Origin of the sequence: Lacinutrix mariniflava, from assembly GCF_001418015.1 — a bacterium.
GTDB lineage: Bacteria > Bacteroidota > Bacteroidia > Flavobacteriales > Flavobacteriaceae > Lacinutrix > Lacinutrix mariniflava.
On the sequence record NZ_LIQG01000030.1, the window covers coordinates 1 to 105,746 of the forward strand.

The window sequence follows — 105,746 nt, forward strand, 5'->3', positions numbered from 1 at the left end:
TCTTGAGGCTTTTTTATAGTTTAGATTCTGCGTTACAATTATGCAACAACATCTTTCTTTTTAATTTTTCTGTAAGTAAACGAGTTAAAAATACTACGTTTAGCAAAACGTGTTTGCTTATCACTTTGAGAAAATTTAATGTATAATGCTTTATTAACACCAAAGTATTCATAAGTATTACCATCTAAAAAAGTAACTTCTAAAAGTAAACCTTTATGTTTCCAATCCATAATAGGAGAGGTAATAGTGGTATTATATTCTTCTGCATTAGCAGCATGAGTTTCTGGAGCAATACTAACTAAAAAATGGTAAGCATCAATAACTTTACGTCCCATTTCTTCAGCCTCAACAGCCTTTTCATCTTCATCTTGAAACTTATCTGGATGCCATTCCTTTACTAGGTTTCTGTACTTCTTTTTAAGCTCTCCTAATGTTGGTTTTGCTTCAACTTGAAATAATTTTCTGTACTCGTTAATACGCTTCATAATAAATGCTATTTTTAATAGTGCGCGAAAGTACTCATTTGTTTTGGATTTAGAGGTTTAAATATTTAAGAAGTTTATTTTTAGGTGGTTTCGAATTTAAACTACCGTGATTGTGTATGGTTAGTTGCGTGGTTAAGCAACTAATTTAGCAAATAAATCACAGATAGAATATTCCGCAGGAATGTTCGTAAGTCGGCAGTGACCAAGCAATTAATTATACACGGTGTTATGTGCTGTTTTTAATTCAATTGTTTAGTGCATTCTTTAATTTTAAATATTCATTTTTTAATTTTGTATGCTCTTTATAAAATTGATCAATAACTGGGTTTGTTATTTCTGAAAAAGATAATTCATTCGGGAATGCATATTCTTTAGAATCATACGAGTTCAATTCGAAATATCTATTTTTTTTAGAAAAAGTTCCGAAAATCTCTAGTGATAAATCAATATGAATATTGTCTTTTTTTACCCACATATGTTCGAAACATAATAATTCAGGTGTAATTACAATGCCTTCTATAACCAAACTATTACCACGTAAAAATCTCGCCACGGATTGAGAGTTAGTCCTACATTCATTAGGTAATAATCCGCCTTTTTTATACATATCAATCTTTTCATTAGTGAATTCTGAAAATTCTGAATAAGATGATATTTTTATTTCTAAACCTTTTGATTTTTTGATTAATTCCTCTGTTTTCTTCATTTTATTTAAGAATAATTTTTCACTCAATATTCAGAATTTGAGTTTGTATGGAATAGTACATAAAAACCGCAATTATTTTTATACAGTGTTATGTGCAGTTATTTTCCGTTTCTAATTGTATTTTTCTACGGTTTCAGGTGTTACTAATTCAGCCAATTTAGAAGCAATTTCTTCCATTGAATCTTCTATTGTACTTAAGCCACTTCGAGAACCAAGTAATGGACTTGCATCTCTTAAATCATCATAAGTAGTATCGTGAACAATAGGCACAAGCATATCACGAGCTAAAAGAGCGGAAAGTTCTTTATCGGCAATTCCTGCTCCTGCGATACGTTTAAGAAACAAAGGTGTGACTAAAACTATTCCAACCCGAGATTTAATTAATCCTTTATCAATTTCACGCATTAGTGGTGCACCTAACGCAACGTCTTTTTCACTAAACCAAACAGATACACCTTTAGATTCCAATATGTCGTGTAATTCTTTAGCTACACCTTTTCTGTCGTCCCAAGCGTGACAAAGAAAAATATCACGTAAATCTGGTTTTTCTAAACGTTCCTCAACATTTTTTCTAACTGGTGTTAGTGTTCGAATTTCTGCTGGTGTATATAAAACCGTTGAACCTGATGAAGACCAACTTGCTTTTCTTTTTCCACTACTACTGCTCCGACTTCCAGAACTGTAAGATGGTGAAGAATAAGATTGAGAATAATTATATCCATAACTGCGACTTCTACCACCACATGCAGGACAATTTGCTCTTGCACTTGAAGAACGATGACCATTTACTGGTGCTGTACATCTTGCCATAATTTATATATTTTTAATTTTAATTTTCAATTTACTTAATTAAAACTCTATTGGACAACTAACTTATTCATTGTTATTAACATCAAAATCAATGATTTAAATTGTTGCGCAATCTTCATAAGGTATGAGTGAGCAAATTGCACATAATGTAACTCGAATATAATTCCGTTTCAATGAATTATATTCAACGGTAGTTTAAATTCGAAGTTCGACTATTTTTTTTACAAAGTCAAGTTTTCATAAAAACAAAGTATGTCTTTTTTCTAGCTATTTAATGCAACTAAAAACAACTATTCACATCAAATTTATATTGAGTTATAAAATATTTTTAATGCTCGAAATATTATACTAATTACGTTAGACAGGTGTTTTTAGATTCTGTTTGTTTTTTAATAGACTATAAATTCTGGGAAGATTTCAGTTTAAGTGCTTCCCATTCTTCTTTTATAATACTATAATAAACATCAAATCTACTTTCTCCGCTTGGAGCGACATTATTATTATTATTATTATTATTTCTAAAAAGGCCCTCTCTGTGTGCACCGATTTTTTCTAGTGATTTTTGAGATCATAAGTTTTCATTATCGGTACTAAACTGTATTCTTTTAAATCCAATAGTTTCAAAACCAAAGTTCAATAATTTGTACTTACAAGCTTTATTTAATCCTGTACCTTGAAATTCTGTTCCGTACCAAGTCCAGCCAATTTCACATTTTTTATTTGCGGTATTAACATTTGCTATTCTTGTACAACCCGCAACTTTATTGGTGTCTTAGTCGATAATTAAAAAAGGATAACAAAGGCGGTTGTTTTTATCTTTAATCGTTTTTGCGATATAGTTTTTTAAACCTTGTTCGTTATTTACCTTCATTCCCATAAACTTCCAAATTTCTTTGTCGAAGATTATTTCTTTAAGCTCTTACATTCTCAAAAGGGAGAAGTAAAACTCTGTCGTTTTCTAGTTGGAAGTTTGATTTTAGAATTTTTATTTTCGTTTTTTATGCTTGTTGCCAATGTAACAGTAATAGGTAATCGTTTAGATTATTTGCTACACTAATTGGTGGAAACTCAAATTTCGACAAATTTTAATTATAAAGTCAGTTTTACTAAAGATAATAGTACACTTATTTTAGATTTACACATGGTTCAAAAAAATAGAAGACGATAGTGTTAGCATTTAGCTGAAATATTATTTATAGATATAAAATAGGCTTTTAATTGTAGGATTAAGGTTCCGTTTGGGACAAAAAGAAGTATGAAAAATTAAAATTTCTTCTTTTTTAAGCGCTTAGGTTTTTTAGTTTTATCGACTATTATTTCAAAATCGATAACTCCTAAAACCAGTTCTTCCTCGGTGATAACTTCTATTTTCCAAAGGCCTTCTTTCACATTATTTTTGTAGGTGTAACCGCGAAAACCATTATCTCTTCCACCATTAATATCGTATCCTATATCATCAACAATGTCCCAGTTTTTGGTGGTTTCATTATACCATTTCCATCTGTGTAGAATACTCTTTTTTAAATCGGTTGGAGCAAATATAGAGGTGAAGGCAAATACTTTTTCGTTTGGTTTATGTATGTAAGTCACACTATGTTTTCTCCAAAATTTATACCACTCGGCCGCTTCGTAAGTTACAATGTATTTATTGTCTTTTTTTACTAAACTATGTGCAACAACACCTTCTGCCATGGCAAGTGGAACAGGAGGAATGAGATTTAAGAAATAGAATGAATTAATAACAGCATATATGGATAAAATTAAAACTAATAGTTTTCCATACATGATTTCGTATCGCGTACTTGGGCTCACGCGATAGATAAAAGTGATAAATACTATGGTAATACTTAAACTTATTAAACCAGAAATTATAAAAATGTAAGTATTCATATCTTTGATAAAGACGGGAATAATAAATGTAAAAAAGGTAAAGCTTATAAAAAAGTAGACACTAAACTGTAAGTATTTATTTGCTATTCGCTTTTTAAGAAACTCATTCGCGAACAGTAACATTAAGAGTAAAATAAAAAAAGAAGCAGTTTTAGAAGCAGAGACACTTCTAAAATAATAGATAACATAAGCACTAGATAAACCTCCAAAGAAAAACTGAATAGCTAATGGAAGTAGGTCTTGGTAACGTTCTAACCAGGTGTTTTTCCATTTATCATCGTCTACTAGATTATATAGATAAATTACAATAGTCAACGAAGTCATATGAACACACAATATAACGGTGTCGTATAAACGGTCTATGCGGCCTAAGGTTAGCGTATCAAAAATAAAACCTCCAATGAAAAAAAATACTGGGGCATATTTTTTATGATCATTAAGAAATTTCCTGAATTTACTTCTTTTAAATCTTTCTAGTGTTCTATTCATAATAGCGATTAAGAAAAGTGTAAATATAGAATAATAAATAAAATGAAAATATTTTGTTACTGTTGTATCATTTGTAATACGTTTCGAATAAAGTTAAAAGAGTATAATTCGAAGTATTTATGTAGAAATTAATGAAAGAGAATACTTAATTTTGCATTAGTAAAATTTAATTAATAATATGATTACAGTAGATAATTTAGCAGTAGAATTTAGTGGTACAACCTTATTTAGTGATGTAAATTTTGTTATAAATGCGAACGATAAGATTGCACTTATGGGAAAAAATGGAGCAGGAAAATCTACTATGATGAAAATTGTAGCAGGTGCTCAAAGCCCAACTAGAGGAAAAATAAGTCATCCAAAAGATACTGTAATCGCATATCTTCCGCAGCATTTACTTACGCAAGATAATTGTACTGTTTTTGAAGAAGCCTCCAAAGCATTCGCTCACGTTTTTAAAATGAAAAGCGAAATGGACGAGCTTAATAAAGCGTTAGAAACCCGTACAGATTATGAGAGTGACGCATACATGTCTATTATAGAGAAAGTAAGTGAATTAGGCGAGCAATTCTACGCGTTAGAAGATGTTAATTATGATGCTGAGGTTGAAAAAGCCTTAAAAGGACTAGGTTTTAAACAAGAGGATTTTACGCGATTAACCAATGAGTTTTCTGGAGGTTGGAGAATGAGAATTGAATTGGCAAAAATACTGCTTCAAAAACCAGATTTAATATTACTGGATGAGCCTACAAACCACATCGATATAGAATCTGTAATTTGGTTAGAAGATTTCTTAGTTAATAAAGCCAATGCAGTCATGGTTATTTCTCACGATCGCGCTTTTATTGATAATATTACAAATAGAACCATAGAAGTTACTATGGGACGCATTTACGATTATAAGGCTAACTATTCGCATTACTTGCAATTACGAGAGGAGCGAAGAGTACACCAAGTAAAAGCATACCAAGAACAGCAAAAGTTTATTGCCGATAATCAACAATTTATAGACCGTTTTAAGGGTACGTATTCTAAAACAAACCAAGTAACGTCTCGAGAGCGTATGCTAGAGAAATTACAAATTATAGAGATTGATGAGGTTGATAATGCAGCCTTAAAATTAAAGTTCCCATCTGCACAGCGTTCGGGAGATTATCCTGTAATGGTAGAAGATTTAACTAAAAGTTATGGTGACCTTACCGTCTTTAAAAACGCAAGTTTTTCTATTGCTAGAGGAGAGAAAGTAAGTTTTGTTGGTAGAAATGGTGAAGGAAAATCTACAATGATTAAATCTATTTTAGGCGAAATAGACGTAGAAGGAAAGTGTAGTTTAGGTCATAATGTGCATGTTGGGTATTTTGCACAAAATCAAGCTGCTTTATTAGATACTGAACTAACCGTTTTTCAAACTGTAGATTTAGTAGCAAAAGGAGATGTAAGAACACAAATAAAAAATATTTTAGGTCGTTTTATGTTTAAAGGCGACGATATAGAAAAGAAAGTAAGTGTATTATCTGGTGGAGAAAAAACCAGATTAGCAATGGTTAAATTATTACTAGAACCTGTAAACTTGCTTATTCTCGATGAGCCTACAAACCACTTAGATTTAAAATCTAAAGATGTTTTAAAAGAAGCGCTTCAGAGTTTTGATGGCACATTAGTACTAGTATCTCACGATCGTGATTTCTTACAAGGCTTGTCTCAAAAAGTATTCGAATTTAAAGATCAACGTGTTATCGAGCATTTTGAAACTATTGATGCTTTTTTAGAAAGAAACAGAATTAAGAGTATTAAAGAAATGAATCTATAGATTTTATTTGTTTTTTACTTTCTCTTTAATCCAATCTGCTCTTTTTTTAAATGAAGAAGGTGCGTTAAAACGATAGCCAAAATAAAGCTTAGCATAACTTCTATCGCTAATAATATTGGTTTTTGCTTTGGCATTAGATGCTTTAGAATCAAAATTAAAATTAGCGCCTGCAACAAAATCTGGAGAGGTGTAACCAAAGTATAAACCTAGGTTTAAAGAGGTGGTAAGTAAAGTATTTTGCTCACTTATATCATTTAAAGCGTAGTTCGTAAAACGAACGCCAATTGCAGGAGAAATAGAAGGCGTAACAAACCAATTCTTTTCTAAAACCCAAGTATAGTAATAATCCGAAGCTATAGAAATATTATAAAAGTTTTGAACTTCTTTTGCATTTTCTACATAATCGGAAATACGTTGGTAACCATAACGCAAGCTTGGTATTAAGCTACCCGCACTTTTGCGTTGCCATTCGGTGTTATATAACACATGTTTTAGTGAGAAATTAGGGTTCATAACGTAAGAGGTTGCTCCATTCCAACTTATAGTTTTAAAATTAGGAAACTCTTCTTGAATACCTTCTAATATTTCTCCATCTCTGTAAAAACCACGAACGCGCCTGTATTGAATATTTTGAATCCATTGTTTTATAAATAAACGGACTTTAATATCTTGAAAAGACGTTTTATACGGTAAATTTCTAGCTTTAGGAGAAAAACCAATGCTCAGGCCTAAAAATTCATAATTAGCAGATAAGGTAAATTTAAAATTGTTATTGGCTGTTAAACTAAAGTTCTCTGTATCGGTTTTCTGTATAGAATACGATTCGGCCTGTGTGTTTACATTCGCTTTCAGCATTATTTTATGCTTAAAAGAGGTAATGTAAATAGAGTCGTTTAAATCTGTTTCTTGACTATGACTAAAAACAGTAAAACATATTAAATATATGAGTAATCTATATTTCATTTTATTGCAGTAGGTTAATAAATTTTTTAACGCCTTTGGTTGCAGTGTCTGCAATAACAGTTAAATGCTTAGAATCACCAATTGAAGGATTAGGATCTATAAAATAAGTTGGTGTGTTTTCTGGAACATAATGCATTAAACTAGCAGCAGGATACACTTGCATCGAGGTGCCTATAATTAGCAATACATCAGCTGTGTTACAAATTTCTACAGCTTTATCAATCATTGGTACAGCTTCACCAAACCATACAATATGTGGTCGTAATTGGTGTCCGCTTTCATCTAAATCACCAAGATTTAAATCTGTTGTCCATGGTTTTACTTGTGCTTCATCTTTAGTAGAACGTACTTTTAGTAATTCGCCATGTAAATGTAAAACGTTGCTACTTCCTGCACGTTCGTGTAAATCGTCTACATTTTGTGTGATGATAGTTACTTTATAATCATTTTCTAAAATAGCTAAATCAAAATGTGCTTGATTTGGGATTACCGTTAGTAGTTGTTTTCTACGTTGGTTATAAAAATCGAAAACCAACTCAGGATTTGCTTCAAAACCTTGAGGAGAAGCAACGTCCATAACGTTATGTCCTTCCCAGAGTCCATTAGCGTCTCGAAATGTTTTTAAACCGCTTTCGGCACTCATTCCAGCTCCAGTAAGTACAACAATGTGTTTCATTCAGGTCGTTTTATTTTTTTTTAAGGACCGATAGTGTTGTCTAATCACCATAGGTTAGTCTTAAAATTAGAAAAGGTTAGTTTTAATATTTAGATGATAAAGTTAGTATTATTTCTTTTATGGTTGGCAGACTTGCGATTAATCTGTAATTTTGTTAAGCTATTATACACTATTTAAACCTAAACAAATATGAAAACACTTTTTAAAGTCTTAATATTATTACCATTAGTATTCTTATCTAGTTGTAGATCGGATGATGCAGAAACAGATCAAGTAACAGATCTAGAATCTAAAACCTATGTACTAACTAGTGTTGAAGACTCTGGAATCTCTGGTACAGTTAGGTTTATTAAAAATTCAAATTTTACCTTAAGTATAGAATTAAACGTTTCGGGGACTATTAATAACAATTTTCATTCTGCATTTTTATACAGAGATAATGCCGCGAACGGTGGAGAGGTTGTTGCTTTAACTTTAGATACTGTAGTAGGAGAAACAGGAATGAGTACAACTGTTTTTACAAAACTAGATGACGATACAACGATCTCTTATGAAGATTTATTAACCTTTGACGGTTACATTGAAGTAAAGTCTAACGATAACACTTTAAATAATCCTGTTGCTAATGCAGATATTGGAGAAAATGAATTAACAGGCTCGCAGGTAACTTACACTTTAGAAGAGCGTGATTTAACTAATGCTTTTGGAGATATTACTTTTAAAGAGCGTATAAATGGTGAGGCTTTAGCAGTATTTAATTTAGAAGGAACTCCAGCAGGAGGTATGCTTCCAGCTCATATTCATGAAAATGATGCAGTTACAGGTGGTCCAATTATTTTTACGTTTAAGATGGTAAATGGAACAACTGGTTCTAGTGAAACAAATGTAGAAATGCTTGACGATGGTACTTCATTTGTATACAACGATGTTTTAACAGTAAACGGGTATATAAATGTCCATTTTGAAAGTGACCTTTCGCTTTTAATTGCGCAAGGCAACATAGGAAGTAATTAAACAAAATAAAATATAGACTTTAAAAACCTGATGCATTTGTATCAGGTTTTTTTATTTTTACATTATGATTGATATTAAACTCATAGAACACCTCGAAACGTATCTTACCGAAAATAGATTACAACGTTTTCATAAAGTCTTAGAAGGGCGTACAAAATACTTTACTGTAGCAACAGAAGACGTTTACCAATTACACAATACAAGTGCTGTAATACGCAGTTGCGATGTTTTTGGGATACAGGAAGTTAGTATTGTTGAAGAAAAGAACACTAAACGTATAGACAGAGAGATTGCCATGGGAGCCCAAAAGTGGGTAGATTTAAACAGATACCAAACAGTAAAAGAATGTATTAAGGATTTAAAACAGAAAGGATATCAAATAGTTGCCACGACACCACATACAGATGACTGTGAGTTGCATGATTTTGATGTAACAAAGAAGTCGTGCTTTTTCTTCGGAAGAGAAACAGAAGGGCTCTCTGAGGAGGTTTTAAAAGAAGCTGATGTTTTTTTGAAAATTCCAATGGTAGGTTTTACAGAGAGTTTAAATATTTCTGTTTCTGCGGCCATTACATTACAGGATGTTACCACAAAATTGAAGAAAACAGATATTGAATGGCGCTTAACTGAAGAAGAGAAACTAGAAAAACGTCTTGATTGGTGTAAAAAAACAATTAAAAGTTACGAGGAAATTATTGAACGTTATTACGAGAAAGAATAAGCTACATTCACCTTTGATACTTTAAATATTATATTTAGATAAAAAAAACGATTCAAATTTAATGATTTTTGAGGCTTTTTTATGTATTAAACGGTTGAGGTCATTATCGTTTTTTTAACCACGTTTTCTATCACGACTTAATACCTTATATTCTTCATAACACTGGCTTATTGCATCTAACATTTGAAGATCGTTTGCTTTATTTATAAAATCTTTAGAGTAATTACACTGCGATACAATTTCATCTAAATCTATTTTAGTAAGTTGTAATAAAACCATTAGTGTTTCTCTATCGAAACGCGATGCTAAAAGATTTCTTATCTCGTCATCTTTTTTCATCCGTTTAAGTTTCTTCAATTCGCTACCTTTTCTACTAAAGGTATTATAGAGAAAATCTAACGGGTTAAAAATAGAACCTAAAACCTTACTAATTGTATTTGGTGATTTATTATTTCCTGCTTCGTAACCTGTACTTAATCCAGAAATACTATAACGGTAATTTGTGTTTACTTGTACTTGTTTAATATCTAACTCTAAGTAACCTGTAAGTTGTAATTCGTTAACAACAATTTCCTCTAAGGCCAGTGCGAGTTCTGTTAATATAATTTTAGAACTTCCAAATTTTAACCAATCATTGGTTACACGAACTTTAATAGACTTATAACCTACATAAGTAAGGTGTAATGTATCGTTTACTTTAGCTTTAAGTTTAAATTCCCCTTTAATATTAGTAGATGTACCAATGACTTGGTTAAGGTTTACAATATTTACATTGTCTATTGGGCCATTAGTTTGAGAATCGATAATAACACCTTCTACAGCTTCTTTTTCAGGTACTTCGTCTACTTGAGCAAATGCAAATGATGAACTTATAATTAAAAAAAGTAGGGATAGAAAATATTTCATAGTTAGTATATAAGCTATAAAAATACTAAACAAATTTTATTTAGTGCTCTTATAATATTGTATTTGACTTAATATTAACAAAAAAGCTTAATTCTTATAGAAATAAGAATTAAACTTTTTAGGAATTTTGATAAATATTTGGGTATTTATTTAGTCTTTTCTTCTAGAACGACCAGATCTTGAGTGTGTAGTTTTAAACTCACCTTTATCTCTGTCTCCGCCATCGCTTCTTCTAGAACGTGTAGGTCTATCATCGCTTCCACGAGATTCGCTACGTCTTCTATCTCCACCACCACTAGAGCGTCTGTCTCCTCCGCCAGATCTTCTTCTGTCTCCACCAGATCCACCTTCACGACGTCTTCCGCCACCACCGCCAGAACCACCGCGTCCACGACCACCGCGACTTGGTTTATCTTCAGTAATTTCAACGTTTACAAAACGACCCTCATGTTTATAATCTGTAAAGAAAGCTAATACTTTCTCTTGGTGTTCTTTTTCTGTATTAAAGAAAGAGAATGTGTCTTTACAATCTACTTTAAATACATCGTCACGACCAAGATCTAAAACTTCTTTTAAGAAATCTTTTAATTTCATCCAGTCGAAACCATCTTTCTCTCCAACGTTAATAAAGTAACGTGCTGCGCTTCCGCTAGATTGACCACCACTATCTCTTCCGCCATCTCTACCAGAGTCTCCCGAAGTAACATTAAGATTTTTAGATTTTTGGTAGTAGTTGTAGAATCTTGAAAATTCTGCAGAGAAGAACTTTTTAATTAAGTCTTCTTTACTAGTTTCTTCAAATAAACCATTGATATCTTCTAAGTATTGATCTATTTCTTCACTAACTTCAGTTTCATGAATCTTTTTTGCCGAAGACATTAACTGTACTTCGCAAATAGCCATTCCGTTAGGAACTTCCTTTAATTCAAACTTCTTATTAATAATACGTTCAATACTTTTTAAACGTCTTATTTCACTTCTAGAAACAATAACCATAGAAACACCAGTTTTACCAGCACGACCAGTTCTACCAGAACGGTGTGTGTAAGTTTCTATTTCATCACTTAATTGGTAGTTAATTACGTGTGTAATATCGTCTACATCAATACCACGTGCAGCAACATCTGTTGCTACTAGCATTTGTATTTGACGATTTCTAAATTGCTTCATCACAATATCACGTTGATTTTGAGATAAATCACCATGTAATGCTCCAGCACTGTAACCGTCTTCAATTAAGTTTTCGGCAACTTTTTGTGTATCACGTTTTGTTCTACAAAAGATTACTGAAAATATATTTGGATTAGCATCTGCTAAACGTTTTAATGCTTGGTAACGATCGCGAGCGTTAACCATATAGTATTCATGCGATACGTTACTTGTACTTTCATTTTTATGACCAACAGTAATTTCTTTTGGGTCATTCATGAAGTTTTTTGCAATTCTCGATACCTCTTTAGGCATTGTTGCAGAAAACAACCATGTATTTTTATCTTCTGGAGTTCCAGAAAGGATTTCTGTAATATCTTCCTTGAAACCCATGTTAAGCATTTCATCGGCCTCATCTAAAACCGAATATTGGATTTTAGTAATGTCTACCAAACGACGCTTAATCATATCTTTCATACGACCAGGAGTTGCAACAATAATTTGTGCGCCACGTTTTACTTCACGTGCTTGGTCTGTAATACTTGATCCACCATAAATAGCGACTACGTTTAAACCTTTAAGGTGTTTACCGTAAGCTTTCATTTCGTTTGCAATTTGTAAACAAAGCTCACGAGTAGGCGATAATATTAAACCTTGAGTGGTACGACTAGACACATCAATTTTTTGCAACATTGGAAAACCAAATGCAGCAGTTTTACCAGTTCCAGTTTGCGCTAAGGCAACTAAATCTGTTTCTTCTTCTAATAAAATTGGGATTGCTTTTTCTTGTACTTCTGATGGTTTCTCGAAACCTAAATCTGTAATACCTTGTAATAGTAGATCGTTAAGACCTAAATCTTGGAATGTGCTCATTCTTATTTTATGTATTTCAATGTCAATCTATTTTGGTGTTACGAATAGAAGTGCATTGAACATACTTAACCTAAAACTTCTAATAACACATCCTCTCTCTGAGGAGTAAAATAAACGCTAGTGCGCTTTTTCAAGGTGCAAAGGTACACTTTTTATTTGACATCTCACACAATGTCTTTTTTATCCTTTATTTTGAAGCTTTTAAAAGCGTTATAATGTCTGTATTTCCTTGCATTTCGGCATGTTTTAAAGCCGTGTTTCCTCTGCTATCTTTTATGTTTTTATCAGCATCGTTTTGTAATAAATAGGTTGCAATGTCGAGATGACCAAAGGTGCTAGCGTAAATTAATGCTGTTGCATTATTATAGTTTGGTAAATTTACGTTTGCTTTATTATCGATAAGCATTTTAGAAATTTCAAAATTTCCTTTAAAGCAAACACCCATTAAAGCCGTGTTACCAGATAAATCTTGAGCATCTACATTTGCTTTCTTTTTTAATAAATAAGCAACTACTTCTGGTTGGTTATTATACGCAGCTAAAATTAAAGGCGTAAAACCTTTACTATCTGTTGTGTTAATAATGTTGTTGTTTGTAAGGTATAACGTTTCTATTTGCGCTAGGTTTCCTTCTCTGGAAGCATCAAAAATAGTTTGTGCTTGTGTAAGAGTAGTACAGGTAAATAAAAATAATAATAATAATAATAATATGTTTTTCATAATATAAATGTAAAAAAGGAGGACACATTTGTATCCTCCTGAATAGTAAATAGTGTAAGTTTAGTTTCTAAAGTCTTTAGCTGAAAAACCTAAAGCTTCTGCAACACGCATACCGTAATCTCTATCTGCTTTATAGAAATAGGTTATCATTTGCATTTGAATCTTTTTATCGGTTACTTGACCTAAATCACCACTTAAATTTTTAATTAAGTTGTCTTGTTGTTGCTTGGTAAGTGATCTGTAAAAATCTCCTGCTTGTGCAAAGTCGTTAGTTTTTGTAATTTTCTTTTGTGTAATCGTTACATTAGAAAGTGTTGTTTCCGACTGCTTGTATTGTTCATCTTCTACTAATCCTGATTTTTCACTTGGCTGGTAGTTTACATCTGGATTTTCAAACCTTTTGTTTCCTGCGCTATTCCAACTATCAGAATTATAGTTTTTAGGATCTTCTAACGGTTTATTGATTTCTAATTGTTGAAAATTTGGTCCTAATCTATGTCGTTGTGTATCGAAATAAGAAAATAAACGGCCTTGTAATAATTTATCTTCCGAAGGTTCTACACCAGGAATTAAAGCACCAGGAGAAAAAGCAATACTTTCTACTTGCTCAAAATAGTTTACCGGATTTTGGTTTAAAGTCATGGTACCAATCTTAATTTTTTCAATTTTATCTGCTGGCCAATCTTTAGTCGCATCTAAAGGCCAAAAATCGAAAGAATGAATATTTTCAGGCTTAATCATTTGTACATATAAATCCCACTGTGGGTAATTTTTATCAGCAATATCTTTACGTAAGCTTACTGTAGCATGTTGCCAATCTTTTCCTTGTTGTATAGACGCTTCTTCTGCAGTTAAATTTTTCTCACCTTGCTTAGAAACCCAAGAATATTTAATGTAAGTTACTTTTCCTGCTTTATTAATCCATTTGTAGCCATGTACACTACTTCCGTTCATGTATTGGTATCCTTTAGGTATTCCTAAATCTGTCCATAATCTTGTAATCATATGTGTTGCTTCTGGTACATGAGAAAAGAAGTCGAAAAAACGATTAGGATCTTGTTTGTTGGTTTCTGGAGATGGTTTTAAAGAGTGTACCATGTCTGGGAATTTAATAGCATCTCTAATAAAAAAGATAGGTAAGTTGTTACCAACAATATCATAATTGCCTTGCTCTGTATAAAACTTAACAGCAAAACCTCTTGGGTCTCTTGCGGTTTCTGGTGAACCTTTTCCGTGTATTACTGTAGAAAAACGTACAGCTAAATCTGTTTTCTTACCAGTTTGAGAAAATAGTACAGCTCTAGTATAGTCCGACATGTCTTTGGTTGCTTCAAAATATCCTGAAGCTCCAGCACCTCTTGGGTGAACCACACGCTCAGGAATACGTTCTCTATCAAAAGCAGCTAATTTTTCTACTAAATGAATGTCTTCTAATAAAACAGGACCATATTCGCCAACTGTTTTAGAGTTTTGGTTATCTCCAACTGGAGCACCATTGTTTGTTGTCATTAAAGTTTCTGTACTCTTGTTTTGAGCAAAAGAAACTAGACCTATAGTTAAGGCTAAGGCGGTAAAAATTTTTTTCATCTTTTTATGTTAATTGTTTAATGAGATTGCAAATATCTACTTCATCTTAATATTAATCAAATTAATAGTTTTTATATTTGTATTGATAAAATTAATAAGATGACGTTACAACAATTAGAATATGTAGTTGCTTTAGATACTTACAGGCATTTTGTTACCGCTGCAGAAAAGTGTTTTGTAACGCAACCTACTATAACTATTCAGGTTAAAAAGCTAGAAGACGAAATTGGCTTTATTATTTTTAATAAAAGTAAATCTCCTTTTAAACCAACCGATTTAGGTGCTATGTTTATAAAGAAAGCCAAAATTATTTTACGAGAAGTTAGTGATTTAAAAAACATGGTGAGTACAGAGCTTAATAGTATGGAAGGAGAGTATAAAATAGGAGTGATCCCTACTATTTCGCCATATCTTATTCCTTTGTTTTCTGGTGATTTTTCTAAAAAATATCCTAATTCTATTTTACAAATTGAAGAAATGCAATCGGATGATATTATTCTAGCATTGCAAAAAAAAGAATTAGACTTAGGCATACTTATAACGCCTTTGCACGAACCTTTTATTAGAGAGATTAAGTTGTACAACGAACCTTTTGTTTTTTACGGACAACATTGTGAGTTCTTGAAAGATAAAACAACGATATCACCAAAAGATGTTGAGAAAATGGAAGATGTTTGGCTATTAGAAAACGGACATTGTTTTAGAAATCAAGTATTAAATATTTGTAATAATAGCAGTAATAACAAAAGTATTAAGTTTCAAAGTGGTTCTATTGAAGCTTTAAAACGGATGGTAGATAATTATGGTGGTTTTACATTAGTACCAGAAATGGCTATTCGTGCCAACGATGTCGGTTGTAATATTCCATTTAGTGAACCTAAACCAATACGAGAGGTCAGTATTGTTACGCATCATTCTTTTTCTAAAGACCTTGTTATTGAAGCTTTACGTTCTGAAATATTAAGTAAAATACCTAAAGAATTTGCTAAGAATGAGAATTTTATAAAAATTAATTGGAGATAATTACACTTTAATACGCGGAAAGTGTTTTTAAAACATAGATTCCGCGTGTTATAATTTTGTATTACGCTAAAAATTGTATCTTTGATAGGATTCCGCTAAGTATAGTATGAAAATTATAGGACGTATAGACGAAAAGAAAACCATGCAAGCCATGGTAAATGATAATAAAGCACATTTATTAGCTATTATTGGTCGTCGTCGTGTTGGTAAAACATTCTTAATACGTGAGGTTTATAAAGACGAAAAAGTGTTTGAAATGACGGGTTTAAAGGATGCAAATCTACACGACCAATTAATGAACTTTACTTTACAAATGAATCTTTATTTTCCTAACGCTAAAATAGATGCAAAACCAGAAAGTTGGTTGGTAGCTTTTAACACCTTAAGTCAAGCCATAGCAAGTTTAAAAACAAAAGATAAACCTGTTGTTTTTTTAGATGAATTGCCTTGGATTGCTAGTAAACGTTCTGGTTTTATGGAAGCCTTAGCACATTGGTGGAATAATTGGGCGTCGCAACAAAATATAATTGTTGTGGTTTGTGGTTCGGCAGCATCATGGATGTTACAGCATGTGGTAAATGCAAAAGGTGGTTTACATAATCGTATTACTAAACTTATTAGTTTAATGCCTTTTACCTTGCAAGAGACCGAAGCTTTTTTGAAAGCTAAAAACATTAATTTAAGTCAATATCAAATTATTAAACTGTATTTGTCTTTAGGTGGTATTCCGCATTATTTAGATCAAGTAGAAAAAGGAAAAAGTGCTGCTCAAAATATTAATGACCTCTGTTTTAAAAAAGATGGCTTTTTAACTACCGAATTCGAGAACCTCTATCCTGCCTTATTCGATAATGCTGGTAGCCATATAAAAATAGTAAAAGCTTTGGCTAGTAAAGCTAGCGGATTAAACCGGCAAACTATTTTAAAACTCACCAAGCTGTCCGACGGAGGTTATTTTACTAATATATTAAATGAGTTAGAGGCTTCTGGTTTTATCTCTACGTTCGAGCCTTTAGAGAAAAGTAAAAAAGACACTTTGTTTCGTTTAACCGATGAGTACTCTTTGTTTTATCTCAGTTTTATGGTAGGACGTAACAAACTCAATAAAAGCGATTGGTTGCGCGTAAGCGAAACCCAACAGTATAAAATTTGGTGTGGTTATGCGTTTGAAAACTTGTGTATTAAACATATAGACAGTATTAAAAATGCCTTAGGGATTTTAGGTGTAGAAACCAATGTTAATAGTTTTTTGCATAGAAAGGATACTAACTACGAAAAAGGGTTTCAAATAGATATGCTTATCGATAGGAAGGATAATATTATAAATATTTGCGAAATGAAATTCTATGCAGACGAGTTCAGTATTACTAAAGACTACGCGCAAAAACTACGTACCAAACGCGAAGGTTTAAAAGCAGTTACTAAATCGAAAAAAATGGTACACATTACGTTTGTTACATCTTATGGTGTTTTAGAGAATACGCATAAAATGGATTTGGTAGAGAATGATTTTACTATTGGTGTTTTATTTGGGTAGTTTTTATTTATGATTTCGAATTTAATCTAACGTTTATGTGTAAGAATAGTTGCGGGTTTGTATGCGAGGATTTTCCGAAGGAAAATCAGACGTTACAAGCACGCAACGACCTTTTGATTAAGCACTAAACCGCAATTATTTTTATACGGTGTTGGCAACTGTTATTTTTTACTATCACAATATTCGTTGTATAATTTAACAAGTTCAATAATCTCCTGCTGAGATAGTTTTTTTCTTGTTTTAATGAATTCTTTTGCTTTCACGCAATCGTCAAAATAATCAATTCTTTTAGTTTTGATAAATTCGCCTAAACCTTTGAAAAGTGTGCTCTTCCATTCGTTTTTTCGATGGACATAGTAATAATTATTCACATTATAAAGATTAAAGTCGATAGCAGAGGTAATAACAATAAAATCTATATATAAATCACATTTTCCTTCAACTAATGATTCCAAAAGTCTTAGTTTTCCATTTGGTAATACTACAGCTTTTCGCTCTGAACGAGAATGAACCCATACCTTTCTTTTATGATTATTTGTTTCTGATTCCCAAATCACATCATTTTCATTCAAAAATTTACGCTTTTTAATATATATACTATTATTGATTACTTTATCTATATCTTTTAAGGGTATTGCTATCTTTTTTAAGTGATTATCATTTATACTCTTTATTTTTTCCATACTTAACTCATATTTACTAGTTATTAAATATTCATTATGGACAATTATTGTTTTGAAATTTTCAATGATTTTAGTCCCGTCTTTTTTAACAATAGTATCATTTGGTATACTTTGAGAAAACGAATTTAGATATGTTAAAAATAAGATTGTATAAGCTATAAATTTATTTGACATGATTTGTTTGTTTAATTGTTGCCAACGTCACTAGAATATGATTCCGTTTCAATGAATTATATTCAGCGTTAGATTAAATTCGAAGTTCGACTATTTTTTTTAGAAAGTCAAATATTAGATGGTGTTCAAAAAATCGACCAAGAGCAACACTGCTTTTCCACGATGTCCAATTTCATTCTTCAGCTTTAAATCTATTTCAGCAAAAGTTTCGGTGAAACCTTTTGGCATAAATATAGGATCGTAACCAAAACCTTGATTTCCTTTTTTATCCATGGTAATTTCACCTTTACAAATACCAGTAAACGTTTTTAACTCACCATTTAAGTGTAGAGATACTACGGTTTTAAATTGGGCGTTTCGGTTTGGTTTTTCTTTTAAATTAGTTAAAAGTAAATTCATATTATCGTTAGCATCGCGTTGAGGTCCTGCGTAACGCGCACTAAAAACTCCTGGCTCGTTATTTAAAGCTTCAACTTCAAGTCCCGTATCGTCTGCAAAACAATCGTAACCATAATGCTCTTTTATGTATTCTGCTTTTTGGATAGCGTTGCCTTTAATAGTGTTTTGAGTTTCTGGCACATCTTCAAAACACCCAATGTCTTTTAAGCTTAGTAATTTTATAGAAGCAGGAATTAAAGATTGTACTTCCTTTAGTTTATTTAAGTTGTTTGTGGCGAAGACTAGTTGCATGGTTTGGTTTTGTTTTTTTAAGGTAAAAATACGATTATACTTAAAAGTATAATTCTAAATGTGTAATGTTTTTTTTTAATGAAGAGAGATAAGCATATCTTGTCAGAAATTAAAAAAAACAAAGATTCAACCAAAACTCAACACCATGAAAAAATGTATTAGCCTATTATGTATTGTATTATTTATGTCTTGTAACGATGCCGAACATTCAAAAAATATTATTGGAGATTGGGAATGTGCTAGCTGGATTAATATTGCTACAGGAGAAGATAACTGCAATAATAATGTGACTTTTAATTTTAATGATGATCAAACTTATACTTCTAAAATACAGTCTAGTAATGTAGAAGGAAACTATAAAATAACTAACGGTTTATTATACTGCACACCAACAGGTAAAATGGAAATTGCAGTAGAAATTAATAAACTTACAAGTGATACTTTAGCGTTTACAATGAGCCGTTCTGGTAACAAGGAAGTCATGACTTTAGTAAAAAAATAGAAATTTTTAGTTACGAGATACACAAAGCTCCAACCACTTATTAACCATTATTTTATGATTCGCTTTTTTATTATTGCTTTAGTTTTTAGTATAACTGGTATTGCAAACGCTCAAAAACAATATACTTACCCAGAACTTTCTAAAGGCTCAGTTATCGATACTTATTTTAATGAAGACGTAGAAGATCCATACCAATGGATGGAAAATCCAGAAGATGTTAAGTTAACGGCATGGTTAAAAGAACAAACCAAACTTACAGATAAGCAAAAAAAGAAATATGTTAAGAGTTGGGTGCTTAGAGATCAAATAGCGACAATGTATAGTGGTGTTAGAACCAAGCAGAAAAAATCTTACAAAGAGAAAGCAGATAGTTTAAAAAGTAAATATGAGTTTAAGTTTAAGAATACTAGATTAAATAGAGCTTCAGATTTAGTGTATAGACTAAGAGGTAAGAATAATTACAAACGCTTATTTGAAATTAAAGAATATACTTTAGATAAGGGTGATAACGTAAGTATTACTAATAGATATGTTAATGAGGATTATGATCTAATTGCTATCGAAGTTTCCAATAATGGTAGTGATTGGAGAGAAGTATATTTTTTCGATTTAGTTACAGGAAATAAGCTAGAAGGTAAATTAAGTAATTTAAGAGCTGGAAGTAATTTAATATGGAATGCTAAAGATGTGTATTATGACGCATATAACAAGCCTGAAAAAGGCAGAGAATTATTAGATAAAGCAACTGGGCAAAAATTGTATTATCATAAATTAGGTACAGATCAATCTGAAGATAAATTATTGTATCAAAATGTAGATACCACTGGAACAAATAATTTTAACTATTTTAAATTGGGCGAAAAATTGTTTTTCAAACATTATTATGATGTTAGAGGTACAATTTACAGAGCGCTATCTGTCGCTAATATAAAACCAGAATCATTTTACTTGTCTAACTTTTTATTATACCCAAATACAAAAGGTATTTACATTAGTATTGAGGAACTCTTTAATAATAAAGTAGTCTTAAATACCAATTGGGAAGCTGCTAATGGGCGTGTTTTAATTGCCGATATTACAAAGCTTAATGCTGTTTCAGAATTAATTCCAGAGTATGACATTCTTTTAGAGAGTGTTAATAAACTAGGGAAAGATAAAATAGCATGTATTTATAGCGATAAAGGAAAAAATATAGTTTTAATTTTTAGTTTAGAAGGTGAACTTTTACGTAAAATTGATTTTCCAGAAGGAAAGCAATTAAATTATTTATTTGAGAATGAAGATAATGCAACACATACAGATTTTTGTATTTCTTCATTTTATCATCCAGATATTTGGTACCAATTATCACTATCTAGTTTAACGTTTAAACCAACACAAACACTATCTGTGCCTTATGAAGTTGAAACTTTAGAGACCAGGTATATTAACTACAAATCTAAAGATGGGACAGCTATACCAATGTATATTACGTGTTTAAAGGATACAGAATTAGATGGTAACAATCCAACTTTATTATACGGTTATGGAGGCTATGGAACAACAGTTGTTCCAAGGTTCGATGAGTCTTTAACATTGTGGTTGTTGCATGGTGGAATAATTGCTGTGCCTAATGTAAGAGGAGGAGGCGCTAAAGGAAGTGATTGGGGCAAAGCAGGTAGAAGGCTTAATAAACAAACAGCTATTGACGATTTTATTGCAGCCGCAGAATATCTTACTTTAAACAAATACACAAACAATAATAAATTAGCTATTAATGGGCGCTCACATGGAGGTTTGTTAGTTGCTGCTGCTTATGTACAACGACCAGAATTGTTTAAAGCAGCTATTGCAGAAGCGGGAGCTTTTGATATGTTACGTTTTTCTAAATTTACTGTAGGCTCTGTAAATACTAATATAAATGAGTTTGGTAGTGCAAGTAATGAAGCAGACTATAACAATTTAAAAACCTATTCTCCAATGCACAATATTAAGGATAATGTAAAATATCCTAATCTTATGCTTATTACTGGGTCAGAAGATGATAGAGTTCCTCCATTACATTCTTATAAATTTCTAGCTACTTTACAAGAAAAAGGGAGTAACGAATCGTTATACAATTTGTTGTTAATAAATGGATCGGGCCATGGAGGAACGCTTAATAATAAAGATTTCGAAAAGAAAATAATGTATAAATACTCTTTTCTATTCGATCAATTAGATGTGAGAATAGATTAGGTATTTACCTATGATGATAAGGTTCATTCTTTAATATAGTAAAACCTCTATACAATTGCTCGATGATAAATAAGCGCACCATTTGGTGAGAAAAAGTCATTTTCGAAAGTGAAATTTTCCCTTTAGCTTTACTGTAAACGTCTTCACTAAAACCATAAGGTCCGCCAATAACAAATACAAGCTGCTTGATACCAGAATTCATGTGTTTTTGTAAGTAGTTCGAGAAGCTAACGCTATCGTGTTGCTTGCCGTTTTCGTCTAATAAAATTAAAACATCAGTGGCGCTTAATTTATTTAAAATTAGTTCGCCTTCTTTTTGTTTCTGTTGTGCTTCGCTTAAGTTCTTAGAGTTTTTAATATCAGGTATAATTTCTAAATTAAACTTAATATAAAAGCCTAGACGTTTTTGGTACTCGTCTATTAAAGCTTGAAGTTGCTTATTGTCTGTTTTGCCAATGGCAATGAGTTTAATGGTCATATTATGTGTCGGGTTGAGCGCAATCGGTACTTGTTTTTTTACTTCTCGCTAACTGCATTGAATGCTTTTAATAAAAAAAACGTTTTCATTCTAGTGCTATTCAAAAAAAAAGCACTTTTAATAATTTTTAAAATACAAATTTATTGATTTGATTTTAATTCGGCAGAACAATTCAATTTCTTATTTTAGCTGAAACAAATTACACCAATGATTTCTCAAGAACAATTTAATAAAGAAATAGAACTTATAATAGCCAATGCCATTCGTGAAGATGTTGGTGATGGAGACCATAGTTCGCTATCGTGCATTCCAGCAACCGCTCAAGGTAAAGCAAAGCTTTTAGTAAAAGACGATGGTATAATTGCAGGAGTAGAATTCGCAAAACAAGTATTTGCTTATGTCGATCCTAAAATGAAAGTCGAAACCTTAATTGAAGATGGAAGCAAGGTAAACTATGGAGACATTGTTTTTTATGTAACAGGAGCTTCGCAATCTATTTTAAAAGCAGAAAGACTAGTGTTAAACGCAATGCAACGTATGAGTGCTATTGCGACTAAAACTAAAATGTTTGTAGATTTATTAGATGGCACTGGAACAAAAATTTTAGACACGCGTAAAACAACTCCAGGTATTCGTGCTTTAGAAAAATGGGCTGTTAAAATTGGTGGAGGTGAGAATCATAGGTTTGCTTTATACGATATGATTATGCTTAAAGATAACCATATTGATTTCGCAGGCGGAATTACTAAAGCCATAGAAAAAACACAGCAGTATTTAAAAGAGACCAATCGCGATTTAAAAATTATAGTGGAAGCTAGAGATTTAAATGAAATTGAAGAAATCCTTAAAACCGATGGTGTTTATAGAATTTTAATAGATAACTTTAATTACGAAGATACTAGAACAGCCGTAAAACTTATTGGAGACAAATGTTTAACAGAAAGTTCTGGCGGTATTAACGAAAAAACAATTAGAGATTACGCACTTTGTGGTGTCGATTATATTTCTTCTGGAGCTTTAACGCACTCCGTTTATAATTTAGATTTAAGCTTAAAAGCGGTAGATTAAATAGCATATAAATGCCAGAAACTAGGATTGAGGAATTAATAGAAGAGAAAGTTGTTGAAGAACAACTTAAAGAGCAAAATTTAAAACAAAAGTTGCTTAAAATACCTGTGCTTAATATTATAATAAAATTATTAAGTAATATAAAATTGCCTGGATTAGAAGGTCTTTCTCTGTACGATTTGTTGGAACTCTATGTTATTGGTATTGCTAAAGGAGCGCTAACGACACGAGCAAGTGCAATAGCTTATAGTTTTTTTACGGCATTATTTCCTTTTTTGCTTTTTATTATTATTGTTATTCCAAGTATTCCAATAGACGATTTTGAAGGCGAGTTTTTAACCTTTCTAGAATCTGTCCTACCACCAACAACAACAGATTTTTTTCACGATAATATTTTCGATGCCTTAAAAGGGAACAATGGTAATACTGGTTTGCTATCTACTGTTTTAGTGGTTGCTATATTTTTAATGACTAATGGTGTAAATGCACTCTTTTCTGGGTTCGAGAATTCTTATCATCAACAATTAACGCGTAATGCTTTTAAGCAGTACTTCTTTGCCATGGGAGTTGCCTTAATTTTATCGTTGCTTTTAATTTTAACAGTAGCAGTGCTAGGTTATTTTCAAATTTATGTAGTAGATAATACCTTAGAATTTTTTAAAGAATATGGCTACGAATCAAGACGGAAAGCAGATTTTTGGACTAACATGGCGCAATATGCTTTCTTCGTTATTATTACTTTTCTTGCTACCGCAACATTATATTATCTTGGAACGCGAGAAGGTAGAAAGGCTAGTTTTTTCTCTGTAGGCGCATTGTTTACAACGATATTGATTATGTTAACCTCATATTTTTTTGGAATATACATAGAGAATTTCTCAAATTATAATGAGCTTTATGGATCTATTGGAGCCTTATTGATATTGCTGTTTTACCTTTGGCTTAATGCAAATATTTTGTTACTAGGTTTTGAGTTGAACATGGCATTAATGGGTTTAAAAAAACAACATGAAAATGAATAAGTATTTTTTAATTTTAGTGTTTTTATTTTCCTTTTTAGGAAATGCTCAAGATATATTTGGAAAATGGACAACTGTCGATGATGAAACAAAAGAAAAGAAATCTATTGTTGAAATTTTTAAGAGAGATGGAAAAGTGTTTGGAAAAATTATAGAGATTTTTGATGTCTCAAAAAGAGAATTACCTTGTATATATTGTAAAGGGTCAGATTATAATAAACCAGTTTTAGGTTTGGAAATAATTAAAAATATGAAAGCGGATGGTGAATATTACAGAAAAGGAACTGTAATAGATCCCGAAAATGGAAAAACATACAAATTGAGATTGGCTTTAGATGATGAAAACGAAGATCTCCTTCAAGTACGAGGTTATATTGGTTTTTTCTACCAAACGCAATATTGGGAACGCGTTGTGCAGTAGATAATTAATACTCAAGAATTATCAAGAAACAATTATCAGTAAATAATAGTCAGGTCAAAAAGTAATAATAAAACAATTCAACACTTTAATAATTTAATTGAACCATTTTATAGACGTCATATTAGCCATTCCGCTTGAAAAAATGTTTACTTATAGCATTACTCAGGCTGAATCTCAATTTTTAGAAGTTGGTATGCGTGTGTCTGTACCTTTTGGTAAAACAAAAATTCATACAGGTTTGGTTGGTGCAATACATACCAATGCGCCTTTAATATACGAGGCTAAGGAAATACATCAAATATTAGACGAAAAACCAATTGTTACCTCAAAACAATTAGAGTTTTGGCAATGGATTGCTAAGTATTATATGTGTACCGTAGGCGAGGTAATGCGTGCGGCTTTACCAAATGCTTTTATTCTTGAAAGTGAAACACTAGTAAGTAGGAATTTAAATAAGGAAATAAAAGAAACTGATTTAAAAGATGATGAATATTTGGTGTACGAAGCATTGCATCATCAATCAACATTAAAGATTCAAGAGATTTCTAATATTCTAGATAAAAAGAATGTGCTTCCGGTAATTAAACGCCTAATAGAAAAAGAGGTTATTTTACTGCAAGAAGAAATCTATGATAAATACAAGCCTAAATACGTTAGGTATGTAAAATTACAGCCAGAATATACTAGCGAAGTTGGTTTACATGAATTATTAAACGATTTAAGCAGAGCAGAAAAGCAAAGACAAGTAGTAATGACTTTGTTTTCAATTTCGGTTAAAACGAAGAAACCTGTTAAAGTAAAAGAGTTGATAGAGGAGAGTGGAGGCTCTTCGGCAATAGTAAAGACTTTAATAGATAAAGGTGTTTTAGAAGAATATCATATTCAGACAGATCGTGTGCAGTATGAAGGTGATGAAAATGAAGATAGTAAAGCTTTAAACGAATATCAAGCTGAAGCACTAAAACAAATAGAAACGTCTTTCGAAACTCAAAATGTAACGCTTTTACACGGTATAACATCTTCTGGAAAAACAGAGGTGTATGTAAAACTTATAGAATCTGTTTTAGAAGAAGGAAGGCAAGTGTTGTATTTACTACCAGAAATTGCTTTAACCACACAATTAGTAGTGCGACTTCAAAACTACTTTGGAGAGCAGGTAGCAGTGTTTCATAGTAAATACTCGGCTCATGAGCGTGTTGAGGTTTATAATCAAGTGTTGGGTAATTCCGCGAAAGCGAAAATAATTTTAGGTGCGCGCTCTTCTATATTTTTACCATTCCATGATTTAGGATTAATAATAGTGGACGAAGAACACGAGCAATCGTTTAAACAATTCGATCCTGCGCCACGTTATCATGCAAGAGATGCGGCAATAGTTTTAGCACATTTACATAAAGCAAAAACATTATTAGGTAGTGCAACACCAAGTTTAGAAAGCTACAATAATGCTATTGATAAAAAATACGGATTAGTAGAAATAAACCGTCGTTACAACAATGTGCAATTGCCTGAGATTGAATTAGTAGATCTGGCAGAGAAATATAAAAAGAAACGCATGAAAGGTCATTTTAGCGATAGAATGATTGAAGAAATTACCGAAGCTTTAGAAGAAGGTTACCAAGTAATCTTGTTTCAAAATAGGCGTGGTTACTCACCAATTGTGGAGTGTAATACTTGTGGTCACTCTCCGCAATGTACAAATTGCGATGTGAGTTTAACCTACCACCAATATAGAGGGCAATTGCGTTGCCATTACTGCGGTTATACAAGTGCTATGTTGCAAAAATGTATGGCTTGTGGGACTTCTAATTTAGATACCAAAGGTTTTGGTACAGAGCAAATAGAAACCGAAGCGAAAACACTATTTCCAAAGGCTAAAGTGGCACGTATGGATTTAGATACTACACGCGGAAAATACGGTTACGAGAAAATTATTACAGCCTTAGAGCAGCAAGAAATAGATATTTTAGTTGGCACGCAAATGCTAACTAAAGGTTTAGATTTTAGAAATGTAAAGGTTGTAGGTATTATGAACGCAGATAATTTACTTAATTTCCCAGATTTTAGAGCGCACGAACGTAGTTTTCAATTAATGTTACAAGTTTCTGGTCGTGCAGGAAGAACAAAAGAACGTGGTAAGGTGTTAATACAAACCTATAATCCATATCATAAAATATTACAACAGGTTTCTACTAACGATTATCTTGGAATGTTTAAAGAACAATTGCAAGAACGTCGCGATTTTAAATACCCTCCATTTTATAGATTAATTAAAATTACATTAAAACACAGAGATTATAACAAGGTAGAAACGGCTAGCGATTGGTTTGCTAAATCTTTAAGACAGGTTTTTAAAGGAAATATTCTAGGACCAGAATTTCCGCCAGTATCGCGTGTAAGAAATCAATATTTAAAAAATATTCTAATTAAAATACCGCAACCGCAATCTTTGGGTAAAACAAAAGAAGCTATAAAGAAAATTAATTCAAGCTTCGAAGCGATTGGTGCTTTTAAAGGTGTTCGTGTTATTTTGAATGTGGATAATTACTAATACTATCTGTCATTGCGAGGATGCAGGACGTGGCAATCTGTTGATTGTTTGGTATTATTTAAAATCTAGTTCTAATTGAAGAGATTACTCGCTTTTTATATTTTTTTTAATGGATTCGTGAATGCTTCGCATGTGCCACGCTTTTTTCTAACTAAAAAGCTCGCAATGACGACTGGAAACAAAAAAAATCCTACTAATTAAAGCAGGATTTTCAATATTATAATAATCGTTTCAGCTTAAATATTATTTAAAGCATCAACAAGTAAGGTCTTTTTGTTTCTACTTAAAGGAATTTCGTAAGAACCAACTTCAACGTTTTTACTATTAAATCGGTCTACTTTATCTAAATTCACAATGTAGGATTTGTGAATTCTTAAAAATTTACCTTCAGGCAGTTCGCCTTCAAAAGCTTTCATTGTAGATAAAACGACAAGAGAAGTGTCTTCGGTTACTAATTTTACGTAATCACCAAGTGCTTCTATCCACTTTATATCTTTAATATATACTTTACGTTTTTTTAGGTTACTTTTTACAAAGATATGTTCACCTTCAGTTTCGTTAAAGTCTAGTTTAAGTTTGTGGTGCTCTAAAGCTTTATCAACGGCTTGATTAAAACGTTCCCTATTAATAGGTTTTTGTAGATAATCTGTCGCGTCGTAGTTAAAAGCTTTAAATGCGTATTCTGTTTTTCCAGTAACAAAAATAATTTGAGGTTTGTTATTTAACACATCTAATAGTTCGAAACCATTAAGTACTGGCATCTCAATATCTAAAAAGATAAGATCTACCTTGTGCGTATTCAAGCCATTTTTTGTTTCTAAAGCGCTGCTGTATTCAGCAATTAGGTTTAAGGAGTTATTGTTCTCAATCAATTTGACTATTGAAAGCCTTTGTATTGCCGAATCATCAACTACTACACAATTTAGAGTCATAGCGTTTGTTTTATTTGGGTTTAATTATCGACAATGTTACAACAAATTCGGATTAAATCCAAAAAACATCGCTTAAATGTAAATTTTAACATTTCATTTAGATTTGATCGCAATTATAATAGGTGTTTTAATTAAATTGTAAAAGAATTGTGTGTTATTACAAAAAGAGTTACTTTTGCACTCATTTTAACACAAATAAATAGATTTTTATGAATCATTATGAAACTGTTTTCATCTTAAATCCCGTTTTATCTGATACACAGATAAAGGAAACAGTACAGAAATACGAAGAATTTCTTACTACTAGAGGAGCAAAGATGGTATCCAAAGAAGATTGGGGACTTAAGAAGTTAGCTTACCCAATTCAAAACAAGAAAAGTGGATTTTACCACTTATTTGAGTACACCGTAGATGGTGAACACATTAATCCTTTAGAAGTAGAGTTTAGACGTGATGAGCGTTTTATGCGTTACTTAACTGTAGCTTTAGACAAGCACGCGATTTCGTGGGCAGAGAGAAGAAGAGTTAAACTTAAACAAAAAGCGTAATTATGGCATCTATCGAGCAACAAGCAAAAGGAAAAAAAGAAGGTGAAATTAGATATTTAACGCCTTTAAATATTGATACGAACAAGCAGAAAAAGTATTGTCGTTTCAAGAAATCTGGTATCAAGTATGTGGATTACAAAAATCCAGACTGGTTAATAGGTTTTATAAACGAACAAGGTAAAATTTTACCAAGACGTTTAACAGGAACTTCTTTAAAGTATCAAAGAAAAGTATCTGTAGCAGTAAAAAGAGCGCGTCACTTAGCGTTATTACCTTATGTAACAGATTTATTAAAATAAAACATTCATAACAATGGAACTTATATTAAAACAAGACGTTGAGAATTTAGGATTTAAAGACGACATTGTAACGGTTAAGAACGGTTATGGTAGAAACTTTTTAATTCCTACTGGCAATGCTGTTATCGCTACAACTTCTGCAAAGAAAGTATTAGCAGAGAACTTAAAGCAACGTGCATATAAAGAAAAGAAAGAAATCGAAGAAGCAACGGCAATTGCTGAAGCTATCAAAGGTTTAGAGATTAAAATTGCTTCAAAAACTGGTCAAGGAGACAAGTTATTTGGTTCTGTAAACAACATTAATGTTGCAGAAGCTTTAGCAAAAGAAGGTCACTCAATAGACAAAAAATTCATCTCAGTAACAGGTGGAAATGTTAAACGTTTAGGAATGTATGATGCATCTATTCGTTTACACAGAGAAGTATCTGCAGACATTCAGTTTGAAGTTATTGCTCAAGCTTAAAAACAAACTTTGTTAACGTAATGTTAATAAAATTTTAATATTAAAAGCCACTTATTTATAAGTGGCTTTTTTTTTTGTTAATTTTGGTTTAAATTAATGATGTAGTGATAATTAACTACAACCAAAACCCTCCACAGAATGAAAAAAAAATTACTTTCAATTTTATTTATGTTTTTTGTTGCTATAGCATTTGCTCAAGTCACAACATCTAACATAAAAGGTCTTGTTTTAGATGAACTGAACGAACCTTTACCAGGAGCCAATGTACTTGCCGTACACACACCAACAGGAACTAAGTTTGGTTCTGCTACAAATTTTGATGGTCGATTTAACTTACTTAACCTTAAAGTAGGTGGACCATATTCTATTACAATTAGTTATGTAGGTTACAAGGAACAAGTTTTTACCAATGTTTATTTAACTTTAGGTAAAACACAAAATTTAGATGTAACTATGGCTTCCAATAGCCAGTCTTTAGAAGCGGTTGTTATTACGGGAACAGGTGGAACCGGAACTTTTGGTAGTGATCGTACTGGAGCAGAAACAAGTGTTGGTAGAAGAGAGCTAACTAGTTTACCAACAATTTCTAGATCTGCAGCAGATTTTACTAGATTAGAACCTTCGTCTTCAGGAAACTCTTTTGGAGGTAGAAATGATCAATTCAATAATTTTAGTTTAGATGGTGCTGTTTTTGGTAATCCGTTTGGATTAGATGCAGCAACAGTTGGTGGGCAGACAGATGCGCAACCAATTTCTTTAGATGCTATAGATCAAATACAAGTATCGTTAGCGCCATACGATGTAACACAATCAGGTTTTACAGGAGCCTCTGTAAACGCGGTAACAAAGAGTGGAACAAATGAGTTTCACGGAACTGTATATGGTTTTACAAGAAACGAAGATCTTACAGGAGGTAAAATTAAAGGTGAAGATGTTTTTAAAGCCGATTTAGAACAAACACAATACGGATTAAGTATTGGAGGACCATTAATAAAAAATAAGTTATTCTTTTTTGCCAATTTCGAGAAAGATGAACGTACAGATTTAGGTGCACCATTTACACCAAATAGAGGTTCTGGAGCAGTAAACGAGTCTATTGTTGCAGAGCAAGACTTAATGGATGTTAGTAATGCTTTATTAAATCTTGGCTATAATCCTGGGAGATACGAAGGTTTTAATTACAACTCTAACTCTACAAAAGGTATTTTTAAAATAGATTGGAATATTAATGATAATAATAGATTAGCAGTAATTTATAACTTCTTAGATGCGTCGAAGCAAAAGCCAGCGCACCCAACAGCTATTGGTGTTAGAGGTCCAAGTTTTAGAACTTTACAATTCGAAAACTCTGGTTATGAAATTAACAATAAGTTAAATTCATTTCAAATAGAATTAAATTCTACTTTACCAGGAGATGTTACTAACAAATTACAAATTGGTTATACGCATTTTGACGATTTTAGAAATCCTTTATCAGGTCCAGCACCAGTTATTGCAATTCAAGATGGAGCGGGTTCAAATTACATTATTGCAGGTCACGAACCATTTTCTATAAATAATAAACTAGACCAACGCGTATTTCAATTAACAGATAACATGAATTTCTTTAAAGGAGATCACACGTTTACTGTAGGTTTTAACTTCGAGAAATTTGAATTTAAAAACTCATTTAACTTAGTTAATTACGAATCTTTTAACTTTGGTATCTTTCCTTATTACGGACTATTTTCACCATACCCAGATGTTCAAACTTTCTTAGACAACGCTCAGCCTGGTGGAGTAGTAGATCAATATTTAGGTGCAACTCAAAATGCGTTTAATCAGTTTAATGCTAATGGAGACGGAAATGATGGTGGATGGAAATTAGCAGAGCTTAACGTTGGGCAATTAGCATTTTATGTTCAAGATGAATGGAATGTTACAGACAAGTTTAAATTGACTTATGGTATACGTTTAGATAAACCTTTATATTTTGATACAGGAGACTTAATACAAAAGTATATAGATACAGAAAACGGAGCAACAAGAGACAACTCGGTTACATATTTTAATCCAAATACTAACGAAGAAGTTACTTTAGAATCTACAACCTTACCAGATAGTAAGCCATTAATTTCTCCAAGAGTTGGTTTTAATTACGATGTTAAAGGCGATAATACTTTTCAAGTACGTGGTGGATCAGGGATTTTTACAGGTCGTTTTCCTTTTGTTTGGTTAGGTAATCAAGTTAGTGGAGCAGACGATGGTTTCTTTCAAATAGTAGACCCAGATTACAAATGGCCACAAGTTTGGAGAACAAATATTGGTGGTGATTACAAATTCGAGAATGGCGTAATACTAACTGCAGATGTGTCTTATACTAAAGACATTAATGGTGCTCATGTACAAAACTGGGGATTACGTAATCCTACAGAAACTTTAAATGCTCCTGGAGATAATAGACCAGTATATGCAGATGCAGATAAAGGTAATAATGCATATGTATTTACAAACTCTAATAAAGGACGTATTTGGAACTATACATTAAAGGCTCAAAAAACATTTGGAAAAGGATTTTACACAAGTTTAGCTTATAACCATTTAGATTCTAAAGATGTAAACTCCATTGAAGCAGAAATTACAGGAGATGCTTTCGATTTTAATCAAGTATCAGGAAATGCAAATGATGATGTTTTAAGTGCTTCTAAGTATGGAGATAAACATAGATTTATTGGTGTAGCAAGTAAGAAATTTACTTATGCTAACGATAAATGGTCTACAACATTATCTACATTTTTTGAGTATGCACAAGGCGGACGTTTTAGTTATACTTATGCAGGAAATATAAATAACGATAGTTCTGGTCAGAATAACGATTTACTATATGTGCCAACAGCAGGAGAATTACAGCAAATGCAATTTGCAGGAACTCCAGCAGAGCAAGTTACTCAAGCAGCAAACTACGAAGCTTATATTCAACAAGACGATTATTTAAGCGAAAATAGAGGAGAGTATACAGAGCGTTATGGCGCATTAGCACCATGGAGAGGAAAATGGGATGTTAAGTTACTACAAGATTACAAGTTTAATGCAGGTAACGGTAAAACAAACACTATTCAAATAAGTGTAGATGTTTTAAACGTTGGAAACTTATTAAATAGCGATTGGGGAATTGTACAACTTCCTAATAATGTAAGTCCTGTTTCTGTATCTGTAGATCAAACTACAAATACACCAACATATTCTTTTAACGAGTCTAATCAAGAAACTTTTGGTTACAACACCTCATTATTATCAAGATGGCAAGCACAGATAGGAGTGCGTTACATTTTCTAATAATAAACCATAATAATTTACGTAAATTTGCGCTTCTAATTTTTTTAGAAGCGCATTTTTTATTTCAAATCGTTTCTAATTTTTAAAATTAATTTTAATTATAACGCTTTCGCGGAAACACCAATTTATGAAGCATTTTTATTATTTACTATTAGTTGTCCTTTTTGTGTCTTGCAAGAACGAGGTTTCTAAAACCTCAACTTCAACTGAAACTGAAACACAAACCATTAAAAAATCTGCATTAATTGAAGCTTTTAAATACAAGCCTAATGCCGATCCAATAATAAGTGTGCATAGAGGAGGAAAAAGTATAAAAAACTATCCAGAAAACTGTTTAGAAACATTACAATATGTAAACGATAGTATTCCTGCTATCTACGAAATAGATATTGCTAAAACCAAAGACAATACATTAGTATTATTACACGATAATAGTTTAGGCCGTACAACAACAGGAACAGGGAAATTAACAGACTATAGCTACCAAGAATTAAAAGCTTTTAATTTAGAAGACGATTTTGGAAACGAAACGACTTTTAAAATACCATTATTTACAGACATATTAAAATGGGCAAAAAGTAATAATGTAGTATTAACGGTTGATATTAAACGTAGTGTTGCAGTAGAAACAGTAATAGATGCTATTAGAGCAGAAAAAGCAGAAGATGTTTGCCTAATTATAACATACAATATGGAACAAGCTCAAAAGGCCTATAATTATGCGCCAGAGTTGTTATTATCTGTTTCTGGTAGAAATGAAAAGGAATTAAACTGGTTATTAGATTCTAATATACCAACAGAAAATATGTTTGCATTTACAGGAACGCGTTTATCTCCAGATAATTTTTATAAAACAGTACAATCTCATGGTATAAAAACCATATTAGGGACTCTAGGGAATTTAGATAAACAAGCGGAATCTAAAGGAGATACGCCTTATAAAGTTTGGCAAGAAAAAGGAATAGATGTTTTTGCTACAGATAGACCTTTTGCTGCAGCAAAGGCTTTAGGTATTAGTAAATAGAATCAATTATCCTGCAAGCTTTTTTAAACCATGCAGGTATTTAAATAAAAACAAAAAATAATTAGACTTTCGTTTTTACGGAAGCTAAAAAATATATTTTTTAGATGAAATATTCAAGACTTACAAAAGAACAATTCGAAGAATTAGAACAAGAGTTTATTAACTTTTTAGCTACACAATCTATAACAGGAGACGAGTGGACTAACTTAAAAGCTAATAAACCAGAATTAGCAGAATTAGAATTAGATATCTTTAGCGATTTAATTTGGGAAGGTGTTTTAAACCAAGCCAAGTATTTAGAACATATTTCACCTAACGACATCCACTTGTTTGCTTTAAATGAAGACCACATGCATTTAGTTGGTATTAAAGTAAAAGAAGAAGAAATAGATTTAACTACAACAGAAGGTTTTGCTTGGCTTCGCGAAAACTTAATGCACGATAATGTAGAATTTGTACAAGCAAAAAAAGAGTATACTGAGGATAAAAACTTAGATAGATTTACACTTATTCAACAAGGCTCAAATATTACAAAAGGCGAGTTGTATACGTATATGCATAAACTTATAAACTAAACACGCAAATGTAAAGTCATTGCGAGGAGAAACGACGTGGCAATCTGTTTATCGTTTATGAAGGTTTTAAAACCTAACTTCAATTAAATAGATTATCACGCTTTTTTATAATAAAAGAGTTCGCAATAACAAGGCTACGTTGTCACTTCGAGTGATTCCGAAGCATGAGGAATTGTATCGAGAAGCACTAATTTAAAATTAAACTACTATTTTTGTTATCTGAATGTATTAAGAATTCAAATAATCATTAAAAAAAACCTGCTTAAGTAGGAAATACATATGGCACAAAAACCAAGCATACCAAAAGGAACAAGAGATTTTAATCCAGAACAAGTTGCAAAACGTAACTATATTTTTAGCACCATAAAGACTCAGTTTCAAACGTTTGGTTTTCAACCTATAGAAACACCAAGCTTCGAAAATAGCGATACTTTAATGGGAAAGTATGGTGAGGAAGGTGATCGTTTGATTTTTAAGATTTTGAATAGTGGCGATTATTTATCTAAAGTAAATGATGAATTATATACTGAAAAAGATTCAAATAAAACAACTGCTAAAATTTCAGAAAAAGCACTTCGTTACGATCTAACAGTACCTTTCGCAAGATACGTTGTACAACACCAAAACGAAATAGATTTTCCGTTTAAGCGTTACCAAATGCAACCGGTTTGGAGAGCAGATAGACCACAAAAAGGTCGTTTTAGAGAGTTTTACCAATGTGATGCAGATGTTGTTGGTAGTGATTCTTTATGGCAAGAAGTAGAGTTTATACAATTGTACGATAATGTGTTTACAGCGTTAGGTTTAAAAGGCGCAACTATAAAAATAAACAACCGTAAAATATTATCTGGTATTGCAGAAGTAATTGGAGCAAGCGATAAGCTTATCGATTTTACTGTAGCTTTAGATAAATTAGATAAAATAGGAGAGGAGAAAGTAAAAGAAGAAATGTTAGGTAAAGGTATTCCGCAAAGCGGAATTGATAAACTACAACCTTTGTTTTCTTTATCTGGAAATTTCGAAGCTCAAATAGAAAGTTTAAAAGGTATTCTTAGTACTTCCGAAGAAGGAAAAAAAGGTATTGAAGAATTAGACTTTATAAACAATGCTATTAGTGCACTTGGTTTGCAAACAGCAAATTTACAATTAGATGTTACTTTAGCACGTGGACTTAACTATTACACAGGAGCTATTTTTGAAGTTTCTGCACCAGAAGGTGTAAAAATGGGCTCTATTGGTGGCGGCGGAAGATATGCCGATTTAACTGGTGTTTTTGGGCTTAAAAATGTAAGTGGTGTTGGTATTAGTTTTGGTTTAGATCGTATATACTTAGTACTTGAAGAATTAGGGTTGTTTCCAGAAACTATAGCAAAAAGTACAGAGGTCATGTTTATTAACTTTGGTGATAAGGAAGCGTTATTTAGTTTAAAAGCTATTAAAGCTTTACGTGAAGCTGGAGTAAATGCAGAATTGTATCCAGATAAAATTACCAACGGTAAGCATATGAAAAAGCAAATGAACTATGCTAATAAGCGAGAGATTCCATTTGTTGTGCTAGTAGGCGAGGAGGAGATGGATAATGCCGTTTACACTTTAAAAGATATGAAATCTGGAGCGCAGACTAAAGTGTCTTTAGAAGGGCTTATTACTGCGGTTAAGTAAAAGAGATAAGTTTTGAAACAAAAAAAGCCTGATAACATTGTATGGCTTTTTTTTGTTCGAATTAAATCGTTAATTAACTAATATCTTTTTTGATGTCGTTCCTGAAGCTGTATGAACAACAAGAATATATTGACCAGTATTTATATTATTTGTTTGTATGTTAGTCTTTGGTGCTACTTGAACATTATTATATTGAGCTTGTAGCTGTCCAGAAAAGGAGTAAAGCGCTACAGATGTTACAGGAATTGAAGCTGGGTTGTCAATAGCAATTTGTTTTGTGTTATTAAAAAATTGAAGATTAATGTCAGCATCGATGTCAATATCGATATCTGTCTCGATGTCAATGTCTACATCTACAATAGTATCAATATCTATGTCGATTTCTATTCCAGAAGAGTCATCTCCATCGTCTGGAATTTGGTTGTTGTCCAAAAACCTTAATTCAAAGCGATCTAGATAACTGCCAGCAGGTAAATCTATAGAAAAACCAGAATTGTCTTTAATGTTATGATAAGTATTTGCCTCTTTATCAAAAATAACAACGCCTAATGCTTCAGGTATATTTATTAATTCGTTTACTAATATAGTAATCATACCATCAATACTTGTATGCAAACCCAGAGGTAAAACTGAATTTTCATTAATTAGATCTATACCTTGAATTAAAAAATTTCTATCATCTATTATCCAATACATATCGTCTGGATGATTTTCAAAACTTTCAGCATCGTAACCAAAGTCTATTCCTGGTGTTGCATTAGAATCTGCCGTAACTAATAGTTGCCTACTTATACCACTTGATGATGAGAAATTTAAACGGATTTTCATTCTGTCGTCCTCATTAAGTTGAGCGAAAACATTAGAACAAAGAACAATAAATAAGAAAGCGAGTAAAGCGGTTTTTATAGAAAAGTTAGTCATAGTCAGGTGTTTAAATAAATAACTCATTAGCGAATAAGTTATGTAGACTACAAGTATATGACTTAAAGTGAGTTCTGTTAAAAAAAACCTATAATTAGCCTAGAAAAACGATGTTCGGAATATTTCTGCATTTTTTTAGGATTAAATGCAGTTCTAAATGTTTTAAGGTCTTGACTATAAAGGTGAAATATTAATTTTCAAGCGTTATACTTTATATTTCAATAAACTTAAAAAGCCCTAAAGAAGACTTTAAGGCTTTATAAAATAGGAGTGTTTTACTTATAAAATATTTTAAAATCTTGTATTTATTTAATTAAGACTCTTTTAGATAGTTTACCATCGTTAGTCTTTATTTCTATAATGTAGGTTCCACCACTTATATTATTGGTGTTAAGTTTTATCTTGTCTTGGTTTTTAATATTTTTAGAAATACTTACAGATTGACCTAACATATTAAATATTTCAACTTGATTAATTTCTTTAAGCTTAGGATTATTTATCACTATAGTTTTACTGTTGTTTGCAAAATAAAATTGAATATCTTTTTCTAATGTTCCAAAAGTATCCGTGCTTAAAGAGTTGTTTTCACTAAAATGGAGTTCGAACCTATCTAAATACGTTCCAGAACCGATATTAAAACTATAACCAGAATTATTTTTAATATCATGATATGTATTATCATTTTTATCTAAAAGGACTATTTCTAATGAATCTGGAATGTTGGATAACTCGTCTACTTGAATAGTGCACATTCCATTTGCTATAGTATTAAGACCTAAAGGAAGCGTTGTGTTTTCGTCGATACTATCTATACCTTGAATAAGAAAATTACCATTTTCTATTATCCAATACATATCACTAGGTTCCTCTGTATTTAATACGGCATCATAACCAAAATCTACTCCAGATGTTGCATTTTCATCTGCAGTTACTAGTAACTGCCTGTGAGTGTTTTCTGGGCATGTAAAACCTAAACGAACTTTTGGTCTTTGGTCTTCATAAGATTGTGCGAATACGTTGGAAGAAAAAGTTATTATTAAAAATAATAATAAGGCTGGTTTGTGAGTAGATTTTTTCATAAGTAGGTTTTTTGTAAAAAACAACTTAAGAGGGATCAGCTGGATATTATGATTAATTTTATAATTTTTATAAATATACTAAAATAATCGATTAAAACCTTTTTTATTCGTTGTAATACAGTAATTAATGTGCTTTTATTAGATGTGTGTGTGCTTTTTTTCTTCAAAATACAGGAATAGTGTGTTCTAAGGTGTGTTTTTAGATAAAAAAAATCCCTAAAAAAAATTAGGGATTTTAAAGAGTTGTACTGTGATTTTTTTTATAAATCGATATGTGTTTTATTCGATTAAAACTTTTTTAGATAATTTACCTTCGTCTGTTTTTATTTCTAAAATATAACTACCAACACTAATATTGTTTGTGTTTAACTTTGTATAGTTTTCGCTTTCAAAATCATTGTACATAATTATAGATTGCCCTAGCATATTATAAACTTCAACTTTAGTGATGTTTTTAAGCATAGGATTATTAATAACAATAGTTTCATTATTGTTTGCAAAGTAGAATTGAATACCAGTTTCTGCGGCTTCAAAATCTTCTGTGCTTAATGAGATGTTGTTGCTAAAGCGTAATTCGAATCTATCTAAGTATTCTCCTGCCGGTAAGTCAATTGCAAAATTTGGATTAGTTCTAATGTCATGATATAAATCTGTAACAGCATCGTATATATAGATTTCTAAATCTGCAGGCACATTTTCTAATGCATCAATTTTAAAAGTATTTATTCCGCTTACTATGGTTTTTATTCCAAGAGGAAGAACAGTCGATGCTTCTATTACATTTGTACCTTGAATATTAAATTTATTAGAGTCTATCATCCAGAACATATCTGTATTAAGTTCTTCTGTATTTTCGGCATCATAACCAAAGTCTATTAAATCTGTTGCATTAGCATCTCTAGTCACTAATAATTGCCTGTTAAATAAGTCGGCAGTAGAAAAACCTAATCTTATTTTTAATCTATCATCATCTTGTTGATTTTGATTATTACTACTTCTTAAAAATACAGAGGTCGTATTTTCTTTTTGAAAGACACGTTGATTGTTATTAAAATTAATAGTGCTACCATCTGTTGCTCCAGTAATAAAGAATCCTTGTGCTACAGGAATGTATCGTCCTGGAGTTTTAGTTCCATTACCTCCAGTTGGATCTGGTGAGCCAGTATCGTAGTCGTATTTTACAGCTGGAATTCCACCAGAAAGATTGTAAATAGCATAACCACCTTGGTAACCAGAAGTGTTGTGTGTACCACCTCCAAAATGTTCCCAATAATAAATTGCTCCTGTAGTATTTGTGTTATCTAAAATGAATCTATTAGCATCCATAGCTGATGCATAAGGGTTACCAACTAAATACTCGCTTTCGTTGTCTATATTAAGAGTAATTGCTCCATTGTTTGGCTTTCCTTCTAAAGTGTAATTCTGCTCTAATGACATATTGTTGCCGGTGTTTTCAACACCTTTCATTGTAAAGCCTTCACCTGTAAGCATAGAGCCAGTACTTCTAATATGTTGCCAGTTGTAATAGTTTGCAGATAAATTTGCATATTTCCAAATCCAGAAGTCTGCAATACCAATTGGTGTTCCTGGAGAAGATGGTGTACCATTATAACCATTGGTTATATAGTTTATGTTTAATGGTGCGTTTGCATCGGATCCATCTCTATAAACTTGAGGCAATGTGTAACTATTATTGTTTGTTGTATTATTAGTAGCTCCAACAGGAGAAGACCAATAATTATAGGTGTATAAATCTAAAGTACCTTGTTGGTCGCGCTCTAAAGTTCCAGAACTTGTAGCATCTAAATCTGAATCTAATGTTTGTATTAATTGAGATTCTCCATTTAAGTCAATCTTTCCATCTAACTTTAAATAATGAGTTACTGTTAAGCCATTACCTGAGTTTGCACTTGTATCTCCAGTTACAGTTAATTTATTTGCAATGACATTAAGAGATAATAACGTTCTATTATTACCAGTTCCAGCAGGTAATGAAGTATTTTCTAAAGAGATGTTATGGCTAGTCTCTACAATGTTCCAATCTACTGTTATGGTATTATCTACTATTGAGGCAACTCCAGGAATTGTTTGTACATTTCCATTAGTCCAAGTTGAGTTTAAATCCCAATTTGTATTTGCAGCACTCTTGTAAGGTAATGGAGCAGTTTGGTAATCGACAGTATTCAAGTTTCTTAATGCACCTTGATTGTTGTTACCAGATTCATCGTTTGTATTTGTATAGGTGTATATTGACATAGGATAGTATCCTGCTAAATCTGCCCATGGTATTGGTGCAATATCATTTTTTGTAATAGTGGTAGGTATAACTTTACCACTTACAAAATTCGCATTGTTTTCAATTTCTTGGTTCATGATGAACTGTAGTTGTGCATCAGTCAACTCAGTATCCCAAACTCTTACTTCATCAATATTTCCTCTAAAATGTCTTGTAGGTGTCGTTTTTCCAGCTGCTGCTATATGAAACGATTGATCTGTATCTACTGGCGCTGTTCTATTTGCTGATCGATCTAAAACACCATCAATATATAAATAAAGCGTGGTACCATTATAGATAGCCGCAACATGATGCCACTCGTCATCAGGAATAGACGTTGTAGATGCTAATTGTTGTATGCCACTGCTGTTAATCCAGCGTAATTGAATGCTATTATTATTTCTTATTCTAAAATCATAACCTTCAGTAAGTGCTTCGTTACATTTAGATAGTATAGAAACGGTTCCAGAATCTGCTGCATCTCGCTTTATCCAAGATGAGATTGTAAACCCAGATGGATTTAAATCTAAAACATCTTCCATATCAATATAATCTACATTACCATCAAAATAGATTGAACGTTCTACTATAGTTTGTGGCGCATAACCAAAGGTTACATACTTTGTACCATCAAAATCGTATGTAGCTTCAAGATTAGGTCCGTTGGCAGTCATTAATCTATAATCTGCAGTAGGATCGAATACCGGTGTATCTGAAATAAACATGTAATAACTTCCTGGAGGATTGATGTTTCTAATCGCGTTTTGAGGAATAGACACTTTTACTTCTTCTACATCACCACCATTTTCTTCAAACTTCCAGATACGTTGCATACCTAAAAAACTAACAGGAGTAGATAATCCTGGGATGCCACTACTCATGTCTACAGCTACAGTTACCGGTGTTCCGTCTAAGCTAGCATTGTTGTTTCCCCAAGTTAAATATTCTCGATTATTAAATGAAACCGGGTTAGAGGCTTTGTTTATGCTATTTGTATCGTAAATATCGGTAAGACCTACTGTAATTAAGCCTCTTGTTTCTCCTGTACCATCAAGTTCGCTATTAATACTTTTAGATTGTCTTTGATCAAGTTCTCCATTATCATCACGACCAATACCTGCAATATCATAATTAAAACCTGTATTTGCAGATTGATCCCAAATTACATTTCCTTGACTATCAACATAATCCTGTGTCGTACCATTAACTCCTAAAGTAATACCATACTTAATAGCTAGGTAGGATTGAATTCTATTACGTTCTTGAGTAAGGTTATTATCAGATTTTCTAGAGTTGTATGTAATTACTTCTGCAATACGACCATTGAAACTTCCGTTCCAATATTGACTTCTTCCTAACCAATACCTTCCATTATTTATAGTAGCGTATCTAGAAATATCATTAGTTTCATTACCAACTTGGTTAGCATTAAAATAGATTTCCATATCGGTATCAGACGCGTTTTGTCTAATATTTAGAATTTGAATTTGATTATAATCTGTAGATGAGCTAGTGTCTGCTCTTCCATATCCATTTTCTGCTGGATTCATAGGTGTTTCACTTGTTGTACCTACACAATAGCTTAATCTTTCGTTTGTTACTCTTGCTGTATACGAGCCATAACCAAAACCAGTTACATCTTCTGTAAAGCTTTCAGCTAAAGGATCTGAACCTGTAAAGGTGTCTAAAGGAGTCATTGAACTTGTAATTTCTGGATCTGGCATTAAGACAACAAACATATCGTTTGTATTAAAACCTCCAGTACCTTTTAATTCATCTCTACTAGTAAGATAAGTCATGTCACTAAAAGCTGTATTGTTATCGTTTTCGAACTCAATAACCGGATTGAAATTCATGTTTTTTGCAAGGTTATTTCTGTAAACTGGTTCTTGTCCAGCGACTACAACTTCAGCGTGGTTTCCTTTACCATTATCCACCCATTGAGAGACATTAGCGCCATCTGCTCCGTAATCAGTTCCATTTAATTGATCGGCCTTTAGCCATAAATCTAAATTATTGGTTACACCTCCTGGTCCGGTAAGTGGTGTGTTAAATATTGTACTAGAGATGGTTACGTTATCGATCATAACATAATCACCTGTGTTACTTGCATCGCAGCGAATTCTAAATCTTCCAGTCGCTAATATTGGAAATGTGTAATCTGTTGCCATTAAGGTAACCGTTTTACTGTAAAATATTGTTGTATTTGTTGATTGAAAATCTGCATTCTTATCAGCAACGCTTCCGCTTACAAAACGGGCTACCGTTTGCCAACTAGAGAAAAGGCCACCACTATTGTATTCCACAAAAAAGTCTTCACCAGTTTCCATACTATATGTTGTGAAGAAAAATTTGACATCAACCTTGTCGTATAGGAATAAGCTATACCCAGGAGAAACCATTGAAGAGTTGTTGCCAAGGTTATCTTTTAACCAAAAACTATTGCTACCGCCATAGGCAAAAGTAGCATTAGTACTACGTGTAGCTTGTGGAGCTTCAGTCCAACCTTGTGTTCCAGATTCAAAATCGTAAAATCCAAGAGTATTTACAACTTGCGCGTTTATGGTTTGACTATTAATTAAGCTATAAAAAGCAATGATTAAAAGTAGACTTGTTTTGAGGGTATAATTTTTCATAAGCGATTAGGTCGATTTGGGGAAATCTATTTAGTATCAGGTTGTAAAACTACGTTAAAACCCTTTTAAATGCAAATATAATCGATGAACTACACTTTGATTTTCTATATATTTGATTTTCAGGTAATTAAAAAAGCCATAACGAATGTGTTATGGCTTGTAAATATGCTTTTAATCGAGTATTGTGTTATTTTAATAATTTTTTTGTAGTTGATTTATTACTATTTAGGTCTGTGATTTTTAGTAAATATGCGCCTTGAGATAATGTTTCTAAATTTCCAATGTTAATAGAGCGCGTAGGTGAATTTACTTTTTTTGTATTGTAAATTAGTCGACCTCTAATGTCATATAATTCAACAGTATAACTTGTAAGGTTGTATGGTATTTTAATGCTAAGATTATCATTAAATGGGTTTGGGTAAATACTTATGTTCTCTAGCGTATTTTCTTCAACAACACTTAGTGTTTGTTCTTTTATATTAACAGTATAGTCTTCCACTTCTCCAAAAGAAAAGCTTTCACAACTAGTAGGTAATGCATTATATTTCATAGAAACCCTCATTGTAGTGTTTCCTACTATTGCAGCGGCTGGTATTGTTATGTTTCCAGTAACAATGTTTTGTGTTGGGGCACTTGATATAACTTCTTCTCCAGCATCATCAAAATCACCATCTTTATTAAAATCTATCCAAACTACGACTGCCTCATTGAATTGGCTAGTACCAGGCCATATTTTAGTAATTGTTATAGTTGGTGTTGTGTTCTTTGTTATATCTACAATCATTGATGTAAAATCTGAATATCCAGAAGTTGTAGTGGCACTTGTATTATTATCGAGATCATTTAGTTGTACACGACCAATAAATTCCTCTGCTACACTATTTCCTTGCGAGGCACAGTATGAAACTTCATTGGTTGTGAAATTATAAATAGGACTGTAATTAGATGTTGTGCTATCACACTTAGATCTAATACGAACATCGTACTGCGTTTCTGCTGTTAAGCCAGTAATGGTATAACTCGGGCTTGTAATGTCTAAAACGTTAGTCCATGTTGTAGTACCACTAACTCTGTATCTTAAATCGTAAGTTGCAGATGTTGCTGCATCCCAATTTATTGTTGCTTCTGTATCACTTACGGGACTAGAAGAAATATTTGTTGGTACAGAAGTTACACAAGGTACTTGTATGCTAATAATTTTAAAATCGTCTATAAAATAGCCATCAGATGTAGTAGAGTAGTTTTCCGAAACATCACTGTCATCAGTTCTAAAATTAAATCTAATTTGAACATTTGTAGCGTCAGATTGTAAAAGAGTAGCGTTATCAGTAGGATTTATAGAAAATTCTTCCATTACCCAATTATCCATTCTGTCACCATCATATACTTGTCCAGAACTACCAGATTGAAAAGTCGCTCCAGTACTTTTGTTATCATGACTAGTGGTGCTGCTAGTAGCTTCTGGTTTTGTGTATTTTCCACAAAGCGGTATCCATGTGCTTCCGTTTTTTGAAGCTAAGACTTCTACATAATCATAATTTCTTTCTAAATCCCATTTTGCATAAAATTGAATAATTATTTCGTCTGAAGTTGTAAAGTCGTAACCATTAGTTGTTGTTAATCTTTTAGTGTTACTACTAGCATATGGTACAGAATTACCTGTTCTTAAAGCATTATTTCCTGAATAAGCATCTGCAGAAGTGTTAATCCAGCCACCTGTTTGTGTCCAGTTATCTGTTAAAGCATTAGCATCTGGTTCATGGTTTAGTAATAGAGTAGGGTTGTAATATTTTTCATAATTTACTTCGTAAATTATTCCATTATCATTCGATAGTTTAACATTATATTCAATCTTTGAATTAGCAGGGATTCCAGATGCTAATTGTAATTGTGCAGTTACAGTTCTTTGTTGTAAAACAGGCATTCCTGTTTCTGTTCCAGCTTGTGTAACACCAGTAATATTACTTGAAATAGGAGTAACGGTCACAGTGAAGTCGCTTCCTGTTTGTCCTATACGTTCAATACCAAAATCTAAATTTGCAGTCGTACCGTTTAGGTCACTTTGTGTTAAGTCGTGAAGTTTTGCATATTTACCACCATAATAAGCTGTAGCTAGAGAAATACGCATAGACCTTTTAGCTATTGGTACAATAGTAGATACTGTAGGCCAAAACCCTTCGCCTCCATGCTCTGGAGTGGTTGCAATAATGGCTTGACCAGATCCTGTTGAGTTATTGTTATCTGCAACACCTCCCATCATCCAATCGTCAGGTAATCCATTAGATTCGTAGAATATTGTAGCTCCGTATAAATATCTATTATACCTGGTCATTTCTTCGTGCCATCTGTAGTATTCATCTTCTCTACCAGAACTATCAGTAGGTTCTCCTCCATAAGGATGTGGTACAGAATTAGCAAAAGAATGATTCCAAACAGAAGACTTTATATTTCTATTATTAATAAAGTCTACCATAATTTGAGTCTCAGGTTCAGATTCAGCCGATGGTCCTCTGTACGTTCCATCAGCTCCAGTTCCAGAAGATCCAACATTGTTATAACCCCAATAATAATCAAAGTTTCTATTTAAATCGACACCTCTGTTGGAAGAAGTGTTTGCAGTACCACCTGTATTTGGTCTTAAATTTTTACGCTGAAATTGACTTCCATCATCTACCAAACCATCTGCTCTTGCATCTAAATGTTCATTCCATTTTAAGCCATCAGGATTAACTACAGGAATAAAATATAATTCGTTATTATCAACTAATTCTTTAACAGCAAGATCTGTATTGTAGTTTTCAATTAGATACCACATAAAGTACATGTTGTTCATTAAGGCGCTTACTTCTCTAGAATGAATCATAGAAGTAAAAAGCATTTGTGGTTTAGTGTTTTCAGGAGTGCCACTTTGGTTACCTGTTATTCTTACGTAGTATATAGTTTCTGGATCCCAAAATGTTTTTCCATCCCTATCTGGTTGATTTTCAAAAGAACTAGCGTTACCTTGACCAGAATAAGTTGATGGTCCATTGTTTTGAGGGTTTACAATAGTAGTCGAAGGATTTCCCCAAGTTTTTTGACCTATAGAAGATGCGTTTGCTTTTTGAGAGACAATATTTAAACCATTTGCTTGAGAGTAAGTATACATGTCATCTAGTTCATCTTTCATTTCTCTGAAGGTTAAACAGCCGGCCCAATCTCCTAACTTAAAATTTTGTGGTTCTACAAAATCAATTTCATCACATCCAGTGTATTGAATAATATTATCCATGATAGTACTAGAAACAGAGGATTTTTGATTAGTAGAAGTTTTTGCTAATGCTTGTGTAGCCTTAAGCTCTGCTTTAGCATTAGGAAGATCTATTCTAGCTTTGTCTGAATAGAATTTTGCAATATCATCAATTACAATTCTATAAGAAACGTTATTAGCTTTTAAACTATTGATTTCTGTTTCAGAGATATCAATAATTAAGTCTTCACCTTCATGTTTTGCTCCGCATTTTAAATCAATACCTTGAGTCGCTATTGTATTTATTACACGTTCAGTAGGATTATTAATTTTAATTCTTGAGTGCTTTTCTTGAGCGTAGGAAAAAGTGCATGCTAAAACAAGCGTAATTATAAGAGTAATTCTTTTCATAGGTTTAGATTTTGGGTCTATAATTTTAACAGGTGCTAAATTATGAAAAATATTAGAATTACCATCTTTTAAATGCGTAATTATCCGATAAAAAGCAATTAAAAAGCCTTATATGTTGATTTTTAGATAATTATGAAATGCATATTTAATCGATTAAGTGTGGTTTAGTCTACCGTTAATGGATTAAAAAGCGAGTTAATAATAATTAATAGTATTTAGAAGAAAGGGATATTAGATTCATGTTTATAACACTAAAGTAGCATTTAATAATACCAAATCGTTAGCATTTAATAGTATTACATATTTTTATTATAAATAGGAAACTTTAAGATTTTGATTTTCAGTTATTTCTTATAAGATTCGCAAATGTGGTTTACTATCATATAAGGCGTAATTGGTTTTAATGTTTTGCTAGTTTCTGGATGTAGGCCTAATGAGGTAAAAAACTCTAGTTTCTTATCATTATTTTTACCATACCATATATTCTCATTACCATTATTATTAAAATAGACAGTGTTACAATCTGGAATAATTTTCTTAAAGTTTACAATTCTATTTTCATTATAAATTTTCAATTCACGCATATTGTATTTTTCGACATCAAAAAGAACTTTCTTATAATGATCCTTTTCCCAAACCATCCATTTTTGATTTTCTATACTAAAAAAGGTGACTAAAAGGAAGCCCACAACTATAGCTAAAATTGCTGTTATTTTTATTTTATGTTTTAAAAAAAAATTAGCATCTCCTTTACTAATATTTTTTGGTGCTTTTTTATTATAAGTACTAAAGGAGGAATAGCCTAAATAACGAGATAAACTGTTAGCAGCAAAGCTTTTTAGTTCTACCTTTTCATTTGTATTACTTATTGCATTATTATAATGAATTCGTAATATTTTTTCGCCATAAGGCTCTCCAGAATCTTCTAAAATATAATCAGAAAGAAAAACAGTAACATGTGTTTTCTTAGTTAATCCTTCATCGTTTTCTACTTTTTTAAAAGCCTCTAGCAGTAATTTTCTATGCATTTAATTGTCTTTATTTTAAGTGTTTTTTGTTTCGGAAATTCTTTTCCATAAAGTTTCCAAAGCCTTTCCATACTCTTTTTATCAATCCTCTTTTATTTGCTTCAGAATTAAATAATGCCTTCTTGTAATAAGGCTTACGAGATTATTCTAATTCTAAAGTGGTGCTTTATTATAAGCTAGAATTGCGATTTGGAAAGTAACAATTCTTCTTCATTAATAAACACCACACTTTCCAAAATAATGGAAGCGGTAACGTTTCAAAATTTAGTGTGTTGCCATATTAAATTATGTGTCTGATTTTACTATCGGATAGCAACACTTATGTCCAATTTTAAATTTTTACAAAATGAAAAAAATATATGTAATAATCTTTACGGTTTTCCTCAATGGCCTCTTTTTTTCTTGTACGCCAGAAAATATAAGCGACCAAATGCAAACGCAAGGAACAGGATGTTGTGGCGATGATGGAGATATAGATCCGCCACCGCCGCCGCCACCTCCAACAGGAGATAAAAAAGCTAAAGGTGATAAGTAACTAAAAATTAGTTTCTATTTTTGAGGAATGAAATTTAAAAATTCATTCCTCTTTTTTTTATGGGTCTTTGCTTTATTATGTTTTAAAGTAGGATATACTCAAAAACCTGTAGATAGCTTAGGTTACCATATTAACAATATTAATTTAGCACAGTCGGAAAGTAACCTTTCTAACGCTTATAAGTTTCTAAAAAAAGACTTACTCTTGAATGAGAAAAAGGGTAGGAAGGGCTCCCAAATTTACAACTTGTATTTTCTTTCTAAAATCGACTTTATAATTGGTTTTTATGATGAAAGTGAAGCTCTTGCAGTTAAGGCATTATCTTTTTTAGATAAGCTTGAAGTTAACGATTATAATACGTCTCTAAGAATAAGTTTATTTAATCATTTAGGAAAAGTTTATAGAGAGAAACAAATATATTCTGAAGCTATTAAAAAGTATAACCAAGTTTTAGTACTAACTAAAAAGGCTAAAGACAGTTTAATTGTTTACAATAATATATCGAATAGTCTAAAAGATGAAAACAAATTTAAAGAAGCAGAAGCACTATTGCTTGAGGCCTCAAATTTGTTTCCAAGAGTAAAGGATACTCTAGAAATTGCTAGAGTAATCGATAATTTAGGATACATAAATTTTAAACTACATAAAGAAAGTGCTTTACCGTATTTAAATAAAGCGTTAGAACTAAGAAAACAGTCTCAAAACAGTTCAGACTTGTATTCCAGTTACAGAAACCTATCAGAATACTATGTTAGTAATGCCGATTCTGTAAAAGCAAAATTATATGCTTTAAAAGCCTACAAAGTAGCGGGTTTAGTAAACAGCTTGTCTTATAAATTAGATGCTTCAAGATTAAGAATGGATATAGGAGATTATGCTGTAGCTAAGGAGTATTTAAGTTTAAACGATAGTTTACAGAATGCAAAAAAGCAAACTCAAAATAAATTTGCATTATTAAAGTATGATTTAGCCGAGAGTGAAACTAAATCTCAAGAAGAAAGAAGTAAAAGTCAATTATACAAGTTTATAGCAGTACTTATATTTATTTCTGGTGGCTTTTTAATATTTATTTTGAAAGCTAGGCATAAAAAAGAAAACCTACAGCAAGTCTTTAAAACCGAAGCGCGTATTTCTAAAAAGGTTCACGATGAAGTCGCTAACGATGTCTATCATATTATGACTAAGCTACAAAGTGAAACTACAATTAACGAGACGCTATTGGACGATCTAGAATCTATTTACACCAAAACCAGAGATATCTCTAGAGAAAATAATGCTGTTATGGTGGCCGAGAATTTCGACGAATTACTTACCGATTTATTACTAAATTATAAAAGTGAAACTACAAATGTAATAACGAGAAATCTATCTACAATTAGTTGGCACTCTTTTTCAGAATTAAAAAAAATAACTATTTACAGAGTTTTACAAGAATTAATGGTGAATATGAAAAAACATAGTCAGGCCTCTTTTGTAGTTGTAAGCTTTAGTAAACCCAATGATAGACTGGTGATTACCTATAAAGATAATGGCATCGGTACAACACTAAATATAGCAAACGGACTTCAGAATGTGGAAAACCGTATTGCAGCAATAAAAGGAACGATTACTTTTGAAACCGAAGTTAATAATGGTTTTAAAACGATAATAAAAGTGTAGATATGTTTAAAAAAGTTCTTGTTGCAGACGATTTGTTGAGTATTAATAAAGGAGTTTTAACCGTTTTAAACACACTTGGTGTTGAGGCAGTGCAAGACGTCCAGTATTGTGACGATGCTTACCTAAAAATAAAAAAAGCAGCTTTAGATGGCCAACCTATAGAATTACTTATTACAGATTTATCGTATATAAAAGACCATCGAAACCAAAAACTAACCTCGGGAGAAGCTTTAGTGGCTACTTTAAAAAAAGAATATCCTCAGCTTAAAATTATTGTATATTCTGTAGAAGATCGCTTGCAAAAAGTACGAACACTTATTAACGAGCATAACGCTAATGCCTATGTGTGTAAGGGTAGAAGAGGTTTAATAGAGTTAAACACAGCCATAAATACTGTTTATAATAATAAAATTTATTTATCACCTCAAGTTACAGCGGCATTAAGTCCAAAAACAAATCTAGAGATAGACGATTTCGATATCGTTTTACTAAAACAAATGTCTCTAGGTTTGTCTCAAGAAGGCATTTCTAATCACCTAAAAAACAATAATCTCTCACCTTACGGTTTAAGTTCTATAGAAAAAAGAATAAACAAACTCAAAATACAATTTGGTGCTAATAATGCCATTCATTTAGTTTCAATAGCTAAAGATGTTGGTCTTATTTAAAATAATTCAATATTTATTTGCTTGATTTATAAAGGTGTATGGTTTTTTATATACTCCCTTACGGGAAACCGTAAAGTATAATAATTCCTTTCCATTAGGTTTGTGTCTCTAAGTCGAAACAAACCGAAAACAGACTATAAACAGAAGTAGGTACCCATATAATTCTAAAATTTTTTTAAAATGAAAAAACCCGCTATCCTACTCATCATCATGTCTTTGTTTTTAACCAGTTGCGCATCGCATTTTGGCTTACCTAAAAACTATAACGAAAACACTACACAAGTTGTACTAACAAAAAAGAATTTTAAAGTTATAAAAATTGTAAAAGGCGAAGCACAAGCCACTTATATTTTTGGAATTGGAGGTCTTGCTAAAAACGGATTAGTAGCAGAAGCTAAAGCTAAAATGTTAGAAACAGCAGGTATGGAAGGCGCTGCAAGAACAGTAGTTAACGAAATTGTAGAAGTAAAAACCTCAGGATTTTTATTTGTAAATAAGTATAAAGTAATAGTCTCTGGTCAAATAGTAGAATTTACAGAGTAAAAGAAGCTAGTAATCAATTCTTTTTTTTAGTTGAATCCAAAGCCTCATAATTAACCAGTGAGGCTTTGTTTTTGTAAAATAGTTAATAACGTAAGCATATAATCAATAATAAATAAACCCAAACCAAAATGAAAAAAGCAGTACTAATCTTAACCTTAATTGTTATACTAATACCAAAACAGGCATCAGCTCAAAATGAAGGCGCTATAGCAGCAGGAGTTGGTGGTTTATTAGCTATTGGAGCAGGAATTTCGGCTGTAAGCCAAATGAAAGAACAAGCAGAACTAACCGCAACACAATGGGTGTTAACAAACCAGCCAGAGCTAACAAGCTTCTCTTTAAAAACCTTAGATTTCGATGGTAAAAAAGTAAAAGATATGTCTTCAACTTCGGTTATTTCATTTAAATTACAAGAATTTGTAGCAGGAAATAAACCTGACTTAAACGGTAGAAAACAAGTGCTTTTCGGGTTCACAAGTCGTGGTTGGATTAGCGAATATGGTATAGATTTCGAAAAAGTAAAATGGCATTTAATAGACGAGGCAGAGTGGACCAGTATGATGGTTGCCTATGTAAAAGTTGCCTCTGGTGAAACCAATAAAGAAAACATTATAACAAGCCTAAAAGCAGGTAAAGTAGTAAATAAAGGAGTAAGAGTCAAAAGTAAATTAGTCATTCCGTTTTTTAAATTAGAAGGCGATATGTATGTGGTTACAGATTACTCTCAAGACATGAAACTATTGTATAACGAGCGCTCTCTTGGTATATTTTTAAAAGAAACAAAAGACCTTGTGCAAATAGGCAGAGGAGACATTATTAAAATTCACGATTTCTTTTTTAATCAAGATTAGAGAAAACATAAATACAAACAAACGGTTATTGCAACGTTTGTAATCCAGCACTTGTTATTTTAATAGCAAGTGTTTCTTATACAGTATAAGTTTACAATAGTAACTTTAAAAAAACAAAACCAATGAAAAACCTAATACTAACCACACTACTTATTTTCAGTCTATCTACAATTAGCGCACAATCCTGCCAAGAGATGATGGATTTTGTAAAACTAGACAATTACGGAACCACCTATAACAGTTACACAAGTACAGCCATCTCAAAAGTCACCTTTTACACTAAGCAAATAGACTACCAAAGTTACTATTTTGCAATAGTTTGCTTTAAACAAGAATATTCATATTCGTGCACAGAGTACATTTATCAAGTCGCTTCAACCACAAAACTCAACTACTCGTTAAATTATTTAGACAGTGCAGGCAAAGCCTATTGGAAATATATAAAACCATACAACGAGACTTTAGAATGTGCGCCAAATTAGCACAGTATAAAAAAGCCAAAGACTTCATTTTTTTTCCAATAAAATCAAGCTATATTTATAACAAAGGTCTTATATTTATCTCTCACGCTTTTTAACAAATAACCAATACCAAATACTAACACTTACTAGTCTAGTAAGCAGTATAAAAAGTACTAAAAATAAGCCTTTTTAAATGTCCGAAGAACAAAAACAACAACAACTAAAACAAACACTCTGGAACATCGCCAACGACCTACGCGGTAATATGGACGCAGACGATTTTAGAGATTATATACTAGGCTTTATATTTTACAAATATTTAAGTCGTAAAATGAAAAACTACGCCAACGTTATCCTAAAACCAGACGGTTTAAGTTACGACACCGTAGAAAGTCATGAAGAAGCAGAAGCACTATTAGAAGCCATCCGTTTTGAAGCCTTAGACAAACTAGGCTACTTTTTAAAACCAAGCGAACTATTCAGCGAGCTTGCAAAACGAGGTAATTCGGGCAACAAAAATAACTTTATACTAGGCGATTTAGCAAACGTGTTAACCAGTATAGAGCAAAGCACTATGGGAAGCGAAAGCGAAGACGACTTTGGTAACCTGTTCGAAGACTTAGACCTAACAAGCAGTAAACTAGGTAAAACCGAAGACGCCAAAAACGAACTCATAGTAAAAGTACTAACACACCTAGAAACCATAGACTTCGATGTAGAAAACACCGAAAGCGACATCCTAGGTGACGCTTACGAGTATCTAATTGGGCAATTCGCCTCAGGCGCAGGAAAAAAAGCAGGCGAATTTTACACACCACAACAAGTCTCAAAAATACTAGCCAAACTAGTAACCACCAATAAAACCAAACTAAAATCGGTTTACGATCCAACTTGTGGATCTGGTTCCTTACTATTACGCGTATCAAAAGAAGTAGAAGATGTAGGCGAATTTTTTGGGCAAGAAAGCAACCCAACCACCTATAACCTGTGTCGCATGAACATGATCATGCACAACGTACACTACAAACAGTTTGATATTTATAACGAAGACACCCTAGTAAACCCAAGCCCAAACCACATCGATAAACGGTTTGAGGCCATAGTAGCAAACCCACCATTCTCGGCAAACTGGAGCGCAAGCCCATTGTTTATGAGTGACGATCGATTTTCGGCATACGGTAAACTAGCACCAAAATCTAAAGCCGATTTTGCCTTCGTGCAACACATGGTGCATCAACTAGACCATAATGGTACCATGGCATGCGTACTACCACACGGTGTATTGTTTCGTGGTGCAGCCGAAGGACACATACGCAAGTTCCTAATAGAAGATAAAAACTACCTAGACGCCGTAATAGGCCTACCAGCAAACATATTTTATGGCACCAGCATACCAACTTGTATTTTAGTGCTTAAAAAAAATCGCTCAACAGATGTCACACTGAGCGCAGTCGAAGTGCTACCAAAACGTAACGAAACTATCCTATTTATAGACGCCAGCCAACATTTCGAGAAAGTTAAAACCCAAAACGTATTGCTAGACCAACATCTAGACACTATAATAGAAACCTACCGAGACTATTGTCACACTGAGCGCAGACAAAACGCAACCAAAGACAAATACAGCTACGTAGCCACAATAGCTCAGGTACGCGACAACGACTACAACCTAAACATACCACGTTATGTAGATACCTTTGAAGAAGAAGAACCTATAGATTTAACAACCGTAGCCAAAGACCTAAAAACCTTAGAAACAGACATAGCAAAGACTGATGCTACCATTGCCGACTTTTGCAAACAGTTAAACATAGAAACACCGTTCTAATCGTCATTGCGAACGCAGTGAAGCAATCTCATGATAAAAACTAAAAACATAATCAATAACAATTTGGGCGTGACCCAAGGGTCGGGCTATACGTTGCAATCTTTTTGTTCGTGCCTCTCAAAAAGGATTTCCACTGCTATCCCTCACGCAAAAACAACAAACCGATAATGGCGATAGAAAATAACAAACCAACAGTCATTGCATCACAACCGTCGTCAGAACCGTCATTGCGAGGAGGCACGACGAAGCAATCTCTTCCTCTAGTACCCAAACTACGCTTTAAAGAATTTGAAGGTGAGTGGGAGAATAAAACAATAGAAAATTACATTGAATTAATCTCTGGTTATGCTTTTAAAGGAGATGAAATTTCTGAAAATGAAACAGGAACACCAATTTTAAGAGGTATAAATATTACAGAAGGTTATATTAGGCATTCTGTTGATATTGATAGATATTTTACAGGAAATATAGATAAATACCGTAAAATTATATTAGAAGAAGGTGATTTAGTTTTAGGAATGGATGGTTCTAAGGTTGGGAAGAATGTAGCAATTATATCAAAATCGGATTCTGGTTCATTGTTGATTCAAAGAGTAGCTAGATTAAGACCAAAATCAAATGGAAGTATTAAATTTATTTACCATCATATCTTTTCATCAAGATTTCATAAATATGTAGATGTTGTAAATACTAGTTCTGGTATTCCTCATATAAGTTCAAAGCAAATTAAGGATTTTACTATCGGTTTTCCAATTTTAAAAGAACAACAAAAAATAGCCAATTTCCTAACCGCAGTCGACACCAAAATACAGCAACTAAACACAAAAAAAGAACATTTAGATCAGTACAAAAAAGGTGTTATGCAACAACTGTTTAGCCAACAACTACGTTTTAAACCCAATGAATCCGTCATTGCGAGCGAGGAACGAGAGAAGCAATCTCACGAAGCAAACTCGACGCAATCTGCCACTAATGAAAACAAAACACAATTTCCAGATTGGAAGAAATTACAATTATCAGATTTAGCAGAACGTGTTAAAACGAAAAACAAAATTGATAATCAAAATGTACTAACTATTTCAGCTCAATTAGGTTTGGTTAGTCAGTTAGAATATTTTAATAAATCGGTTGCAGCAAAAAATCTAACAGGATATTACTTGTTAGAAAAAAATGATTTTGCTTACAATAAAAGTTATTCAAATGGTTATCCAATGGGAGCAATTAAACGTTTGAAAAAATATGATTATGGAGTTGTTTCAACTTTATATATCTGTTTTAGGTTTAACAGTAAAGTTTCTCTGGACTTTATGGAGCAATATTTTGAAAAAGGTTTACAGAATAGAGAAATTGAAAAAGTAGCACAAGAAGGAGCAAGAAATCATGGATTATTGAATATTGGTGTAAATGATTTTTTTGAAATTGATTTGAAAATACCAGGCTTAAAAGAACAACAAAAAATTGCCAATTATTTAAGTGCTATAGATTTAAAAATAGAAGCGGTAAACACGCAAATTAGTAACACGCAAGCGTTTAAAAAAGGGTTGTTGCAGCAGATGTTTGTTTAAAAACGTCACTGCGTCGCGTACGTCATTGCGAGGAGGCACGACGCGGCAATCTCATGAAGTGTAGCACTAACAATAAACAGATTGCTTCGTGCCTCGCAATGACGGAAACAATAAGGATTCGCAATGACGTAACGAGAAACAGATTGCTTCGTCCTACGTCCTCGCAATGACTTAACGAGAAACAGATTGCTTCACTGCGTTCGCAATGACGGAAACAAGAAGCGTTCGCAATGACGTAACAAGAAATAAAAGAGAGTTTATTTAACAGAATAGTATGAGTAAAACATTTAATATTTATTGCGACGAGAGTTGCCATTTAGAGAACGACCATAAAAAATATATGGTTTTAGGTTCTGTTAGCTCGGCATACAATCAAGTAAAAAGGCATACAGAACGTATTAATAATTTAAAAGATAAACATAAGTTTAATGCAGAAATTAAATGGTCTAAAGTGTCTAATTCTAAACTTCAGTTTTATAAGGAATTGGTAGATTATTTTTTTGATACAGATTTACGTTTTAGAGCAGTAGTTGTAGATAAAGCAAAAATAGATAACGATACACATGGTCAAGATTATGATACATTTTACTACAAAATGTATTACTCACTTTTAAACCATAAAAAAAATAGTGAGTATAGTTACAATGTATATTTAGACATTAAAGACGATTTAAGTACATATAAAGTAGAAAAGCTAAAAGAGATTTTAAATATAGAATATGGTGTATTTAGAAATGTACAAAACATACGTTCTCACGAGAGTATTTTAATGCAATTGGCAGATTTTATAATGGGAGCAATTTCTTATAATTTAAATAATGAAAAGAAATCAGTTACTGCCAAAACACAAATTATAGAGCGTATAAAAATGCATGCAGACCAGCATTTGCAAGCATCATCTAATTGGGCAGAATCTAAGTTAAACTTATTTTTTATAGAATTAAAATAGACTATGCCATTAAACCAAATCAAAACATACAATAGTCTGTTAGATATTTCAGGCTTAGCAGAACGAGAAAGAAAAATTTCCTTAAAAGCTATTTTTGATAGAGATATTACTAATAATGCTAGTTTTAAATTCAGAAGTAAACCAATACAACCAACACCAAAAGAAGGTGAGTTAAAACTAGAAACATTATTTACGCATTTAACAACAGTTGTAGTTGATTATAAAACTAAAAAAAGAGAGTACGATTTATATCGTTCACAAAGATTACATTGGTTAAAGTACCATGTTGACGAAAAACGAAAACAAGGAATGTTAGTCTTTAGCGCTAAAGATAAAGGAGGAATTAGGACTTATATATATGATCAAGCGGAACATTATGTAATAGTACTAGAACCATTAAGGAAAATAAACGAATATTATTTGCTTACAGCTTATCATTTAAGAGGTAAAGACAATAAAAAAATAGAAAATAAATATAAAAGAAGACGTTTAGCAGAACTGTATTAAAAGCAAAAAACGCATAGCATCAAGGCTTGCGTCTTTCGATTTCCTTCTTCCAACTGGAAAGATGAACTCGCTGCAAATGTACAACATTATTTTGTTACAAAACAAACTTTATACCAAACCATCATTACCAAATAGGTTGTTTAGGTATTTAGAAATAAGCATTTTAAGGAAATGACCAAACAATCTGAAGCACAACTAGAAAACAACCTTATTAAACAATTAGTAGGTTTAGGATACCAAAACGTAACCATAAAAGATGGAGACGCTTTAGTTTCTAATTTAAAAGCACAATTAGAAGCGTTTAGAAAATTTAGATAATGAGTAATAAAGACCAAATAGCAATTTTTCAAGATAAGGACTCTGGTATTACAATAGATGTAAAACTAGAAGGAGACACTATATGGTTAGATCAATACCAGCTTGAAGTTCTTTTTGATACGGATAGAACTTCTATTGGTCGTCATTTAAGAAATATTTATAAAACTAATGAATTAGATAAAGAGGCAACTAGTGCAAAAATTGTACAAGTTTAACAAGAAGGAAATATATTATGAGTGAAATAGTAATCTATAAATCTGATTTAAATCAAATTGAAGTATCGGTTCAGTTTGATAAAGATACTGTTTGGCTTAATCAATCTGAAATTACTACCTTATTTGAAAGAGACCAATCTGTAATTTCTAGACACATAAATAACGTTTTTAAAGAGGGAGAATTAGATAAAAAAAGCAATATGCAAAAAATGCATATTGCAAATTCAGATAAACCAGTTGTATATTATAGTTTAGATGTAATTATATCTGTAGGTTATAGAGTAAAATCTAAACAAGGTACACAATTTAGAATATGGGCAAATAGTATTTTAAAAGCGTATTTGGTAGAAGGCTTTGCTATTAACAAAAAACGCTTACAACAAAAAACAGCACAACTAACTGCCTTAAAAAAAGTAGTTGCGTTGCAAGAAAAAGTACTTACAGACTACAATTTAACTACTAACGAAACTCAAGGTTTAATACATGTAATTAGTCAATATAGTAAAGCGCTAGATATACTTGATGATTACGACCACCAACGTCTGCAAATACCACAAACTTCACACCAAGAAGTATTTAAAATTAATTATAACGAAGCAAGAAAAGCTATAGACGAATTAGGAAGGCAAACACATTTTGAAGGCCTTTTTGGTATTGAAAAAGATGATTCGTTTAAAGGCTCTTTGCAAAACATTTACCAAACCTTTAATGGTAAAGATTTATATCCTTATATAGAAGAAAAAGCAGCACATTTATTATACTTTGTAGTTAAAAATCATTCGTTTACAGATGGAAATAAACGTATTGCTGCATTTATTTTTGTTTGGTTTTTAGACAGAAACAACTTGTTACATAACCAAAACGGATTGAAACGTATTAGTGATAACACTTTGGTAGCATTAACTTTAATGCTTGCTGAAAGTCATCCAGAAGACAAGGATATGATGATTAAAGTAATTACAAATCTTTTAATTGAAGATTAAGACATGACTAAACAATCTGAAGCACAGCTAGAAAATAACCTAATTAAACAATTAGCAGGTTTAGGCTACCAAAACGTAACCATAAAAGATGGAGACGCATTGCTATCTAATTTAAAAACACAATTAGGAACATTTAATAAAACGGTATTTTCTACAAATGAGTTTGATATTATTTTAAATCATTTAGAAAAAGGCAATGTGTTTGAAAAAGCCAAAACGCTTCGCGATCGTTTTAATATTACCCGAGAAAATGGTGATAGCTTTTATGTACGCTTTTTTAATAGTGAGGATTATGCAAGTAATCTGTTTCAGGTAACAAACCAAATAACCCAAGAAGGCACGTACAAAAACCGTTACGATGTAACATTATTAGTAAATGGTTTGCCATTAGTACAAATAGAGTTAAAGCGTCGTGGTTTAGAAATAAAGGAAGCTTTTAATCAAATTAATCGTTATCAAAGACATTCGTTTTGGTCGAATAGAAGTTTATTTCAGTATGTGCAATTGTTTGTTATTAGTAACGGTGTAAATACAAAGTATTTAGCCAATAATAAGTTGCAATCGGTTAAGCAAACTTTCTTTTGGGCAGATGCCAACAATAAAAATATTACAGAATTAACAGCATTTGCTAATTCATTTTTAAACCCAAACCATTTGGGTAAAATGATTGCTAAATATATAGTGCATAACCAAACGCATAAAATTTTAATGGTCTTACGTCCATATCAATTTTATGCAACGGAGCATATTGTAAACCAAGTTGCTACTAGTAACGACAATGGTTACATTTGGCACACAACAGGTTCTGGAAAAACATTGACGTCTTTTAAAGCAAGTCAGTTAATTATGGATTTGCCAGACGTACATAAAGTGGTTTTTGTGGTTGACCGTAAAGATTTAGATTACCAAACCATGTTAGAGTTTAATAGCTTTAAAAAGGATAGTGTAGATGTTACGGACAATACACAATCTTTGGTTAGGCAATTAACAGACGATTCTAAATTGGTATTAACTACGATTCAAAAGTTAAATAATGCCATTTCTAAAGCCAATTACAACAAAAGCTTATCGCATTTAAAAGATAAAAAAGTAGTCTTTATTTTTGATGAGTGTCATCGCAGCCAATTTGGACAAACACACAAAACCATTACCGAGTATTTTAAAAAGAGTCAGCTATTTGGTTTTACAGGAACACCTATTTTTAAAGACAATGCCTCTAAAAACGATTTAGGAAAACGCACCACCAAAGACTTATTTGGTAACTGTTTACATAAATACGTGATTACAGATGCTATAAAAGACCAAAACGTATTGCGTTTTGGAATTGAGTACGTTGGTAAATACAAACAAAAAGGAAATACTTTAATTGATATTGAAGTTGAAGCTATTGATACAGCTGAGGTTTTTGTAGATCCAAAACGATTAGAGAAAATTGCAGATTATATGATTGCGTATCACAGTCAGAAAACCTTTAATAAAGAGTATTCGGCCTTATTTGCAGTAAGTAATATTAATACGCTAATTGCTTATTACGATATTTTCAAACGTAAAAAACTTTTAGGAGAACACGATTTACGTATTGCGACTATTTTTAGTTACGGAACTAATGAAGACGATGAAGATGCACAAGATTATATTCCTGGAGACGCTTTGCCAAAAGCAGCAGAACCGCAAGCGGAATATAAAACCAACCATAGTAGAGAAAAGCTAGACGAATACATTACGGATTATAATCAAATGTATAATACTAGTTTTTCTACAAAGGATAGTCAGCAGTTCGAAAACTACTTTAAAGACATTAGTAAGCGTTTAAAAGAACGTGAAAAAACAACGTTTCAAGACAAAGACCGTTTAGATATTGTTATTGTAGTAAATATGATGCTAACAGGTTTTGATGCTAAAAAAGTAAATACACTTTACGTTGATAAAAACTTAAAGTATCATGGTTTAATACAAGCGTATTCTAGAACTAACAGGATTTTAGGCGAACAGAAGTCGCAAGGAAACATATTGTGCTTTAGAAACCTTAAAAAAGCCACAGATGAAGCCATTACGTTGTTTTCTAATAAAGAAGCGATTGAAGAAATTATATTGCCACCTTACGAAGCTATTGCAGAAAAGTTTGATGATGCTTTAAAAAACTTATTAGAAATTGCACCAACATTTCAAGATGTAGATAATTTACCAAGCGAAAGCGAAGAGTTAGCTTTTATACAAGCCTTTAGAAGATTACTTCGTGCGAAAAATGTATTAGAGTCGTACACCGATTTTGAATGGGATGATTTAGGCATAGACGAACAAACGTTTGAAGATTACAAAAGCAAGTATTTAGATTTACACGATAAAGTTAAAGACGAAAACCAAAAGCATAAAACATCTATTTTAGATGATATTGATTTTGAGTTAGAGTTAATTCATCGCGATCAAATAAACGTAGCTTATATTTTACAGCTTTTAGCTAAATTAAAAGATGCTAAATCTGTTGATGCACAAGCACAGAAAAAAGCAATAATAGATATGCTTTCTGGTGATGTAGAGTTACGTAGTAAACGCGAACTAATCGAAAAATTTATAGAAGAAAACTTACCACATATTAGTGATGTAGATAATATTCAAGACGAATTTGAACGGTATTGGCACGAAGAAAAAATATTAGCATTATCTAAAATGTGCGAAGAGGAACACTTAGACCAAAAACAGTTTAAAGCCTTAATAGAAAGTTACACTGACTATGGTCGCGAGCCTTTACGCGATGATATTTTTAAATGCTTAGATAATAGACCAAGTATTTTAAAAGCACGCGAAATAGGAGAACGCATTTTAGATAAAATGAAGGAATTTGTTCAGGTGTTTGTTCAAGGGATGACTGGGTAAATAACGTTACTGCGAGGCACGAAGCAGTCTCATGATGAGTAGAACTAACAATAAACAGATTGCTTCGTGCCTCGCAATGACAAGTAGTAGGTTGTTTTGTCCTCGCAATGACATTAGAAAGGAGCAATGACAGTAATAAAGGCGCAATGACACATATTAATTATGAAACCAGGTTACATTTACATTCTTACTAATAAAAATAATACCACATTATACGTTGGTGTCACTGCCTATTTAAAAGAACGTATACTGCAACATAAAGAAAAACACGATTTAAAATCGTTTACAGCCAGATACAATTTAGACAAACTGGTATATCATGAAGCACACCAAATGATAGGTGATGCAATAGCAAGAGAAAAGCAATTAAAAGGAGGAAGCAGAGCGCAGAAAACAGGTTTAATAGAAAGTATAAATCCAGAATGGTTGGATTTATTTGAAGAACTTTAGTATTACTGTCTTAGTGTCACTGCGAGGCATGAATAAGACCGTCACTGCGAAGCGCTAATAATACCGTCATTGCGAGGACGCAAGACGAAGCAATCTCATGAAGCTAGAACTAATACATTAAGAGATTGCTTCAGGTTTACTGCGTTCCTCGTAAAGCTCGCAATGACTGAATAAAAATAAAACAAGAATAACAAAACCACCCAATGAAAGTACTTACTAAATCAAGATTTAAATTAGGACTAGAATGTCCAAACAAACTATACTACACACGTAAAAAGGAATATGCTAATATTAAATTAGAGGATCCGTTTTTAGAAGCATTGGCACAAGGTGGTTTTCAAGTAGAAGAGTTGGCAAGACTACATTATCCAGAAGGTGTTTTAATAGAAGGCAACGATTGGGATTATGAGTTGTTATGGCAACAAACTCAAGACTTACTAAAGCAAGAAAATGTGACCATTTTTGAAGCTGCGTTTTTAATAGATGGTTTGTTTATTAGAGTGGATGTTTTAGTTAAAACGGGCAATACAATTGAGCTTATAGAAGTAAAATCTAAATCTTTCGATCCTGGTAATGAGTATTTGTTAGTTGGTAAAAAAGGTGCTATGCGTGAGAGTTGGAAACCGTATTTATTTGATGTGGCTTTTCAGAAGCACGTAATACAGCGTTGTTTTCCTGAGTGGAAAATTAACGCATATTTAATGATGGCAGACAAAACCAAAAAAGCGAGTATCGATGGTTTAAATCAGTTGTTTAGAATAAGTAAAAAGGAAGGCAATAGAACGGGAGTTACAAAGAAAGTGAACACTTTAGAAGCCACTGGAAGTCTAGTTTTAGGTAGAAAAAAAATATCAGGTATTATTAAAGATATTGAAAGTAACAAACATAAATACCATACTAATTTAAGTTTTATTGAGTCTGTAGAATTTTTAAAAGACACCTATTTAAAGGACGCTTATGCTAATTGGCCTACAAGTTATAAAGGTTGTAAGTCTTGTGAGTTTAAATGTAGTGCTAACGATAAAGCGCAAGGTCTAAAATCTGGATTTGAAAACTGTTTTACCAATCAGCACCAATGGACAGAAGAAGACTTTAAAACTGAAAATATTTTTGATATTTTTAATTTTAGAAAAGGAAGTAAGTTATTCGAAGAAGGTGTTTTCTTTAAAAACCAGCTGACTGAAGATTCTATTGGTTTAATGGGTGATCCTGAAAAACTAACAACCTCATACAGGCAATGGTTGCAAATTGAAAAAGCGGTTAATAACGATGACGCTGTTTATGTCGATGAAGATGGTTTAAAGGACGAAATGGAAACATGGGTTTTTCCGCTTCATTTTATAGATTTTGAAACCAGTACAGTTGCATTGCCATTTAATAAAGGTGTAAAACCTTATGAGCAAATAGCGTTTCAGTTTTCGCATCATATCTATCATGAAGATGGACGTATAGAACATGCTAATGAGTATATAAATAACACAGCAGGTGTGTTTCCTAATTTTGAATTTGTACGTGCTTTAAAAACGGCTTTAGAAAGTGATGAAGGCTCTGTTTTTAGGTATTCTCATCATGAGAACACGATTTTAAATGCTATTTATTTTCAATTGTTAGAATCTAACGAAAAAGATAAAGAGGAGTTAATAGCTTTTATACAGCACATTTCGCATTCTAAAAACGACAGTGTTATCACTTGGAATGGAACGCGTGATATGATCGATTTATGGCAAGTAGAAAAGAATTTCTATTATAACCCATTAACAAAAGGCTCGAATTCTATAAAAGCGGTTTTACCAGCAGCATTGGCTTCAAGTTCGTTTTTAAAAGAAAAATATGCGAAACCTTTAAAGGATATTAATGTAACGAGTAAAAATTTTAAAGACAACCATACGTGGTTAACCTTAGAAAATGAAACCGTTATAAGTCCTTATAAAATGCTACCTGCTTTATTTAAAGAGTGGAGCGAAGATGAGATTGAAAACACCTTGTCAGAAATTGAAGACATAGATAATGGAGGTGCAGCATTAACAGCTTATGGTAAATTACAATATACAGATATGTCTAAAAAAGAGGTAAAAGAAATTACGTCTGCTTTACTTAAATACTGTGAGTTAGATACCTTGGCTATGATTATGATTTATGAACACTTTAGAGAGTTGGTGAAATAATATAAGAATGAATATAAAGGAATTAGTAGGTGAATTTAATATTGTTGGCAACAACCAAAACGAAGAAGCAGCAACCTACAAAGGAACGCTGACTTTAGCACTAGACGATAATAACCGCATTGTTGCAGAGTGGCTTATTAGTAATAGTCAAAAGCAATATGGAACAGGTTTCTTTAAAGATAATATTTTAGTAATTAATTTCAATTACGAAGGAGAGGAGCATGCAATTTTTAAAGGAGTAGTAGTTTATAAATGCATTACTAAAGATATTTTAGATGGTTTTTGGTCCGAAAAACACGGAAATCCATTGTTTCTTGGTTCAGAACGCTGTTTTAGAGTAGGCGTACAAAAAGAAGAATTACATTAAAACGGTTATATTTTGGATCAATACCAAAAGTTGTGGGATTTAAAAATTAAGCAAAAATAGTTGTTAGTCTAAATAAGAAGAATTCTACGTTTCTAACACCTCTAAATTGTGCTCTAAAGGCTTTTATTTTAGCATTGAAAGATTCAGCAGAAGCGTTAGTACTTCTGTTATCAAAATAGTTGAGTATATTTTTATAGTGTATTGACATTGTTCTAGCAATGGTATTGAAGCTTTTAAATGCTGCTTGTCTTACTTTTTCATCCCATTTAGCTAAACGTATTAAAGCAGAAGTTTTTCCTTTAGTATTATTAAATATCCAAGATAAGTTTTGACACAGCTTATATGCTTTTTCTAAATCTGGATAATGTTCAAAAAGTATTTTTGCTCTTTTTTGCTGATTTTTAGTCCATTTACTATTTGATTTGTATAGCAAGTAGCGGCTTCTAGCCAATAATTGTTTTAGTGTATCTCCATTACTAAACAGTATCGGAGTATATTTTTCATTATTATTTCTTGCCTTTTCTATAGCACTGTTCTCAGCATCAAGTGCATCCCATCTATGCTTAATTCTAATCTGTTGTAATGCATCTAACGCAAGCTTTTGAACATGAAATCTATCAATAACTAATGTTGCTTCTATAAATGATTTTTTAACTATTAATCCCATGTTTCCAGCCATATCTAAGGTCACTTCTTTTACTTTTCGTCTTTGTTTTAATGGAATTTTACTGAGTATTTCTATAACAGTATCAGCTTTAGTTCCTTTAACCATACACACTATAGCTCCTTTTTTACCTTTTGCTTTTTTATTAGTTAGTATAGTGTATAAATCGCCATTTGAAAAAGCTGTTTCATCTAACGAAAGATAGCTTCCTATATTCTTTGGAAATAGTAGCCATTGCTTTGCATGTACTTTTTGATTCCACTGCTTGAAATCACTTAAATAATCTTTGTATTGCCTTTGTAAATTTCTCGAATTTACACCGTAGAATTTAGCTATAACTGTTGTGTTAGAAGCGTTATTACTAATAGAGTTCTTTTAAAAAAGCAGCAAAATCACTAGTTATTCTAGTTCCTTTTGCTACTAATTGCCAATCTCTTGTAACTACTTTTCCTGTAGCTTTGTTCAGCCATCTACGCCTTGTTATGTGTAGAAATACATTCTTTCCACGTATAGGAAAATCTTGAACAGTGGCTTCGGGAAAGAAGCCTTTAGAATGAAGAGTAATACTTTTAAATTCTTCTGGAGTTTTATTTAATTCGGTAAAGTAAAAATGAATATCTTCACCTTTAGTATAATGTTTAGTCATCTCAAAATACTTTACAAGTACTTCTGGAAGTAATAAATTCGCTATAGCTAAGAATCTTTCTGAGGACATCGAAATTTTTAATCCAAAGTTCACTTATTTTTTGCTATCCCACAACTTTTGGTATTGATCCTATATTTTCGTGCCTAGCCGTGAAAAAAATGCAATATTAGGTTTAAAATAAGGCATAAAAAAAACGGTTTAGTATAACTAAACCGCTTATTCTCAATTGTTTCAATGTTGTAGCGAGAATGGGGCACGATCCCATGACCTCCGAGTTATGAATTTAAAAAAAGAAATTCAAAACGCCTGTTTATAAGGGTTTACACGCTATATGTTTTTAAAATCGTATGCAATCGTATGCAGTTTAACCTTATGGTTAAATAATAAATTTAATGCAATTTAATAAAATTTATAATTTAATGAAATAACTTCTTCAAAAAAACAATATATAAATATAAGCGCCTGTTAATTAGCGAGTTATTTGTTGTTGGTGTTTGTTGGTAGTTGTTTTTAATTAAAAATTAAAAAAATACTTTATGATTTTGAGGTTTCCCGTAAAGCACTGTTTAAAAAAGGTGTTATATTTAAACCCTACCTTTTAAAATAACCGTTTAAATTATAGGTAGACTAACCAACGATAACAGATGTATAAGTTTATTTGTAGATTTAAATTCATTAGTTATTAAATCGCTATTAATGAATATAAATACCAATTTTAATTTCCTAAGGGATTCCTATGGCTCATTGCTACAATTAGCATTGTTAGAGGAACGTAATTTCAAGACAAGACTCGTTTACAACTTTAGGGGCATTCCGAATATTTAATCAAACACAATTTTAATGTATTCTAGGGTAGAATTTTTAGTTGATATAAAGTGAAAGCCTTAAATGTGATTTTATGATACATAAAGCAATAATTTTTTTATTAATGATATTTAAAATCATTACAAATGCAAATAGATAGTTATTTTACAAAACAGATAGATGTTAGAAAAATTATTTTGGAACATCTAGATAGTGCGACGATAAAAGTAATTGTTGCTGTTGCGTGGTTTACGGATACAATATTGTTTAATAAATTATTAGAACTTCAAGATAAAGGTGTAGTTGTAGATTTGATAATAACCAAGCATAAATTCAATACAGACAGTAGAAATAATTATCATTTAATTAATGAAAATGGATTTTTTGCAGAAATAGGTAGTGATGATCAACTAATGCACATGAAGTTTTGTGTAATTGATTATAGTGTTGTTATAAGTGGTTCAGCAAATTGGTCAAATAGAGCATTTACGGTGAACAACGAAGAAGTAACTATCGTCTCTGGAAATCAACTTAGAACAAATAGTTTCGTAGAAGAATTTGAGCGTTTAAAAGAGCTTTCTGGAAAAATCATAAAATATGAAAATGCTCTTGATATTTCTAAAGCATTTAAATATTTTAAATTAATTAAAGCATTTGTAGACTTGGGAGATACGTCGAGCATTCAACCTTACATTCATGAGCTAAAATTAATTGAAGAACTAACACCGATAACAAATTTGCTTTTAGCAGGTAATTATGACTTGGCATTTTTAGAAATTGACAAGTTTGAGAAAAACTATACGCAACTTGTTGATGTTACAGCTATTGAAAAAGCACAAATTGTTTCACAAATAAAACTTCTTTCATATCAGATAGAAACATTAGAAATTGAAAAAACAGAAATAGAAGCACAAATAGAGCAATTTAATCATAGATATATTATTGAGCTTAATCCGCTGATATCAAAAATTCTAGCTCTTAAAAAGAAGATTTATGAAAAATTAAAAAAGCACGGTATCGTAGATGATACTTTTGAGAAAATTGAAGAAGAGTTTAATCAGACAAACAAGGAGTATCAAGAGGAGTTAGAAATTGAAATTCCTGAATTAAATAAAGTAGATTCTGCCGATTTAAAGAAAATGCATAGAGAGGCTGTAAAATTATGTCATCCAGATTCTCCAAGTTGCATCTATGAAGATAAGGCAGAAGCCGCAAGAGTCTTTAGTGAATTAACAAATGCAGTAAAAGTAAATGATATTGAAAGGGTGAAATTTCTTTGGAATGAATTAAAACTAGGTAATCCTATTTCAGATATTGATATAGTTAAAGAATTAGTACATTTAAGAGTGAAATTAGAAACTTTAAAAGCAAAATATAATTATTTATTTAATGAATTATCTCTATTACAAATATCTGAAATTTGGAAAATGATTTTAAAAATTGAAGATTGGAGCCTGTATTTTGAAAATCAAAAAACACTTTTAGAACAGGAACATGAAAGTTTAATTGAAAAATATGTAGATCATGAGTAAAGAATTACAAAATACTGATAATGCTAAAAAAGGTAAATTAGACTTACTTAATATAAATACGTCAGCGCTTACAGCTAGTTTAGGAGGTTTGGTTATTCCAAGATTATTTTATCAACTAGTTGTTTTTGTGCTTGATGGTTCTGGTTCTATGTCTTATCCAGGATTATCTGGTGAAAGTAAAGGGAAGGAAGTCGAGAATGCAGTTAAACAAGTTTTTGAAAGATTACTTAACAGTAAAAACAAGAATTCTTTTGATATAAATATTTGGGCTTATGCCAATGAAAGTGTAAAAATATCGAGTACAGTTTCTATTGATTCGTTTGATTTAAATCAAAATGTTAATCCTTGTGATTACATCGACAGATATGATGCAACAAATCTAATTTCTACTCTTGAAGCAGTTAAGGTAGAATCTAAGGATTACATTACACTTCATAAAAATAAAAATGCACAAGTATTAGTAGTTATTCTTAGCGATGGTGCTCTTGATGAATATGAGCAGTCTTCAAAGTTATGTGATAGTATTAAAGAACTTGAAAATGTTACTGTTTCTTCAATTTTTTATGAAAGTAAAACTTGGCAAGAAAACTATAATGTTCATGATATTGAAACATTACAAAAAGATATGGAGAGTCTTGCTTCTGATAAATCTTTATTTACTTCTACTTTAGACCCAGAAGAAATCAGAAAACACATGATTAAAAGTATTTCAACCGTATCAAAAATAGATTAATGTATTTTTCAGCACAACACATAGACGTAAAACTGAAACAAGATTATGCGGATTTTTCAACTGAGAAAAACAGAAAAGCTTTAGTGCTTTGCGATGGGATTGGAGAATTTACTAGTTCAGGAAAGGTTTCAGAGGTAATTGTAAACCAATTTATAGGTAAAGATTATTCTAAATTATCTGAGGTAATTGTTGATGAAGAAGTTCAAAAACTTAAAAATGATAATGTAATTGGTGGTACAACTTTTATCAGTGCCATTAATAAAAATCAATCAGATAAGGTCCAGCTAGAATATCTTGGAAATGGAGGAATCATACATTTACATGGTGATTTTGCAACGAATGTAAATTCCGAAGAACCTTATAGGTATGGGGAACTAATGATACCTCATATAGCACCTAACGGTGCTTTAACTAAGCATATTTCTCATAACAGTGAGAAGAGAGAATTAGCGTCATCTAAAATACAACTTACCTTAAATTACTTTACAGGAGACATATTATTATTGTTTAGCGATGGTATATCGTCACTTGAAGATAAGGTGATTTTAAAAGATAACGAAAACAGGTTTTGGAGAAACGAAAATCCTGCAATTCAATTAATTTTAAAAGAATTAAATCTGTTTCTTTTAGATATTAATAATAAAGAGTCCTTTGAGGACGATTTAATAAATTTTAATACGTCTATTCTTAAAAAATTAAAAAGTGAAAACTATCTAGAAGATGATGCTTCATTAGGAATCATTATTACTGAAAATGTTTTAAATCATTATAAACTAAAAATCAATGATTAAATCAATTTCAAGTATTACAGATATTTCTGTTATAAATCAGAATAATGAAAACGATATTTTATCTTTTTCAAAAATTGAGTTTGATGATAACGCTTTAGGTTCAGGTGGTTTTGGCTCTGTGCATAACGTCCAAACCATTGATGGAGTTTCGAAATCAGAATTTGTCTTAAAAATCTTCACAGATGAAGCACATAAACAGCATGCTTATGATGTTGTAAAAATTTTACATGATAAATTAAAAAAGCATCAAGAGAAAACAAAGACACCAACATATCATGATATTCCAGAATTATTAGGGCTTCCATTCTTAGTTTTTAAAGGATATGATGCTATATCAGATAAACATTGTGTTGCTTTTTTAATGTATAACCTTGAAAAGTTGAACTACGAAGATTACGGAAGTGATACAGCTAGTTTAGAGGATTATAAAAGTTTAAGCATTCCTGATAAGTTGTATTTAGGGTATCAATTAGCCAAAACAATAGATTTTTTACACCAAATAGAGTTTATTCATGCCGATTTAAGTGAGAATTCTTTATGGTTTAACGCGAAGAGAGTACAATTAGCTATTATTGATTACGACAGTGGGTTTCATTTTGATACACAAGGAAAACCAACCACAGTTGGAAAGGTTGGGCATTGGATTGGGAGACGTTTTAGAAATATTATTGGTCAAAAAAATGATTCGTCTGATTTAACAACTCTTGATAGACTTTACGAAGAGTATTGGGTTCTAGCAAATGCTACTTTTGAAGTAATATTTGGTGTAATGCCATTCTTCTTTTTATCGGATACAGATGATAACACAAAACAATCTTATTTAAAAGAATTTGAATGGCCTAATATTGATTATGCCTCTCCTCTTCTTAATAAACAAAACACGCAACAACATCAAACAATAATATCTTTTATAGAGCAGTTAGAAAATGCAGGTGTTAAAGAGTTAATTACAGCTTTTAAAACAGTATTTAATAAAGGTTATAAAAACGAATCTAAAAGATTAACAGCAAAGCAATGGAAAGATTTACTTTTAGATCTTAATAAATCTGTAGATAACATTCCATTAATTAAAAGTTTCTCTTCCAATAAAACGACAATCAATCGAAAAAACGAAGACGTCATATTTTCATTTGATCTTCATAAATTTAATGCGCTTTATATAAACAATATTCTTATTCCTATACATCAAAAAGAAATAAGCTTACCTATAGAAGATGAAGCTAAAATTACTTTTAGAGCTGTTAATGATTTTCAGGTTGTAGAAGATTTTATCGAAATAAAAGCAATAAAAGTAGATCCTCAAATATTAAAATTTGAAGCCTCTAACTACTATCGAGATTCTTTATCTCCAATAAATTTGAATTGGAGTGTAGAAAATGCTAAAGATGTGGTGTTGTCTGAAATGCAAACCTCTTTTCCTATTTCTAGTAATACAGATGTTGAGCCTTTAACAAAAACAACTTATAAGTTAACAGCTAATGGTTTTTTTGATGAAATAATAACAAAAGAATTAACCGTCGATGTTATTGTACCAATTATTAAATCCTTTAAATGGGAGGTTAATCTTAGTGAAGGCATTGATAATGTAGATTTAAAATGGGAAACAGAAGAAGCACAAAGTATTCAGATTATTCCTGATGTTAGGAGTAACAGACCTAGTGGCTTAGCTCATGTTCCTATTAATAAAGAAACTACATTTAAATTAATAGCCAAAGGTTTGTTTAGTGAGGTGGAAAAAGAGATTACTGCACATCCATTTCCTGTGCCTATTGTTAAACAAATATTTGCAGAAGCTCCAAAAATTGAAATTAATGCAAATATCGATTTTTCAGAATCCAATTTACCTAAAGAGTTGTTTGCTATCAGTAATGTTCAGTTTACAAATAACGTAAGTTTTAATAATCTTGAAATTGATTCAACAGAATTAAAAAACACTTTAGAATTCCCAAAATTTGAAGATGAAAACACCCTAATTAATAAATTCAGTAAAAAGAAAATCACACTATCAGATGTTTATGATAGTATACTTAATACAATACAAAATCGCTTAAATAAATGAAAAACCTAATTAAATATCCTTTTCAGAAAATATATAAATTTTTCTTGTGGTCTTCTGGTGCCGATTTAGAAATACTTAAAGAAGCTCCAACAGATACAAATAAGTATTTTGGAATTGGCGGTACAATAATTTTCACATCTTTAATGGCTTCCTTTGCTGGGGGTTACGCTTTTTTTACTGCGTTTAAGGTTGAGGTTTTTGATGCTAACGGTTTTGTGATTGGGTACACATTGTTAAGTGAGTGCTTAGCGCTGTTTTTTGGATTATTTTGGGGCGCTTTAATATTTAATCTTGATAGATATATAGTATCAACATTTGGTGTTGGAGATGGTAAAAAAACCATTTCTAGACAAGAATTAATGGAGGCAGGTCCAAGATTAATAATGGCAATGTTACTAGGTTTTGTAATTGCAACCCCTTTAGAATTGAAACTTTTTGAGAAAGAAATTAATGCAGAAATCAGCACCCAAATTGCAATAGTAAATAATACTATAATACAAAGTGGAGAGAGTGATCCCATATTAACAAGATTAAAAACAGAGCGTAATGAGCTGCAAACTAATATTGAAAACAGAAGTAAGCTAGTAGAAGATAAACGATCGTTTTGGGAAGCTGCTAACAAGGATAAAAATGACGAATGGAATTTAGGTAAGTTTAGTGGTAAAAAAGGAAAAGGTGGTTATTATGACGATCTTAAAAAGGTTGCTGATGATGCAGAAAGGGCCTATACAGATACCAAAAACAGTACAACTAGTCTAAATGAAAAGGACTATAAAGTAATTGATGATATAGATGTGAAAATTAACCGAAGAGAAAGTACTACGCAATCCGATATTCAAAATCAAAAAACAGTTCAAGCTCAAAATAATGGTTTAATTGCCAGATTAAAGGCTTTAGATAATTTAATGTATGAAGAGGTTCCTTTTTATGAGATTGTAGAAGGTGAAAAACAATTGGTTAAAGTAACTAAAGAAAAAACAGTAGTTTGGTATGCAAAGTGGTTAATCACACTATTATTTATATTTATTGAAATTGCGCCAATTATGTTTAAGATGATGACGGAAAGAGGAACCTATGACGATATTTTAGATAGAATAAAGCACGAAGCAAAAGTGAAACAACTGTTATTACAGTCAAATACTAATCAAGAAATTAATACGGCAGTTAAAGTACATACCGATAAAAATTCTCAAAAATTAAATGCCGAATTAACAGCTAATAAAGATTTATTAGAATCTATAGCAAGTGCACAAGCAGAAATTGCACAAGTAGCCATTGAAGCTTGGAAAAAAGAACAGTTGGAAAAAGTGAAAAATAACCCAAGTTCTATGATTAAGTCTTAATATATTGCACTTGCAATAATGAGAAAAACGACTTTAATTAATACAACGAGTTCAAAAATAGTTACTATAAATGACCAATAAAAAACTAACGCTGTCATGGCTAGAGGGCTTCCTTATGGATGCCTGCGATATTTTAAGAGGAAACATGGATGCCTCTGAGTTTAAAGAATACATTTTCGGAATGTTATTTTTAAAACGTTTAAGTGATAAGTTCGAAGAAGATAGAGCTGCTCGATTAAAAAGTTTACAATCTAAAGGACTTACAGAAGAAAAAATAGAGCAATCTTTAGAAAAAAAGAACAACTACCAATATTATGTGCCTGCGCGTGCCCGTTGGGATTATAAAACCACCAACGAAGAAGGACAGGAAGTAAACGATGGAATCTTACACCTTAAAAAAGATGTAGGCGATCATTTAAATAAAGCCTTAGAAGCTTTAGAAGAAGAAAACCCAGATAAACTTTCAGGTGTATTAACCAATGTAAACTTTAATAGAACCATTGGTAAAAATAAAAATGCATTAAGTGATGAAAAACTAATTGAGTTCATTACACATTTTGATAAAGTTATACTGACAGACAATCGTTTTGAGTTTCCTGATTTGTTAGGTACAGCGTACGAGTATTTAATTAAATATTTTGCCGATAGTGCTGGTAAAAAAGGAGGTGAATTCTATACACCAAACGAAGTAGTAAAACTTTTAGTGACCCTTTTAGAACCTGAAGAAGAATCGTCTATTTACGACCCAACTTGTGGTTCTGGTGGTATGCTAATTGAAAATAAAAACTATGTAGAAGCACGTTATGGGGATGCGTCTCGTTTAAGTTTTGCAGGTCAAGAATTAAGCGGAACAACGTGGTCTTTATGTAAAATGAACATGTTGTTTCATGATATTTTTGATGCCGAAATTTTACAAGGAGATACCATTGCAAATCCCTTGCACGTAGAAAACGGAGAATTAAAACGTTTTGATATCGTTATTGCCAATCCACCTTTTTCTGCAAACTATAGCGATTTTAAAAACTATCGTGATCGCTTTCATTACTGGATGCCAAAAAAGAGTAAAGCCGACTTTATGTTTGTACAACACATGATATCTGTGTTAAAAGATAATGGCCGTATGGCTGTAGTAATGCCACATGGTGTTTTGTTTAGAGGTAGTGAAGAAAAAAGCATGCGCCAATGGTTGGTAGATCGTGGGTATTTAGAAGCCGTAGTTGGTTTGCCTTCTGGCTTGTTTTATGGTACAGGAATTCCTGCATCGGTTTTAATTATTAATAAAAAAGGAGCTGCACAACGTGAAGAGGTTTTGTTTATAAATGCCGATAGAGAATACAAAGAAGGCAAAAATCAAAATAAATTACGTCCAGAAGATATTGCGAAGATTAGCTATATCTATAAAAACAAAGAAAATTTAGAAGGCTACGCTAGAAACATTTCTAAAGTCGCTTTAGACAAAGAAGACTATAATTTTAATATCCGTAGGTATGTAGACAACAGTCCGCCTGCAGAACCGCAAGATATCAATGCGCATTTACATGGTGGTATTCCAACGGTTGAGGTAGTAGCATTACAATCGTATTGGGAGAATTATCCAGACTTACAAAATGCTATTTTCGAAGCATCACCCAAAGAAAACTATCATCAATTTAAAAAAATGATTGATGCCAAAGAAGATATAAAAACATTGGTTTTAGCACACGAAGATGTGTATAAAAAACGAAAAGCCTACACAGATTGCGTAAACGATTGGTGGACAAACAATGTATCTAAACTAGAAGCCTTACCAACTCAAAGAAATGTATTCGACTTATATAAAGACTTTGCTGTTTCTATTGCTACCAATTTTAGTCAATTAGGTATTTTAGATTTACACAAAAGTAGAGGTGCTTTTGCTTCTTATTGGGACAGTTTAGAAACCGATTTAAAATCGATTGCAGCAAGTGGTTGGAATGCAGAATTAATTCCTGCGGATGATATTCTAAAATCTCAATTCCCAGAAGTATTAGAAGAATTAGCCAATAACGAAGCAAGACGAGACGAGTTAGAAGCTTTGTTTAACGAAGTAAATGAACTAGAAGAAGGTGAGTTTGACGAAGATAATTACGACGTATTCCCAAAAGAAGCCTTAAAAGATTTAAAAGACAATATCAAGGTTTTTAATGCAGACATACGCGAGCTTAAAAAAGAAATAAAAGCCTTAAAAATTAGAATAAAGGCCAACACAAGTTCTACTGTCACCCTGAGCGCAGTCGAAGGGTCTTCTTTAACCGAAGCATTAACCCAAAAACAAAAAGCCCAAACCCAAGCCGAAACCAAAAAAGCAGTTATAGAACAACAACTAGCAAAACACACCTCATTAACTTTAGAGCTAAGAGATTGCAAAGCAACCATAGCAGAAATAAAAGCAAAAAAAGAAGACTTGGTTGCCAAAGCAAGAGAAAGAATAACACCAGAGGAAGCCAAAGTTTTAATATTAGCACGTTTTAAAGAAACATTACACAACACTGTAATGGATTACGTAAACCGCTACGAACGCGCACTAATTACCGAGCTAGAAACACGCTACATCAAATACCAAAATACCTTGGTGAGTATTTTAGAAAGTAGAGAAACCGCGGCAAACCAATTAAATAACTTTTTAATGGAATTGGGTTATGAATAAAACTTTGGAAGAATTAGCTGTAGTTCATTATGGTAAAGATTATAAAGCGAATCCAAAGGGAGATGAGTTTCCTATATACGGAACAGGTGGAATAATGGGATATACTTCTCTAAAGTTAAATTCTGGACCTGCAATATTATCTGGACGAAAAGGATCAATAAATAATCCTTTATTTATTGAAGGAGATTTTTGGAATGTTGATACAATTTTTTGTGTTAAACCTAGGGAAGGAATAGTACCTAAATGGTTATATTATAACTTTATAAATACTGATTTAACTAAGCTTAATGAAGCGACAGGTGTACCAAGTGTTAGTGCTAGTAACTTGTATAGATTAACTTTTAAATATTTTGATTATTCACAACAAAAAAAATAGCCAAAATATTATCTACAGTAGATACAGTTATAGAACAAACCGAAACCGCTATTGCCAAATACCAAGCCATAAAACAAGGTTTAATGCACGATTTGTTTACACGCGGTATAGATGTAAATACAGGGTTGTTAAGACCAACAGCAGAAGATGCACCAGCGTTGTATAAAGAGAGTGCTTTGGGTTTGATTCCTAGAGATTGGGAAGACTCAATATTTAAAAAGTATCTAATTAAAAACTTATATGGTCCAAGGTTTAGCGGAGAGGACTATGATTCCGAAGGAAATGTAAAAACAATACGAGGAATGGATTTTTCTAAAAATGGAGAAATTTTATATGAACAAGCACCAATAGCTTTACTTCCTAAATCAAAAGTTAATGCACATTTGTTAGAGAAAGGAGATGTTGTAATGGTTACTACAGCAGATTGTGGTTTAACAGCGGTTTTTGAACAACAAGATTTTCAATTTATTCCGAGTGCATATTCTGTAAAATTTAGATTCAATGAAGAAGTTGAACCGTATTTCATTAAGTTTTTTATGCAAACTGATAAAGCTAAAAGGTTAGTCAATAAATATGTTAGGCAGGGAACTTTGGGTAATTTGCCAGGTTCGGATGTTGTAGGTTTCAATATAGCTCTACCTAAAATCGAGGAACAAAAAATAATTATTAATAGATTGAAAGGAGTTGAATCAAAAATCCAAATCGAGCAAGAAGCCTTAGCCAAATACCAACAACTAAAAGCAGGTTTGTTGCAAGATTTGTTAACGGGTAAGGTTGCTGTTAAAATAGAAAACGTGTAAAAAACTATAGTTATAAAAAATAAGTGCGATGAGTTATAAAGATGAAATTAAGAAACATTTAATAGCCTATAAAAAAACAGCATTTACTGATTTTAAACATGGATTTTGGATGAGAAGTAAGCCTCCAAAGGAGCTTGAATACGCTTTCAGAAAAAAGGATGAAACAAATAATGATGAAGATGAAAATATTATTTCATTTTATCAAAAACAATTTATTGAAAGTAGGTTTAGTGTTGTAAAAAGGCATATGTGTTTTCATCATATGAACTCGTCCCAAGCTATGTGTTTCAACTTCTTTTACCCTTTATATAAAGAAAATTGTTTAGAAACAATTACAGAATATTTAGGGTTTAAAGATGAAAAAGTTATTGAGAAAACAGTTCTATTTGAAAAACTATCTACAATCGATTCAAAAAAGGGTCACCGGCCAACAAACTTTGATTTCTATTTTGAAACCGAATCAGGAAAGAAGTTTTTTTTCGAAATCAAATATACTGAGTATGAATTTGGTAAAGCAGCTGATGATAAAGGCCATAATAACAAGTTTGAAAATGTATATAACACAAATAATATTTTTAACCCAATTCACGCTTCCTACAGAGAAAAACAATTGTTTTTTAAAAATTATCAAATCATTCGTAACTTGATTCATGTAGCGTCAGATTCCTATGTAGTTTTTGTTTATCCAAAAGATAATATTAGAATAAAAAAACAAGCAGTTCTGGCAAAATCCGAAATTATTAAAGAGACTTTTCAGAAAAATTTATTTACAATTGAATGGGAAGATATGTTCAAGAAAGTAAATGATAAAGTTAAGGTACCAACTCTAAAAAGTCAAATGGCCGAATTTGGAAAAAAGTATTTTATTGATACAAAATGAATAAAGAAAATTTAAAAGATGTGATGAGTTATTTTATAATAGCTTGTGATGTTCTTAATAAGTTTGGGAGAAATGTTTGGTAGAAAAAAAACAATAATAACCAGTATCTGAAAAATAAATTATTAAAAGGTAACAAGAAAGTATATGAAAACAACAAATAACCAAGCCTACGATTTTATGGGTAAACTAGCCATAGCATTAAAGACACAAGACATACAAATTACTTTCGATGCTTTAAAAGCTATTTTAAAAGAAAAAGGGATGCCATATTCAGAAGATAGTAATTTAGGTATTGGTAGATCAGTATCTTCTGCTTACAAAGCCTGGGCAAAAATAGACATTGTAGTGCATCACGCAATTGCTGATAGTTTTACATCACGAGATGGCAGTCATGCTTGGGATTAGGCGGTGCAATAATAGAGAAACTCAATAGTATTTAAACCAAACAGCAACTTTTACCAAGTGCTAAGAACTAAAAGTAAGTTTGTTGCAAGATTTGTTAACGGGTAAGGTTGTGGTTAGTGTAGATTAAAAAAAGAAAACATGTTTGATTTTAATTTAGTAGTACAGGAGGCAGAGAAAGTGGCAAAGTTTTGGTCATTTTCTCAAAACTGGTTTGATATTCTTTCTTTGGTATTAACTCTTTTAAGTTTATGGTTAGCTTTTTGGTTAGGTGAAAGAGGTTACAGACGTGATAAAAAAGATAAAATAAAAGAAGAAAAAGAACTTATTAACTCTGAGATTAAACTTTTTAAAAACAACTTAAAGCAATTATTAAAAGCTATTGATGGTCAGTTAAAGGGTTTAAAAAAATACCAGAATGATAAAAATTTTAGTCTTGAATTTCATGCTAACGTTCAAGTGGATTTTCTAAAATTCATTGATGTTAAACATGTATATGAATATTTTGGATTTAAAAATAAAGAAACAATAGATAAGGTAAATAAGCTTTTCTCTAATCTATTTGCTCTTAATGATTTTAGAGATTCCTTGCGAGACTCTGTGAGAACATATATTAGTAGGTATACCGATTTCGAAAAAGGTTTTTATTTATACAGAAAACTTATGTATAAAATGATGCATGAAATAGCAAATGAAAGAGCTATTGACATAAGACCTGAAGTTGGTGGTTATCAAATAAATTTTGGAACAAATCAATTCGCTCAACAATTTTTCAGGCTTAATCAGTCTGTATTAAATCATCCAGATTTGCAAGATGCCAATGGTATGGTTATTAGACCAAAATTAATTGAACTGTTTATTATGCCTGCAATAGAATTAAGTAAACAGTTTATTCCAGCAAACCATGATGCCATTCAAGTTTCGGATGTCGCTAACGAAGTTAATTCCTCTTGGATTAATATGGAAGTGGTTACCAAAGCCCACTTTAATGAAATTGATGCGCATATCGACACGCTTGAAAAAGTAAAAGAAAAAATTAATGAGTTTTTAGAATTAAAAAAAGATTAACAATAAATGTCAAAAATAGAAAACCACAAGTTTACAATAGAAGAAGCCTTTAACGATTGTTTTTATATAGTACCAGATTACCAGCGTGAGTATATTTGGAGCGATAAAGAAGTAAACAAACTACTAGACGATTTAAACAACGAAATAGAAAATGATGCTTCTAGCGAGTATTTTATTGGTACTATTTTAGTATCGCCTACCCATCAAAAAAAACAATACGATGTTATAGATGGGCAACAACGTTTAACCACATTTTTTTTAATGTTGTGCGCATTAAAAGCATTGTTTAAAGGGCAACCTCAAGAAGCCATTTTAAGTAATCTTATTTCTACAAGTTATACAGACAGTAATGGCGAAATTAGCACAAGCCTAAAATTAAACCCAAAATACGAAAATGCCGAAGAGGTTATACATGCTATTATAAAATCGGGTAATGCACCAGAAACTATAAAAGCCTTATTAAATGCAGCTGGTGTTTCGCAATTTGGAGCCTTAGAAAATATTATATATGCCTACACTACCATTTATCAATATTTAAAATTTAATTATCAAGAAACTGGAACGCTAAAAAAATATTGGGGAAACCTGTCTAACAATGTTGTGTTTATTCAAATTTCTACAGATGTAAGTAGTGCTCTAAAAATATTTGAAACCATTAACGAGCGTGGTGTGGGTTTAAACCCAATGGATTTACTTAAAAATCTCTTATTTACCAACGTTAAGTTAAACGAGTTTACCAAGCTTAAAAACGAATGGAAAAAAATAACCAATCCATTAGAGCAAAATAAAGAAAAGCCATTGCGTTTTTTACGTTACTTTTTAATGGCAAATTATAAAATAACAAACCATAGAAGCGATGGTATTGTTCGTGAAGACGAAATTTACGATTGGTTTTCTAAAAAAGAAAATATAGAGGTAAGTAACTACAAAACAGAACCGTTTGTGTTTGTGCGTAAAATTATAAAAACAGTAGATGATTTTTTAAAACTTACCAGAGGTAAAGGTAACGATGGCGAAGATAATGTGTACATGAATAATATTAGAAAGTTAACAGGAGGTGGTTTTAGCTTACATTATGTTATTCTTTTAGCATCTTACAATTTACCTAAAGAACTTTTTGATCACCTACTAAAACAACTAGAAACTTTTTTGTTTTACTTTATAGTTACTAGAACATCTACAAAAGTATTAGAACGTAATTTTTCAGCTTGGGCAGATGAACTAAGGGAAATAGCAAGCCTAACAGATCACGAGCTTCAAAAATTGAAATTAAATGCGTTTATTATTAACCGTTTCCAAAAAAGTACAACAAGCAAACAACCAGAATTAACAGATGCTTTAAAGCGTTATCATTTTTACTCTTTACAACAATATAGAACACGCTATATACTCGCTAAATATACACAACACGTAAATATGGCATATAAAGGCTTAAAAAGTCCAGATAATTTAAACGATTATACCAATTTGGAAATTGAGCATATTTTACCAAATACACCAAACGAAGCATTGTTAACAGATTTTAATGCGCATCCAGATAATAAAGACAGAGAATATGCACAATATAAAGTGAAGTTAGGAAATCTAACACTTTTAGAAAAACCAATTAACATTGTTGCTGGTCGTGAGTTTTTTAATAATAAAAAAGAGCAATATAAAATGAGTAAATACTACTTAACAAGTAGTTTAGATGTTCTGAATAGTGTTGGTGTAAATACTTCAATAACTCGTATTAATGAAAAACTATTACCTTTTGAGAACCAATGGACTGCAAAACAAATTGATGAAAGACAAGAAATGTTACTAGAACTGGCAGCCGATATATGGAAAATAGAAGCGTTGGGAAATTAAAGGTATTACAGTATATAAAACGAAAAACAATGGTATGCCATGTATCGTTGTTATTACATAAAAATTAAAATTTATGAGCCAATTAGCAAATATTTATACTTATTTAATTACAAATCGTAAGCATCTTCGACAATCATGGCGAAGAGACTACGAAGATATTGTAACAAGGGTTCAAAGTTTAAGAACTGAATTGGCTAAAAATATTAGCTATGATTTGAATAGTTTAGAGATTTATAACTCAATAAGCTTTAATAATAAAGAAGATTTGTTTTGGCGTCTGTTTGCTAACAAAAGTAACGGTGTGTCTAGCAATGGTCGTTCAAATTTAAGTGGCAATAGTAGAAGTACAGTTATAAATGATTCAGATTTTTTGACTGCACTTAAAAACTTGATTGTTGACCCAAGTTTCAAAAACCATAATGAATTTGAGTTTGTTTGGAGTGAAAAAATAGGACAAAATAATCCAGTTTTAACTAATCGTGTTACAGCATCTTGCACGCTTGAAGTGAGTAGCACAGTGGATTCTGGAAAATTTAATCAAGTTTTTGATTGGCTTATTAGAAAAAAATTAATTCCACCATATTCAGGTAGCAATACTTGGTATGAAAAAAACAAGTTTGTTGTTTCAGAGTTAAGGAAAGTACTATCTATAGAAAAAGACTATGATGAATTTTGGTGTAATATTTTTTATTGGGAAATGTATGTAAACCTCGCAAATCCTTTTAGTTTAAAAAAGCAGCTGGTTAAATATGGTGCACCAGGTACAGGTAAAACCTATAAAGCAAAAGAAATATCTAAGTTACAATTTGATATATGGAAAGTGGAACATCCTGCAAATACAGAGACTTATGATAGTGTTCATAAAGTAGTGCAATTTCATCCATCATATTCTTATGAAGATTTTATGGAAGGTTTACGACCTGTTTTAGATGTTAATAACCAAGCACAATTACAATTAGTAAATGGTATTTTTAAAACCATGTGTATTTCAGCTGGAAAATGGGAAGTTGAGGTCGCAACTTTAATCAAAGGTAATAAGCTCGAAAAATGGGAACAATTAACTGTTAATGATCTATTGCCTTTTAAAGATTTCTTAACCAAATCATATTGGGATTTTGTATTTAACGTTACTAATAAAAGCACTAAAGTAATAGAAATAATTCCGCCATATTTTATAATTATTGATGAAATAAATAGAGCCGAATTAAGTCGTGTTTTCGGTGAATTAATGTATTGCCTAGAATATAGAGGTGTTAATGGTGCTATTGAAACGCAATACAATCAATTAAATACTGAGGCGACAGGAATGATAGAATTAGGGGGAGCTTATAAGTTTTTTGTTCCTCATAATTTATATATCATAGGCACAATGAACACCGTAGATAGAAGTGTGGAAAGTTTCGATTTTGCGTTACGTCGTCGTTTTAGATGGCAAGAAGTAAAACCAAGTATTGGATTGTTGACATATCATTTACAAGCAAAGAATCCTGCTTGGGTTGGTTTAGCTGAAAACCTGAGAAAGCTTAACGAAGCTATTAGAAAAGAACCTTTATTGGGTAAGGATTACTGCATTGGTCATGCCTACTTAATGGATTTAGGTTTTGCATCCAATACGACCTATAAAGAAGTTAAAAAGTTAGTTTGGGAAGATAGTATTTTATCATTATTAGAAGAATATGTAAGAGGAACAGGAAGAGAAAATGAAATCATTGAAACGTTTGCTAAAAGCTTTGGTGTATAATTGATGGAAAACTGGCTCTCAAATATAATTAAAGAAGGAACTTTAGTTGATAATCAACAGTACTTTGTAAGTGATGGTTTATTGACATCGACTAATGCCAATCTTCAAATAAGATTAAAAGCCAAAGCAAAAAGAGAGCACACAAAAGTTTGGAATGATAATGAAAGTGTTTGGTGGTTTTTATTAGAGAACACAAAGGCTGTAAATACACAACTTTCCAATAGTAAAGATTCAAATATCACGCTGTTTAATGAAAAGGAATATGAGCATAATAGCGACGATGATTTTTTTAAGGTATCAGGATATAATGCTTATAATTTTTCAGCACAATCTGGCAACATCATTGGTTATTTAAAAAAGGATAATTACGCATTAAAAATAAGTTCTCGTTTTGGAGATCAATTTTTAAAATATATTATAGCAGATGCTGATGGTTTTTTAGAAATTGAAAATTATGGAGGTCAAGAAAACAATGAAGGCTTTGAGTGGTTGTTAATTTATCTTTGGAAAATAAAGTTAAAAAAAGCATTGCGATTGGGTTTGCCAAAACAGTATGTTTCAAAAACAAGAACGCTAAATAAAGTAAAAGGAAATGTTCATGCTTTAGATTATTTTTTAACAAAAGAACAAGCAAAATATAAGTGCACTTATAGAGAACACAGTTACAACAATCCTACAGTTAGATTAATAGCATCTGTTTTTGAGTTGTTAAAAGGGAATTCTTTTGTACGTGATATGCATCAAATTAGAAGTTCTTTTTTAATCTCTATAGGAGGTGTTAAGACTAATCGACGAGAATTATTAGCCACAAAAAACGAAACCAATCCATTTTATCAAGAATATAATGAAGTTATTGAGCTTTCTAAACGTATTATAAAAAACGATGTTGCAACTTTTGGTGAGTTGTCAGAGACTAGTGCTTTCTTTTTTGATGTTTCTATGCTTTTTGAATATTTTATTAAAAAACTATTAATAAGGAACGGTTTTAAAATGCTTTCAAAATTCAATAGCGCTTTAACTATCGAAACAGGAACGTATCAAAGAAAGCTGCAACCAGATCTGTTATTTGAAGATGAAAAAGGTTTTTATGTTTTTGATGTAAAATATAAAGCATTTGATAAAAGATATGGAGTAAAAAGAGAAGACCTTTTTCAATTGCATACTTATATTGGTCAATATGGCAATGATAACAAAATTAAAGGTTGTGGCTTTATATATCCATCAAGAGAAAAAGAAAATAAAATTATTACGAGAACAATAAATATGATGGGAGTAAATATCTCTTTTTATATTTGTTTATTGGCAATTCCAGACGAAAAAGATGGAATTCAATTTAATAAATTGTTTAAATCTAAGTGTGAACAATTTGTGTTTTCATTAAAGGAAAAACTGAATACAAAATAATTATGGCAGAATATAAAAACGTAGAAAAACCATTTTTAGAAAAACTAAAAGACCTCAATTGGAAAGTAATAGATCAAGGTGCTTTTGGTATTCCGCAAGATCCTGCCAAAAGTTTACGTACTAGTTTTAAAGAAGTGACTTTAAAAAAAGAGTTTGTAAAAGCTGTGAAAAAAATAAATGTAGTTGATGGTGTAGAATGGTTAACTCAAAAGCAATTAGAAGATTTATACAGCGAAACCATTGCAACGGAAAAAACAAATCTATCACTTTTAGAAGCCAACAAACAAGTCTTCGAAAAACTAATAGGCGTTACCAAAACCACAGTAGCTAAAAACGAAACTACAGGTGAAGAAAACCCACTAGTAAAACTAATAGATTTTAAAAATTGGGATAATAATGATTTTGTAGCCATTAATCAATTTAGAGTTGTAACACCTGGAGGGCCAAGAGAAGGTATTATTCCAGATATTGTTTTGTTTGTAAATGGTTTGCCTTTTTCAGTTGTAGAGTGTAAAGATGTAGATGTAGCTGATCCTATTTCTAGTGCTGTGGAGCAAATTATGCGTTATGCCAATACACGTGGAGACGATTTTGGTTTTACAGATGGAGAAGAACGTTTGTTTCATTATAATCTGTTTAGCATTGCTACGCATGGAGAAGAAGCACGAGTTGGTTCTATTACAGGGGATTTTGAGTATTACTTAAACTGGAAAGACATATTTCCAGAGGTGTATAGAAATATTAGTCTAGAAAATTACGCAGCAGAAGAAACTGCTAGATATCAAAATAATGGTTTACATAACGATCCTCGTGTTCGTCAAGAGGTATTGATAAAAGGGATTTTAAACAAAGAAATTTTATTAGATATATTACAACACTTCACTTTATTTATGGAAATAAAAGAAGGTGTAGAAGTTAAAATAGTTTGTCGCTATCAGCAATACAGAGCAGCAGGGAAAATAATAGACAGATTACGAAATGAAACCACAGGTAAAACGCGTTCTGGTGTGGTGTGGCATACACAAGGTTCTGGGAAGTCTTTAACCATGGTGTTTTTCGTTCGTAAGTTACGCTCGCAAAATGACCTTAAAGATTATAAGGTTATCATGATGGTAGATCGTAAAGATTTGGAAAAACAATTGTCTGCCACTGCACGTTTAACCAATGAGTTTAAAGAAGCTAATATCGTGAGTTCGCGTAAAGAGCTTCTACCAAAGTTAAGTGGTAATGCTTCAAACTTAAACATGGTAATGGTGCACAAGTTTGTACAGGAAGAATTAAAGCATTCTAAGGCGTTAATGAAAGCTTTTGTAGAAGAAGGCAAGGTACCAGAATTTAAGCCATTTGATGTGGTTAATACATCTGATAGAATTGTAATACTAATAGATGAAGCGCATAGAACCCAAGGTGGTGATATGGGAGATAATTTGTTTACTGCATTTCCACAAGCGACTAAAATAGCGTTTACAGGAACACCTTTATTAACAGACAGACACAAACAGAAAACACATGAGCGTTTTGGTGGTACTGGAGAGTTTATTGATACGTATAAAATTAGAGAAGCCGTAGATGATAGAGCAACTTTAGATATTATCTATATTGGTAAAACGACTAACGATAAAATTAAATCTAAAGAAGCTTTTGATTCAGAGTTTGAAGATGTCTTTAAAAAACAAAATAAAGAGGAAAAAGAAGAAATCCAAAAGCGTTACGGTACCATGCAAGCCTATTTGGAAAACATGGATCGCTTGCGAAAAATTGCTAAGAATTTAGTAAAACATTATGTAGACGATATTTTACCTAATGGCTTTAAAGCAATGGTTGTTGGGAGTTCTATAGTGGCTGCAGCGCGTTATCAATTTTTAATTGATGAAGCATTAAGAGAGCGTATTGAATTAGAGAAAGGGAAAGCAGAACCAGATACCGATTTAATTAAAAAAATCGACTTTATAAAAATTGGGACTATAGTTACCAAACAAGATAATAATGAACAAGGATATATTAGTGCAGCAAGAAAAAATGCAAGAGAAATAAAGGCGGTTGATAATTTTAAAAAAGACTTTGATTACAGTACAGACGAAGAAGGTAATTATTTAAAACCAGAAACTGGTGTTGCTTTTTTATGTGTATGTGATAAACTGTTAACAGGTTTTGATGCACCAATTGCACAAGTAATGTATTTAGATAAAAGTATTAGAGAACATGATTTATTACAAGCTATTGCGAGGGTAAACCGAACTAGGAAAGATAAATCTCATGGTATTTTGGTTGATTATTTTGGAGTATCGAATCACTTAAAAGATGCCTTGAATATTTGGGGAGCAGAAGATGAAGAAGATATTAAAGAATTACTAGCCTATTTTAGAGATATTAATAAAGAAATTCCTGTTTTAGAAGCAAGATACAATCGTATGATTCAATTGTTTACAGATAGAGGAATTACGGATTTTGAAAAGTTTGCAGAGCAACGAATGACTAATAAAGATGTAGAATTTCAATTAGCGGAGGATTGTATAACATTAGCAGAATCGATTCCTTTTAGAGCACAATTTGACACCTATATAAAAGCGTTTTTTGATAGTTTAGATTTGTTATTTAATTCAGAAGCTGCAAGAAAATATTACATTCCTGCAAAGCGTTTTGGGTATTTGTTAGTTCGAATTAAAAATCGTTATAAAGATCCTAGTATGGATTTAAAATGGGCAAAACCTAAAGTGCGTAAAATGATTGACGCACATTTAGAAACCTTAGGCATTGATAGTCGTGTGGCACCAATAAGTTTATTGTCTAAAGATTTTGCTAAAGAAGTAGGTAAATTGGGTAAAAACTCAAAATCTAAAGCGTCAGAAATGGAACATGCGATAAGACGACATATAAAGGTGAACTTGAATAAGGATCCTGCTTTATACAAACGTTTTCTAAAACGTATGGAAGAAATTATTGAACGTTACCAAGGGAATTGGGATGCAATTGTTGAAGAGTTTGAGAAAGTAAGAGAAGATTTAGCTAAAGGTAGAAAAGGTGAAAATGAAGAGGAGGGATTAGACGAACAAGAATTGCCATTTTATGATTTTGTTATTTTTAGTGCTTTTAAAGATGAGGCTATAACTGATGAGGAAAAAGAAGCATTAAAAAAACTAACCATTGAATTAGTAAAAGTCTTGCAAGACGCTATAAATAAACCTAATTTTTGGAAAGGCAGAGCAGCAGAAATACGTAAATTGCAAGGAGAAATAGATGATATACTTGATTTTTCAGGTATCGAAAAAGTAGCTAAGCTACATTCTAAATTAAGTGTAGAATTAATGAATTTAGCCAAACGTAGACATCAAGAATTGACAAAGTAGAATGATAGTTTCAGGAATAGATATAACGATTCAAAAAAGTGAACGTAAAACGGTCAGCATTTTTGTAGAACGAAATGGTTCTGTATCTGCACGTGTTCCAATAAATCTCAATGATGAGGATATTAAAGAGATTCTAAAAGCTAAAGAATACCAAATTTTTAAAAACTTATCGGAATGGGAACTCTTAAATGCAAACGCTGTAGATAGAGAATATGTAAACGGCCAATCATTTTTGTATTTAGGTCGAAACTATCGATTAAAACTAGTAGATGATAATCTTGAAGGTGTACATTTTATAAAAAATACTTTCATACTAAATAAAGCCGATAGGCATAAGGCTAAAGCATTATTCGTTCAATTTTATAAAGACAAATTAAATAGTAAAATCTATTCAATAATAGAAAGGTATAAAACGCAATTAGGGGTTGAGCCTAATGGGATTAAAGTTATGGAATTACAAAACCGTTGGGCTTCTTGTACTTCGAGTGGTAACGTTAATTTTCATTGGAAATGCGCAATGGCTCCAATAGATGTTTTACATTATATTGTAGTACATGAGTTAGCGCATTTAATATATAATAATCACTCTCAAGCCTTCTGGAATGAAGTAGATAAAATATTACCCAACTATAGTGAGCAAATTAATTGGCTAAAGATTAATGGTGCAGGTATGGACTTGTAAAATATAAAAGACATTTTTTTTGTTTTACCAACCTTCCATTGTTCTATAACTCATTTTAGATTCTTTTTCTCCTTTTCTAAGACTTCCATGTTTGGATTTTATATAATTTTTATAAAATAATCTGAAATTTTTAAGGTTACCATCCCATCCAGTACTTTTTGAGATTTCAAATTCATTATTTATGTCTGTTTTGTGTTCTGGAAAATGGTAATATTTAAAAAAATCATCACTTACTAATTTTAGTATTTTGTCGTCCTTTTTGTTTAATAGCCTATAATTATGCCAATTAATAGCGAGTTTATCTAAGTCTCTAAAATTTCCATATAAAGGACTTCCTAACTGATTTAACCACGTTTTTAGATCTTCTGGGTATTCATTGTGACTTTGGAAACTCATTTTGTCCCAAGATTTTTTGAAGTCTTCCCAAATAAAAAAATTTGCTTCCTCGAAAGTTGGCATTTTTACAGCAAATTGACAAATGCGATCAAAAAACTTATGTGTTAAGTAGGTTTCATTGTCTCGTAAAGCAGTAATGTCTTTTGTAGATGTAAAAGCAATACGGATATTGAATTTTTTCTCTTTAAAGCCAAATCTACCACCATCTCCAGTTGATATGCCATTAAATAGCAGTCCTTGACTCTCTTTGTTCAGTTCTTCTATATCTGAAATAACTAATAAACCATTATCAGAGTCTTCAAATAAATTAGTCCAGTCTTCTTCATTGTATTTATTAGTGTTAAAAGCAGAGATAAATAAGATATTATCTAAATTTTTAATGTCTTTTTCATAAATCCTTTGGATTTCCTTTAGCCAATGTGCTTTTCCTGTACCTCTTGAGCCTAATATTAAAATTGAAAATCTTCCTGGATTGATTAGGTAGGAATTTAGTTTAATAATAGCGGCCTTTCGTTTTTCACCTTCTTTACTTATTAATGTTTTTATTTTGTTAGATATCACGTGTTTATTTGTTTTTTATCGCGTATAAGTTTTCAATATACATCTATTTGGTTTATTTGTAGTCAATAATATTAATAATCAAAACAATAAAAAATTATGAGTAAATCAAAATCAATGTCAAAAGCAGCAGCTTCAAGAATTCAAAGTACAACAGCTAAAGCTTCAGGTGCTGGAGGGGTGCCAAAAGGAAGTTTCGCAACAAGAGCTCAAAGTACAGCTGCTAAAAGTTCTAAGTAGTAAATATTAGTAACACCTCGTCTTTATAATTAGAGACGAGGTTAAATTTAAAACTTAAACAAAATGAAAAATATATTAAACGATAAAATAAGTTCACATTTTAAAAAACGATTAAACCAGCGACAAATAGAAAAGTCTTTAATTCGTTTATGCCTAATGAAAGGAGTCGTAAAGTTAATGGGAGGTAATAAAGTAGAGCATACATTAAGTTTAGAAGGTATTGTAAAAGCAATAGAACAAGGTTATATTTCTGTTGGAGACTGTATTGGTATTACGAAATTGACAGTTGTTGCTAAAGAAAATCGGTTGATAACAGTTTATGCTAGATTTGGAGATACAGGAATAACTCATTAGAATAATATTAAATAAGAGATATATAAGCTAGTTATTTTTGTTTTAGTAGAAAATTACTACAAATTGCACTATTTTGAAACTTTTTAAATCCACCACCATTTAAATGCACATATTAAAAATAATACATGGCTATCCACCACACTATAACGCTGGTTCGGAAGTTTATAGTCAATCTATATGCAACCAATTATCAAAAACACATAAAGTTTCCGTTTTTACAAGAGAGGAAAACCCATACGCTAAAGATTTTGAAATTCGTCACGAAAAAGCAAACCCAAATTTAGACTTATATTTCGTAAACAATCCTAACGGAAAGGATGGATACAAGCATAAAACTATCGATGATAACTTTAAACAACTAGTTCAAGATTTAAAACCTGATGTTGCACATATTGGTCATTTAAATCATTTGTCTACAGGAATTATAGATGTCTTAAACGTATTAGAAATTCCTGTAATTTTTACATTACACGATTTTTGGTTAATGTGTCCTAGAGGGCAATTTTTAACTAGAAGTATTGGTAAAACGGATAATAACCAGCTGTGTTCCGGTCAAGAAGATAAAAAGTGTGCAACGAATTGTTATCAAGTCTATTTTAGTGGAAAAGAAGATGAGGAGCAACAGGATATTGATAATTGGAGTAACTGGGTAAACAGACGAATGCAAGAGACCAAATCGATAATTGATAAAGTAGATTTGTTTATTGCGCCCTCCAAATATCTTCAGGAACGTTTTGTGGATGATTTTAATATCCCTGAATCTAAAATCACTTATTTAGATTATGGTTTTCCTACGCATTATTTAACACAAACAGAAAAAGCTAAAACAAAAGAGGTATTTACTTTTGGTTATATCGGGACTCATATTCCTGCAAAGGGGATTAACCAATTAATAGAAGCTTTTAAACAAGTAAAAAAACCAGCAGTTCTAAAGATCTTTGGTCGCGAAAAAGGACAGAGTACGGCAGCTTTAAAAGTGTTAGCAGCAACTTGTAATAATAAAGTGGAATTTTTAGGAGAATACATAAATCATAATTTGGCTAACGATGTTTTTGCACACGTTGACAGTATAGTAGTGCCTTCTATTTGGGGAGAAAACTCACCTTTAGTAATTCACGAAGCGCAAGCATGTAAAGTGCCGGTAATTACTGCAGATTTTGGAGGAATGAAAGAGTATGTAAAGCATCAAGTAAATGGTTTGCTATTTAAACATAGAGATGTAGACGCGTTAGCAGGTCAATTAAATTTTGCGGTATCAAATCCCGAGAAAATGAAAGCTTATGGAGAAAAAGGTTATTTGTTTTCAGAAGATGGAAGTGTGCCTGAAATAAAAGCACATTGTGAAGAATTACTGAATATTTATGAATATTACAGTACTCCAAATAAGTTTTGGCGTGTCACTATAGATACCAACCCAGAAGACTGCAATCTAAAGTGTATTATGTGCGAAGAGCACAGTCCATATAGTAACTTTATAGATACGCTATACAAGGAAACAGGTGTCAAGCGTAGGCGTATGGATTTTGCTACAGTTACACAGATTTTTGAACAAGCTTCCGCTTTAGGTGTAAAAGAAATTATACCATCTACAATGGGAGAGCCATTATTATATAAACAGTTTGACGAGATTTTCGATTTAGCAAAACAGCATGATATTAAAATTAATTTAACTACAAACGGAACATTTCCTAAAAAGAGTGTTTTAGATTGGGCTAAATTAATTGTTCCAAATACTTCTGATGTTAAAATAAGTTGGAATGGTGCCACAGCAGAAACTTCTAAAGAAGTGATGCATGGCTTAGATTTCGAAAAGGCAATTGCTAATGTAAAAGAGTTCATAGCTTATAGGGATGAATACTTAATAACGAATGGTTATTTCTGTCGTGTTACGTTACAATTAACATTCATGCAGAATAACATGCATGAGTTGGTTGATATTATAAAGCTAGCAGCTTCTTTAGGTGTGGATCGTGTTAAAGGGCATCAGTTATGGGATCACTTTGATGAAATTAAGAAGTTGTCCATGAAAGCAACACCAGAAAGTGTATCGCAATGGAATACTTATGTTTTAGAGGCGCATAAAGCAGCCGAAGAATTTAGAAAACCAAACGGAGAAAAAGTATTGTTGGAAAATATTATCTCTATTGAAGATAATGAAATTTCAGAAGTGCCTGGGGATTATGAATGTCCCTTTTTAGAACAAGAATTATGGATATCTGCAACAGGTAAAATATCACCTTGCTGTGCTCCAGATAATTTAAGGCAGTCTTTAGGGGATTTTGGAAATATAAAAACATCATCTGTTCAGGAGGTCTTGAAAAGTGAACGTTATTTAGATTTAGTAAGTAATTATAAAACTAAAGACGTTTGTAAAACTTGTGTAATGCGTAAACCTTTATGAGAAACTTTAGAGATAGTGCTAAGTTTAATTTAAAACTAAAAAAAGCAATAATTTATAGAGCTTCTGTTTTTGATTTATTAGACAATAATAAACTCTTAGAAGGTAAAAAGATAAAAACAATAATAGATTTAAGAGCCGATAGAGAGATAGAAGCGATTTCTTATTCTGAAGACTTATTGAGTAAGGTCAATTATGTTAAAGCGCAATTTGATCCTTGGAATCAACCAGAATGGTTTAAAGAAAAGCATAATGTAGGCTCAAATCATGAGATAGCATATCGTTTTTTTGCTATGGGCTGTAAAAATGCAGTTAAGAAAACATTTGAAACTATTTTAGAACACAAGTCAGGAACAATAGCAATTCACTGTCATGCAGGGAAAGATAGAACAGGAATTGTATTTTCTATGTTGCACCTTTTGTTAGGATCATCTATAGAAAACTTATATACGGACTATTTAGCTAGTGAGATGGATGTTTCTAAAGAAAAGCTAAACATAGCACTTGATATTATTGAAAAAGAAGGAGGTATTGAGGCTTATTTATTGACTTGCGGATTAACTGAAAATCAAATAATAAATATAAAACAGAAACTGTTAAATGAGTAATAGAGACTTTTTAAAATCCTTTTTCACAGAACATTGGAAGTATATGACTGTTAGCGCAGCTTGTAAGTTAAATTTATTCGATGTTTTAGTTTCTGGAGGAAAAACATCTTTAGAGATTTCAGAATGTTTATCTATAAAAAAACAAAATGGTGAGTTGTTGTTGAATGGGTTGGTTAGTATTGATTTTTTGGATAAAGTAAAGAGTAAGTATGAATTGAACAATTTATCTAAATTGTTAACTGACAATCATCCTGAAACTTTAAAGTACACATGTCTTAACTGGTCTGGAGAGCATTTAGATGCTTGGAGTGATTTAGAAGAATCTATAAAAACAGGAAATAGTTTTTTTGAAAATAAATATAAAATTAGCTATTTCGATTTTTTGAATGAAAATGAAGAAAAACTAGATCATTATCATAAAGCAATGTTCGCTTATGCTAAAGATGATTATAAAGATATTGCAGATGTAATTGATTTTAGTATTCATAAAAGTGTAATGGATGTAGGAGGAGGATATGGAGCTGCAATATCCAACGTTAAAGAAAGGTTTTCGGAATTGGATTGCTACCTATTGGATTTAGAGTTAGTTATTGATAGATCTAATTTACTTAATGACGTTAAGCTTCTTAAGGGTGATTTTTTTAAAGAAATACCAAAAGTATCAGATGCTATAATATTATCTAGAATTCTACATGATTGGAACGAGGAAAAATCTACTCAAATTTTAAATAATTTATATCAAGCATTGCCAGAACACGGAACCTTATATATTATTGAGAACTGTTCAGATAAAATAGATGTAGATCTCTCATTGTTATCTTTAAATATGTTGGTTATGTGTGACAGTTTTGAGCGATCTTCTTATGAATATATAGCGTTAGCAAATGAATCTCAATTTAAGTTTATAGAGGCTAAAAAACTAAATGAATTACAAACGATATTAATATTTAAGAAGTAATGAATTGGAGAGATATAAAAGTTTCAAAAAAAAGTAATTTATTTACTTATAAAGATGAACCTGTTTTTGGTAAAGTATATAATGAAGTATTGAAATTTCATAGTCCAGGAATAGCTCCTGTAAAGGACGACTCAGGTTGGTGCCATATAGATGTCAATGGAAATGAAGTTTATAAACAACGTTATGATAGAGCGTTTGGTTATTATTTTAATAGAGCCAGTGTCATTCAAAATAAGAATTGGTTTCATATAAACGAAAAAGGGGAGCGGTTATATGATGTAAATTACGCTTGGACAGGAAATTATCAAGAAAATGTCTGTTCTGTTAGAGATTTTAATAATCAATATTTCCATATTGATTTAAATGGTAACCCTATCTATAATACAAAATATAAGTTTGTAGGCGATTTTAAAGATGGTTATGCATGTGCTCGGTTAGTTGATGGTTTATATAAACACATCAATTTTAAAGGTGAATTTTTAAACGATAAAACGTTTTTAGATTTAGGAATTTTTCATAAAAATTATGCGATAGCAAAAGATGAAAATGGTTGGTATCATATTGATAAAGAAGGAAATGAACTTTATAAAGAAAGATATGTTATGATTGAACCATTTTATAATGGATTTGCTGTGGTAGATACTTATGGAAATATTAAACAAATAATAAACGAAGAAGGAGTTGTTGTATTGAAAGTATAAAAGCTAATTAAAGCTTCAAATAAACAACACCTCTAGTTTCTACATCATAAAAAGGAGATCTACCATATTGATCCTGTTGCATGTTGTTGATTGGTAAATATCTATTCGTAAGTAGTAATTTTAAATCGTCGAGATCACCTTTAGTTGCTGGTTTATTTTTATTTGAGGTTATCAAAGATTTTAAGCCATCTGCGATTAAAGCACCTGCAGCGGCATTACCAACTCCAGATGTACTCATAGATTCTATTTTGTTTGTTTCAACAGGAGGGGAGTCTAATGTTGTTGAAATAGCACTGTTGGTTTGTGTTGTTGGTGTGTTGGTTATTGTTTTTCGAGCATGATATGCCTTAGAACGGCAAGTATTGCTACAGTATTTCTGCACACGTCGGCGTGTTGGCTCGAATTCAGAATAGCAATAATTACAAGTATATAATTTCATTAATTTGTATTTTAGCGTAAAACAAACGTTTGTTTTACGCTAAAATACAAATTATTCGATAACATTAAAAACTGTTTTAAGAATCATTTTTCTAGCTTCTTCTTCTGTTACAAGAGGTTTCTTTTTAAAACTTTTATTTGTTTGTTCTTTTTCCTTTTTAAGTTCATTAAAGTAAACAATGGATTTGCTATTTTCAGTTTGAGAATTAGAACTTTTTAAATTTAAAGGAGGTAGTTTTATGTTTTTAGTGATATCTCTAAAATTGGCCTCAATAAGTTGAAAAGTATTAGCTTTATTATGAGGTAAATGATTTTTGTTAGGGTAGAAGTTTCTAACAAATTCTTCTAAATGCTTTTTATGTAATGTAAATTGAATTTGAAACAATCCTTTAGTTGTAGTATCTAAATTGTCTAAAAAATGTAAGTTAGAGTTTAACCAGTTTGTAATGTATAACGAGGATTCCGCTTGTTCAAAATGTTTATCTATTATATAAGAAAATTCATAATCCTTCAAATTATTTTTCTTTTCTAATAACAAGAATATTATTTCTGAAAGAGATTTACCTTTTTTTACATATTTAGTACTATCCTCTGTTTTATCATAATGAAAGGCTCCTTTTTTATAATCTAAAATTGATAATCTATTAAATAGTAAATCCTTATATTTTATCAAATCTGATTCCTTTATAATTTCTAAAATATCAGAATCTAACGGAATAAAAAATAATAAATTATCCCATAGTTTTTCAACTAATCTTAAATGGAGAGTATGTAAATCAGTATTAATCATTTATGTTTTTTAACATTTCAGAGTAATCAGCAGGCAGTTCAGCATCAATATCTCTTAAGTATTTTTCTAAAGCTGTCATACTTGAATGACCAGTAATTAGCATTAATTTACTTTTAGCCTCATATGGAGAAGAGTTTTTAACCATTGCCCTATATAGTTTTGTAATATAGGTGTGCCTAAAGCTATATAAGCCGTAATCAATACCTAGTTCGAATTCTTTTTTTACTCCATTTTTAAATCGTTTTGTATAGAAATCACGTTTGTTATTAAGCTTTGTATCCCAAGTTCCTCCAATTTCGTCTCTTGCAAATAATGAATCTTCTGGATTTAATTTTGTTAAATCAGGTAGTTCTTTCCAAAGTAATTCAGGAATGATTTTAGTTTTTAACGGACTGTTTTTTGCTTTAAACTGAACTGTTCTGTTTGTTATATTAATATCTTTTATTTGAAGTCTACAAACTTCAATAGGACGTAAAAAGTTGAATGAAATAAATTTAATGAATAATAATAGGACTTTGTCATTCTTTTCTAAATATTCAAAAATAGCCTCTTGTTTGTCTTGAGTATATGTTTTATTTCTATTTGGAGTAGATTTTAATACAGGTATTTTTTTTATAAAGTTAGAGTCAATAATTTCATTGTCTTCTAAAACTTGAACGATACTGCTTAATACCGTACGATAATTATTTCTGTTTCTTGCGCTAGTTCTTTCTAAGATACCATTTAAGAAAACAAATGTTATTTTTTTAGTTAACCCATTAATCGTTTTAATTTCTGGATGATTTTTTAAAATCCATTTTAGAAAAAAATGGATTTTGTTATTGTAATCTCTAATAGAAGTAACTCCAACTATTTGTTTTTTATAGTTTAATGCAAAATCAAAAGCTTCTTTTATTGGCATTTTAGGAGCTTCATCTTTTTCTGTTGACTTTTTTTCTAAAACTTCAGGTGTTTCTTTTTTAGTTGCAGAAGTAGCTTTCTTACTAATTATTTTGTTTTCAACTTCAATATTATCTTCAAAAGGAGAATAGCCTTGTTTTAATATTTTTAAAAGTGTCTTTCTATATTGTATTAATATCTCTAGTCGATCTTCTTTATTTTTATAGGTATTAGCATCTCCATAAAAAGGAGTAACTCTTTTCAGTTTACCTGTTTCAGGATGTCTAAATGAAAAATAAACATACCAGCGTTTGGACAAGTCGCCATTGGCGTCGTAGATTTTTGGAGAAGAATAATTCTTTTTAATTTTCAAATCGTATGCATTATCGTATTCACTATCGTATGCAAATGTAACAATCTGTTTAAAATTAAGCATAAAAAAAACGGTTTAGTAAGACTAAACCGCTTATTTACAATGATTTCAATGTTGTAGCGAGAATGGGGCACGATCCCATGACCTCCGAGTTATGAATCCGACGCTCTAACCAGCTGAGCTACCTCGCCATTATTTTGAGAGTGCAAATATAAAAACAAATTCATTGTGAGCAAACATAAAGTGAAATAAAATATTTATTTATTTTTTTTAATAAACTTATTAATTAATGTATATATTGGAGACATAATATTTTTATATAATTATTACATGGACGAAAAAGTTAAATACGAATTAGAATTCCCTATACACGCCTCACCAGCATTACTTTATCAATATATCTCGACGCCTTCTGGTTTGTCTGAATGGTATGCGGATAATGTAAATTCTCGTGGTGAAATTTTTAAATTCATTTGGGACGGTTCAGAAGAGCAAGCTAAGTTACTTACTAAAAAAAGTGGAGAACGTATTAAATTTCGTTGGTTGGAAGATGAAGGAGAGTCTTATTTCTTTGAAATTAGAATTCAAGTAGATGAGATTACTAAAGATGTTTCTATAATGATTACAGATTTTGCAGAAGAAGATGAAGTAGAGGAAGGGAAAATGCTTTGGGAAAATCAGATTTCAGATTTAAAACAAGTATTAGGCTCAGCTTAGTAAATACATATTTTAAACTTATATTTGTGCCGAAGAAATTCGGCACTTTTTTTATGATAAATATTAACGGAAATTTTAGCGACAACAATCAAGTTTTAACACCAGAAAATCGTGGCTATAGCTATGGTGATGCATTATTTGAAACTATTAAAGTTTCTAATGGTAAAATACTATTTCTTGAGGATCATTATTTTAGGTTAATGGCATCTATGCGTATTATGCGTATGGACATTCCAATGACATTTACAATGGATTTTATAGAAGCTGAAATTTTAAAAACTATTGAGAAAAATAATTTATTAAGTGCTTCAGCAAGAGTGAAAATTCAAGTACATAGAAATAGTGGTGGATTATATTTACCTACTAACAAAGAAGTAACGTTTATTATTTCCGCGAAAGCGTTAGATTCAGATTTCTATTTGTTAAATGATGAGGCTTATGAAGTCGATTTGTTTAAAGACTTTTATGTTGCTCCAGGATTGTTATCGACATTAAAGACAAATAATAAGGCTATTAATGTTGTAGGAAGTGTTTACGCTAAAGAAAATGATTTAGACAACTGTTTGTTGTTAAACACGAATAAGAGTGTAGTGGAGGCTTTAAATGGAAATCTATTTCTCGTAAAAGGAGATACTATTAAAACACCACCTTTAGCAGATGGTTGCTTAAAAGGTATTATGAGGCAGCAAATTATTAATGTACTAGAATTATTACCAGATTACACTTTAATAGAAGAGTCTATTTCTCCTTTCGAACTGCAAAAAGCAGATGAGTTATTTGTAACTAACGTTATAAAAGGTATACAACCCATTACAAAATATAGAAAAAAGACATTTGTAAATGAAGTGAGTAAAATGCTACTTCAAAAGATAAATGTAAAAGTGAGATTGGGTTAAGTTTTTATACTATTAAAAAAATGTTTATCTAAATTTAGTTATAACTAGGGTTTTCTGGCGCATTAGACCAAATACTATAATCTCCACCAAGTTCTACCATTTTCTCTTTCCAGAAAAATTGATAATCTTTTTCGATAATAGCTTTTTTGTGGACATTTTTAGTCACAACCCAAGCATTAGATTTTAATTCATTTTCTAATTGGTTGATTTCCCAACCAGAGTAGCCTAAAAAGAATTTAATATCCTTTTCGCTTATTTTGCCATCTAAAATTAGTTTTGAAACTTCACTAAAATCGCCTCCCCAAAAAATACCCAAGGATATTTCTATACTATTAGGTATTAAATCTGGTACTTTATGTATAAAATAAAGATTGTCTTGTTCTACTGGACCGCCATTATATACCTTAAAAGGAGTTTCGATCTCAGGTATTAAGTCGTTTATAGTGAACTCTAAAGGTTTATTAAGTATAAAACCTATAGAACCTTCTTTAGAATGATCTGTTAATAAAACAATTGAGCGATTAAAAGATAAATCGCCTATTATTGATGGTTCTGCGACTAACAAATCTCCTTTTGTTGGTTTCGTTAATATCATATTAAAAGAGAAATTTATAAAATAAATGTAAACTATATTTATTGAATAGACAATATTTTTAATGGTTTATGTTAAAATTATTATAAATAAAATAAAAATTTATTGTTTTAACCTAAAAAAGCCTTCCGTTAGGAAGGCTTTTGTAAGATATAATGTAGTAAAAATTAGTTTACTGCACCAGCTAAATCAGATCCAGCTTTAAATTTCACAACGTTTTTAGCTTTGATTTGGATAGTTTTTCCAGTTTGAGGATTTCTTCCGTCTCTTGCAGCTCTTTTAGAAACTGACCAAGATCCAAATCCTACTAATGAAACTCTGTCACCTTTTTTTAAGGCTCCTTGTACTTCAGTTAACGCACATTCTAAAGCTTTTTTAGAAGCTGCTTTAGTAATTCCTGCGTGTTCTGCCATAGCATCGATTAAATCTGTTTTGTTCATAATGTAAATTTTAATTATTAATAAATAGTTGGTAAACAATATTTTTTGTTATCCTCCTACAAATTTATACGGATTATGCTACTACGCAAGTAATAGCAAGGGAAATACCTGATATTGTTAATAACTTTGAACATTTGTTAATAAAGATGACCGGTTTTATGAGATTTTTAACTTTTATAGCAACCATAAGGCTTTAGAGCATTTTTGAATCACTTTTAAAACTATAACCATTTAAAAGCGATTTTATATCTAAAGTTCTCTTTCCTGGAAGTTTAATATCTAGTATGTTAATGAAACCTCCATCTACCGCAACTTTTACTTCTTTTTTTGTAGAAATAATACTTCCTGGCATATGGTCATGCTCTATAATTTCTTTTTCTACAGTATATATTTTTATATCTAGCGTCTGGTTGTCGTTAAAAAGTTGACACCAAGCTGCAGGATATGGACTTAAACCGCGTATCTTATTATGTATAGTGTTTATATTCTCTGTCCAATCTATTTTACAATTGTCCTTATTTAGTTTATAAGCCGTTCTAGAAATAGCATCTTCTGGTTGCGGTGTGGTTTTTACATCTCCAAGGGCAATGTATTTTACGGTTTTAATAACAAGGTCGCTTCCAAGGTGCATTAACTTATCATGTAAGCTTCCTGCATTCTCGTTAGCATCTATGTTTAAGGCTTCCTGTAAAATCATTTCGCCGGTATCTATCTTTTCATCTATAAAAAAGGTAGAGACACCACTTTTGGTCTCTCCATTAATAATAGCCCAATTAATAGGTGCAGCACCACGATAGTTTGGTAATAGTGATGCATGAAGGTTAAACGTACCATATTCTGGCATTTGCCATACTGCTTTTGGTAACATTCTAAAGGCTACTACAATCTGTAAATTAGCATTTAAGAGTTTTAGCTCTTCTAAAAATTCTTCGCTTTTTAAATTTGTAGGCTGTAAAATATTTAAACCTTTAGTTTCGGCATATTCTTTTACAGCACTTTTGTTTAGTTTTCTACCACGACCAGCAGGTTTATCTGGAGCTGTAATAACACCTACAACGTTAATATTGTTTTCTAATAAGGTATCTAAAATGGTCACCGCAAATTCTGGTGTACCCATAAATACTATTTTTAAATCTCTTTTTTCACTCATTATATATGTGCTAGTTTGTAAGTATTCGTGTTTGTAATACTAATAATATTGTACTCTATTAATTCTTTTAATTGCGCATTAATGTTGTCTTCGGAAAAATTAAGCCTTTCAAAGAGTGCTCTAGAAGAGAGGTCACCATGTTCTAAAACTTTAATAATTTCATTTTTAATATTTGCTATAACAACCTTTTTCTTTGGTTTTTTATTTATACATACCGAACAAATGCCACAGTTTTTAACTTGGGTTTCTTCAAAATAGGAGAGGAGTTGCACGCTTTTACATAGCTCATCATTATTAGAATATTCTACTACAGATAGTACCTGCTTTTCCTTTAATGCGTTTTGTTGTTTAATAACCTTTGCAATTCTATTAATAGTTTTCTCATCTTCGCGAGGTACTAAATAAGTGATTTGCGCATCGGTTTTAGAATGTTTTAATGTAATAATTTCGGACTTTTCTAGGAGTACTAACGCCTCAATTATTTTATCTTCAGTTGTCGATGCTTTTTCTGCCATTAACGTGGTGTTAATTTTAGTTTCTTGCTCGAAAGCACCTCCATAAGTACGTAATATAGATTTTGCTATAATACTTATTTTAGGATGTGTTTCTAAATAGCTAAATAGTGCATTATTACTCACTTTAAAAAGTACTTGAGTACTATTTTTAAACAACTTAGTTAAGGTGATTATACTCGTTCTGTCTAAAATAAGGATTGCATTATATGCTAAGAGTGTATTAAAGCCATAGGTTTTGCAGAATCTATTAAAATTAAAATCGAACGTTTCATCTTGTCCTTCCCCAAAAGGAACTTGAAAGTAGCTGCTTAATTTCCGGTAAACTAATTTAATAAAATCGACTTGTGGTAATACTTTTAAAAACTGATTTCTAACTAGTAATTCGTCGCTTTTATTCTTTAAAATAACAGCAAAAGCTTTGTTTCCATCTCGACCAGCACGGCCAGCTTCTTGGAAATAACTTTCTAAACTTTCGGGTAAATTTAAATGAATAACTGTTTTTACATCTGGTTTATCAATTCCCATTCCAAAAGCATTGGTAGCAACCATAACTTGTTTTTGGTTGTTCATCCAGCTTTCAAGAGCTTTATCTTTTTCGGTATTTGTTAATCCTCCATGGTAGAAAGTAGCTGTAAATCCGTTACTTTCTAAAAAACCAGAAATATCTTGTGTAGCTCTTCTATTACGAACATAAACAATAGAAGGAGCTCTGTTTTTTGTTAATATGGTTTTAAGTCTAAAGAGTTTATCTTCTTCAGTAAACGTCATATAGGCCAAATTTGATCTTGAAAACGATTGCCTAAATACTTTTGGACTAATAAAATCGAGTTGCTTTATAGTGTCGTCTACCACTTCTGGAGTTGCACTTGCTGTTAAAGCAATAACATTTACAGTAGGTTGTAATTCTCTTAATTTAACAATGTTTTTATAACTAGGTCTAAAGTCGTTTCCCCATTGGCTAATGCAATGCGCTTCGTCCACAGCGATTAGGTTTACATTCATTAACCTTATGCGATCTTGTACAATATCTTGTTGCAAGCGCTCGGGAGAGAGATAAAGAAATTTATAATTACCATAAATGCAATTATCAAGTCGTGTGTCTAATTCTTTATAAGAAATACCACTAGTTAAAGCCATTGCTTTAATACCCTTATTTTGTAAGGATTGTACTTGGTCTTTCATTAATGCAACTAATGGCGAAACAACAATACAGATGCCTTCTTTTACTAAAGCGGGTACTTGAAAGCAAACCGATTTACCACCACCTGTTGGTAGTAAAGCAAAGGTGTCTTCACCTTCTAAAACCGAATTGATAATTTCTTCTTGAAGCGGTCTAAATGAGGTGAATTTCCAATAACGTTCTAATATGTTAATAGGATGATTCAATTGGTGTTTTAAATGTTATATTTATAGTGCTTTTACAACGTCTATTATGTAATCTGCTCTAGATTCTATAGACCCAAAAGGGACATCTCTTAAATTGTAACCATATTTAGAATAGCTTTCTAGAAGTTTTTCATGTATCTCTATAGCTTGGTCAAAATTTTCGTAACGTTCACTATCTGTTGTGAAAATCTCTTGCCACGGTGCTAAAATAAAAGTAGAATCGTACTTGTGATTTTCGCAAGCTTCAGTAAAATGTTCTGGATAAGTATCACCTTTAAATTCCATATAGGCAGTAATATCTGGAATGCCTCTGTCTAAAAAAACAAACTCATTATTACTTTCTAATGCATCACTGTGTTGTTTAACTCTGCTATCTAAAAGGAGTTGGCTAAACTGTAAAGGGTCGGTAAGAAATAACTGTTCTATGCCATCTTCCCTTGCTTTTAAAATTATTTGTCTCGAAATCTCTTCAAAACAAGTAAAGCCTCTTTTTGTTAATTCGTTAATTAATGAGGTTTTTCCACTTCCTGGTCCTCCTGTTATGACAATTGTTTTTGTATTCAACTATGGTATGATTTTAGATGTAAAATTCGGAATAAAAAAGGTATAAAAAAAATGCAAGGATAACTTATCTTTGCGAACCATACCTAAAACAAATTAGTTTTATGAGCAAAGAAGAAAATCCAGAAGCATTTTACGCAAAATTAAAAGAACAATTATTAGAGACCACACAATGGCCATCAGAATATTTGTATAAATTTATTGTACTTTCAGATTTGCATAAAATAGCGGAGATTGAAGCTATCTTTAATTTTTCGGGAGCTGTAATAAAAACAAAAGAATCTAGTAATGGTAAATATACTAGCATTTCTATTAATGTTATAATGAAAGATCCAGATGCAATTATTGCAAAATATATAGAAATTGGAGAAAAAGTAGAAGGTGTAATTTCTTTATAATTATTGCGTTATACTTAGAACATTTTTGTATTTTGCGAAAGCATTAGATACTTCAATGCAATACATTAAATCTACACAATTTTGACTTTAATAGACGATATAGAATACAACACAGAGCGTGAACACTTAATTATTCCTGAATATGGAAGACACGTTCAAAAAATGGTAAACTTTGCTATAAGTAGAGAAACCAAAGAAGAGCGTAATAAAGTAGCAAAGGCTATTATTGCCGTAATGGGAAATTTACAGCCGCATTTACGTGATGTGCCAGATTTTCAGCATAAGCTTTGGGATCAATTATTTATCATGGCTAACTTTGGTTTAGATGTAGATTCTCCTTACGAAAAGCCTTTAAAAGAAGTGCTTGAAGAGCGTCCCGAAACTTTAGAATACCCACAAAACTTTCCTAAATATCGTTTCTACGGAAATAATATTAAGACTATGGTTGATGTAGCGGTATCTTGGGAAGAAGGTGATTTAAAAGAAGCTTTGATTTATACAATTGCGAATCACATGAAAAAGTGTTTTTTAAATTGGAATAAAGATACGGTTGAAGATCATGTTATTTTTAATCATTTATTCGAGTTGTCTAATGGGCAAATTGACTTAAAAGATTCTAAAGAAGAATTAACAGATTCTGCTAGTTTATTAAAATCTAGTGCAAAAAAGAAGTACACTAATACTTCTAATAAAAAAGGATACCAAAAGAAAACTAATAACTCAAATCGAGGTAAAAAACGATACTAAATACAAGAAATGGGTACATTTATAATAGAAGGCGGTCACCAACTTAAGGGAGACATTCAACCACAAGGCGCAAAAAACGAAGCATTACAAATATTATGTGCAGTGTTACTAACTCCAGAAGTAGTAACGATCAACAATATTCCTGATATTATTGATATTAATAAACTAATATCACTTTTAAAAAATTTAGGTGTAAAAGTTCAAAAACTTGGAGAAGGCTCTTATTCTTTTCAAGCAGATGAGATAGATTTGGATTATATGCAAACTGCCGATTTTAAAAAAGAAGGTAGTGGATTGCGAGGTTCTATTATGATGGTTGGTCCATTATTAGCTCGTTTTGGCAAAGGTTATATACCAAAACCAGGAGGAGATAAAATTGGTCGTCGTCGTTTAGATACGCACTTCGAAGGTTTTATAAGTCTAGGTGCTAAATTTAGATATAACAGAGAAGACTATTTTTATGGTGTTGAAGCCACTAAATTAGTTGGTACAGATATGCTTTTAGATGAAGCTTCTGTAACAGGAACAGCAAATATTGTAATGGCTGCGGTTTTAGCAGAAGGTACAACAACAATATATAACGCAGCTTGCGAGCCTTACTTACAGCAGTTATGTAAGATGCTAAACAGAATGGGAGCAAAAATCTCTGGTGTTGGCTCTAACTTATTAACTATAGAAGGTGTAGATGCTTTAGGTGGTACGGATCACACAATGCTTCCAGATATGATTGAAATAGGAAGTTGGATTGGTCTTGCGGCCATGACGAAATCTGAATTAACCATTAAAAACGTAAGTTGGGACGATTTAGGACAAATACCTAACGTGTTTGCTAAATTAGGAATCACTCTAGAAAGAAGAGGAGACGATATCTATATTCCTGCTCACAAAGAAGGTTACGAAATACAAAACTATATTGACGGTTCTATTCTTACCATTGCCGATGCGCCTTGGCCAGGGTTTACACCAGACTTATTAAGTATTGTATTGGTAGTTGCTACACAGGCGAAAGGAGAAGTGCTAGTACACCAAAAAATGTTTGAAAGTCGTTTATTCTTTACAGATAAACTAATCGATATGGGTGCAAAAATTATTCTTTGTGATCCACACAGAGCAACAGTAATGGGACACGATTTTAAATCGCAATTAAAAGCAACAACAATGGTGTCTCCAGATATTAGAGCTGGAATTTCATTATTAATTGCTGCATTGTCTGCAAAAGGAACATCTACTATTCATAATATCGAGCAGATAGATCGTGGTTACCAACATATTGTAGAACGTTTACAGAAAATTGGTGCTAAGATTACTCGTGTTGAAGGGAATTAGAATTTAAAAACAATGACTATAAAAAAAGCTTACAGTGAAAAC

At 31.6% G+C, this 105,746-nt stretch carries 91 protein-coding genes, 1 tRNA gene and 1 pseudogene; 61 read left to right on the plus strand and 32 right to left on the minus strand.

Annotation, left to right across the window (positions count from 1 at the left end; genetic code table 11):
* Nucleotides 1-38: 38 nt before the first annotated feature.
* The 5 genes from ASC44_RS15220 to ASC44_RS15235 form a co-directional block, all read right to left on the minus strand.
* A complete protein-coding gene (locus ASC44_RS15220; RefSeq protein ID WP_055448485.1) occupies nucleotides 39-485 on the minus strand; it encodes a KTSC domain-containing protein in 447 nt (148 codons plus the stop codon).
* Nucleotides 486-729: 244 nt separating this feature from the next.
* A complete protein-coding gene (locus tag ASC44_RS15225; protein ID WP_152973351.1) occupies nucleotides 730-1,191 on the minus strand; it encodes a hypothetical protein in 462 nt (153 codons plus the stop codon).
* A 111-nt stretch (nucleotides 1,192-1,302) separates the two neighbouring features.
* On the minus strand, nucleotides 1,303-2,001 hold the full coding sequence (locus tag ASC44_RS15230) for a toll/interleukin-1 receptor domain-containing protein (protein ID WP_055448487.1): 699 nt from the start codon (nucleotides 1,999-2,001) through the stop codon (nucleotides 1,303-1,305).
* Nucleotides 2,002-2,569: 568 nt separating this feature from the next.
* Nucleotides 2,570-2,743, minus strand: a complete 174-nt coding sequence (locus ASC44_RS18400) for a GNAT family N-acetyltransferase (RefSeq protein WP_338035198.1) — start codon at nucleotides 2,741-2,743, stop codon at nucleotides 2,570-2,572.
* Between the two features lie 521 nt (nucleotides 2,744-3,264).
* A complete protein-coding gene (locus ASC44_RS15235; RefSeq protein WP_055448488.1) occupies nucleotides 3,265-4,380 on the minus strand; it encodes a DUF2914 domain-containing protein in 1,116 nt (371 codons plus the stop codon).
* Between the two features lie 178 nt (nucleotides 4,381-4,558).
* Here ASC44_RS15235 and ASC44_RS15240 point away from each other — a divergent pair, with 178 nt between their 5' ends.
* Nucleotides 4,559-6,190 carry an ABC-F family ATP-binding cassette domain-containing protein gene (locus ASC44_RS15240; protein WP_055448489.1) on the plus strand — a complete coding sequence of 544 codons (1,632 nt, stop codon included), beginning with the start codon at nucleotides 4,559-4,561 and terminating at the stop codon, nucleotides 6,188-6,190.
* Between the two features lie 3 nt (nucleotides 6,191-6,193).
* Here ASC44_RS15240 and ASC44_RS15245 read toward each other — a convergent pair whose 3' ends face one another.
* The gene (locus tag ASC44_RS15245; RefSeq protein WP_055448490.1) at nucleotides 6,194-7,153 is read right to left on the minus strand and encodes a DUF4421 family protein; all 960 of its coding nucleotides are present in this window, start codon (nucleotides 7,151-7,153) and stop codon (nucleotides 6,194-6,196) included.
* Nucleotide 7,154: 1 nt separating this feature from the next.
* On the minus strand, nucleotides 7,155-7,829 hold the full coding sequence (locus tag ASC44_RS15250) for an SIR2 family NAD-dependent protein deacylase (RefSeq protein ID WP_055448491.1): 675 nt from the start codon (nucleotides 7,827-7,829) through the stop codon (nucleotides 7,155-7,157).
* Between the two features lie 189 nt (nucleotides 7,830-8,018).
* Here ASC44_RS15250 and ASC44_RS15255 point away from each other — a divergent pair, with 189 nt between their 5' ends.
* Both ASC44_RS15255 and ASC44_RS15260 read left to right on the plus strand, forming a co-directional pair.
* A complete protein-coding gene (locus tag ASC44_RS15255; RefSeq protein ID WP_055448492.1) occupies nucleotides 8,019-8,843 on the plus strand; it encodes a CHRD domain-containing protein in 825 nt (274 codons plus the stop codon).
* 64 nt (nucleotides 8,844-8,907) lie between these two features.
* The gene (locus ASC44_RS15260; RefSeq protein WP_055448493.1) at nucleotides 8,908-9,564 is read left to right on the plus strand and encodes a TrmH family RNA methyltransferase; all 657 of its coding nucleotides are present in this window, start codon (nucleotides 8,908-8,910) and stop codon (nucleotides 9,562-9,564) included.
* Nucleotides 9,565-9,678: 114 nt separating this feature from the next.
* On the opposite strand, the gene ASC44_RS15265 is transcribed toward ASC44_RS15260, so the two are convergent.
* From ASC44_RS15265 to ASC44_RS15280, 4 genes are all read right to left on the minus strand, one after another.
* Nucleotides 9,679-10,470 (minus strand): carboxypeptidase-like regulatory domain-containing protein, encoded by a 792-nt coding sequence (locus tag ASC44_RS15265; RefSeq protein WP_055448494.1) that lies wholly within the window; start codon nucleotides 10,468-10,470, stop codon nucleotides 9,679-9,681.
* A gap of 150 nt (nucleotides 10,471-10,620) precedes the next feature.
* Complete coding sequence (locus tag ASC44_RS15270; protein ID WP_055448495.1) at nucleotides 10,621-12,492, minus strand: DEAD/DEAH box helicase; 1,872 nt, start codon at nucleotides 12,490-12,492, stop codon at nucleotides 10,621-10,623.
* A gap of 187 nt (nucleotides 12,493-12,679) precedes the next feature.
* Complete coding sequence (locus ASC44_RS15275) at nucleotides 12,680-13,210, minus strand: ankyrin repeat domain-containing protein (RefSeq protein WP_083476323.1); 531 nt, start codon at nucleotides 13,208-13,210, stop codon at nucleotides 12,680-12,682.
* 60 nt (nucleotides 13,211-13,270) lie between these two features.
* Nucleotides 13,271-14,797, minus strand: a complete 1,527-nt coding sequence (locus tag ASC44_RS15280) for a catalase (RefSeq protein ID WP_055448496.1) — start codon at nucleotides 14,795-14,797, stop codon at nucleotides 13,271-13,273.
* A gap of 99 nt (nucleotides 14,798-14,896) precedes the next feature.
* On the opposite strand from ASC44_RS15280, the gene ASC44_RS15285 reads away from it, so the two are divergent.
* Together ASC44_RS15285 and ASC44_RS15290 are read left to right on the plus strand one after the other, a co-directional pair.
* Nucleotides 14,897-15,820: a hydrogen peroxide-inducible genes activator gene (locus ASC44_RS15285; protein ID WP_055448497.1), complete on the plus strand. Its 924-nt coding sequence runs from the start codon at nucleotides 14,897-14,899 to the stop codon at nucleotides 15,818-15,820.
* Nucleotides 15,821-15,926: 106 nt separating this feature from the next.
* Complete coding sequence (locus ASC44_RS15290; RefSeq protein WP_055448498.1) at nucleotides 15,927-17,357, plus strand: AAA family ATPase; 1,431 nt, start codon at nucleotides 15,927-15,929, stop codon at nucleotides 17,355-17,357.
* A gap of 161 nt (nucleotides 17,358-17,518) precedes the next feature.
* On the opposite strand, the gene ASC44_RS15295 is transcribed toward ASC44_RS15290, so the two are convergent.
* Together ASC44_RS15295 and ASC44_RS15300 are read right to left on the minus strand one after the other, a co-directional pair.
* The gene (locus tag ASC44_RS15295; protein ID WP_055448499.1) at nucleotides 17,519-18,214 is read right to left on the minus strand and encodes a hypothetical protein; all 696 of its coding nucleotides are present in this window, start codon (nucleotides 18,212-18,214) and stop codon (nucleotides 17,519-17,521) included.
* Between the two features lie 114 nt (nucleotides 18,215-18,328).
* On the minus strand, nucleotides 18,329-18,904 hold the full coding sequence (locus tag ASC44_RS15300) for a non-canonical purine NTP diphosphatase (protein ID WP_055448500.1): 576 nt from the start codon (nucleotides 18,902-18,904) through the stop codon (nucleotides 18,329-18,331).
* A gap of 145 nt (nucleotides 18,905-19,049) precedes the next feature.
* Between ASC44_RS15300 and ASC44_RS15305 the strand changes: the two genes are divergently transcribed.
* Together ASC44_RS15305 and ASC44_RS15310 are read left to right on the plus strand one after the other, a co-directional pair.
* On the plus strand, nucleotides 19,050-19,406 hold the full coding sequence (locus tag ASC44_RS15305; RefSeq protein WP_083476324.1) for a lipocalin-like domain-containing protein: 357 nt from the start codon (nucleotides 19,050-19,052) through the stop codon (nucleotides 19,404-19,406).
* Nucleotides 19,407-19,460: 54 nt separating this feature from the next.
* The gene (locus tag ASC44_RS15310) at nucleotides 19,461-21,623 is read left to right on the plus strand and encodes a prolyl oligopeptidase family serine peptidase (RefSeq protein ID WP_055448502.1); all 2,163 of its coding nucleotides are present in this window, start codon (nucleotides 19,461-19,463) and stop codon (nucleotides 21,621-21,623) included.
* Between the two features lie 4 nt (nucleotides 21,624-21,627).
* Here the strand turns inward: ASC44_RS15310 and rlmH are convergent, their stop codons facing one another.
* A complete protein-coding gene (rlmH, locus tag ASC44_RS15315) occupies nucleotides 21,628-22,101 on the minus strand; it encodes a 23S rRNA (pseudouridine(1915)-N(3))-methyltransferase RlmH (protein ID WP_055448503.1) in 474 nt (157 codons plus the stop codon).
* Nucleotides 22,102-22,308: 207 nt separating this feature from the next.
* On the opposite strand from rlmH, the gene nadC reads away from it, so the two are divergent.
* The 4 genes from nadC to priA all read left to right on the plus strand — a co-directional run bounded on the left by nadC (nucleotide 22,309) and on the right by priA (nucleotide 27,160).
* The gene (gene nadC, locus ASC44_RS15320) at nucleotides 22,309-23,169 is read left to right on the plus strand and encodes a carboxylating nicotinate-nucleotide diphosphorylase (RefSeq protein ID WP_055448504.1); all 861 of its coding nucleotides are present in this window, start codon (nucleotides 22,309-22,311) and stop codon (nucleotides 23,167-23,169) included.
* Nucleotides 23,170-23,180: 11 nt separating this feature from the next.
* Nucleotides 23,181-24,191 carry a YihY/virulence factor BrkB family protein gene (locus ASC44_RS15325; protein WP_083476325.1) on the plus strand — a complete coding sequence of 337 codons (1,011 nt, stop codon included), beginning with the start codon at nucleotides 23,181-23,183 and terminating at the stop codon, nucleotides 24,189-24,191.
* Nucleotides 24,184-24,609: a DUF2147 domain-containing protein gene (locus ASC44_RS15330; RefSeq protein WP_152973352.1), complete on the plus strand. Its 426-nt coding sequence runs from the start codon at nucleotides 24,184-24,186 to the stop codon at nucleotides 24,607-24,609. The genes ASC44_RS15325 and ASC44_RS15330 overlap by 8 nt, the downstream gene beginning before the upstream one ends.
* A gap of 97 nt (nucleotides 24,610-24,706) precedes the next feature.
* Nucleotides 24,707-27,160 carry a replication restart helicase PriA gene (gene priA, locus ASC44_RS15335; RefSeq protein ID WP_055448506.1) on the plus strand — a complete coding sequence of 818 codons (2,454 nt, stop codon included), beginning with the start codon at nucleotides 24,707-24,709 and terminating at the stop codon, nucleotides 27,158-27,160.
* 236 nt (nucleotides 27,161-27,396) lie between these two features.
* Here the strand turns inward: priA and ASC44_RS15340 are convergent, their stop codons facing one another.
* Nucleotides 27,397-28,092 carry a LytR/AlgR family response regulator transcription factor gene (locus ASC44_RS15340; RefSeq protein WP_055448507.1) on the minus strand — a complete coding sequence of 232 codons (696 nt, stop codon included), beginning with the start codon at nucleotides 28,090-28,092 and terminating at the stop codon, nucleotides 27,397-27,399.
* 209 nt (nucleotides 28,093-28,301) lie between these two features.
* Here ASC44_RS15340 and rpsF point away from each other — a divergent pair, with 209 nt between their 5' ends.
* From rpsF to hisS, 7 genes are all read left to right on the plus strand, one after another.
* On the plus strand, nucleotides 28,302-28,640 hold the full coding sequence (gene rpsF / locus ASC44_RS15345; protein WP_055448508.1) for a 30S ribosomal protein S6: 339 nt from the start codon (nucleotides 28,302-28,304) through the stop codon (nucleotides 28,638-28,640).
* Nucleotides 28,640-28,939 (plus strand): 30S ribosomal protein S18, encoded by a 300-nt coding sequence (gene rpsR / locus ASC44_RS15350; protein WP_198520124.1) that lies wholly within the window; start codon nucleotides 28,640-28,642, stop codon nucleotides 28,937-28,939. The genes rpsF and rpsR overlap by 1 nt, the downstream gene beginning before the upstream one ends.
* Before the next feature lie 13 nt (nucleotides 28,940-28,952).
* Nucleotides 28,953-29,402: a 50S ribosomal protein L9 gene (gene rplI / locus ASC44_RS15355; protein ID WP_055448509.1), complete on the plus strand. Its 450-nt coding sequence runs from the start codon at nucleotides 28,953-28,955 to the stop codon at nucleotides 29,400-29,402.
* 138 nt (nucleotides 29,403-29,540) lie between these two features.
* Nucleotides 29,541-32,717 carry a TonB-dependent receptor gene (locus ASC44_RS15360; protein WP_055448510.1) on the plus strand — a complete coding sequence of 1,059 codons (3,177 nt, stop codon included), beginning with the start codon at nucleotides 29,541-29,543 and terminating at the stop codon, nucleotides 32,715-32,717.
* Nucleotides 32,718-32,844: 127 nt separating this feature from the next.
* Nucleotides 32,845-33,741, plus strand: coding sequence for a glycerophosphodiester phosphodiesterase family protein (locus tag ASC44_RS15365; RefSeq protein WP_055448511.1), 897 nt, complete (start codon nucleotides 32,845-32,847; stop codon nucleotides 33,739-33,741).
* A 104-nt stretch (nucleotides 33,742-33,845) separates the two neighbouring features.
* Nucleotides 33,846-34,316 (plus strand): DUF6495 family protein, encoded by a 471-nt coding sequence (locus tag ASC44_RS15370; RefSeq protein WP_055448512.1) that lies wholly within the window; start codon nucleotides 33,846-33,848, stop codon nucleotides 34,314-34,316.
* 279 nt (nucleotides 34,317-34,595) lie between these two features.
* Nucleotides 34,596-35,978, plus strand: coding sequence for a histidine--tRNA ligase (gene hisS, locus ASC44_RS15375; RefSeq protein WP_055448513.1), 1,383 nt, complete (start codon nucleotides 34,596-34,598; stop codon nucleotides 35,976-35,978).
* Nucleotides 35,979-36,047: 69 nt separating this feature from the next.
* Here hisS and ASC44_RS15380 read toward each other — a convergent pair whose 3' ends face one another.
* The 5 genes from ASC44_RS15380 to ASC44_RS15400 form a co-directional block, all read right to left on the minus strand.
* Nucleotides 36,048-36,899, minus strand: coding sequence for a T9SS type A sorting domain-containing protein (locus ASC44_RS15380; RefSeq protein ID WP_055448514.1), 852 nt, complete (start codon nucleotides 36,897-36,899; stop codon nucleotides 36,048-36,050).
* 305 nt (nucleotides 36,900-37,204) lie between these two features.
* Complete coding sequence (locus ASC44_RS15385; protein WP_055448515.1) at nucleotides 37,205-37,978, minus strand: T9SS type A sorting domain-containing protein; 774 nt, start codon at nucleotides 37,976-37,978, stop codon at nucleotides 37,205-37,207.
* A gap of 279 nt (nucleotides 37,979-38,257) precedes the next feature.
* Nucleotides 38,258-42,889 (minus strand): DUF8202 domain-containing protein, encoded by a 4,632-nt coding sequence (locus tag ASC44_RS15390; RefSeq protein ID WP_055448516.1) that lies wholly within the window; start codon nucleotides 42,887-42,889, stop codon nucleotides 38,258-38,260.
* A 187-nt stretch (nucleotides 42,890-43,076) separates the two neighbouring features.
* Nucleotides 43,077-46,529, minus strand: a complete 3,453-nt coding sequence (locus ASC44_RS15395; protein WP_055448517.1) for a M14 family zinc carboxypeptidase — start codon at nucleotides 46,527-46,529, stop codon at nucleotides 43,077-43,079.
* 344 nt (nucleotides 46,530-46,873) lie between these two features.
* Nucleotides 46,874-47,557, minus strand: a complete 684-nt coding sequence (locus ASC44_RS15400) for a hypothetical protein (protein ID WP_055448518.1) — start codon at nucleotides 47,555-47,557, stop codon at nucleotides 46,874-46,876.
* Nucleotides 47,558-48,119: 562 nt separating this feature from the next.
* On the opposite strand from ASC44_RS15400, the gene ASC44_RS15410 reads away from it, so the two are divergent.
* The 16 genes from ASC44_RS15410 (at nucleotide 48,120) to ASC44_RS15480 (ending at nucleotide 64,495) form a co-directional block, all read left to right on the plus strand.
* A complete protein-coding gene (locus ASC44_RS15410) occupies nucleotides 48,120-49,751 on the plus strand; it encodes a tetratricopeptide repeat-containing sensor histidine kinase (RefSeq protein WP_055448520.1) in 1,632 nt (543 codons plus the stop codon).
* 2 nt (nucleotides 49,752-49,753) lie between these two features.
* On the plus strand, nucleotides 49,754-50,419 hold the full coding sequence (locus ASC44_RS15415) for a response regulator transcription factor (RefSeq protein WP_055448521.1): 666 nt from the start codon (nucleotides 49,754-49,756) through the stop codon (nucleotides 50,417-50,419).
* A gap of 180 nt (nucleotides 50,420-50,599) precedes the next feature.
* Nucleotides 50,600-50,962, plus strand: a complete 363-nt coding sequence (locus ASC44_RS15420) for a DUF6567 family protein (RefSeq protein WP_055448522.1) — start codon at nucleotides 50,600-50,602, stop codon at nucleotides 50,960-50,962.
* A 128-nt stretch (nucleotides 50,963-51,090) separates the two neighbouring features.
* Nucleotides 51,091-51,813, plus strand: a complete 723-nt coding sequence (locus ASC44_RS15425; protein WP_055448523.1) for a hypothetical protein — start codon at nucleotides 51,091-51,093, stop codon at nucleotides 51,811-51,813.
* A gap of 122 nt (nucleotides 51,814-51,935) precedes the next feature.
* The gene (locus ASC44_RS15430) at nucleotides 51,936-52,295 is read left to right on the plus strand and encodes a hypothetical protein (protein ID WP_055448524.1); all 360 of its coding nucleotides are present in this window, start codon (nucleotides 51,936-51,938) and stop codon (nucleotides 52,293-52,295) included.
* A gap of 172 nt (nucleotides 52,296-52,467) precedes the next feature.
* Nucleotides 52,468-54,102 (plus strand): type I restriction-modification system subunit M, encoded by a 1,635-nt coding sequence (locus tag ASC44_RS15435; protein ID WP_055448525.1) that lies wholly within the window; start codon nucleotides 52,468-52,470, stop codon nucleotides 54,100-54,102.
* A 167-nt stretch (nucleotides 54,103-54,269) separates the two neighbouring features.
* Nucleotides 54,270-55,667: a restriction endonuclease subunit S gene (locus tag ASC44_RS15440; protein WP_055448526.1), complete on the plus strand. Its 1,398-nt coding sequence runs from the start codon at nucleotides 54,270-54,272 to the stop codon at nucleotides 55,665-55,667.
* A 274-nt stretch (nucleotides 55,668-55,941) separates the two neighbouring features.
* Nucleotides 55,942-56,616, plus strand: coding sequence for a DUF3800 domain-containing protein (locus tag ASC44_RS15445; RefSeq protein WP_055448527.1), 675 nt, complete (start codon nucleotides 55,942-55,944; stop codon nucleotides 56,614-56,616).
* 3 nt (nucleotides 56,617-56,619) lie between these two features.
* Nucleotides 56,620-57,123, plus strand: a complete 504-nt coding sequence (locus ASC44_RS15450) for a hypothetical protein (RefSeq protein WP_055448528.1) — start codon at nucleotides 56,620-56,622, stop codon at nucleotides 57,121-57,123.
* 171 nt (nucleotides 57,124-57,294) lie between these two features.
* Nucleotides 57,295-57,441, plus strand: a complete 147-nt coding sequence (locus ASC44_RS18130) for a hypothetical protein (RefSeq protein ID WP_161805030.1) — start codon at nucleotides 57,295-57,297, stop codon at nucleotides 57,439-57,441.
* Nucleotides 57,441-57,656 (plus strand): virulence RhuM family protein, encoded by a 216-nt coding sequence (locus ASC44_RS15455; protein ID WP_055448529.1) that lies wholly within the window; start codon nucleotides 57,441-57,443, stop codon nucleotides 57,654-57,656. The genes ASC44_RS18130 and ASC44_RS15455 overlap by 1 nt, the downstream gene beginning before the upstream one ends.
* A 17-nt stretch (nucleotides 57,657-57,673) precedes the next feature.
* A complete protein-coding gene (locus ASC44_RS15460; protein WP_055448530.1) occupies nucleotides 57,674-58,639 on the plus strand; it encodes a virulence RhuM family protein/type II toxin-antitoxin system death-on-curing family toxin in 966 nt (321 codons plus the stop codon).
* Between the two features lie 3 nt (nucleotides 58,640-58,642).
* Nucleotides 58,643-61,513 carry a type I restriction endonuclease subunit R gene (locus tag ASC44_RS15465; RefSeq protein ID WP_055448531.1) on the plus strand — a complete coding sequence of 957 codons (2,871 nt, stop codon included), beginning with the start codon at nucleotides 58,643-58,645 and terminating at the stop codon, nucleotides 61,511-61,513.
* A 162-nt stretch (nucleotides 61,514-61,675) separates the two neighbouring features.
* Nucleotides 61,676-61,963 (plus strand): GIY-YIG nuclease family protein, encoded by a 288-nt coding sequence (locus ASC44_RS15470; RefSeq protein ID WP_055448532.1) that lies wholly within the window; start codon nucleotides 61,676-61,678, stop codon nucleotides 61,961-61,963.
* Between the two features lie 203 nt (nucleotides 61,964-62,166).
* On the plus strand, nucleotides 62,167-64,128 hold the full coding sequence (locus ASC44_RS15475; protein ID WP_055448533.1) for a DUF2779 domain-containing protein: 1,962 nt from the start codon (nucleotides 62,167-62,169) through the stop codon (nucleotides 64,126-64,128).
* Between the two features lie 7 nt (nucleotides 64,129-64,135).
* Nucleotides 64,136-64,495: a hypothetical protein gene (locus ASC44_RS15480; protein ID WP_055448534.1), complete on the plus strand. Its 360-nt coding sequence runs from the start codon at nucleotides 64,136-64,138 to the stop codon at nucleotides 64,493-64,495.
* A 46-nt stretch (nucleotides 64,496-64,541) separates the two neighbouring features.
* Here ASC44_RS15480 and ASC44_RS15485 read toward each other — a convergent pair whose 3' ends face one another.
* Together ASC44_RS15485 and ASC44_RS15490 are read right to left on the minus strand one after the other, a co-directional pair.
* The gene (locus tag ASC44_RS15485) at nucleotides 64,542-65,525 is read right to left on the minus strand and encodes an ISAon1 family transposase (protein ID WP_083476243.1); all 984 of its coding nucleotides are present in this window, start codon (nucleotides 65,523-65,525) and stop codon (nucleotides 64,542-64,544) included.
* A complete protein-coding gene (locus tag ASC44_RS15490; protein WP_055446579.1) occupies nucleotides 65,521-65,874 on the minus strand; it encodes an ISAon1 family transposase N-terminal region protein in 354 nt (117 codons plus the stop codon). Before ASC44_RS15490 ends, ASC44_RS15485 begins: the two co-directional genes overlap by 5 nt.
* Nucleotides 65,875-66,755: 881 nt before the next feature.
* Here ASC44_RS15490 and ASC44_RS15495 point away from each other — a divergent pair.
* The 16 genes and pseudogenes from ASC44_RS15495 (at nucleotide 66,756) to ASC44_RS15570 (ending at nucleotide 88,283) form a co-directional block, all read left to right on the plus strand.
* A complete protein-coding gene (locus ASC44_RS15495) occupies nucleotides 66,756-68,141 on the plus strand; it encodes a phospholipase D-like domain-containing protein (protein WP_055448535.1) in 1,386 nt (461 codons plus the stop codon).
* Complete coding sequence (locus ASC44_RS15500; protein WP_055448536.1) at nucleotides 68,134-68,874, plus strand: vWA domain-containing protein; 741 nt, start codon at nucleotides 68,134-68,136, stop codon at nucleotides 68,872-68,874. Before ASC44_RS15495 ends, ASC44_RS15500 begins: the two co-directional genes overlap by 8 nt.
* Nucleotides 68,874-69,665, plus strand: a complete 792-nt coding sequence (locus tag ASC44_RS15505) for a hypothetical protein (protein WP_055448537.1) — start codon at nucleotides 68,874-68,876, stop codon at nucleotides 69,663-69,665. The genes ASC44_RS15500 and ASC44_RS15505 overlap by 1 nt, the downstream gene beginning before the upstream one ends.
* Complete coding sequence (locus tag ASC44_RS15510; protein ID WP_055448538.1) at nucleotides 69,658-71,724, plus strand: protein kinase family protein; 2,067 nt, start codon at nucleotides 69,658-69,660, stop codon at nucleotides 71,722-71,724. Before ASC44_RS15505 ends, ASC44_RS15510 begins: the two co-directional genes overlap by 8 nt.
* A complete protein-coding gene (locus ASC44_RS15515; protein ID WP_055448539.1) occupies nucleotides 71,721-73,067 on the plus strand; it encodes a DUF4407 domain-containing protein in 1,347 nt (448 codons plus the stop codon). The genes ASC44_RS15510 and ASC44_RS15515 overlap by 4 nt, the downstream gene beginning before the upstream one ends.
* A gap of 70 nt (nucleotides 73,068-73,137) precedes the next feature.
* The gene (locus tag ASC44_RS15520; protein WP_241491440.1) at nucleotides 73,138-75,732 is read left to right on the plus strand and encodes a type I restriction-modification system subunit M; all 2,595 of its coding nucleotides are present in this window, start codon (nucleotides 73,138-73,140) and stop codon (nucleotides 75,730-75,732) included.
* A 4-nt stretch (nucleotides 75,733-75,736) separates the two neighbouring features.
* A complete protein-coding gene (locus tag ASC44_RS15525; RefSeq protein WP_161805031.1) occupies nucleotides 75,737-76,108 on the plus strand; it encodes a restriction endonuclease subunit S in 372 nt (123 codons plus the stop codon).
* Between the two features lie 83 nt (nucleotides 76,109-76,191).
* Complete coding sequence (locus ASC44_RS15530; protein WP_055448541.1) at nucleotides 76,192-76,908, plus strand: restriction endonuclease subunit S; 717 nt, start codon at nucleotides 76,192-76,194, stop codon at nucleotides 76,906-76,908.
* A 28-nt stretch (nucleotides 76,909-76,936) separates the two neighbouring features.
* Nucleotides 76,937-77,788 carry a PGN_0703 family putative restriction endonuclease gene (locus tag ASC44_RS15535; protein WP_055448542.1) on the plus strand — a complete coding sequence of 284 codons (852 nt, stop codon included), beginning with the start codon at nucleotides 76,937-76,939 and terminating at the stop codon, nucleotides 77,786-77,788.
* Nucleotides 77,789-77,932: 144 nt separating this feature from the next.
* A complete protein-coding gene (locus ASC44_RS15540; protein ID WP_055448543.1) occupies nucleotides 77,933-78,193 on the plus strand; it encodes a hypothetical protein in 261 nt (86 codons plus the stop codon).
* Nucleotides 78,194-78,331: 138 nt separating this feature from the next.
* Nucleotides 78,332-79,258, plus strand: coding sequence for a hypothetical protein (locus tag ASC44_RS15545; RefSeq protein ID WP_055448544.1), 927 nt, complete (start codon nucleotides 78,332-78,334; stop codon nucleotides 79,256-79,258).
* A gap of 6 nt (nucleotides 79,259-79,264) precedes the next feature.
* Nucleotides 79,265-81,109 (plus strand): DUF262 domain-containing protein, encoded by a 1,845-nt coding sequence (locus ASC44_RS15550; protein WP_055448545.1) that lies wholly within the window; start codon nucleotides 79,265-79,267, stop codon nucleotides 81,107-81,109.
* A gap of 697 nt (nucleotides 81,110-81,806) precedes the next feature.
* Nucleotides 81,807-82,542 (plus strand): annotated as a pseudogene (locus tag ASC44_RS18520) (McrB family protein); the annotation flags it as partial.
* A gap of 311 nt (nucleotides 82,543-82,853) precedes the next feature.
* Nucleotides 82,854-84,254, plus strand: a complete 1,401-nt coding sequence (locus tag ASC44_RS15560) for a 5-methylcytosine restriction system specificity protein McrC (protein ID WP_055448547.1) — start codon at nucleotides 82,854-82,856, stop codon at nucleotides 84,252-84,254.
* A gap of 2 nt (nucleotides 84,255-84,256) precedes the next feature.
* A complete protein-coding gene (locus ASC44_RS15565; protein WP_055448548.1) occupies nucleotides 84,257-87,601 on the plus strand; it encodes a type I restriction endonuclease subunit R in 3,345 nt (1,114 codons plus the stop codon).
* A gap of 1 nt (nucleotide 87,602) precedes the next feature.
* Nucleotides 87,603-88,283, plus strand: a complete 681-nt coding sequence (locus ASC44_RS15570; protein ID WP_055448549.1) for a M48 family metallopeptidase — start codon at nucleotides 87,603-87,605, stop codon at nucleotides 88,281-88,283.
* 24 nt (nucleotides 88,284-88,307) lie between these two features.
* Here ASC44_RS15570 and ASC44_RS15575 read toward each other — a convergent pair whose 3' ends face one another.
* The gene (locus ASC44_RS15575) at nucleotides 88,308-89,240 is read right to left on the minus strand and encodes a sigma 54-interacting transcriptional regulator (protein ID WP_055448550.1); all 933 of its coding nucleotides are present in this window, start codon (nucleotides 89,238-89,240) and stop codon (nucleotides 88,308-88,310) included.
* Nucleotides 89,241-89,336: 96 nt separating this feature from the next.
* Here ASC44_RS15575 and ASC44_RS18210 point away from each other — a divergent pair, with 96 nt between their 5' ends.
* From ASC44_RS18210 to ASC44_RS15600, 6 genes are all read left to right on the plus strand, one after another.
* Entirely contained in the window at nucleotides 89,337-89,477 is a 141-nt protein-coding gene (locus tag ASC44_RS18210; protein WP_169787495.1) for a hypothetical protein, read from the plus strand.
* A 63-nt stretch (nucleotides 89,478-89,540) separates the two neighbouring features.
* Entirely contained in the window at nucleotides 89,541-89,831 is a 291-nt protein-coding gene (locus ASC44_RS15580; protein ID WP_055448551.1) for a hypothetical protein, read from the plus strand.
* Nucleotides 89,832-89,934: 103 nt separating this feature from the next.
* Nucleotides 89,935-92,232: a glycosyltransferase gene (locus tag ASC44_RS15585; RefSeq protein WP_055448552.1), complete on the plus strand. Its 2,298-nt coding sequence runs from the start codon at nucleotides 89,935-89,937 to the stop codon at nucleotides 92,230-92,232.
* Complete coding sequence (locus tag ASC44_RS15590; RefSeq protein WP_055448553.1) at nucleotides 92,229-92,837, plus strand: tyrosine-protein phosphatase; 609 nt, start codon at nucleotides 92,229-92,231, stop codon at nucleotides 92,835-92,837. Before ASC44_RS15585 ends, ASC44_RS15590 begins: the two co-directional genes overlap by 4 nt.
* Nucleotides 92,830-93,795 (plus strand): methyltransferase, encoded by a 966-nt coding sequence (locus ASC44_RS15595; RefSeq protein ID WP_083476327.1) that lies wholly within the window; start codon nucleotides 92,830-92,832, stop codon nucleotides 93,793-93,795. The genes ASC44_RS15590 and ASC44_RS15595 overlap by 8 nt, the downstream gene beginning before the upstream one ends.
* Nucleotides 93,795-94,496, plus strand: coding sequence for a WG repeat-containing protein (locus ASC44_RS15600; RefSeq protein ID WP_055448555.1), 702 nt, complete (start codon nucleotides 93,795-93,797; stop codon nucleotides 94,494-94,496). Before ASC44_RS15595 ends, ASC44_RS15600 begins: the two co-directional genes overlap by 1 nt.
* A 7-nt stretch (nucleotides 94,497-94,503) precedes the next feature.
* Here ASC44_RS15600 and ASC44_RS15605 read toward each other — a convergent pair whose 3' ends face one another.
* The 4 genes from ASC44_RS15605 to ASC44_RS15620 form a co-directional block, all read right to left on the minus strand.
* Nucleotides 94,504-94,935, minus strand: a complete 432-nt coding sequence (locus ASC44_RS15605; RefSeq protein WP_055448556.1) for a hypothetical protein — start codon at nucleotides 94,933-94,935, stop codon at nucleotides 94,504-94,506.
* Nucleotides 94,936-94,986: 51 nt separating this feature from the next.
* Nucleotides 94,987-95,724, minus strand: coding sequence for a hypothetical protein (locus ASC44_RS15610; protein ID WP_055448557.1), 738 nt, complete (start codon nucleotides 95,722-95,724; stop codon nucleotides 94,987-94,989).
* A complete protein-coding gene (locus ASC44_RS15615; protein WP_055448558.1) occupies nucleotides 95,717-97,039 on the minus strand; it encodes a tyrosine-type recombinase/integrase in 1,323 nt (440 codons plus the stop codon). Before ASC44_RS15615 ends, ASC44_RS15610 begins: the two co-directional genes overlap by 8 nt.
* A gap of 54 nt (nucleotides 97,040-97,093) precedes the next feature.
* Nucleotides 97,094-97,167: transfer RNA gene (locus ASC44_RS15620), tRNA-Met, on the minus strand.
* Nucleotides 97,168-97,306: 139 nt separating this feature from the next.
* Between ASC44_RS15620 and ASC44_RS15625 the strand changes: the two genes are divergently transcribed.
* Both ASC44_RS15625 and ASC44_RS15630 read left to right on the plus strand, forming a co-directional pair.
* Nucleotides 97,307-97,693: an START-like domain-containing protein gene (locus tag ASC44_RS15625; RefSeq protein WP_055448559.1), complete on the plus strand. Its 387-nt coding sequence runs from the start codon at nucleotides 97,307-97,309 to the stop codon at nucleotides 97,691-97,693.
* A 53-nt stretch (nucleotides 97,694-97,746) separates the two neighbouring features.
* On the plus strand, nucleotides 97,747-98,589 hold the full coding sequence (locus ASC44_RS15630; protein ID WP_055448560.1) for an aminotransferase class IV: 843 nt from the start codon (nucleotides 97,747-97,749) through the stop codon (nucleotides 98,587-98,589).
* A gap of 34 nt (nucleotides 98,590-98,623) precedes the next feature.
* On the opposite strand, the gene ASC44_RS15635 is transcribed toward ASC44_RS15630, so the two are convergent.
* The 5 genes from ASC44_RS15635 to ASC44_RS15655 all read right to left on the minus strand — a co-directional run bounded on the left by ASC44_RS15635 (nucleotide 98,624) and on the right by ASC44_RS15655 (nucleotide 103,236).
* Nucleotides 98,624-99,184, minus strand: coding sequence for a YqgE/AlgH family protein (locus ASC44_RS15635; RefSeq protein WP_055448561.1), 561 nt, complete (start codon nucleotides 99,182-99,184; stop codon nucleotides 98,624-98,626).
* A 164-nt stretch (nucleotides 99,185-99,348) separates the two neighbouring features.
* Complete coding sequence (locus ASC44_RS15640) at nucleotides 99,349-99,621, minus strand: HU family DNA-binding protein (protein WP_055448562.1); 273 nt, start codon at nucleotides 99,619-99,621, stop codon at nucleotides 99,349-99,351.
* A 193-nt stretch (nucleotides 99,622-99,814) separates the two neighbouring features.
* Nucleotides 99,815-100,771: a methionyl-tRNA formyltransferase gene (gene fmt / locus ASC44_RS15645; RefSeq protein ID WP_055448563.1), complete on the minus strand. Its 957-nt coding sequence runs from the start codon at nucleotides 100,769-100,771 to the stop codon at nucleotides 99,815-99,817.
* A complete protein-coding gene (locus ASC44_RS15650) occupies nucleotides 100,771-102,672 on the minus strand; it encodes a RecQ family ATP-dependent DNA helicase (RefSeq protein WP_055448564.1) in 1,902 nt (633 codons plus the stop codon). The genes fmt and ASC44_RS15650 overlap by 1 nt, the downstream gene beginning before the upstream one ends.
* Nucleotides 102,673-102,693: 21 nt before the next feature.
* Complete coding sequence (locus tag ASC44_RS15655; protein ID WP_055448565.1) at nucleotides 102,694-103,236, minus strand: AAA family ATPase; 543 nt, start codon at nucleotides 103,234-103,236, stop codon at nucleotides 102,694-102,696.
* A 101-nt stretch (nucleotides 103,237-103,337) separates the two neighbouring features.
* Between ASC44_RS15655 and ASC44_RS15660 the strand changes: the two genes are divergently transcribed.
* From ASC44_RS15660 to murA, 3 genes are all read left to right on the plus strand, one after another.
* Nucleotides 103,338-103,631 carry a DUF493 family protein gene (locus ASC44_RS15660; protein ID WP_055448566.1) on the plus strand — a complete coding sequence of 98 codons (294 nt, stop codon included), beginning with the start codon at nucleotides 103,338-103,340 and terminating at the stop codon, nucleotides 103,629-103,631.
* A gap of 81 nt (nucleotides 103,632-103,712) precedes the next feature.
* A complete protein-coding gene (locus tag ASC44_RS15665) occupies nucleotides 103,713-104,378 on the plus strand; it encodes a DUF4290 domain-containing protein (RefSeq protein ID WP_055448567.1) in 666 nt (221 codons plus the stop codon).
* A 9-nt stretch (nucleotides 104,379-104,387) separates the two neighbouring features.
* Nucleotides 104,388-105,704 (plus strand): UDP-N-acetylglucosamine 1-carboxyvinyltransferase, encoded by a 1,317-nt coding sequence (murA, locus tag ASC44_RS15670; protein ID WP_055448568.1) that lies wholly within the window; start codon nucleotides 104,388-104,390, stop codon nucleotides 105,702-105,704.
* The last annotated feature ends 42 nt before the right edge of the window (nucleotides 105,705-105,746 follow it).

Excerpts from the sequence above, each read along its gene's own strand:
- ASC44_RS15220 (WP_055448485.1), bottom strand. The coding sequence starts at position 485 with ATGAAGCGTATTAACGAGTACAGAAAATTATTTCAAGTTGAAGCAAAA.
- ASC44_RS15225 (WP_152973351.1), bottom strand. The coding sequence starts at position 1,191 with ATGAAGAAAACAGAGGAATTAATCAAAAAATCAAAAGGTTTAGAAATA.
- ASC44_RS15230 (WP_055448487.1), bottom strand. The coding sequence starts at position 2,001 with ATGGCAAGATGTACAGCACCAGTAAATGGTCATCGTTCTTCAAGTGCA.
- ASC44_RS15235 (WP_055448488.1), bottom strand. The coding sequence starts at position 4,380 with ATGAATAGAACACTAGAAAGATTTAAAAGAAGTAAATTCAGGAAATTT.
- ASC44_RS15240 (WP_055448489.1), top strand. The coding sequence starts at position 4,559 with ATGATTACAGTAGATAATTTAGCAGTAGAATTTAGTGGTACAACCTTA.
- ASC44_RS15245 (WP_055448490.1), bottom strand. The coding sequence starts at position 7,153 with ATGAAATATAGATTACTCATATATTTAATATGTTTTACTGTTTTTAGT.
- ASC44_RS15250 (WP_055448491.1), bottom strand. The coding sequence starts at position 7,829 with ATGAAACACATTGTTGTACTTACTGGAGCTGGAATGAGTGCCGAAAGC.
- ASC44_RS15255 (WP_055448492.1), top strand. The coding sequence starts at position 8,019 with ATGAAAACACTTTTTAAAGTCTTAATATTATTACCATTAGTATTCTTA.
- ASC44_RS15260 (WP_055448493.1), top strand. The coding sequence starts at position 8,908 with ATGATTGATATTAAACTCATAGAACACCTCGAAACGTATCTTACCGAA.
- ASC44_RS15265 (WP_055448494.1), bottom strand. The coding sequence starts at position 10,470 with ATGAAATATTTTCTATCCCTACTTTTTTTAATTATAAGTTCATCATTT.
- ASC44_RS15270 (WP_055448495.1), bottom strand. The coding sequence starts at position 12,492 with ATGAGCACATTCCAAGATTTAGGTCTTAACGATCTACTATTACAAGGT.
- ASC44_RS15275 (WP_083476323.1), bottom strand. The coding sequence starts at position 13,210 with ATGAAAAACATATTATTATTATTATTATTATTTTTATTTACCTGTACT.
- ASC44_RS15280 (WP_055448496.1), bottom strand. The coding sequence starts at position 14,797 with ATGAAAAAAATTTTTACCGCCTTAGCCTTAACTATAGGTCTAGTTTCT.
- ASC44_RS15285 (WP_055448497.1), top strand. The coding sequence starts at position 14,897 with ATGACGTTACAACAATTAGAATATGTAGTTGCTTTAGATACTTACAGG.
- ASC44_RS15290 (WP_055448498.1), top strand. The coding sequence starts at position 15,927 with ATGAAAATTATAGGACGTATAGACGAAAAGAAAACCATGCAAGCCATG.
- ASC44_RS15295 (WP_055448499.1), bottom strand. The coding sequence starts at position 18,214 with ATGTCAAATAAATTTATAGCTTATACAATCTTATTTTTAACATATCTA.
- ASC44_RS15300 (WP_055448500.1), bottom strand. The coding sequence starts at position 18,904 with ATGCAACTAGTCTTCGCCACAAACAACTTAAATAAACTAAAGGAAGTA.
- ASC44_RS15305 (WP_083476324.1), top strand. The coding sequence starts at position 19,050 with ATGAAAAAATGTATTAGCCTATTATGTATTGTATTATTTATGTCTTGT.
- ASC44_RS15310 (WP_055448502.1), top strand. The coding sequence starts at position 19,461 with ATGATTCGCTTTTTTATTATTGCTTTAGTTTTTAGTATAACTGGTATT.
- rlmH (WP_055448503.1), bottom strand. The coding sequence starts at position 22,101 with ATGACCATTAAACTCATTGCCATTGGCAAAACAGACAATAAGCAACTT.
- nadC (WP_055448504.1), top strand. The coding sequence starts at position 22,309 with ATGATTTCTCAAGAACAATTTAATAAAGAAATAGAACTTATAATAGCC.
- ASC44_RS15325 (WP_083476325.1), top strand. The coding sequence starts at position 23,181 with ATGCCAGAAACTAGGATTGAGGAATTAATAGAAGAGAAAGTTGTTGAA.
- ASC44_RS15330 (WP_152973352.1), top strand. The coding sequence starts at position 24,184 with ATGAATAAGTATTTTTTAATTTTAGTGTTTTTATTTTCCTTTTTAGGA.
- ASC44_RS15340 (WP_055448507.1), bottom strand. The coding sequence starts at position 28,092 with ATGACTCTAAATTGTGTAGTAGTTGATGATTCGGCAATACAAAGGCTT.
- rpsF (WP_055448508.1), top strand. The coding sequence starts at position 28,302 with ATGAATCATTATGAAACTGTTTTCATCTTAAATCCCGTTTTATCTGAT.
- rplI (WP_055448509.1), top strand. The coding sequence starts at position 28,953 with ATGGAACTTATATTAAAACAAGACGTTGAGAATTTAGGATTTAAAGAC.
- ASC44_RS15360 (WP_055448510.1), top strand. The coding sequence starts at position 29,541 with ATGAAAAAAAAATTACTTTCAATTTTATTTATGTTTTTTGTTGCTATA.
- ASC44_RS15365 (WP_055448511.1), top strand. The coding sequence starts at position 32,845 with ATGAAGCATTTTTATTATTTACTATTAGTTGTCCTTTTTGTGTCTTGC.
- ASC44_RS15370 (WP_055448512.1), top strand. The coding sequence starts at position 33,846 with ATGAAATATTCAAGACTTACAAAAGAACAATTCGAAGAATTAGAACAA.
- hisS (WP_055448513.1), top strand. The coding sequence starts at position 34,596 with ATGGCACAAAAACCAAGCATACCAAAAGGAACAAGAGATTTTAATCCA.
- ASC44_RS15380 (WP_055448514.1), bottom strand. The coding sequence starts at position 36,899 with ATGACTAACTTTTCTATAAAAACCGCTTTACTCGCTTTCTTATTTATT.
- ASC44_RS15385 (WP_055448515.1), bottom strand. The coding sequence starts at position 37,978 with ATGAAAAAATCTACTCACAAACCAGCCTTATTATTATTTTTAATAATA.
- ASC44_RS15390 (WP_055448516.1), bottom strand. The coding sequence starts at position 42,889 with ATGAAAAATTATACCCTCAAAACAAGTCTACTTTTAATCATTGCTTTT.
- ASC44_RS15395 (WP_055448517.1), bottom strand. The coding sequence starts at position 46,529 with ATGAAAAGAATTACTCTTATAATTACGCTTGTTTTAGCATGCACTTTT.
- ASC44_RS15400 (WP_055448518.1), bottom strand. The coding sequence starts at position 47,557 with ATGCATAGAAAATTACTGCTAGAGGCTTTTAAAAAAGTAGAAAACGAT.
- ASC44_RS15410 (WP_055448520.1), top strand. The coding sequence starts at position 48,120 with ATGAAATTTAAAAATTCATTCCTCTTTTTTTTATGGGTCTTTGCTTTA.
- ASC44_RS15415 (WP_055448521.1), top strand. The coding sequence starts at position 49,754 with ATGTTTAAAAAAGTTCTTGTTGCAGACGATTTGTTGAGTATTAATAAA.
- ASC44_RS15420 (WP_055448522.1), top strand. The coding sequence starts at position 50,600 with ATGAAAAAACCCGCTATCCTACTCATCATCATGTCTTTGTTTTTAACC.
- ASC44_RS15425 (WP_055448523.1), top strand. The coding sequence starts at position 51,091 with ATGAAAAAAGCAGTACTAATCTTAACCTTAATTGTTATACTAATACCA.
- ASC44_RS15430 (WP_055448524.1), top strand. The coding sequence starts at position 51,936 with ATGAAAAACCTAATACTAACCACACTACTTATTTTCAGTCTATCTACA.
- ASC44_RS15435 (WP_055448525.1), top strand. The coding sequence starts at position 52,468 with ATGTCCGAAGAACAAAAACAACAACAACTAAAACAAACACTCTGGAAC.
- ASC44_RS15440 (WP_055448526.1), top strand. The coding sequence starts at position 54,270 with ATGGCGATAGAAAATAACAAACCAACAGTCATTGCATCACAACCGTCG.
- ASC44_RS15445 (WP_055448527.1), top strand. The coding sequence starts at position 55,942 with ATGAGTAAAACATTTAATATTTATTGCGACGAGAGTTGCCATTTAGAG.
- ASC44_RS15450 (WP_055448528.1), top strand. The coding sequence starts at position 56,620 with ATGCCATTAAACCAAATCAAAACATACAATAGTCTGTTAGATATTTCA.
- ASC44_RS18130 (WP_161805030.1), top strand. The coding sequence starts at position 57,295 with ATGACCAAACAATCTGAAGCACAACTAGAAAACAACCTTATTAAACAA.
- ASC44_RS15455 (WP_055448529.1), top strand. The coding sequence starts at position 57,441 with ATGAGTAATAAAGACCAAATAGCAATTTTTCAAGATAAGGACTCTGGT.
- ASC44_RS15460 (WP_055448530.1), top strand. The coding sequence starts at position 57,674 with ATGAGTGAAATAGTAATCTATAAATCTGATTTAAATCAAATTGAAGTA.
- ASC44_RS15465 (WP_055448531.1), top strand. The coding sequence starts at position 58,643 with ATGACTAAACAATCTGAAGCACAGCTAGAAAATAACCTAATTAAACAA.
- ASC44_RS15470 (WP_055448532.1), top strand. The coding sequence starts at position 61,676 with ATGAAACCAGGTTACATTTACATTCTTACTAATAAAAATAATACCACA.
- ASC44_RS15475 (WP_055448533.1), top strand. The coding sequence starts at position 62,167 with ATGAAAGTACTTACTAAATCAAGATTTAAATTAGGACTAGAATGTCCA.
- ASC44_RS15480 (WP_055448534.1), top strand. The coding sequence starts at position 64,136 with ATGAATATAAAGGAATTAGTAGGTGAATTTAATATTGTTGGCAACAAC.
- ASC44_RS15490 (WP_055446579.1), bottom strand. The coding sequence starts at position 65,874 with ATGTCCTCAGAAAGATTCTTAGCTATAGCGAATTTATTACTTCCAGAA.
- ASC44_RS15495 (WP_055448535.1), top strand. The coding sequence starts at position 66,756 with ATGCAAATAGATAGTTATTTTACAAAACAGATAGATGTTAGAAAAATT.
- ASC44_RS15500 (WP_055448536.1), top strand. The coding sequence starts at position 68,134 with ATGAGTAAAGAATTACAAAATACTGATAATGCTAAAAAAGGTAAATTA.
- ASC44_RS15505 (WP_055448537.1), top strand. The coding sequence starts at position 68,874 with ATGTATTTTTCAGCACAACACATAGACGTAAAACTGAAACAAGATTAT.
- ASC44_RS15510 (WP_055448538.1), top strand. The coding sequence starts at position 69,658 with ATGATTAAATCAATTTCAAGTATTACAGATATTTCTGTTATAAATCAG.
- ASC44_RS15515 (WP_055448539.1), top strand. The coding sequence starts at position 71,721 with ATGAAAAACCTAATTAAATATCCTTTTCAGAAAATATATAAATTTTTC.
- ASC44_RS15520 (WP_241491440.1), top strand. The coding sequence starts at position 73,138 with ATGACCAATAAAAAACTAACGCTGTCATGGCTAGAGGGCTTCCTTATG.
- ASC44_RS15530 (WP_055448541.1), top strand. The coding sequence starts at position 76,192 with ATGCACGATTTGTTTACACGCGGTATAGATGTAAATACAGGGTTGTTA.
- ASC44_RS15535 (WP_055448542.1), top strand. The coding sequence starts at position 76,937 with ATGAGTTATAAAGATGAAATTAAGAAACATTTAATAGCCTATAAAAAA.
- ASC44_RS15540 (WP_055448543.1), top strand. The coding sequence starts at position 77,933 with ATGAAAACAACAAATAACCAAGCCTACGATTTTATGGGTAAACTAGCC.
- ASC44_RS15545 (WP_055448544.1), top strand. The coding sequence starts at position 78,332 with ATGTTTGATTTTAATTTAGTAGTACAGGAGGCAGAGAAAGTGGCAAAG.
- ASC44_RS15550 (WP_055448545.1), top strand. The coding sequence starts at position 79,265 with ATGTCAAAAATAGAAAACCACAAGTTTACAATAGAAGAAGCCTTTAAC.
- ASC44_RS15560 (WP_055448547.1), top strand. The coding sequence starts at position 82,854 with ATGGAAAACTGGCTCTCAAATATAATTAAAGAAGGAACTTTAGTTGAT.
- ASC44_RS15565 (WP_055448548.1), top strand. The coding sequence starts at position 84,257 with ATGGCAGAATATAAAAACGTAGAAAAACCATTTTTAGAAAAACTAAAA.
- ASC44_RS15570 (WP_055448549.1), top strand. The coding sequence starts at position 87,603 with ATGATAGTTTCAGGAATAGATATAACGATTCAAAAAAGTGAACGTAAA.
- ASC44_RS18210 (WP_169787495.1), top strand. The coding sequence starts at position 89,337 with ATGAGTAAATCAAAATCAATGTCAAAAGCAGCAGCTTCAAGAATTCAA.
- ASC44_RS15580 (WP_055448551.1), top strand. The coding sequence starts at position 89,541 with ATGAAAAATATATTAAACGATAAAATAAGTTCACATTTTAAAAAACGA.
- ASC44_RS15585 (WP_055448552.1), top strand. The coding sequence starts at position 89,935 with ATGCACATATTAAAAATAATACATGGCTATCCACCACACTATAACGCT.
- ASC44_RS15590 (WP_055448553.1), top strand. The coding sequence starts at position 92,229 with ATGAGAAACTTTAGAGATAGTGCTAAGTTTAATTTAAAACTAAAAAAA.
- ASC44_RS15595 (WP_083476327.1), top strand. The coding sequence starts at position 92,830 with ATGAGTAATAGAGACTTTTTAAAATCCTTTTTCACAGAACATTGGAAG.
- ASC44_RS15600 (WP_055448555.1), top strand. The coding sequence starts at position 93,795 with ATGAATTGGAGAGATATAAAAGTTTCAAAAAAAAGTAATTTATTTACT.
- ASC44_RS15605 (WP_055448556.1), bottom strand. The coding sequence starts at position 94,935 with ATGAAATTATATACTTGTAATTATTGCTATTCTGAATTCGAGCCAACA.
- ASC44_RS15610 (WP_055448557.1), bottom strand. The coding sequence starts at position 95,724 with ATGATTAATACTGATTTACATACTCTCCATTTAAGATTAGTTGAAAAA.
- ASC44_RS15615 (WP_055448558.1), bottom strand. The coding sequence starts at position 97,039 with ATGCTTAATTTTAAACAGATTGTTACATTTGCATACGATAGTGAATAC.
- ASC44_RS15625 (WP_055448559.1), top strand. The coding sequence starts at position 97,307 with ATGGACGAAAAAGTTAAATACGAATTAGAATTCCCTATACACGCCTCA.
- ASC44_RS15630 (WP_055448560.1), top strand. The coding sequence starts at position 97,747 with ATGATAAATATTAACGGAAATTTTAGCGACAACAATCAAGTTTTAACA.
- ASC44_RS15635 (WP_055448561.1), bottom strand. The coding sequence starts at position 99,184 with ATGATATTAACGAAACCAACAAAAGGAGATTTGTTAGTCGCAGAACCA.
- ASC44_RS15640 (WP_055448562.1), bottom strand. The coding sequence starts at position 99,621 with ATGAACAAAACAGATTTAATCGATGCTATGGCAGAACACGCAGGAATT.
- fmt (WP_055448563.1), bottom strand. The coding sequence starts at position 100,771 with ATGAGTGAAAAAAGAGATTTAAAAATAGTATTTATGGGTACACCAGAA.
- ASC44_RS15660 (WP_055448566.1), top strand. The coding sequence starts at position 103,338 with ATGAGCAAAGAAGAAAATCCAGAAGCATTTTACGCAAAATTAAAAGAA.
- murA (WP_055448568.1), top strand. The coding sequence starts at position 104,388 with ATGGGTACATTTATAATAGAAGGCGGTCACCAACTTAAGGGAGACATT.